This is a genomic window from Tistrella mobilis KA081020-065, assembly GCF_000264455.2.
Taxonomy (GTDB): Bacteria; Pseudomonadota; Alphaproteobacteria; order Tistrellales; family Tistrellaceae; genus Tistrella; species Tistrella mobilis.
The window spans coordinates 3,278,164-3,392,088 of record NC_017956.1 but is presented as its reverse complement, the minus strand read 5'-3'; the positions used below and the strand labels follow the sequence as shown (position 1 = coordinate 3,392,088).

The following is a 113,925-nucleotide window of genomic DNA, read 5'->3' as shown; positions in this document are numbered from 1 at the left end:
ATGCTGTCGGTCATCGTCCTGTACCGGATGCGGGGGCGGCGGGCGCCCGTCGGTGTCTGGTTGCGGGAGAAGTGGCCGGAGATCAGAGCCAGCGCTTGCGGCGCTTGAACGACTTGATCGACTTGAACGACTTGCGCTCGCCGCCACCCGTGCCGAGGTAAAATTCTTTCACGTCCTCGTTGCCCATCAGGTCGTCACGGCTGCCGTCGAGCACGATCTTGCCGTTTTCCATGATGTAGCCGTAAGAGGCGTGCTTGAGGGCCTGACGGGCATTCTGCTCGACCAGCAGAATGGTCATGCCCTGTTCTTCGTTGATCTGCTTGATGATCGAGAAGACCTCTTTCACCAGCAGCGGTGACAGGCCCATCGACGGCTCGTCCATCAGGATCAGCTTGGGGCGCGCCATCATGGCGCGGCCGATCGCCAGCATCTGCTGTTCGCCGCCCGAGAGATAGCCGGAAAGCCCGGTCCGTTCCTTGAGGCGCGGGAAGTAGTGGTAGACCATCTCGATATCGGCCTTCACCCCGCTGTCCCGGCGGGTATAAGCACCCAGGCGCAGGTTCTCGGCGACGGTCATATCCTCGACCACGCGCCGGCCTTCCATCACCTGGAACAGGCCGCGCTTGACGATTTCCTGGGGTTCGAGCCCGCTGATCTTCTCGCCCATGAACGTGACGTCGCCGCGGGTGATCTCGCCATCCTCGCTCTTGAGCAGGCCCGAGATGGCCTTGAGGGTGGTCGACTTGCCGGCGCCGTTGGCCCCCAGCAGGGTCACGATCTGACCCTGGGGCACGTTCAGGCTCACGCCATGCAGCACCAGGATCACGTCGTTGTAGACGACCTCGATGTTGTTGACGGTCAGGATCGGCTCGGCTTCCGCCGCGGGGCGGGCGCCGGTGCCGGGCCGGGGGCCGGATGTGGCGGTCTGGGTCATCGACATGCGAGGTCTCGTGCAGGAAAGAGTGGTCGGGTCGGGAAGAGGGGAGGACCCGTCCGCCGCCGTGTCGCGGCAGACGGGTCCCGTCGGATCACCAGCCCAGCCACTCGGGGCGGCGGTCGATCCGGGTTTCGGCCAGGCGGTTCATGGCGAACTTCCCGTCCTTCACCTCACCCTGATAGACATACATGTCGATCGTCCCGCGATGGTCCTCGGGCGTCCAGGTGGAGGGGAAGCACACGCCTTCCAGGCCGGCCGGCACCCAGTCGGTCTTCTGGTACATGCCCTGCTTGATGTTCGGCCCGGTGACGCCGCCATTCTTGTCGGCCCACTCCATGGCTTCCTTCATGTAGAAGGCCGTGCAGACGCCGCGGACATAGTGGACCGGGCGATAGCCGTCGCCACCGGCGATCTCGTGCACCAGCTTCATGCCCGGGGCATCGTCCTGCCAGGTGGCGGAACCGACGACCCAGACCACGCCGTCGGCGGCGGAACCGGCGGCCTCGGCGGCGCTCTCGTCGAAGCCCCAGATGTTGGCCATGAACTGTGCTTCGACGCCGACGGTCTCGCAGCTCTTCAGCAGTGAAATGTTGGAACCGGCCGTGTTGCCCAGATAGGCGTAGTTGGCACCGGATTCCTTCAGCGTCAGGCACTGCGCCTTGAAGTCGGCGGGGGCGAGCGAGTACTGGATCGCCGGCAGGACGTCGAAGCCCAGCTCCTTGGCGTATTCCTCACCGGCCTTGCGGGCGGCATTCGGGTAGGGGTGGTTGTCGCCCATATGGACGTATTTGGGCTTGCCCTCCTTGCCCTGCTTCTTCCAGTCCTCGGCGGCCCACTGCAGCATGCCGCGCAGCGCATCCGAATAAGACACGTTGTAGAAGAAGTTGTAGGGAGCCGGCGCCTTGACCACGCCCGACTTGCCGGTCGGATCGGTCAGATGGGCGGAATAGGAGCCCGAGTAGTAAGGCATCTCGTCCTTGGCCAGGAAGCCGACCAGGGCTTCGGTGTCGGCAGTGCCCCAGCCCGCGATCGCCACAGCGCCGAATTCCGACACCCAGCGCTTATAGGCGGCGATGGCGCGCGGTGCCTGATAGGAATAGTCGACGGTATCGGCGGTGATCTGCTTGCCGTTGATGCCGCCATGGGCATTGATCCAGTTGAAGGCATCGATCTTGCCTTCCGAGAACGGCTTGCTGACCGTCGAGGTCGCACCGGTGTAGTCGACCAGGTTGCCGATCTTGATGTCGTCGGCCGCAATCGCCGCTGAGGCGGCGCCGGCGACCAGGATGGCGGCGAACGCGCCGGTCAGAGTCTTCCTGGACATGTGTCTCTCCCTGAAGAAGCGGAATGCTTCGTTCTTGTCTTCGATCGCGGCCGTTGTCGGCTGCGGATGGGGCGGGCAGGGTGCATACGCGCGGGGCGCGAGATCCGGGCCCGCCGGGGCCGGGTACCGTCGCGGTCGGCGCCGCGACGGCAACGGGTCAGTACGAGAACGGATAGAGTTTCCAGTAGGCCTTGATCTGCCGCCACCGATGGGCGAGCCCGTCGGGTTCGAAGATCAGGAACAGGACGATAACCAGGCCGATCGCAGCCTCCTTGAGGAAGGCGACATTGGTCATGAACGAGGCGCCGATCAGTCCGGCCCCGTTCATGGCCGAGACGACGCCTTCCAGAACCTCGGGCAGCAGCACCATGAAGGCGGTGCCCATCAGCGTGCCCATCACCGAGCCGAGGCCGCCGATGATGATCATGCCCAGGAACTGGATCGACAGCAGGATGGTGAAGCTTTCGACCGAGACGAAGCCCAGATAGTGGCCATAGAGCGCGCCTGCGATGCCGGCGTAGAACGAGCTGACACCGAAGGACATCAGCCGGTATTTGGTGAGGTTGACGCCCATCACCTCGGCCGAGAGATAGTGATCGCGCACCGCCACGAAGGCCCGGCCGTCGCGGGAGCGCAGCATGTTGGTGGCCAGCAGGAAGCAGATCACCATGAAGACGAGTGCCACGTAGTAGAAGTTGTGCTCGCCATAGGCTTCCCAGCCGAACAGCGAGAACGACTGGGCGAGTGCGCCCGCCGAACCGCCGGTGAAGAAGTCCGCCCGCGAGAAGAAGTCCTGCAGGATGAACTGCGACGCCAGCGTCGCGATCGCGAGATAGAGACCTTTGATCCGCGCTGCCGGGATGCCGACGATCAGGCCGACCGCCGTGGTCATGAGCCCGGCGAGCGGGATGGCGATTACCACCGGCACGCCGTAGGTGTTGTTGAGGAAGGCTGACGAGAAGGCACCGAAGCCGAAGAAGGCGGCATGGCCGAGCGAGATCTGGCCGGTGAAGCCGACCAGGATGTTGAGGCCGAGGGCGGCGATGCCGTAGATCGCGATCGTGATCGCCAGGTTCATGTGGTACTGGCTGGCGATCAGCGGGAAGAGCGCCGCCAGGACGAGGCCGAGGATGGCGAAATTCCGCGACCATTTCGTCGGGAAAATCGTCGTGTCCTTGGCGTAAGAGGTCCGGTAGTCGCCGCAGGGGCGGAGGGACATGCTGCTCATGGTTCCGGCCTCACACGCGCTCGATGTTCTTGGTGCCGAAGAGCCCGTAGGGCTTGATCATCAGGATGATGATCAGGACGTAGAAGGGGGCCACGGCATAGAGGTTGCCGATGTGCAGGAACTGGCCGTCGACATATTCCGCCATATTCTCGAGCACGCCGATGATCAGGCCGCCCACTACCGCGCCGATGATCGAGTCGAGCCCGCCCAGGATCACCGCCGGGAACACCTTGAAGCCGAAGAGCGACAGGCCGGCCGAAACGCCGTTGACGATGCCGACCACCACGCCGGCCAGCGCCGAGACCACCGCCGAGATCGCCCAGGAGATGGCGAACATCTGCTTCACCGAGACGCCCAGCGACTGGGCGACCTGCTGGTTGAAGGCGGTCGCCCGCATGGCGAGACCGATCTTGGAGAATTTGAAGAACCAGGCGAAGAGACCCATGGCGATCAGCGAGATCACCAGGCTCATCACATAGGCGGTCTGGACCTGGAGGCCCAGGATGGTGACCGAACTGGTCTCGAAGATCGGCGGGAAGGGCTGCACGAACACGCCGAACATCCACTTCATCATCGCCTGGAAGAAGATCGAGAGCCCGATCGTCACCATGATCACCGAGATGATCGGTTCACCGATCAGCGGTCGCAGCACCACCACCTGAAGCAGGATGCCGAACACCACCATGAAGGCGAGGGTGAAGAGGAAGGACCAGAAGAAGGGCAGCTGCAGATCGGTCATGATCCACCAGCACACCCAGGCGCCGATCAGCAGGAATTCACCCTGTGCGAAATTGACGATCTGGGAGGCCTTGTAGATCAGCACGAAACTCATCGCGACGACGCCGTAAAGCGTGCCGACGATCAGCCCATTGACCAGAAGTTGTACGAAAAGTGAAGACGTCATGGCGCGGAAAGCTCCTCGCTTGCGCAGGGCCGGCGCTGCGGCCCCTCCGGGCGGAAACCTGGGGCCGCAGCGGGCCCGAAACCTGGCGGGGCGTGGCGGTCAGCTCGCCTTGCGCAGCGGTACCACCGGCGCCCCCAGGTCGACGATGCGCAGGACCGTCTGAATCCGCGCCTGCTTGCCGTCCTGGAAGGTGATGGTGGTGTCGATGTCGATGTCGTCGCGGCCGTTGTAGATCGCGTCGATGATCCGGCCGTAGCGCTCGTTGATGACGTTGCGCCGCACCTTGCGGGTGCGGGTCAGCTCGCCGTCATCGGCGTCCAGCTCTTTATAGAGCAGCAGGAAGCGCCGGATGCGCTGGGCCTCGGGCAGGGTCTCGTTCACCCGCTCCACCTCCTGACGCAGCAGATCATAGACATCCGCCCTGGCCGAAAGGTCGGTATAGGTGGTGAACGCGATCCCCCGCTGCTCGGCCCATTTGGAGACCACCGAATAGCGGATGCAGAGGATGGCCGAGATGAACGGCTTCTGGTTGCCCAGCACCACGCATTCGCCGATGAAGCTCGAGAATTTGAGCTTGTTCTCGATGAACTGGGGCGAGAACCGCACCCGGTTCGCGGTCTCGGCGATGTCCTTGATACGATCGATGACGACCAGATGACCCTTCTTGTCGAAGTAACCGGCGTCGCCGGAATACATCCAGCCCTCGCGCAGATCCTCGACCGATGCCTTCTCGTTCCTGTAGTAGCCGGCCATCAGGCCGTCATGACGGGCGACGATCTCGCCCACGCCGTTTTCATCGGGGGCGACGATCCTGATCTCGACGCCCGGGAAGGGTTTGCCGACCGTGTTCATGTCGACATCGTCGGCCAGGTGCACGGTGTAGGCGCCAGCGGTTTCCGTCTGGCCGTAGATCTGACGCAGCGGCACACCCAGGGCCTGGAAGAACTTGAAGGTGTCGGGGCCGAGTGCCGCACCGCCGGTCGCGGCCGATTTCAGATTAGAGAAGCCCAGCCGGTCGCGCAGCGCCCGCAGCAGCACGAAATCAGCGAGTTTCGATCGCCGTCCCTGCTCCAGCGCCTTCAGCGCCCGCTTCATGCCGAAATCATAAAGCGCGTTCTTGAGAGGCGTGCTCTCCATCATCCGGGCGCGGACATCGGCCGCGATCTGTTCCCAGACCCGCGGGGCCAGCAGCACGAAGCTCGGTCCGATCTCGCGCAGATCGGCCATCATCGTCTCGGGCTCTTCGACGAAGTTAACCCGGATGCGGCAGATCAGCGGCTGTGCCACGGCGTAGATCTGCTCCATGATCCAGGGCATCGGCAGCACCGAGACGTAATCATCGGTCGGACCTTTGGGGTCGACCATCAGATAGCGTGCGCAATGCTCGAGAAAGCGCCCCCCCTGCAGCATGGCCATCTTGGGGTTCGAGGTCGTGCCCGATGTGGTGCAGAGGATGGCGACGTCGTCGCCTTTGCCGGCCGCGAGTTCACGTGCATAGCGGTCGGGCTCCCGGCCGTGGAGTGCCCGGCCGAGTTCATAGACCTCTGCCAGATCCTTGAGCCGCGGATCATCGTATTTGCGCATGCCGCGCGGATCGGCATAGACGATGGTCCGCACCGTCGGGATGTCGTCGCCGAGTTCCAGCAGCTTGTCGACCTGCTCTTCGTCTTCGCACAGCACCACATGGGCGCCGGCGTAGTTGAGCAGATAGGCGACCTCGCTCGACATGGCGTCCTGGTAGATGGCGAGGCTCATCCCGCCCAGGGCATGGATCGCAATCTCGCCATAGAGGGCTTCAGGCCGGTTCTTGGACAGGATCGCCACGACCTCGCCCCGGGCGACGCCGAGCGAAATCAGGCCGAGCGCCATCTCTCGCACCCGGTCGTTGTAGTCGGACCAGGTGAACTCGTTCCAGATGCCGAATTCCTTCTCCCGCAGGGCCACCTCGGACCCGTAGGTGGCCGCATTGTGCGCGAGCAGTTTCGGCAGAGTGTCGTGGATCGTGAAATCGGGGAATTGCTGGGACATCACGCCACCGCCTCTTCGTCGTCATCCTCGCCGAGATAGGCCTTCTTGACGTGCTCGTCGTTGAGCACGTCGTCGGCCGAGCCCTCGGCAAGCTTGCGCCCGAAATCGAGCACCATGATCCGATGCGAAATGTCGGCGACCACCCCCATGTCGTGTTCGATCATGATGATGGTCATGCCCCATTCCTCGGAGAGGTCGATGATGAACCGGGCCATGTCCTCTTTTTCTTCGAGGTTCATGCCGGCCATCGGCTCGTCGAGCAGCAGCAGCTTGGGCCTGAGGGCGATCGCCCGTGCCAGCTCCACCCGCTTGCGCAGGCCGTAGGAGAGCTGCCCCGCCGTCGCACGGCGGACATGGGCGATCTCGAGGAAGTCGATGATGTCTTCCACCGCACGGCGGTGTTCCAGCTCTTCGCGGCGGGCGCCGCCCAGCCAGTAGAGCGAGCCGGTCAAGACGTTGTTCTTCAGCAGGTGATGCCGGCCGACCATGATATTGTCGAGCACGGACATATGGCCGAAGAGTGCGAGATTCTGGAAGGTCCGGCCGATGCCGAGGGCGGCGCGATGGTTGGGCGACAGCCCGGTCACGTCGCGGCCTTCGAACAGGATGCGGCCCTCGGTGGGCGTGTAGCGGCCCGACACGCAGTTCAGCATTGAGGTCTTGCCGGCACCGTTCGGCCCGATGATCGAGAACAGCTCGCCGGGCCGGACGTGGAAGCTGACCTCGGTCAGGGCGCGCACGCCGCCGAATCGCAACGATACGTCCTTGACCTCCAGGAGCGGGGTCTGTTCGCCCATGGGCCTCGGGTCTCCCTGTATGGGGCGCAACGGGCAACGGCTCCCGGTGTCCATCCGTCGTTCCGGCCGGTCCTCCCCGGCATCCCCAGATACCAGACCGGTCACGGAAGCTGCGGCGGCTGCGCCTCGTTCTTTGTTTTGTCATGCCGTTTTGTCATGACATTACATCACCACGTCGCCCCGGGGGTCAAATCCCAAGTGGCGTGACGATTGTCTGTTTGCCAAAGTTACGAAGGCAAACCCAGCAATATTTCAATAACGCCGTTATCATACTGGGGGATGATGCTGGCGGGCCTTCGCGACACGGCGTGCAAGGGTGGATGATCACACACGCAAACTGTCGATGATCACGCGCGCGGCCACCGGCACGCATGGCCGGATCAGGTCCGACCGACAGGGGGCGCCGGATGAGCGGGGGGGCGGAAAGCCGGGGCGGGGGGCGCTCCACCGTCCCGGCACGCGCCGTGCACGGTGACGGCACTGCGGTGCGGCGCGGCCCGAACCTGCCCCGCGCCCGGCCCCTGACCCACCCCCCGACCATCGTGCAAGGCGGCGGTTTTCGTAGACTTTCCGGGCGATCCCTGATATCACGGCGCGCGAACGCGGCATCGACGCCGCGACGTCCGTTTGCGGTGCACCCACCCGGGATCTTCCGGGGTCGGGTATATCTGCAACAGGATGGCCGCGGCGGACTCCCGTCTGTCCGCCGTCCGACCCGACCCCTCTCCGGTGCCATTCTGGTCCTTGCGACCGATGCCTGCCCCGGTCCGAGGTGACGCGGCCGCCGGCGAGGCGGGCCCGTCACCCGTCGCCCGAACGCGATGCCCGTCAGTCGATAAGACAAGGCGACAAGGTCCATCGTGAGGAGAGGTCGTCGTGACAGCGAACCGCCTTGACAGCTTCAGCACCCGTTCGACCCTGACGGTCGACGGGAAGGCGTATGACTATTTCAGCCTGCCCAAGGCGGAGGCCGCCGGCCTCGAGGGTGTCTCGCAGCTCCCCTTCTCGCTCAAGGTGCTGCTTGAGAACCTGCTCCGCTACGAGGACGGCCGCAGCGTCACCGACGCCGACGTCAAGGCCCTCGTCGCCTGGGTGAAGGACCGCAAGAGCGATCACGAGATCGCCTACCGTCCGGCCCGCGTTCTGATGCAGGACTTCACCGGCGTGCCGGCGGTCGTGGACCTCGCCACCATGCGCGCGGCGATGAAGCAGCTCGGCGGCGACGTCAACCGCATCAACCCGCTCTCGCCGGTCGACCTCGTGATCGACCACTCGGTGCAGGTCGACCGGTTCGGCACCCCGACCGCGTTCGAAGAGAACGTCGATCTCGAGATGGAGCGCAATGCCGAACGGTATTCGTTCCTGCGCTGGGGCCAGGGCGCGTTCAACAACTTCCGCGTCGTGCCCCCGGGAACCGGCATCTGCCACCAGGTGAACCTGGAATATCTGGCGAAGACCGTGTGGACCGCCGAGGAAGACGGCCGGACCGTCGCTTATCCCGATACGCTGGTCGGCACCGACAGCCACACCACCATGGTCAACGGCCTGGCGGTTCTGGGCTGGGGCGTGGGCGGTATCGAGGCCGAGGCCGCGATGCTGGGCCAGCCCGTCAGCATGGTCATCCCCGAGGTGATCGGCTTCAAGCTGACCGGCAAGCTCAAGGAAGGCACCACCGCCACCGACCTCGTGCTGACCGTCACCCAGATGCTCCGCAAGAAGGGCGTGGTCGGCAAGTTCGTCGAGTTCTACGGCGAAGGCCTCGACAACATGGTCCTCACCGACCGTGCGACCATCGCCAACATGGCGCCGGAATATGGTGCGACCTGCGGCTTCTTCCCGATCGACGGCGAGACGCTGAACTATCTGCGTCTGTCGGGCCGTGACGACGAGACCGTGGCGCTGGTCGAGGCCTATGCCAAGGCTCAGGGCATGTGGCGCGAGGCCGGCTCGCCGGATCCGGTGTTCACGGATACCCTCGAACTCGACATGTCGACGGTGGAGCCCTCGCTCGCCGGTCCGAAGCGTCCGCAGGACCGCGTGCCGCTCTCGACCGTGCCGGCCTCGTTCCGCGAGAGCCTGCCGACCCTGACCAAGAACAAGGGCACCGCCGCCGACGTCGTGGCCGAGGTTGCCGGTGCGGATTACAAGCTGGCGCATGGCCATGTCGCCATCGCGGCGATCACCAGCTGCACCAACACCTCGAACCCGGACGTCATGCTCGGTGCCGGTCTGGTCGCCAAGAAGGCGGTCGAGCGCGGCCTGACGGTGAAGCCCTGGGTCAAGACCTCGCTCGCTCCGGGGTCCAAGGTCGTGACCGAATATCTGCGCGCCGCCGGCGTGCAGGATGCGCTCGACGCGCTCGGCTTCAACCTGGTCGGTTATGGCTGCACCACCTGCATCGGCAATTCCGGCCCGCTGGCCGAGCCGATCTCGGCGGCGGTCAATGCCAGCGATCTGGTCGTGACTTCGGTGCTGTCGGGCAACCGCAACTTCGAAGGCCGTGTGAACCCCGACGTGCGCGCGAACTATCTGGCCAGCCCGATGCTGGTCGTGGTCTACGCGATCGCCGGCTCGGTTCTGGTCGACCTGGACAAGGAGCCGCTCGGCCACGACAAGGACGGCAGCCCGGTCTTCCTGCGCGACATCTGGCCGACCTCGGCCGAGATCCGCGAGACCGTCCGCTCGGTCATCACCTCGCAGATGTTCCGCGGCGAATATGCCGACGTGTTCTCGGGCGATGCCGCCTGGCAGGCCATTCAGGCGCCGGAAGGCGAGACCTACGAATGGGACGACGCCTCGACCTACGTCAAGATGCCGCCCTATTTCGATGGCATGTCGCCGGTGGCGTCCGACGAGATCGCGCCGATCAACGGCGCCCGCGCTCTCGCCATTCTGGGCGACAGCGTGACCACCGACCACATCTCGCCGGCCGGTAACATCGCGAAGAACAGCCCCGCCGCCCGCTATCTCACCGAGCATGGCGTGGCCCCCGCCGACTTCAACTCGTACGGTGCCCGTCGCGGCAACCACGAGGTGATGATGCGCGGCACCTTCGCGAATGTCCGCATCCGCAACGAGATGGTCCCGGGCGTCGAGGGCGGCGTACACCCGCCACATCCCGACCGGCGAGCAGCTCAGCATCTATGATGCGGCCATGCGCTACATCGATGCCGGCACCCCGCTGGTCGTGGTCGCCGGCAAGGAGTACGGCACCGGTTCGTCGCGCGACTGGGCGGCGAAGGGCACCATGCTGCTGGGCGTGAAGGGCGTCATCGCCGAGAGCTTCGAGCGTATCCATCGGTCGAACCTCGTCGGCATGGGCATCCTGCCGCTGGTCTTCGGCGAGGGCTGGGACCGGGCGAAGCTCGGCCTCAACGGGACCGAGACCTTCGACATCGTCGGCCTCGGCAACGACCTGAAGCCGCGCCAGGCGCTGACCCTCAAGGTCACCCGCGCCAATGGCGAGGTGGTCGAGGCGCCGCTGGTCTGCCGCATCGATACCCTCGACGAGCTGGAGTACTACAAGAACGGCGGCATTCTGCACTACGTGCTGCGCCGCATCGCGAGCGGCCAGGCCTGATCGGGCTTTCGCCGCCGAGATCCACACGCCCCGGCGCCTCTGGCGCCGGGGCGTGTGTCGTTTCGACGACAATTCCCGCAGCCGGCGGCCGGCGGGTGGCATGGCTGCGCGCCGCATGGTTTACTAGGCACGTGTCATCTCACCGGATGCCCGTGCCCCTGCCGCCGCGCCGGTGCCGCCCTTTTCCGTAAGACAGGACGGCCGCAGGTTTACGGCCGGATTTCGCCCGATGAGTACGGTTCTCGCCTCAGTCGCCGCGGTGCTGCTCAGCATCGCCATCGCCCAGCTGGGCAACGGCATGCTCTCCTCGCTGGTGGGTCTCAGGCTCGCCGTGGAAGGGGTCAGCACGATCGCCATCGGTCTGGTCGGTGCGGCCCATTTCGTGGGCTGGATCATCGGTGCCGCCACGGCCCAGCGGGTGATCGTGCGGGTCGGGCACATCCGGGCCTTCTCGGCCTTTGCGGCGATCGGCTCGGTCGCGATCCTGTCGCTCGGCTTCTTTCTGGATCTGGTCGGCTGGGCATTGCTGCGTGTCGTCACCGGCTATTGCATGGCGGCACTGTTCATGACCGCGGAAAGCTGGCTCAACTCGGCCAGCACCAACCAGACCCGCGGCAAGGTGCTCTCGGCCTATATCATCTCGCTCAACCTGGCACTTGCCGGCGGTCAGTTCCTGCTGACGCTGGAAGACGTGCGGATGCCGCTGCTCTATGCGCTGGCCGCCATGGCCCTGTCTCTGGCCCTGGTGCCACTGGCGCTGACCCGCAGCCTGACGCCCGAGATCCATGCCGCACCCCGGCTTGGCCTTTTGTCCCTCTGGCGGGTTTCGCCGCTGGGTCTCGCCGCCGTGATCTCCAGCGGGCTGATCATCGGCAGTATCCAGGGCGGTATGGGTGCGGTGTTCGCGCGCGGCATCGGCCTGGACACGGCCGGGGTGTCGGCTTTCGTCGCCACGGTCTTCCTGGGCGGGCTGTTCCTGCAATGGCCGGTGGGCTGGCTGTCGGACCGGATCGATCGCCGCCGCGTGCTGGCGGGGGCTGCGATCATGGTGACGATCGGCAGCCTGGTGGTGATGGCCGGGGCCGGCAGCATGCCCCAGGCCGAAACGCCGGCCGACGGCATGCTCGCGGGCTCGGGGCTTCTCGCCGGCATCATCCCGGCAGGCGCAGCCATCTGGCTGCTGTTCATCGGCGCGGTGATCGTCGGCGGTGCCGGTTATGCGCTCTACCCGGTCGCGACCGCCCATGTGAACGATCTGGTCGAACCGGGACGGATGATCGCCGCCGCCGGCGGGCTGGTGCTTGGCGGCGGCCTTGGCTCGGCGATCGGCCCGATCATGGCCTCGGGCATCATGAGCCTGGTCGGCCCCTCGGGTCTCTTCGCCTGGGCGGTGCTGGCCGGGGCGGTGCTGGCGGCCTTTGCCATCTATCGTGCCCGGATCCGGCCGCAGGTGCCGGCCAGCGCCAAGACCCCGGCCGTGGTCTCGCCCCGCACCACGCCGGTGGTGACGGTGATGGCGACCGACATCTCGGGCGCCGAGCCGCCGCTGGAAAGCGACGAGGCGATGATGGCCGCAGCCACGCAAGCACCTGCCGTCGACCCGGTGGTGGTTCCGGAAGCGGTGATCCTGCGGAACGGCGACGTTCCGGCGGAACCGGTCGAACCTGCCCGCAAGCCGGCCGGGGATCACGAAAACGGGGCCGCCGACGGATCGGCGACCCCGGATCAGGGCGGCGCGGATGCCCCCGCGCCGAAGGATGATCAGGCGCGATAGGCGCGGGTCATCAGCTGGGCCAGCCGGCGGGCAAAGGCGGCGGGATCCGCCGGCGCCTCGCCTTCGGCCAACCGTGCCTGATCGAGCAGCAGTTCGGCCGGCTCGGCCAGCGCGGCGGCACGGGCCGCCGCATCCTCACCCGCCTCGGCAGCCAGGCCCTTCAGGGCTTTCAGCAGGGCATGGTCGGGGTTGATCTCAAGGATCGGTGCCCGCACCGGACCGCCGCGGCCCGACCGCGCCAGCAGCCGCTCCAGCGCCGGGTCCGGCCCGTCGCTGCCGGCGGCGAGGCAGGCCGGGCTGTCGACCAGCCGGGCCGAGGGCCTGACCGCCCGCACCCGGTCGCCGAGCGCCCGTCCGATCAGATCGGCGAGGGCGGCACCGTCGATGCCGGCCTCACCTTCGGCGGCCTCGTCCTTCGTCTCGGGCGCCGCCTTGCCGTCTGCATCCACTTTGGGGAAGGCCGCGAGTTCGTCATCGGCGACGCGGCCCACGGCGCGGATCGGCTTGCCGTCGAAATCGGGCGCGATCATGGTCCAGAAGCCGTCGATCGGGTCGCCGAGCAGCAGCACCTCCAGCCCGCGGGCCTTGAAGCCTTCAAGCTGCGGGCTGACACGCGCCGCCTCGACGCTGTCGCCGACCATCACATAGATCGCTTTCTGCTCGGGCTTCATGCGGGCGACATAGTCGGCGAGGCTGGTCCAGCCGTCGACGGCGGTCGACCGGAAGCGGGCGAGGCCCAGAAGGCGGTCGCGGTTCTCGAAATCCTCGTACAGGCCTTCCTTGACCACCGCTCCGAAGGCATCCCAGAAGCGCGCATAGCCCTCGGCGTCGGACTTTGCCCGCCCTTCGAGTTCGCCCAGCACGCGCTTCACCAGACCCTGGCGGATCCTGGTCAGCAGCGGCGTGTTCTGCAGCATCTCGCGGCTGACGTTCAGTGGCAGATCGGCGCTGTCGACCACGCCGCGCAGGAAGCGCAGCCAGCCCGGCAGCAGGGCTTCGCAGTCATCGGTGATGAACATCCGCCGGACATGCAGTCGCAGGCGCGGCTTGCGCTCGGGCTCGTAGAGATCGGCGGGCCGTTCGGTCGGGATGAACAGCAGGTTGGTGTATTCGATCGTGCCTTCATTGCGGTTGTGGATCACCGCCCAGGGCTCGTCGAAGGCATGGGAAATGTCGCGATAGAATGCGGTATAGGTCTCGGGCTCGATCTCGGCCTTGGGCCGGGTCCAGAGCGCCTGAGCGGCGTTGATGGTCTCGACACCCTCATCCTCCTTGCCGCCCTCGGCCTTGCGCGGGTCCAGCCGGATCGGCAGGGCGAGGTGGTCGGACCAGCGCTTGACCACGGCCTTCAGCCGCCAGGGGTCGAGGAATTCGGCGGCATCCTCCTTGAGACGCAGGATCACGTCGGTGCCGACGGTGTCGCGGGCGATCGGCTCGATCCGGTAGCCGCCGCGGCCGTCCGAGGTCCAGCGCCAGCCCTGCGGCTCACCCAGCCTGCGGGTCTCCACCACCACCTCGTCGGCGACCATGAAGGCCGAATAGAAGCCGACGCCGAACTGGCCGATCAGGCTCCCGTCCTTTGCGGCATCGCCCGAGAGCTTCTTCGCGAATTCGGCCGTGCCTGAGCGGGCGATGGTGCCCAAATTGGCGATCAGCTCGTCGCGGTTCATGCCGACGCCGGTGTCGGAGACGGTGAGAGTGCGGGCGCCGGCATCCGGCACCAGGGTCACCGCCGGGTCGCCGGCGCCCTCCGCCAGGGCCTCGTCGGTCTGCGCCAGGAACCGGCGCTTGTCGCAGGCATCGGCGGCGTTGGCGATCAGCTCGCGCAGGAAGACTTCGCGCTCGCTGTAGAGGGCATGGGCGACGATGTCGAGGATGCGGCCGACATCGGCATCGAACACGCGGGTCTCTTCAGTATCGAGGGCTTCAGCCATGGGATCAGGTCCGTTCGGCAGGGCAATGATGGAAGGGCGAAGGTCGGCTGGCATCGGCAGCCGGCCACACGCGGTCAGGCATGCGCGGGTGGCGCGAAAGCCTGCCCGATATATGTGCGGTTCGTCACGGATCAAGGGCGTGGCCGCACCCTTGGGACCGCGGGATGGCCGCCGTCATCCGGCCGTCTTCATTCCGTCGCAGATCCGCACTTGAACCGGAGGCGCGGCCGTACGATTCTTCTCTCATGACGATTGCGCCCGAAGGGTCGGCACGGCTGCGTGCGGTGCTGGGCCCCACCAATACGGGGAAGACCCATCTTGCCGTGGAGCGGATGCTGGCGCATCGCACGGGCATGATGGGTTTCCCCCTGCGTCTTCTGGCCCGCGAGGTCTATGACCGGGTGGCCCGGGCCAAAGGGGCCGACAAGGTCGCGCTGATCACCGGCGAGGAAAAGATCGTGCCTCCCGAGGCGCGCTATTTCCTGTGCACGGTCGAAAGCATGCCGCTGGATCTGGGCGTCGAGTTCCTTTGCGTCGACGAGATCCAGCTCGCGGCCGACCCGGACCGCGGTCATATTTTCACCGACCGCCTGCTCCATGCCCGCGGCTTTGCCGAGACCATGTTCCTGGGCGCCGAGACCATCGCGCCGCTGATGCGCCGCCTGCTGCCGGGCATTGAGATCGACAGCCGGCCGCGCATGTCGAAGCTGGTCTATACCGGCGCCAAGAGCCTGACCCGCCTGCCGCCGCGCACCGCGATCGTCGCCTTCTCGGCCGCCGACGTCTATGCCATCGCCGAGATCATGCGCCGCCAGCGCGGCGGGGCCGCGGTGGTGATGGGCGCGCTCAGCCCCCGCACCCGCAATGCCCAGGTCGAGATGTACCAGGAGGGCGAGGTTGACTTCCTGGTGGCGACCGATGCGATCGGCATGGGGCTCAATCTGGATGTCGACCATGTCTGTTTCGCCGCCACCCGCAAATTCGACGGCCGCGATCTCCGGCCGCTGACGGCGCAGGAACTGGCCCAGATCGCCGGCCGGGCCGGCCGCCATCTGCGCAATGGCAGCTTCGGCACCACGGCCGAGATCGGCGGCCTGTCGCCTGATCTGGTCGAGGCGATCGAGGATCACGATTTCCAGCCGCTGCGCCGGCTGTTCTGGCGCTCGCGCGAGCTTGATTTCCGCAGCGTCGAGGCGCTGCTGCGCAGCCTGGACGTGCAGCCCCATCTGGATGCGCTGGCCCCCGCTCCGCCGGCGGAAGACCATCTGGCGCTCGCCCATATGGCGCGACAGCCCGAGCTGATGGCCCGCGCCCGCGGTTACGAGGCGGTCAAGCTGCTCTGGGAAGTCTGCCGGGTGCCCGATTTCCATGCGGCGGTGGGCGCGGCCCATGTCGGCCTGCTGCGCCGGCTGTTCCTGCACCTGACCCAGCCCGAGCGCGAGGGGCGGCTGCCGGGGGCCTGGGTCGGCGAGAATCTGGCCCGGCTCGACCGGGTCGATGGCGATCTGGACCGGCTGACCGAACGGCTGGCCCGGATCCGCACCTGGAGCTATGTCGCCAACCGCCCCGGCTGGCTGGCGGATCCGGGGGAGTTCCAGCTTCAGGCCCGGCGGATCGAGGACCGGTTGTCGGACGCCCTGCACGACCGGCTGACCCAGCGCTTCGTCGATCGCGACATGGCTCGTGCGAGCCGTCAGGCCGAGGCCTGGCGGGCCGTGGAGCCGGTGGTCGCCCATGACGGCGCCGTCGAGCTGGACGGCCGCGAGGTCGGCAGGCTGGACGGTTTCGACTTCCGGCCGAGCGGAGAGGCGGCGGGTCTGCTCGAGATCCGCCCGGTCCGCGACCGGGTGCGCAAATCGATCCGGCGCTTCCTGGAGGCGCGTTTCGCCCGGCTGGCGGCCCGCGACGATCTGGGCCCGGTGGTGGCGCTGGTCGAAGAGCCGGGGGATAGCCCGGCCGTCACCGTGGAAGGCGCTGTGCTCGGCCGGCTGGGCGCCGAGCCCGACGGCCGGCCGAAGGTGGTTCTGTCGCATCGCGACCATCTTCCGTCCGAGGCCACGACCGATCTGGTCCGTCGGGTCGAGGCCGTGCTGGCGGCCAGGGCCGCCGAGGCCGACGAGCCGCTGCTTCGGCTGGAGGCGGCGGCGCTCAAAGGCGCTGCGCGAGGTATCGCCTTCCGGCTGGTCGAAGGCGGCGGCGTGGCGCCGGCAGAGGCGGCAGCCGATCTGGTTGCCGGTCTCGATGCGGACCAGCGCCAGCGCCTCGCCCGGTTCGGCGTCCGGCTGGGCCGGCGCTGGCTGTATCTGAAGCCGCTGTTCGAGCCGGCGCGGATCCGGATGCGGCGTCCGTTCCTGGCGGCGCGCTACGGAGGCTCCCTGCCCGAGGCCGCCGACGGGGTGCGAACATCGCTCACCCTGCCCGATGCCGCCGGGACCATCCGTGCCCTGGCCGCTGCGGGATATCTTGCGGCCGGCCCGCGCGCGGTGCGCGTCGACATGATCGAGCGGCTGGATGCCGGGATCAGGGCAGGGCTGCGCGAGGCACGCGACGGTTTCGCGGTCGAGCCCGGCCTGCTGGCGCCGCTCGGTTGCCCGCAGGCCGAGGCACCGGCCCTGCTCGCCGCCCTGGGCCATCCGGTCAGGACCGCCGAGGATGGACGGATGACGGTGCTGCCGGCGCGGAGCGATCGTGCCCGCAAGCCGCATCGCAGCCGCAAGCCGGCCCGGCCCCCGGCCGCAGCGGCGCCGGCCGTCGATCCCGGCAACCCCTTCGCCAAGCTCGGCGCCCTGGTTCAGGGCGCCGGATCCCCGGCCGCCCCCGCGCGGGAGCGCGATGGGCGGCCATCGTCCCAAGGCTCCGCACGTATCCGCAGAGGTGCCAGCCGATGACCCAGAGGCCCGCCACGGACCAGATCGACCACCCCTATCGAAACCGTTCTTCCGACAAGGATGCCGTCGGCTTTGCCGCGATCCTGCCAACCGACGACCTCGCCCTGACTGCAGGCGTTGAAGCCGGCCGACAGCGTCTGGACAAATGGCTCTGGTGTGCGCGTTTCTACAAATCGCGCACCCAGGCGGCACGGTTGTGTGCCGACGGGCTCATCCGGCTCAACCGGATGCCGGTCACGAAGGCGGCCCAGATGGTGAAACCCGGAGACGTTCTGACCTTCTCGTGGGGGAACCGGATCCGGGTGGTACAGGTGGCGCGGCTGGCCGAACGGCGGGGGCCGACGGAAGAGGCGCGGGGGCTCTATACCGATCTGCGTCCGGCAACGCCGGCGGCGCCGATGCTTGCTGAATCGGTGGGGGCGCCGGCCTGAGAGGCGGTGCGGGCGGCACGCAATCCGACGGTGATCCGGCATGCGACCACATTCGCTGTTGCGGATCGGCCGGAAAAATGCTTCCACAAAGGACTTTTCCGGCGCTGCGGATTGAGTATGGTTGCGTCAGAAGACAGGACCGCACTGCGATAACGCACGTCGCGGTTGTAAAATGATGCGCCGTCCGACGACTGCCGCTCCGCATGCCGTCCTACGCCGCCGAACGTGTTCCGAGGAGAGCAGCAATCATGGCCTACGTGGTCGTCGACAACTGCATCAAGTGCAAGTATCAGGACTGCGTCGAGGTGTGCCCCGTGGATTGTTTCTACGAGGGCGAGAATATGCTGGTGATCCACCCCGACGAGTGCATCGACTGCGGTGTCTGCGAGCCGGAATGCCCCGCCGAGGCGATCAAACCCGACAGCGACGACGGTTTGGAACAGTGGGCCGAACTGAACCGCAAATATGCCGAGCTGTGGCCGAACATCAGCCGCAAGGGTGATGCGCCGGCTGATGCCGACGAATGGAACGGTGTTCCCGACAAGCTTGCGAACCACTTCAGCGACAAGCCCGGCCAGCAGGGCTGACGCCGGACGTTCTTCCCGGAGCGCGGACACTTTCATCCGGTCGGTTCCGGCCATGCGGATCAGGCCCCGCGCACATGCGCTCGACGCATGTGCGCGGGGCTTTATCTCGTAAGCCCGTCATGTTATCTTCATTTTTGCACCAGGATGACGAGTCCGAGACCCTGAGCGGGTCTCCAGAGCCCGGTTGAGGATGGTTCTCTTCAGTGGAGCCGGCAGCCGGACCCCGATCGTCATCGGCAAAATGAGTCCCGCGGCCCGGAGCGCGAGCCCCCGGCCGTCTCGTCCTCCCGAAGCGGCATCGCCGCGTTGCAGCATGCCCGGGTGCTTACAGCGATGTGAGCGCCAGGGGTGGTTTTTCCGCCGACCCTGCCGGGCCGCCTTCGGATGGCTGCGGCGGGAGAGGCTTGCACGGCGGTCCCTGCGGGAGCGGTTCGTCAGAACGGAAGCGGAGCCATGGCGAAGAAGAGGTTCGGTACCGGCGACATGGTCGTCTATCCGGCGCACGGCGTCGGCAAGATCGAAGCGGTTGAGGCACAGGAGATCGCGGGCATGCCGCTCGAACTCTATGTGATCCGCTTCGACGACGATCGGATGACGCTGAAGGTGCCGGTGATCAAGGCCGAGAAGGCCGGCATGCGGGCGCTCTCGACGATGGTCGAGATGACCACCGCCCTCGACACGCTGAAGGGCCGGGCACGCGTCCGTCGCGCGATGTGGAGCCGCCGCGCCCAGGAATACGAAGCCAAGATCAATTCGGGCGATCCGACCTCGATCGCGGAGGTGGTGCGCGACCTGCATCGCACCGGCGATCAGGCCGAGCAGTCCTACAGCGAGCGTCAGATGTATCAGCTGGCACTCGACCGGCTGGCGCGTGAATACGCCGCCGTCGAGCAGCTGGACCTGAAGACCGCCGCGATCAAGCTCGAGACCCTGCTCGACGCCGCTGCCTGACCGGCAGATCACCGGCGATCCGGTTTTGAACCGCCCGGGCCTTCGCGCCCGGGCGGTTCTTTTTTTGCGGCCCGTTGCGTGCCCGTTGCCCGACGGTCAAAAAAATCCGTCCGGACTGCATCCGAATCGGCCCGCCCCGTGTTTTTCCTGCAGGCCGGGTGATCCATTGCCCGCCTGACCGCGTAGACCGGAGGCAACAAGGCAAAGACTCGGCGCAAGGACGACGGGAGACGGCCATGGCGTACCTCGACACCCAGGACTCGCAGACCGCCGACCGGCGGTACATCCGCCAGTCGATGCGGGCCCCTCTGCTCGAACGCGAGGAGGAACTGGCCCTGGCCCGCGCCTGGCGAGAGACGGGTGATGAAGCCGCCCTGCACCGTCTGGTCAGCGCCTATGCCCGCCTTGTGGTCTCCCTGGCTGCCCGCTTCCGGAACTATGCACTGCCCATGGGCGATCTGGTTCAGGAAGGCAATGTCGGGCTGATGATGGCTGCAAGCCGGTTCGATCCCGATCGCAATGTCCGCTTTTCGACCTATGCCATGTGGTGGATCCGCGCCGCGATCCAGGACTTCATCCTGCGCAACCACTCGATCGTCCGCACCGGCACCACCGCAGGCGACAAGTCGCTGTTCTTCAATCTGCGCCGATTGCGGGCCCGGTTGGGCGAAGGCACCAACGGCCCGATCAGCCATGAGGGCCGGTTGAAGATCGCCCTGGAGCTGGGGGTCGACGTTGCCGCCGTCGAGGCCATGGAGGGTCGGCTTTCGGCTGCCGATCAGTCGCTCGATGCAGGTGTCGACAGCGAGGGGGGTGGCGACAGCTGGGTCGATTTTCTGGCCGATGATCGCCCTGGCCCCGAGGAAGTGGTGGTCGAACTGCGCGATGCCGGTACCCGCTCTCGCTGGCTGCGCCGGGCCTTGCGCGAATTGAACGACCGGGAACGGGTCATCATCCATGAACGCCGCCTGCGCGAGGACGCCGTCACGCTGCAGGAACTGGGCGAGGAACTCGGCATCAGCAAGGAGCGCGTCCGCCAGATCGAGCAGCGCGCCATCGAGAAACTCCGCTCGTCGATCACCCGCCAGATGCGCGAGGCCGGCGAGCGCCACCGGATTGAGGCGGTCGCCGGCTGACCGGCCCCGTCTCTCATCAGGTTCGCGAAGGCCAGCCCGTGCAGCCAGCCTGCCGGTCTTCGTGGACACTCTGTCGCATGGCGAACGTCACTATGCCCCGGCTTCGGCCGGGGCTTTTTTTGGGGGCGGCAGAAGAAACGATATGTGGTTGTACTCCACGGGACAGATACAGCCCAATGGCGTCTAAAACTCGATTGGGGGCGTTGATGAAGGCGTCGTCCGGGCGGCGATGATAGTCTTCGGGTCAGACGACGCGACTTCGACATCCGGGTTGATGGAGACGAACAATGCAGGTCGAACCTGTCGAAACCTCTTCCGTGCCCGAGGGCTTCATGCTTCACGACCGCCGCAGCCCGGTCACCGACCCCTGGCGGCCGATCTGGGCGAAGCGGAGCGAAACGGCCTTTCATCTGGGTCTGTATCTGGCCGAAGCGCACACCAATTCGCGCGGCCTCGCCCATGGCGGGCTGATCTCGGCGCTTGCCGACAATGCCATGGGGCTGACCTGCTGGCTCCACCGGCCGGAGTCCGGCGGGCTGGTGACTGTGAACCTCTCGGTCGACTTCATGGGGGCAGGGCGCATCGGCCAGTGGCTGGAGATCCGGCCCGAGATGATCCGGACCGGCCAGACGCTGGCTTTCGCCCGGGCGCTGATCCTGGCCGATGATGCGGTCATCGCCCAGGCTGCCGCTACCTTCCACGTCGCGCCGCCGCGCGGCTGATCCCGGAGATGTCGCCCATGTCCGATACCATCGCCCCTGGCACCACCGACGCAGGCACCACCGACGCAGGCGCACGCCTGCAGGCCTTCGTGCTGTCCATGCCTGCAGCCCGCCTGCTCGGCTTCGACTTTCTGGACGTCGCTCCCGGCCATGTCGTGCTGGATCTGCCCTTCCGGCCGGAACTGGGCGAGCATCAGGGGCTGTTTCAGGGCGGCATCCTGGGAGCGCTGGTCGATTTCGCCGGCGCCTCGGCCAATGCCACTTTGCTCGGGCCGTCTGAGGCGTTGATGACGCTCGACTACACGGTCAAGCTGCTGCGCCCCGCCAGGGCGGCCGGGCTCAGAGCCACCGGCCGGGTGATCGATGGCGGCGGCCGGATCGGTGTCGCCTCCGCCGAGCTGTTCCTGCGGGATGCCGATGGCCGGGTGGACGACACCGGCCCGATCGCGACCGGACTGGTCTCCACCCGGCGGGTGGATCTCCGGCCCCGATCCTGATCTCAGGCCTATATTACTGGACGACCAAGCGCACCTTGGTTCCGGGCTCAGGCGTCTCCCCGGGCTTCAGGCCGTTGAGCAGGCGGAACAGACCTTCCGGGTCCTCGTTCAGCGCCATGCGCTTCACCAGGCTGTCGACCGTGTCGCCGCGCTTGACCGTGACGACGTCGAGGCGCAGCGGCTTCACCGCCTTGGCCTCGGCTTCGGTCAATCTGTGGAAGCTGTAGGTGAAGCGCCGCAGATCCTCCTGCACCTTCGGCAGCACGTCGACCGGCGTGATCAGCTGAACGCGATAAACCGTGTCGGCATCGGCGCGCAGGATGATGGGCCGGACCTCCAGCGTCGTGCCGCTGCGATCCCGCACCCTGGCGACACCGGTGGCTCCGTCCATGCCGTTCACCGTGATGCGCTCGACATTCTGCAGGCGCGGCTGGCCCTCGGCGGCGCTGCGGGCCAGCACATCCGTCAATGCCATGTTGCGCGGCGCACGGGCCATGTCGAAGACGAAGCGGGCACCTTCCGGACCGTAGCCGGTGATGTTCTCGTCGCTGTTGATGATCGCGTAAGAGGGCGGGGCCTCGAAGGCGAACCGCAGTTCGGGATGCTTGAAGCTGCGGCCGTTGATCACGCCCTGCGCGCGCGACGAGCCATAGACCATGCCGTCGATGGCCTCCAGCTGGGGCTCCACCGGCCGCACGCCCGTGGCGCCACCCGCCAGCTGCACGGCGCGGGCCACCCGGTCGGGGGTTCGCGGATGCGAGGCCATCAGGTTGAACTGCTCGGCCGGGTTGTCCTGGCCGCGCAGTTTCGCCTCATAGCCCGAATAGTCGTTGAGCCGCTGCAGAAAGCTCGCCATCGCACCGGGGTCGTAGCCGGCGGCCTGAAGATAGCGCGTGCCCCGTTCGTCGGCCTCGAATTCCTGGTCGCGGCTGTAGGACTGCAGATAGACCTGCGCGCCCATATTGGCGATGTTGGCCACCGTGCTGCTGCCCAGAACCGCCCCCAGCAACCCGGCGCCGACCTGGGCGATCATGCCCGTGCTCATGCGCTGGGCCGAATGCCGGGCGGTCACGTGACCGATTTCATGCGCCATCACGCCGGCCAGCTCCGCCTCGTCATGAGCGAGGGCGATCAGGCCGCGGGTGACGTGGACATAACCGCCGGGCAGGGCAAAGGCGTTCACGATCGGGCTGTCGATGATGGTGAAGGTGAAGGGCTCATCCTTCATCTCGGTGACCGCCATCAGGCGAAAGCCGATATCCTCGACATAGCGCTGCAGCTTTTCGTCCTTGTATTCGCCGCCGAAGGCCTTCACCAGCTTGGGGTGTTCCTCGGCCCCCATCTTGGAGGCCTGCTCATCGCCGATCAGGTTGAAGCCCTGGCTGTTCGCCGGGCCGCCGGCGCAGCCGGCCGCCATCACGCCGATGACCGCCGCACCGATGAGCCGGCGCAGGCCATGCATCCGACGGGACCGGCGGGCGGGATACGGATCGCGGTCGGATGCGGGGGCGATCACGGGTGCTGCGGGCATGGGGCTCGGCCTCGTGAAGGATCGGAAGATGTTGAACGGCAGGGGCCGGAAGGGCGACGCGAGTGTAACGACGACGCGGCCGGCCGTGACAAAGATGGCGGCTGGGGCCGGATCAGGCAACCCGTGCAGGCGTGACAAGGCTGCGACATGACGCGGCGTAGCGCCTTGTCTCATGGCTGCGCTTGCGTGCCCCATAAGGGATCGGCCACACTTCGGGTGGCGATACAGTCGCCGAACCTGCGGAAGGCCGCCGATGCCAGTGGAGACCCGCCGATGATGGATGCCGCACCCCGCGATCTCCATCCGCCGATTGAACCCGATGCACGTGGCCGTCTGGATGTGGGCGATGGTCACGTTCTCGCCTGGGAAGCCTGCGGCCGGCCCGATGGCGTGCCCGTGGTCTTCCTCCACGGCGGGCCGGGCACCGGCACGGAACCCGCCCATCGCCGCTTCTTCGATCCGCGGATCTGGCGGGCGGTTCTGTTCGATCAGCGCGGCTGCGGCCGATCGACCCCCCATGGCGAGACCCGGGCCAACACCACCGATCATCTGGTCGATGACATCGAACGTCTGCGCCGCCATCTGGGGATCGATCGCTGGGCGGTCTTCGGCGGCTCCTGGGGCTCGACCCTGGCTCTTGCCTATGCCACCACCTATCCCGAGCGGGTGACCGGGCTGATCCTGCGCGGCATCTTTCTCGGCACCGATGACGAGGTCGCCTGGTTCCTCCACGAGATGGGGCGGTTCTTCCCCGAAGCCCGGGATGGCTTTCTGGGGCATCTGCCGGAAAGCGCGCGCGGTGATCCGCTGGCGGGCTATCTGCCGCTGCTGATGGACCCGGATCCGCGCATCCACCTGCCGGCGGCACGCGCCTGGTCGGGCTATGAAGGGGCCTGTGCGACCCTGAGGCCGGTGTCGCAGCTGGCGGCCGGCGCCGCTGCCGCCGCCGGCCGCGCCGACGAAGATCGCGCCATGCTGGCGGTGTCGCGGCTTGAAGCCCATTACTTCGCCCATCGCTGTTTCCTGGCCGACCGGCCGCTGCTCGGCCGGATCGATGCCGACCCGCGGCTCCGGCTACTGCCGGTGCACATCGTCCAGGGCCGCTATGACGTCATCTGCCCACCGGCCACCGCTGTCGCGCTCGCCCGCCATCTGGGTTCCTCGGCGATGCTGGAGATGATCGCCGATGCCGGCCATTCCGCGTTCGAACCCGGCACCCGCCGCGCCCTGGTCGCGGCCGGCGATCGCATGGGCCGGATGTTGCAGGCCGGCCTCCATCCCCGCAGCTTCTGACCCCCCGGACGATCACGCGCCACCGCCTGGTCCGACGGGGCTTTCGTGCCACCGGGATTTCGTGCTACCTAAAGGCAGCCGCCCGTCCCGGCCCGCCGGAGCCCCGCTCCCGCCCGCCCGGAGGCGCCCGGTGTCCCCGTAGCTCAGCAGGATAGAGCACAGGATTCCTAATCCTGGGGTCGCAGGTTCGAATCCTGCCGGGGACGCCATTCCTGCCCAACATCTGAACCAAATCGCTCGTCGCCGGTTGTTGTCTCCGGCATCGGATCACCGGTGCCCTGGTCATGGCTGACGGAGGGGTGCCGGTGCGCGGTGTGCAGGATGGAGAGGATGCGGATGGCGGGGCGTCGTCGGTTCCGCCCTGGCGACAGGATGCCGCCTATGTGATTGCCATCCCCGCGCGGGACGAGGCCGCGCGGATCATCGGATGCCTGGAGGCCTGCGCACAGGCGGCTTCCCGTGCCTGGCCGGCCCGCGGGCGGATCCTGGTGCTGGTCAATAATTCCGTCGACGACACGGCAGCGCGTGCGATGTCGTGGGCTGCCCGGTCCGATCTGCCCATGGCCTCCGACATACCGGTTGACGTGGTGTCGTGCCGCTTGCCGCGGGATCTGGCCCATGCCGGGGCTGCCCGGCGGCAGGCGCTTGATCTGGCGCGCGCCAGGGTCGGGGAAGATGGCGTGCTGCTCACCACCGATGCCGATACCCGACCGGATCCCGACTGGGTCCGGGCCAATCTTGCCGCTCTCGGCAAGGGCGCGGCCCTGGTCTGCGGACGCATCGCTTTCGATCCGGCCGAATTCAACCGCCTGCCGCCGACGATCACCGCGCGCTACCGCTTGCAGGCGCGCTGGCGCCGGCATGCGGCTGAACTGGTGGCGCGGCTGGACCCGGACCCGCACGACCCCTGGCCCTCTCATGGCGAGGTCGGCGGGGCCAGCCTGGCCGTCGCCGCCCGGGCCTGGGACCGCGTGGGCGGCCTGCCCGCCGTATCGCATGCCGAGGACCGCGCCTTTGCCCGCCGGATCCGCGCCCATGGCCTGCCGGTGCGTCACGATCCCGCCGTTCGGGTGGTGACCTCGTGCCGGCTGACCGGCCGGGCAGCCGGCGGGCTGGCCGATACCCTGGCCGCCGGCCTGGTGGCCGGGGATCATCCGGCCGACGAGGATTTCGAGCCGCTGGGCATGCTGTGGTTGCGGGCCGCCTTGCGGGCGCGGGTGCGCCGGCTTTTGGCTGCGGATATCGATCCGGCGCCGTTGCTGCGGTGGAGCGGTTTCGAGGGCCGTCTGCCAGATCGCGCGGCCGGCTTCGGGCCGGTCTGGGCGGCGGTCGAGGCACAGCACCCTCATCTTGCCCGCTGGCGCATGCGGCTGAGCGATGTGGCGGCCGGCCTGCCAAGGCTGGTGGCGGCCTGTCGGGCGCTGCGGCCGGAGGGCGACGAAGAACATGCCGACCGCCTGTTTCAGGAGATGCCATGACGGCAGACATGGCGACGGACCCGCTCTCCCACACCTTGCTCCCCCACATTCCGCTTTCCCGCGCCCTGGCTGCCATCGAGGCGGGGGCGGCTGCCGCGGATCGTGAAGGCTGGGATCTGGGGCCCGAGATCGGCCGGCTGCGGGAGGTGGGGGTCTTCACGGCCTGTCTGCCGCCTGCGGAGGGTGGTCTCGGCCTGGGCCTCGGCCGCGACCCGCAGGCCACCCGGATGGCGTTCGACCTGCTGCTTCGCCTGGGGCGTGCCAGCCTGCCGGTCGCGCGGCTGGTCGAGGGGCATATCGATGCGGTGAAGCTGGTGACGCTTCATGGCAGTCGGGCGCAGATCGCGGAGATGGCGGCCGGGGTGCGGGCCGGGGGCCCGCTCGGCGTCTGGGGGGCCGATGATCAGCCGCCGCTGACGGCCGAGTGGTCGGCGGCCGCGGATGCCCCACACCGGCTGAGTTTCACCGGGGCCAAACGCTTCGCGTCGGGGCTGGGCCTGGTCACGCAGGCAGTGGTGACCTTCCGGTTGGGGCAGGAGACGGCCACGCGTCTGGCGCTGCTGCCGGTCGCGGACCGTCGCCGGCACCGGCGCCAGGACTGGCGGGCGGCCGGCATGCGGGCCACCGCATCGGGCCGCCACGACTTCACCGGCCTTGAGGCCGGGCCAGGCGCGCTGCTCGGCGGGCCCGGCGACTATCAGCGCCCGCCCCATTTCGACGGCGGGATCTGGCGGTATTGCGCGGCCCATCTGGGCGGTGCCCAGGCGCTGATCGAGGCCTGGCGTCGCCGGCTGGACGCGCGGCGGCGACTTGACGATCCGTTTCAGCTTGCCCGCCTTGCGCGGGCGGTGGGGCTGGTTCAGGCAGCGGTCTCGCGGCTGGAGGTGGTGGCGCTGGCGGTTGAAGCGGCCGGGGCGGACACTTCCGCATCCGCTACCCGTATCGACGCGGCGGTCACCGATGCGCTGCTGGCTCGCCAGCTGGTCGAAGACGTCTGCGTCGAGGTGCTGCGACTGTCCGAGGCGGCCCTCGGCACCGATGCCCATATGACCGATCAGCCGGTGGAGCGCCTGCGCCGCGACCTGTCGCTGTTCATCCGGCAGGCGGCCCCCGATGCCCGCCTGGTCGCGGCCGGCCGGGCGCTGGCTGGCCGCGCCGCGCGCGAGGGCGGACTGTGGTGACGCCGCTTGCCCGTGGCCGGGTGCTGCGCGCGGCCCTGGCGGCGCCGATGGTCGATCTCCACAGGCTCACCGGCGGCCGGCCGGTGATGGTTCTGGCCCCCCATCCCGATGACGAGACCTTCGGCTGTGGCGCGGCTCTTGCGGCCGCGGCTGCGGCCGGACTGCCGGTGATCGTGGTGGCGGTGACCGACGGCACCCGGTCCCACCCCGCCTCGCGACGCTGGCCGCCGGCCGTGCTGGCGCAATTGCGGCAGGCCGAACTCCGGGCAGCGCTCCGCTGCCTGGCCGGCCGCAGCCGTCACCGGATCATCGACCTCGGCTTTCCCGACCAGGGAGTGCCGGCCGATGGTGCGGACCTGGCCAGGGCCTGCGGACAGGTGGTCGCCCTGGCCCGCCTGGCGCGCATCGGCGCGCTCTGGACCACCTGGGACGGGGATCCGCATGTCGATCATCGCCGCACCGCGGTACTCGGCGCCCGGGTGGCGGCTGCGCTCCCCGGGGTGCGGTTCTGGCGGTTCCCGGTCTGGGGTCGCTTCACCGAAACCGCAGTTGCACCGCCGGACCGGCTTTACCGGTTCGACGGCAGGGGCTTCCGCCAGGCCAAACAGGCCGCCATCCGCTGTCACAGATCGCAGGTCACCCGGCTGATCGCCGACGATCCGGACGGTTTCGTGATGGCGCCGGAGACGCGCCGGCATTTCCTGCAGACGCCGGAGCTGTTCATCGGATCCGTATACGGCGGCCCTCATGTCCGGGCGTGAGCGGCGCTTCGACCGGCTCTACGCCTGCGACCCCGATCCCTGGGGGTTCCGCGATCGCCCCTATGAACGCGGAAAATACCGCGCCAGCCTGGCCGCGCTGCCGGCGCGGCGCTGGCGGGTCGCGATCGAGGCGGGTTGTTCGATCGGTGAATTGACGCGGCTGCTTTCGGCCACCGCGGATCGGGTGATCGGGATCGATGTGTCTGGGGTGGCGCTGGAGATCGCGGCGCGCCGCTGTACCGACCGGCCGAATGTGGCCTTCCTGCGGGCGGAGCTGCCGGAAGGCTGGCCGGAGCTTGCCGCCGACCTGATCATTCTGTCCGAGGTGCTCTATTTCCTGAGTGCGGCCGAAATCGACCGGCTTGCGGCCCGGATCGCCGGGCTCTGGCCGGCGGATGGATATTGTCTGCTGGTGAACTGGCTGGGGCCGACGGGAGAGGCGCTGCAGGGGGAGGAAGCGGCCCGGCTGTTCCTGGCCCGGTTGGCGGCCCATGCCGGCCCCCTGGACCACACGATCGGGGGCGGTGCCGGCTATCGGATCGATCTGGCCTCTCGGGTTAAGCGGATCAGCCGCGAAAGATCTCCCTGCGGTGATAGCGCAGAAATTCCGGATGCGGCCGGAGATCCGGGATATCCGGCACCACCAGACGCCGGTCGGGATGGATGATCCGCAGGATCGTGTCCGGCACCCGGCCCTGGTCGAGCAGCAGGCTGTGATCCTCGTCCACCGAGACCAGACCGTGATCGAACATCCAGTGCAGCGTGCCGGTCAGGGCCAGGCCGTTGCGCACCGAATCCGGCCCGTCGTCGGCGACCGGCCGGATATGGGCGGCTTCTGCCTCGCCCCGGCCGTCGGCGTCGACGAGAGCGAGGCCGGTCATTGCGCAGCGCCGGCCATAGGCGCGGCGCACGACATCCGCGAAAGCGCGGTCGCGGAAGGGGCGGGTGACCAGACGCTCGATCATCGGGCGGGGCGAGGGCAGCACGTCGTCGAAAACGGCCGGTGCCTCGCCGAAACCGTCGAAGGGTGCGGCCGTCTGCGAGACGGTCACCGGTGGGGCGATCAGCCGGCCGAAGCCGGCGGCGACGATGCGATCGAATTCCGCATCCGACAGATTTCGCACCGCACGGCCGAAAGCGCCCTTGCTGGTGCCGCCATCGCCCCGCGTCAGACCGCGTTCATAGGTGTCGCCAGGGCCTGCCCGGAAGGGGACGGGGTGTTCGAGATCGAGATAGCCGTCGATCCGGGCGTAGAAGTGATCGGGCCGGACCGGGTCGGGCTCGATCCCGGCCACCCGGGCGATGGCGAAATAGGCCTGCCGGCCGCCGCGGCTGCCGGGGTCGGCTGAACGCCGGCGGGGTTCGTAATAGACGATCCAGTCGCCGAGGGCAGCCTCGACCTGGCGCAGATAGCTGCGCGGGAAATGGTAATAGCGCTCGGGCAGGTCGTCATAGCTCGGCGACACTCTGGTCGTGAACACCGCCTTGACCATGACTCACCGGGTTCTCCCTGCCGCATCAACCATTGGAAGTTGTGAATGCGGCAAGGATACAGCAGGGAGTAGCGGTTCGACCAGGCCCCCTCAGCCGCCGGCGAAGCGGGCGCGTTCGGTGCGGAAGGCCGCCCCACGTGCTGACCCGGTGAACTGGTCGACATCGACCAGCGAGGCCGGGGTCAGAGGGGCGATGGCGCTGGCATTCAGCATGCGCTTGTTCATCCTGAGCGGTGTCGCCGGCTTGGCGGCAAGCTCCGCCGCCATGGCCCGGGCGAGATCGAGGGCCTGGGTCGCGCCGTCGGCGATGCGGTCGACGAGGCCGAGCGGTGCCGCCTGCTCCGCCGTCAGCCGTTCGCCCAGGATCGCCATCCGGCGGGCCGGCTGCAGGCCGATGGTCGCCACAAGCCGCGGCAGGCAGCCCCAGCCGGGCGTGATGCCGCGGTCGATTTCGGGCAGGCCGAAGAGGGCACCGCTGCGCGCCACCCGGAAATCGCAGGACAGCGCCATCACCAGCCCGCCGCCCAGGGCATAGCCTTCGACCGCCGCGATCGTGACCGGCGGGGTCGATGTCCAGGCCTCGACCGCCTCGCCGCCTGCCCGGGCGACGAGTTCGGCCAGGGCTTCGTCCGAGGCTTCGGCAAGGGCTGCGACGCCATCATCCTTGAGGTCGAAGCCGCCGCAGAAGGCGGTATCGGATCCGGTCAGGATGGCGACGGAGATATCCGGTCGCCGGGCCAGATGGCGGGCGGCATCCGCCAGATCGTGGAGCAGGGCGGGCGAAAGCGGGTTCACCCGCCGGTCCGGCCGTTCAAAGCGCACCGTGGCGATCGCGCCCTCGGTGGTGATGGTGACGGCGCCGGTCGAAGACCGGTAGGTGGAGACAATGGACATGGGGCGTTCCGGTCGGGGGCGTTCCGCGGTCGGGGGGCGGTCGGGTATCACTCGGCTGCGCGTGCTGCGGGCTCCATCAGGCCGAAAGTCGCTTCCGCGATGGCGAGTGAGGATGTCAGCCCGGGAGATTCGATCCCGTAGAGTACGACCAGGCCTTCGTGTCCGTGGCGGTCGACGCCGTCGATTTCAAAATCGCCGTCGGGCTGGCCTGCCGGGACCAGCTTCGGACGGATGCCGGTGTAGTCGGGTACCAGGGCATCCAGCCGGATCGCGGGGTACCAGCGGCGGATCGACTGGAAGAATGCGTCCCGGCGGCTTTCGTCGAACTGGTAGTCAAGACCGTCGATCCAGCACACGTCCGGACCAAACCGTGCCTGCTTGCCGAGGTCGACGGTGACGTGGGTTCCAAGTCCCCCCTTGACCGGCACGGGATAAACCAATCGCTGGAAGGGCGAGCGCTCGGCCAGCCGGAAATAATGGCCCTTGGCGAAATACATCGGGCGGATCGCGCGAGGCGACAGCCCGGACACGGCTTCAAGGAAAGGATTGGTGCCGAGGCCCGCCGACACGATCAGTTCGCGACAGGAGACCGTGGTGTCGTGGATGCCGCCGATGTGCAGCGCATAGCCGCCGCCATCCAGCACGGCGCCACCGGTCACGGGGGCATGGAAGATGAACTCGGCACCGGCATTCGACGCATCGCCCTGAAGGGCGAGCATGAAAGCGTGACTGTCGACAACGCCGGTTTCGGGTGAGACCAGTGCCGCCACGGCCGTGACGTCGGGTTCCAGCCGCGCCACCGCTTCGCGACCGATCAGATGCAGACCCTCGACATCATTCGCCCGCCCCCGCTCCTGCAGGCTGTCGAGGACGCCGGTCTCGTCATCATTGGTCGCAATGATCAGTTTGCCGCATTTCGCGTGCGGAATGCCGCGTTCAGCGGCATAGGCGTAGAGCATCCGGCGCCCGCGGGTACAGAACCGGGCCTTCCGGCTGCCCTTGGGGTAATAGATGCCGGCGTGGATGACTTCGCTGTTGCGGGAACTGGTCTCCCGGCCGATGCCATCCTGGCGGTCGACGACCAGGACGCTGCGGCCGGTCGCGGCCATCAGCCGGGCAACGGCCAGGCCGACGACACCGGCGCCGACGATGATCGTGTCGAAATCATGCGACATGAAAACTCACCCGTTCGATGGCCCGCCGGTACGGCGGGCTCGTCCGTTCGATACATCGTCGGCGGCGCGGCGTATGTGCATCAGTTCGCTGCGAGGCCGAACTGTTCGCGATAGTAGGCAGCAAGCCCGTCCCAGGCCAGGCTTTCCGACCAGCCGAGGGCCGCTGGATCGATGTGGCAGGTGTTGACCCGCGCCAGCGGTTCGCTGAAGTCGGTCTGCTCGGCCAGAGAAAGGCCGCAGGCAAGGCCCAGCCGCTCGCGCATCCGGGCGGCGAACCGTTCAGCGAAGGCACCCTGGGTTTCGACATAGCCCATGGGACCGTAGATCCGGTCGACCTGCGAAGACGCCATGGTTTCGACGAAGTCGGTATACGCCAGGGCCATCAGATCGACATGGATGTTGTCGCGCAGGTAGCGCGGCGTATTCACACCGGCCACATCGCCCTTCACCCAGGTCTTGAGCAGGTAGTTGCAGAACCGCGGTTCTTCGTAGGGGCCGAAGGGGTTCGCGATCATGAACTTGCCCAGCCGGATACCGAGCCGACCGCACCAGAAGCGGATCATCTGGTAGGTGAGTGCCTTCGACAGCCCATAGGGGGAGAAGGCTTCCCGGGGCTCGTTGCCGGCACCGGCATCGTTTTCAAAAACGCTGCCGGTTGCGACCACGGCCTTCAGGCTGCGGCCACTCATAACCTCGAGGACCTGACGAAGACGGTGCGTGTTGTCGGCCACGGCACCGGTCACGTCGAAATCCAGGCTACGATAGTCGGTCACGCGTGCCGCGTGATGAACGAGCACATCGAAGTCCCGGCCCTTGACGAGACCGATGAAGCCGTCGTCACCGAACGAGATGCCGGGCACGATTTCCGCGACAGCGGCCACACGTGCCGCCCGAATGCCCCGAAGCCCGTCATAGGCGGCGGGCGCCGACCGCAGCGGCGCCACCACCTCATGCCCAGCTGCGGCAAGCTTCTCGGCGATCCACATGCCGCTGAAGGAACTCGCCCCGGTGAGGAGGATCTTCATTTGATCCCCCTGAAACGCTCGACCCCGTGATACTCGGGGTCATAATCCGGCCAGGCGGCGTCTTTTGCGGAGATCTCGGTCGGCTCCACGGGCCACTCGATGCCGAAGCGCGGATCATTCCAGCGGATGCCGCGTTCCTCCTGGGGCGCATAGAAATCGCTCACCAGATAGAAGGCCTCGGTATCCTCGGTCAGCGTGACGAAGCCATGAGCGAAGCCGCGCGGCACGTACATCATCAGCCGGTTCTCGGCCGTCAGTTCGGCGCCGAACCACTTGCCGAAGGTCGGGGAGTCCGGACGCAGGTCAAGAACCGCATCCCAAAGGGCGCCGCGCACACACCGGACCAGCTTGACCTCGGACGAGGGGGCCAACTGATAGTGCATCCCGCGCAGGGTGCCCTTCTTGGCCGAAAGCGAGTTGTTGACCTGAACGTAATGGTTCACAAGGCCTGCCTCTGCGAACTCACGCTCGCAATAGACACGGGCGAAGAAACCACGGTCATCGCCCCGGCGTTCCGGTTCGATCACACGCACGCCGTCGACGGGGGTCTCGTGGAAGATCATGGTGCGATCACTCGAAGTTGGTGGTGAGCCAGCGGAGGTCGTTCGACAGCGCGCCCGAGGAGATGTGGCTTTCGAGCATCTTGAGGCGCATATAGGGCGAGTTGCGGAAATCGGCATCCGCGAAGCCCATGCGCTCCAGACCGTCCCGCAGCAGCTCGATCGACTGGTCCAGGGTCACCTGCGGCTGGTGATCGGGTGCCAGGCTGCGGAACAGCGAGAAATCGACCTTGTAGGAACGCTTGTCCGGCTGCGCATCCTTGTTGATGCTGACCGAGGTGCCCGGAACATGGCGTGCGACGGCTTCGGCCAGATCGCGCACCTGATAGTTCCACTGGTCGGACCCTGCATTCACGATGAGGAAGGCGCCACCGTTGTCGGCCTGCCGCGTCGCGGCCCAGTCGATGGCACGTGCCATGTCCCGGACGTCGATCAGCGGGCGCCAGGGGCTGCCGTCAGACAGGACCGTGATCTCGCGCTTGGTGATCGCGCAGGCGACGAAATCGTTGAGCACGAGATCCAGCCGCAGGCGATCGGACATGCCGCAGGCGGTGGCAAAGCGCAGGCAGGTGACGGTCATGTCGCCACGATCCATCGCCGCCAGGGCCTTTTCGGTACCGACCTTGGAACGGGCATAGGCGGTCTGGGGCGCCAGCTCATCGGTTTCCTTGCGGGCGCCACCCGGCGCGAAACCATAGACGCTGCAGCTGGACGCGAAGACGTAATTCTTCACACCGGCATCGCGGGCCTTGGCCGCGATCGCGATGCTGGCTTCCTGATTGATGTCGGTGGTCACCGACTCGAACTTGTTGCCCATCGGGTCGTTCGAGACTGCGGCGAGATGCACGACCGCATCGGCCCCTTCGAAGACCTCCGCCGGCACGTCACGGACATCGCCGAAGATCTGCGCATTCAGCACGCGCTCGGGCGCGTGAACCGCACCCGAATAGGCATGAGCGAAGAGGGCGCTGTCGTAGCCGACCAGAACGGCATCGGGGTAGGCGCGGCGCAGGTGACGGCCCACGATCGGGCCGACATATCCCTGGTTCCCCGTGATCACGATCTTCATACGTCGAAGGGTCCTTTTTCCTGATCGGTACGTCAGTACGCCAGATGACCGACAGAACTATGGCACGGCCGTCGAGCCAGCCGCCGGAGCGTGGTGCCGGCTGAAGTGATATGCCGCCCAGGCGATTTGACGTCAGAAATCCCATGGGCAACGCAGTTCAAACCATCGTCGGTTCATACAAGAAAATCAGCCGTCGATCCAGGGACCTTCCGCACCGCAAACGGGGTGTTGACGGCTTACCCGTGTCCGGTGGAGGTCCTTGATGCGGTTGCGCTGCCTGCTGGCGGCGAGCACGGGAGTACGCAGATCAGCGGCCCGGGTCCTGGAGCATCTTTCTGTCATAGGCCTTTACAGACCGACCGATCGGTTAGTTAAATGGGGCTATGACACACAGCCCCGCCCTCGCCGACACCGTCGAGCCTTCTGTTCAGTCCCGTCGCGAACGCGGCGAGGACACCCGCGCCCGGCTGATCGACGCGGCGGAGGCAGCCTTCGCCGAGCATGGCTTTCACGGTATCGGCGTGGCGGCTCTTGCCCGTGCCTGCGGCCTGGGCAATGCCGGGTTGCTGCATCATTTCCCCAGCAAGGCGCGGCTGTACGCGGCGGTGCTGGAGCGGGTGGCGGCAGAGGCGGACGGGCTGCTGGTGGCGGCACTCGATGCCGCCGGTAGCGAACCGGGCGGTCGTCTGACGGCGATGATCGGGGTTCAGGCCCGGTGGACGGCCGACCGGCCGGCGGCGGCGCGGCTGGTGCTGCGGGAGCTGCTGGACAATGTCGACCGGGTCGGCCGCGCCCGCCATCTGCCGCTCAAGCCCTATGTCACGCGGATGTGCGACGAGATCTCGGCGGGGCAGGCGGCGGGGCTGGTGGCGCCCGGGCCGGCGGTGGTGCCGCTGACCCTGCTGCTCGGTGCCTTCGCCTATGGGCTGGCGGTCAGGCCCACTTTTGCCCAGATGCGGCCGGAAGATGCCGTACTGGCCGAGGATGCCGGCTTCGTTGCGGCGATCGCTGCCGCGGCCCGGACGGCATTGTTCTCCGGAGGATGCGCCCATGACCCTGACCCCCGCAGGAACCCTGCCGGCTGATCCGTTGCCCGGCCACGACATTGCCGACCGGCTGGACCTGCTGCGCCGCGCCTGTGCCGGCCTTGCGGCCGGCCGGCCCGAGATGCCGGCGGCGCAGTTCGCAAGCCCGGTCGCACGCTATGCCGATCCGGCACGGCTGGCGCGGGAGCAGCGGCTGATCCGGCGCTTCCCGCAGGTGGCCGCCGCGGCCGGTGAGATGACGAAGCCCGGCGACTGGATCGCCCGCGACATCTCGGGCGTGCCGGTGCTGCTGGTGCGCGACGAGACGGGCCGGGTGAATGCCTTCATCAATGCCTGCCGCCATCGGGGCGTGCGCCTGACGGCCGACGGCTGCGGTGCCGGCCGGCGCAGTTTCACCTGCCCCTATCACGCCTGGACCTACGGCACCGACGGCGCGCTCAAAGCGCTGCCCAAGGCCTATGGCTTTCCGGATCTGGACCGTGCCGGCCGCGGGCTGGTCCGGCTTGCGGTGGCCGAGCGGGCCGGGCTGATCTGGGTGGTGACCGATCCGGGCCTCGCCGATCGGCCGGTCGATCCGCTGCTCTCCGGGGTCGCCGACGATCTGGAGGCGCTGGGTTTCGCAAGCCATGTTCCCCATGCCCCGCGCGATCTGCCGCTTGCCTGCGACTGGAAGCTGGTGCTCGACGGCTCGTTCGAGGCCTATCACTTCAAGATCGCCCATCGGGACACGATCGCGCCCATGTTCGCCGACAATCTTCAGGTCATCGACGAGTTCGGCCTGAACCGGCGGCTCTATCTGGTCAAGGCGGGGCTGGATCCGGCAGATCCGCCGGCGGCCGAAAACTTCGTCACCCGTGACTGGGGCAACATCTTCTATTTCGTCTTCCCCAACACCCTGATCCTGGTCCAGCCCGATCACGCCCAGGTGACCCGGGTGGAGCCGGCGGGGCCGGGGCAATGCGTGCTGCGCGAGGTGGCGCTGATACCGGCGGCTCCCGACACTGAAAAGGCTGCCCGCCACTGGGCGCGCAATGTCGAGATCTATCGTGCGGCGCTGGGTGAGGACTACGCGCTGGCCGAATCGACCTGGTCGACGCTCGCCTCCGGCGCCAACGACACCCTGCTCTTCGGCGGCTATGAATTCGCCGCCGCCCGCTTTCACGAACAGCTGGAGGCCGAACTGGGGGCGCTCAGAGCGTCAGTCCTGCAGCCCTGAGCAGGGCCGGGATATCGGCCGGATAGACCGGCGCATCGGCATGGATCAACTCGGCCGGATGCCACCAGCGGTGTTCCGCCAGTACCCGGCGTTCCAGCTCGGTCCAGTTGTCCTGAACCAGGGTATGGCGGCCGGGCAGGCGGATCAGGAAGAAGCGCTCCTCGGCGAGCACGACCTCGCCATCGCTCATCCGCAGTTCGACCTCGTGCTCGAAGACGGCGGGGCCGGGATGGTCGATCACCAGCCCCACCTCTTCATAGAGCTCGCGCACCGCCGCCTGCTCGAAGCTCTCGCCCGGCTCCACCCCGCCGCCGGGCGTGGCCCAGCAGCCCTGACCGGCCGTGGGACCAGAGAGAAAGGTGAAGCGGAAGAGCAGGATCCGCCCGTCCCCGTCGACGACGAAGAGCCGGGCGGCCGGGCGGCGGCGCGTGGTCATCGGGCCGGTCAGGGCTTCACGGCTGCGGTCACGATCACCTCGACCCGGTATTCCGGGGCGGCCAGCTTCGCTTCGCCGGTGGCACGGGCGGGGGTATGGCCGGGCACGACCCACTTGTCCCAGACCGCGTTCATCTCGGCGAAATCAGCCATGTCGGCCAGCCAGATGATTGCCTGAAGGATGCGGCTGCGGTCGCTGCCGGCCTTCTCCAGCAGGGCGTCGACCTCGGCCAGCGCGTCGGCGGTCTGCTCGGCGACGCTCTTGCCGGGGGTGCCGACCTGGCCGGCCAGCCAGACCATGCCGTTATAGACGACCGCGTCGCTCATCCGCGGACCGGTGTCGATGCGGCGGATATCGGGGTTGGTGGCGTCGGTCATGAGATCGGCTCCTGGAAGTCTCCCGCCTGCGGGGAGAGGCAGTGGAATGACGGGGGCCGGATGGGGGTTCCGCCCGGCCCGGGATAGGTGTACCAGTGGGGCCGTCCCGCCGCCAAGCTTCCGGAGCCCGCGCCGCCCATGACTCCCACGGAAATCCGCGCCCGCGTGCTCCACCGCGACCGTCTGGTGGTGATCATCGACAAGCCCGCCGGGCTGCCGGTCCATGCCGGCCCGCGCGGCGGGCCCAATCTGGAGCTGTATCTCGACGCGCTGCGCTTCGGCTACAAGGAGCAGCCGTCGCTGGCCCACCGGCTGGATCGCGACACCAGCGGCTGCCTGGTGCTGGGGCGCAATCGGCGGGCGCTGGCCAGGCTCGGCCGGATGTTCCAGGGGGGGCGGGTCGAAAAGGTCTATTGGGCAGTAACCGACGGCGTGCCCGAGGCACCGGAAGGGCGGGTCGATGCGCCGCTCGCCAAGCGCACCCCCGGTCGGGGATGGAAGATGGTGGTGGATCCCGCCGGGCAGGCGGCGGTGACCGATTGGCGCGTCCTGGGTCAGGCCGGTGGCCGGGCCTGGATCGAATGCCGGCCGCGCACCGGCCGCACCCACCAGATCCGCGTGCACATGGCCCATATGGGTTGCCCGCTGGTCGGCGATCCGGTCTATGCCGAGGGCGTGGGCGACGCCTTCGCCGACGAGATGCGCACGAAGCTGGGGCCGATGCTGCTCCACGCCCGGGCGATCACTCTGCCGCTCTACCCCGATCAGCCGCCGGTCGAGGCGGTGGCACCTGTGCCCGGCCATATGCGCCGGGCGCTGGAAGAGGTTGGGATGGATGGGGCCGCCGAGGACGCTTTCGCCCGCAGCCAGCGTGCCGCGGCACTCGCCGCGGCCGAGACGGCGCCTGCCGACGAAGAGCCGGCCGAGAAGCTGAAGAGCCGCCGTGGTCGCGGCTTCGAGGCGCCGCGTGGCCCCGGTTCCGGCCGCGGCGGTTTCGGCGGCCGTTGACGATCCGGTTCTAGCCTGGCGTGTGACAGGTCATGCCGGTGCTGCGGCCGCGAAGGTCGCAGAGCCCGATGGACCGCCATCCGGCGGGGCGGCCGGCGAGGTCGATGACAGTGTCGCTCGCCACCACCGTCAGCCCGCGCTCCTTCGCGATGCTTTCGATCCGCGCCGCCACGTTCACCGGATCTCCGAGCACGGTATAGTCCAACCGCTCGTCGTCGCCGACCGGGCCGCAATAGACCGTTCCGGCATGTACGGCAATCGCGACGGCCGGGTCCGGCAGGGCTGGTCCGTCGGCCGACAGCGCCTCTTTCGTCCAGATGCCGACATCGGACGCCACCTCCTGCGCGGCGGCCAGGGCCGCGGCTGCGCCGGCATCCGGCGCCTCGGGCCCGGTCGCGCCGAACAGGACCAGGATACCGTCGCCGACGAAGCCTGCGACCAGGCCGCCATGGGCGGTGACCACCCGGCGCACCCGGGCGCGATAGTCGCCGATCCACCGGCCCACGGTCTGCGGGTCCAGTCTTTCGGCGAGCGTGGTGGAACCGCGCAGATCGACGAAGATCATCGCGAGCCGGCGCCGTCCGCCCAGCTCCGTCGGGTCGCCGCCGCTCTGTCCGACATCGGCGGCGATCTGGGCCGGCAGGAAACGGCCGAGCCGACCGGCGCGCGCCGCCTCGTCCACCGCCCGGGCGACGATCCGGCGGTTGCGCCGGGCGGCGAAGGCGAGCACGCCGCCGGCCAGCGCCAGCATGACCAGCCGTGCGAGGTTTGGGGGCATGGCATGCATGCCGTTGATCTCGTCGGCGAGTGCTGCGGGATCGGGAGCGACCGTGCCGTCGGCCAGCATCGGCAGGCCCAGCGCCGCCACGGTCATGGCGGTGGCGATCAGGATCGCGCCGGCCCTGAGGCGGAGTGCCGCGATCGCCAGGATGACCGGCGCCAGCCAGACGGCAGTCAGCATCAGGGCGTAGTCGCCGGGCAGGGCGGTCAGCACCAGCCCGGCCAGGACCGAGGCGCAGAGCAGGCCGGCATCGACGGCGGGGAAGACCCAGGCCATCCAGCGCCGGTAGCGGCCCCGCCGTGCCAGCAGCACCCCGGCCCCGCCGGCCAGGCCGAAAGCGATCAGCGTTGTGAGGGCGATGACCAGCCTGGTGCTGACCGCCCCCGAAAAGATCATCGCCGGTTGCAGGATCAGCAGCGGCCCGACCAGGGAACAGAGCAGCACGGCCGAAATGGCGATGCGCAGCCAGCCGCCCAGCCGCTCGGCTGCGCGTTCCGCGGCATCGATCCCGTCCGAGGGCGGCGGCGCCAAAGGCCTACCCCTGCCTGACGGCATCGGCGAGGCGTGCGGCGATGCCGGCAAGCTCGGCGGGTTCCGCCCGCGGCATGGGTCGGACGGTGATGTCGGGCTCGGCGATCTGACGCTTTGAGAGCACGTCGGTCACCTCGACCATGGGGAAGACATGGGCATGGGTGTGCGCGACGTCGATGCCGGTGAAGGCGAAGGCCACCCGCGGCACCTGCCAGATCCGCTTCATCTCGCGGGCGAGACGCTGGCCCAGATCGACGATGCGCGCCGCGGTGGCGGGCGGCAGATCCTCGAAATAGGCATGATGCGCCCGCGGGATGATCAGGGTATGGCCGGGCCGGATGGGCTGGATGTCCATGAAGGCCATGATCTCCTCGTCCTGATGGACGAGATGGGTGGGCAGGCGGCCATCGGCGATGGCGCAGAACAGGCAGGCGGTCGGAGTATCGGTCATCAGGGCGTCCGTTCGCGGCGGAGGGGAGCGGCGCAGGGGATGCGACGCGGCCCGCATTGATACGCGCCCGAGAGTATAGTCCGACGCGCGCCCCGGACCGAAGCCCGTGCGCGTCACCAGATCCGGCTGGTCACGGTCGCCTGCGCGATGAGCTGCCCGTCAGGGTCGTGGATCTCGACCGAGGTCACCGTGCCGCTGCGGCTGCGCGACAGCACCCGGGTGCTGGTTTCCAGATCGCAGCCATCGGCCGGGCGCAGATAGTTGACGACCAGGGTTTGCGTGGCACCTCCACGGACCGTCGCCGGGTCGACCCCTGAGGCAGATGCCGTGGCACCGGCGATATCGGCCAGGGTGGCGATGACCCCGCCATGGACGATCCTGTCGACGGTGACGTTCTCCATGGCGAAGGGCAGGCGCAACCGTACGTCGTCTGGGGCCAGATGGTTGATCGTGATCCCCAGATGGCGGGCGACAGGCGAGGCGATCAGCAGTTTGCGGACCAGGCTTTCGATGCGCGGGTCGATCGTGGCGGTCATGGTGCGGCCTTTCGGATGGGGTGTGGTCTTCTATCTCGCCACCCCTGCCATGCCGGACTCCATGACCCCGCAGGTAATGCGGCGCGATTCGCCTGCTGGAAAATAGATCACAGGTTGTTTTTCAAGGGGGTGGTGTCTACTCTCGGGATCGGGATCACTTGCCGCGACGGGGGACGGATGACGGCGATCGAGATGACGGCCGCAGCAGGGACGGCTGCGCCCAAACGACCGATGAGCGGTGCGGCCGCCGGACTGGATGCGGCACTGGGCTGGGCGGCGACCCGTGCCCTGGCCGAAGCGATCCGGGGCGGAACCTTCGAGCGGCTGGCCGCCGGTCGGGCGGATCCGACCGAACTGGCCGCCGCGGTCGGGCTGCCGGTCGATCGCCTGCTGGCCCAGCTTGCGGCGCTTGGCGCCCAGGGCCTGGTGCAGCTTGAAGAGGATGGCCGCGTTCAACTGGCGGACCATGCCGGCGAAGTGGCCCGGGCTGCCGCCGTGGTGCTGGGGGGCGGTGTGCCAGCAGCGCCGTCGCGGCTCGACTGGCCGATCCTGGATCCGGCCCTCGGCACCTGGGCGGCCGCGGCCCTGGCTCCGGCGGGGCGCTGGCTGGTGCTGGGCGGCGACGCCGGTTTCGTCCGAAGCTTCGGCGAAGGGCTCGATCTCAGCCATCAGGCCGAAGACGCGGCAGAGTTCGGTGCCGCCCTGGCCGGCGAGGACTGGCCGGTGGGGCTCGACGGCGTGCTGATCCTGCGCGGCCTGGGCCGCAGTGCCAAGACGGCGATTTCGGCGGTCATCGAGGCGGCCGAAGAGGCGCTGCATCCCGGCGGCTGTTTCGCCTGCCTCGATCTGGTGCTCGACGACGATTATGCCGGCCCCCGTCATGCCGGGCTCTGGGCCTTTGCCCAGGCCGATCTGGGCGGAGAGGCGCCGCCGCTGACCCTGAACTTCCTGGGCTTGCGGCTGGCCGAGCTGTGCTTCACGCCGCCGGTGGCGGCCGAGGCACCGGATGGCGTCCACCGCCTGATCTGGAGCCGGCGCGACTGATCGACGCCCCGTCTGCGGTGGCCTTGCCGTCGGCGCACGGGTCGGCGATGCTGCAGGTATGGCCCGTCACGACCACAGATCCGCGCCGCCCGTTCCCGCCCGCCCCGGCCTTCATGCGCGGCGGCGGCGGGCGCTTGCCCTGGGCCTGGCCCTGGCGGCAGGGCTGGGTGCTGCGGCTGTCGTGGCGCTGGAAGTCGATGGGCCGCTGCGGCGGCTGCTCGGCCTTGAATATCGCGCCGCCGGCCATGTGGTCCGCAGCTTCCCCGATGCCTCAGGCTCCGATGCGGAGGCACGGGCGGCGCTTTATGCGGCCCTTGCCGAAATGCCGTCGGAGCTCGATCCCGACGACCCCCGCAAGGTGCGCGAGGGGGCGGCGATCTATGCCGATACCTGTGCCGCCTGCCATGGTGCGGACCTCTCAGGGGCAGAGGACTGGCGAACCCGCCTGCCCTCGGGGCGCCTGCCCGCCCCGCCGCACGATGCCACAGGCCATACCTGGCATCATCCGGACCAGCATCTCTTTGCCCTGACGGCGCTCGGCCCCGGTCCGTTTGCGCCGCCGGGCTATGAAAGCGACATGCCGGCCTTCCGCGACCGGTTGCGCGACGACCAGATCTGGGCCGTGCTCTCTTTCATCAAGAGCCGCTGGCCGGCTGATGTTCGCGCTGCCCATGACCGCATCTCGGCAGGTATGGCCCGATGACGACGCCCCGCAGGACGTTGTCCTCCCTTGCCGACCCCCGCCTCATCGATCCGGCGGGCTGGCGGCGGCTGGTGCCCTGGCTCGATATCGGGGGGCAGGCTGCGGTCTCTCCCGCGCGGCTGGGTGAGGAAGATCTGGCCCGGGCCGCCGACGGGCTGCACGACCATGGCTGGTTTGCGCTGCCGCCGGTGCTGCCGGCCGGGCTTATCGACGATCTCCGCCGTGGCCTGCTGCGGCTGAAAACGGCCGGGTGGCCGCCGGTCTTCATTCATGTCTTCGATCAGGCCTGGGCCCTGCAGGCCGCCCTGGCGCCGCTTGCCGCCCATCTGCTGGGGGAGCGGTTCGCGGTGCTGCCGCATCTCTGGGCCTGGGTCGTGCCGCCGGTCGAGGGGGCCCGCGGCTGGCCGGGGCATCGGGATCTCATCGGACGAAGCGTGTTTCCGGGCGGCATCCACATGACCCTGAGCTTCTGGGTGCCGCTGGTCGATGCCGGGCTCGACAATGGCTGCATGCGGGTGGTGCCGCTCGAGGTGGAGCGCAGCCTGCCGGCGCCGCTCGAGACCCTGATCGCCGAGGGGCGGCTGCCGCAGGAGCCCGAGGAGATCGGCCTGGCGCTGCCCGCCGCTGCCGGGTCGGTCCTGGGCTGGCGGCAGGATCTCTATCACTGGTCGGGGCGTGTCCGGGTGGGCGCCGCCGGACCACGGATCAGCATCGCAATCGAGATGCAGAACACGGCCTTTGACCCGGTGGCTGAACCGCTGATCCGGCCGGATTCGCCGCCCGACATGCAGACGCGTGTGGATCTGATCCTCCGCGCCCTCGGAACCTATGCACGCATGGAGCGTGTTCCGGATCGTCTGCCGATTGAAACTCTCGCGCAAGAATTTCAATAAAAAATCGCTCGGGAAATCTGTGGCGAATTAAACGCAAAGGTTAATTTGAACGCGGATTGATTGCGCTTGAATCGCGTGAACAAATCCATGAAATTCCGAGCAACCCCGTTGCGCCGGCACCCTTGCCATTGTGCTTTTGGTGCCGAGGGCTATATTCAGGCCGACATTATACCCAGTCGACGCCTCCGCGCGGTGTCGCGCGGAGCGGCTCAAGGAGTCTTACCGCATGACCGAGAACACCGCCGTCCGTGCTGGTACCGTCACCATCACCGACGATATCAGCGGACAGAGCCACGAGCTGCCGATCTTTGGCGGCACCGCGGGCAACAAGGTGATCGATATCCGCACCCTCGGCGGCAAGACCGGCTATTTCACCTTCGACCCCGGCTTCATGGCCACGGCGTCCTGCGAGAGCAAGATCACCTTCATCGACGGCGACAAGGGCGAGTTGCTCCATCGGGGCTACCCGATCGACCAGCTCGCCACCCAGAGCAACTTTCTGGAAGTCGCCTATCTGCTGCTGAACGGTGAGCTGCCGAACAAGGACGAATACGCGACCTTCGAGCGCAATATCACCCGTCACACCATGCTGCACGAGCAGCTGACGAAGTTCTTCACGGGCTTCCGTCGCGACGCGCATCCGATGGCGGTGATGGTGGGCGTGGTCGGCGCAATGTCGGCCTTCTATCACGACAGCACCGACATCAACGATCCGGCGCATCGTATGATCGCCTCGCATCGTCTGATCGCCAAGGTTCCGACCATCGCGGCGATGGCCTACAAGTACTCCGTCGGTCAGCCCTTCGTGTATCCGCGCAACGACCTGGGCTATGCCGAGAACTTCCTGCACATGATGTTCTCGGTGCCGTGCGAGACCTATGAGGTGAACCCGGTTCTGGCCAAGGCCATGGATCGCATCCTGATCCTGCACGCCGATCACGAGCAGAACGCCTCGACCTCGACCGTCCGCCTCGCCGGTTCGTCGGGTGCCAATCCCTTCGCCTGCATCGCGGCCGGCATCGCCTGCCTTTGGGGCCCCGCTCATGGCGGCGCCAACGAGGCGGTGATCAAGATGCTGGAAGAGATCGGCTCGGCCGACCGGATCGGCGAGTTCGTGAAGCGCGCCAAGGACAAGGACGATCCGTTCCGCCTGATGGGCTTCGGTCACCGCGTCTACAAGAACTTCGATCCGCGTGCGACCATCATGCGCCAGACCTGCCACGAGGTTCTGGGCGAGCTGGGCATCAAGGACGAGCCGCTGCTCGACATCGCCATGAAGCTCGAGAAGATCGCGCTGGAGGACGAGTACTTCGTGGAGCGGAAGCTCTACCCGAACGTCGACTTCTATTCGGGCATCATCCTGCGGGCCATGGGCATCCCGACCAGCCTGTTCACCGTGCTGTTCGCGGTGGCCCGCACCGTCGGCTGGGTCGCCCAGTGGAAGGAGATGATCGAGGATCCCACCCAGAAGATCGGCCGTCCCCGTCAGCTCTATACCGGTGCCGCCGCCCGCGACTATGTGGCGATCAACGCGCGCTGATCCGACCAGCATCGAATCCGACCGACTGCACCGCCCCCGGACTGACTGTCCGGGGGCGGTCGTGTTTCGGGCGGACCGGTGCGTTCCGATTGTGAACGTCGCGTTATGCGCGTGTGTGATCGTGCGAAATGCGACCGTCGCGCGTCGACGTCTGCGATGCTAATCTGTGATCGGGGAGGGCCATGCACGGACCTCAACGATGCAGGAGGTCGTCCGGCGAATGGATCGACGGATCTGGGGGCTGACATTCGCGATGGCCGCAATAGGGCTGGCGCTGATCCAGCTCGTTCGGGTCGAGGGTGAGCGGCGGGATGCGGTGACGGAGGCCACGCGACAGCTGAGCCGCGACGCCGCATCGGCAGAGATTGCGATCACCGGGCTGTTGCGTGACGTCGGGGCCAGGCTCGATCGTCTGGCGCTGGAGCTTGCGCCCCTGCTCCGCACGGGCGACGAGGACGTCCTCGCCTCCCGGCTTCGTCCGCAGCTGACGCAGGGCCTTGAGGGGGGGACCCTGCGTATAACTGATGGTGCCGGCCGGATTCTGATTCAGCTGGGGGAGGTTCTGCCCCTGGCCCCCTCGGGGCTGCTGGCGGTCACCGCTCACGACCATGCGACTGCACCCCCACCCGAAGCGGCTTCAAGGTTGATGGCGAGCGGGCTGTTCATCGCGGCCGACCGGGACCGTGTGGTGCTCAGCCGTCCGATCATCGACGTGGCGGAAGCCGGCGCGAACAGGCGGCCCGAGGGCGTGGTGGTCATGCTGCTGGGCCGGTCCGCCTTCCGGCGGATTACCGATCAGCTGATACCGGACGGCGACACCATGATCAGCCTTGCCGATGCGGCGGGCGGCCGGATCGTGGTGACCGGCGGGCGTCCGGCCACTGCCGATGCAGATCTGGTGGAGCGGCAGGTTGACGGCTTCCCCCTGCGGCTGATCGCGGCCCGTACCATCGTTCCGGCGGAGGCCGGCTGGGGAGGTCTGGTGGGTAATCTGGGCGCCAGTCTGATGATCGGCGTGCTGGCCGGGGCAGCTGCGGCTCTGCTGCTGGCGCCCCCGCGCGGGAAGGAAGCGGCGGATGCGCGCCCCCGAGAGGGTGGTGCAACGGTCATGCGCGGGCTGGAACTTGCGCGGGCTGCCGTCTGGCAGCATGACGCGCGCACGCGCCATGTCAGCGTTCTGCCCGGCTTGCCGGCACTTGGCATCGGGGTGATCGGCACGGCGGATCTGTTCGAACGGATTGCGGCTCCGGAACGCCAGGCGCTGCTCGCGGCGCTGGCTGATCTGGGGGCGGGGCGCCGCAGCGCGCTCGACATGGTGCTGACGGTGCCATCGCCGGGTGGCGGGGCGCCGCGCTATCTGCGCGTGGTCGGTGGAGCCTTGCCTGATGGCGGCCGCTCGACCGGCCTGATCCACGACATCACCGAAACCGAGGTGGCGCTGCGTCGGGCCGATGACCGGCTGCGATCCCTGACCGAGATCCAGTCGCTGGCGGGCATTGCGTCCTGGAGCTGGCCGATCGGCGCGCCCCGGGTCTGGTGTGCAAACGAGCTGTTCTCCGCCTTCGGGCTGGACAGCCCGCCCGACGGGGCGATCGATGCGCCGCAATTCCAGGCCATGGTGCTGGCCGAAGACCGCCCGCGGGTGCGGGAGGCATTGCGCCGGGCCCGGCGCGGCACGGTGTCGGCGCTCGATTTCCGCCTGCTGCGCATCGATGGCCGGATCGTGCGGATGCATGGTGCCGCGGCTCCGGGTTTCGACGATGACGGGCAGGTGGTGCGTATAAACGGCGCGCTTGCGGTCGATCCGGGTCCCCACCCGTCTGATGCGGCGAAACCGGAGACCGGCTTGCATCCATAGCCCGGACGGGTCAGGCTCGGAGCCGAGTTTCCGCCAGCCGCCGATGGAGAGGCCTGCATGACCGTCACCACCCCGCTCCGTGTCTGTGTCGCCGGTGTCACCGGCTGGACCGGCGGCGAGATCGCCCGCGCGGTCGCCGTTGCCGCCGATCTCGACCTCGTCGGCGGCATCGCCCGCTCCGCCGCCGGCCGCAGGCTGGACGAACTGGTGCCGGGGGCCCTGCCCGGGGTGGAGGTCGCGGCGGATGTCGAAACGGTCCTTGCCGCAGGCGGGATCGACGTTCTGGTCGACTACACCCATCCATCGGCCGTCGCCGGCCATGCCGAGGCGGCGCTGGCACGGGGTGTCCATGTGGTGATCGGCACCTCTGGCCTGGATGCGGCGGCCTATGAGCGGATCGCCGCCGCGGCGACGGCCGCCGGCCGCGGCGTGGTTGCCAGCGGCAATTTCGCCATCACCGCGGCGCTCGCCACCCGCTTCTCGCTGATCGCCGCCCGTTATATCCCGCATGTGGAGGTGGTGGAGATCGCAGGTCCCGCCAAGCCGGATGCCCCGTCGGGTACCGCGCGGGAACTGGCCGAGCGGCTGGGACGGGTTGCGCGGCCCGAGATGCCCCAGGGCACCGTGCCGGTGGCCCCCGGCAAGGTGCTGGGCGATCCGGCGCTGCGCGGCGGCACGATCGGCGGGGTTCAGGTGCATTCATTGCGCCTGCCCAGCTATGCCGCCTCGATCGATGCCCATTTCGCCGTCGCCGGCGCGCGGCTGGTGATCTCTCACGATGCCGGCAAGGATGCCAAGGCCTATGTCGACGGGACCCTGCTCGCGATCCGCAAGGTGGCTGGGGTGACCGGGCTGGTGCGTGGCCTCGATGTGCTGCTCTTCGGTCCAGATGACGCGGCGGCGGGGGCGCCGGCATGACCGCGAAGACCGAAATCGGCGGGGCCGAGCGCAGCATCCCCCTCGACCGGGCGATCCGGCACGGCACCTTCATCCTGATCACCCTCGCCACCCTGCTGTGTCTGATCCTGGGGGTTACGGTCGAGGCGGAGCTCCTGTGGGCGCTGGTGGTGCTGGTCCCGCTGGTGGTGCTCGGCATCGTCGATCTCGGCCAGGATCGGCATGCGATCCGCCGGAATTATCCGGTGGTCGGTCATCTGCGCTGGGCGTTCGAGGCGCTCCGGCCCTATCTGCGCCAGTACATCGTGGAAGACGATCTGGAAGGTCGTCCCTATGACCGGCTTGCCCGCAGCCTGGTCTACGAGCGCGCCAAGGGTGACGAGGACGCCCAGCCGCTCGGCACCCAGCTCGACGTCTACGCCCCCCGCTACGAGGCGATCGTGCACTCCATCGCCCCCCACCCGGTCGCGACGGAACCCTTCCGCGTGAAGGTGGGCGGGCCGCAATGCACGAAGCCCTATCACGCCCAGGTGCTTAATATCTCGGCCATGAGCTTCGGCTCGCTCAGCGCGCGTGCGATCGAGGCCCTGAACCTGGGCGCTGCCCGCGGCGGCTTCTATCACGACACCGGCGAGGGCGGGCTCAGCCCCTATCACCGCATGCATGGCGGCGATCTGGTCTGGGAGCTGGGGTCGGGTTATTTCGGCTGCCGTGACGAACATGGCCGCTTCGATCCCGACCTCTTTGCCGAGACCGCCCGGCTCGATCAGGTGAAGATGATCGAAATCAAGCTGAGCCAGGGCGCCAAGCCCGGCCATGGCGGCATGCTGCCCGGGCCGAAGGTGACGGCCGAAATCGCTGCCACCCGCAAGGTGCCGGAAGGCGTCGACTGCATCTCGCCAGCGCGGCATTCCGCCTTCGACGACCCCGAAGGCATGATGCATTTCGTGGCCCGGCTGCGGGAGCTGTCGGGCGGCAAGCCGGTGGGGATCAAGCTCTGTGTCGGCCAGCCGCACGAGGTCTTCGCCATCGTCAAGGCGATGCGCAGCACCGGCATTCTGCTCGATTTCATCGTGGTCGACGGCGCCGAAGGCGGGACCGGCGCGGCGCCGCGGGAATTCTCGGACCATCTGGGCCTGCCGCTGCGCGAAGGGCTGGTGCTGGTGCGCAATGCCCTGGTCGGTGCGGCCCTGCATCCGCATGTGCGCATCGGCGCCGCCGGCAAGATGGTCAGCGCCTTCGACATCGCCGCGGCGCTTGCGACCGGTGCCGACTGGTGCAACGCCGCCCGGGCCTTCATGTTCTCGATCGGCTGCGTGCAGTCGGTGAAGTGCCACACCGGGCGCTGCCCGACCGGCGTTGCGACCCAGGATCCGGATCGTCAGAAAGGGCTGGTGGTCGAGGACAAGGCCGAGCGGGTGCGCCGCTTCCAGTCGCGCACGGTGCATGCCCTGGCGGAACTGGTCGCCGCGGCCGGGCTGGACCATCCTTCCGACCTGGAACCGCGCCATCTGCTGCACCGGCGTTCCCCCAACGAGATCGTGCCGATGGACCGGCTTTATCCCTTCCTGACCCCCGGTGCGCTGATCGATGCGCCGGATGCCACACCCTATGCCTCGGACTGGGCGGCGGCGGATCCTGCGAGTTTTGCGCCGCGCCGCGCCGCCTGAAGCGGGACGGCATCAGCCGGCGGCGAGCCTGTCCAGGATCGCCGCCACCAGCACCGCCGGGGCGTCGGTCTGCACCAGATGGCCGGCACCCGCGATGCCGGTGAAGCCGCAGCCGATGGCCCGGGCCAGATCGCGCCCCTGCGCAGCCGGCAGCCAGCGATCCTCCAGCCCCCACAGCACTTGGGCCGGGCAGCGCAGACGGCTCAGATGCGGCACGGCCTCGTCGGTCGCGGCCGGATCCATCTGCGCGATCTGGGCATAGAAGGCCCGGCGGCCATCGGCATCTCCCCAGGCATCCAGGATGTCGGCCAGGATGTCGTCCGGGATCGGCCGGTGAGCGGCCTCCGCCACATAGGCCGCCACCAGCGCCCGGTGCAGATGATCGGGCAGGCCGGCGAAGGCCGCCTCATGGTCGCGGACATGGGTGACGAAGGGGGAGCCCCAGGGCCGGAGCATCACCGCATCGGCCAGGATCAGCCCCGCCATCTCCAGCCCGCGGAGCAGATGGGCGCGGAGCGCGGTCGCACCGCCGAAGTCATGGGCGACGACCAGCGGCGGTCCGTCGAGGGTCAGATGGGCCACCCAGTCGGCCAGGATCCGGTCCTGCACATGGAGCGAGACATCCGATCCGGCGGGCACCCGCGACTGGCCATAGCCGGCCAGATCGAGCAGATGCACCCGGGCCCGCGGTGCGAGTGCTGCGGCGACCGGTGCCCAGACCGCTGCGTTGAACGGGGTGCCGTGGATGAGGACGAGATCCGGCCCGGTCTCTCCGAAACGGTCCCAGGCGATGGTGCCGGCGGGATGGTCGAAGCGACGGCAGAGCGGCAGGTTGTGACGCATGATCGGCCTCCGGTCGAAGATGGGAATGCCCCAGCCAACCATGGTGACTGCCGGTGCGGCCAATTCAATGGCCTGATCCGATGATGACCGATGCTGATCTTCAGCCGCCGCAGAAGCCGAGCATCGTGGCCAGCCAGCATTCCACCCGGCGGCGGTTGGTGCCCATGTCCCAGCGGCCGATGCGGGATCGCGACAGGATCACCGGTGCTGCCGCGATGCGGCCGTCTGGCATCGGCACCGGCATGGCCCAGAGCGAGATGTCGTCGGTGAAGCGGCAGAACCGTGTGCGCTGGATGGCGTCGATCCGGTAAAGCGTGGTATCGGCGGCCAGGATGCGGCTGCGCGGCTGCGCCCGCACGCAGCGCGCCATGGCGGCGAGCAGACGGTCGGGCCCCGCCTGAAGCGGCCCGGTCGGGATGTGCGGTCGCACGCGGAGCGTGCCCTCGGGGGCGGCCAGGCACCAGCCGGGCTTGCGGTCGCCGCTGAAGGCCGGGAGGTCGAACAGCTCGGGCGCGAGCGAACTATCGTCCAGAGGCATCGGAGGTAGGCTCCTCGGGTGGCTTGCCCCGCGGTCTCAGGAGAAAGGCATCTCCTGGCGCCGCTGGCGCAGCCAGTCGACGTAATGATCGATGAAGGCACGGACCTTTGCCGACAGATGCCGGTTATGTGGATATACCGCGTAGATATCGACGGGGGGCGGTGCGAATTCCGTGAGCACTGCTTCAAGACGCCCCGCGGCGACATCCGTGCCGATGATGAAGGCGGGCAGGCGGGCGACGCCGGTACCGGCAAGGGCGGCGTCGCACAGGATCTGGCCGTTATTGGCGTTCAGGGTTCCTGAGATCCGGACGGCGAGGGTCTCGCCGCCGTCGGCAGCGCGGAAGCGCCATTCGTTGCGGGTGGAGAGATAGGCATATTCCAGGCAGTTGTGCCGGGAGAGATCGCGCGGATGGCGGGGCCGGCCATGGGCGTTCCAATAGGCCGGGGTGGCGACGATCATCGTCCGGCTTTCCGCCAGCTTGCGGGCGATCAGGCTGCTGTCGGCCAGATTGCCGATGCGGACCACCAGGTCATAGCCTTCCTCGACCACATCGACGAAACGGTCGTCGAGCGAGACCTCGACCCGGACATGGGGGTGGGCTTCCATGAAGCCGGGCAGGCAGGGGGCCAGATGCAGCAGGCCGAAGGACATCGGCGCATTGATGCGCAGTGTGCCGCGCGGCTCGTCCTGCAGGCGGCCGACCTCCAGATCCGCCTCCTCCGCCTCGCGCAGGATGCGGGCGCAATGGCGATAATAGACCTCGCCCATCTCGGTGAGGCTGAGCCGGCGGGTGGTGCGGTTCAGCAGCCGCGCACCCAGCCTGTCCTCCAGCCGGCCGATATGCTTGGAGACGGCGGATTTCGACAGGCCCAGCGTCCGGGCGGCGGACGAGAAGCTCTGCGCCTCCACCACCCGCGCAAAGACCGCCATGCTGGTCAGATGGTCCATGCCGCCCTCATCGCGCACCGTTTCCCTCAGGCTGACAATTCATTTCCATTGTTGCCGGTGGTGCGCAAAACCGCCAGTGCTACATTTGAGGGGACGACGGGGGCGGGGCCTCCTGCAGGCCACCCCCGACATCCTCATCAACCGGGAATGACGGCGATGACCAAGGTTCTGGTTCTCTACTACAGCACGTATGGCCACATCGAGACCATGGCCGGCGCCGTGGCCGCCGGCGCCGCCGAGGTGGACGGAGTCGAGGTGACCGTGAAGCGGGTGCCCGAGCTGATGCCGCGAGACGTGGCAGAAAAGGCCGGTGCCAAGCTCGATCAGGCGGCCGAAGTGGCCTCTCCCGCCGAGCTCGCGGATTACGACGCGATCATCTTCGGCGCGCCGACCCGTTTCGGCAATGTCGCCTCGCAGATGCGCAATTTCCTCGACCAGACCGGCGGCCTCTGGGCCCAGGGCAAGCTGCTCGGCAAGGTCGGCAGCGTGTTCGTGTCGACCGGTACCGGTGGCGGCAACGAATCGACCGCGCTGACGCTGTGGCCGACGCTTGCCCATCACGGCATGGTCATCGTCGGCCTGCCCTATGCGGTGGCGCCCGAGCTGGCCGATATCTCGGAAGTGAGGGGTGGCAGCCCCTATGGCGCCGGCACCATCGCCGGCCCCGACGGCAGCCGGACGCCGAGCGAAAAGGAACTCTCCACCGCCCGCGCCCAGGGCCGCCACGTCGCCGGCATCGCGAAGAAGCTGGCCGCCGGCTGATGCCTGCCTGACCGTTGCGCCGCCGCCTGTGCCGTTCCGCAGGCGGCGGTTCCTTCAACCTTCAGCCATCCCCGGGGAGACCGCTCATGGGCGTGATGATCGACGGCGTCTGGCACGACCGCTGGTACGACACCGCAAAGACCGGCGGCCGCTTCGAACGCGAAGCCAGCCGTTTCCGCGACCGGCTTGCGACCGAACCCGGTGGCGAGGGCCTGCCGGCCGAGCCCGGGCGCTACCATCTTTATGTCTCGCTCGCCTGTCCCTGGGCGCATCGCACGCTGATCTGGCGGCGGCTGAAGCGGCTGGAGGGGGCGATTTCGGTGAGCGTGGTCGACCCGCGCATGGGCGGTGCCGGCTGGACCTTCGGCGCGCCCGCCGAAGCGGGCGACGAGGCCGTCCCTTTTGCCGGTGCCACCGGCGATGCGCTGTTCGGCAACCGGGCCCTGCACGAGGTCTATGCCCGCGCCAATCCCGACTACAGCGGCCGGGTGACCGTGCCGGTGCTCTGGGACAAGCTGCGCGGGACCATCGTCAACAACGAAAGCGCCGAGATCGTGCGCATGTTCGACCGCGCCTTCGACCATCTGGCGCCCAAACATGGCAATCCCGGCCTGATCCTCTGCCCGGACGAGCTGCGCGACGAGATCGACGCGGTCAATGCCGATGTCTATGACCGGATCAACAACGGCGTCTACAAGGCGGGCTTCGCCACCACCCAGGCTGCCTATGAGGCGGCGGTGGTGCCTCTGTTCGAGGCGCTGGATCGCATGGAAGCCCGGCTGGCCGACGGGCAGGGCTGGCTGGTCGGCGGCCGGATGACCGAGGCGGATCTGCGCCTGTTCACCACGCTGGTGCGCTTCGACCCGGTCTATCACGGGCATTTCAAGTGCAACCTGCGCCGCATCGCCGATTATCCGATGCTGACCGCGCTCACCGCCCGGCTGCTGGCGGTGCCGGCGATCCGCGAGACGGTCGACGATGCCCATATCCGCTGGCACTATTACTGGAGCCATACGACCATCAACCCGACCCGGGTGGTGCCCCTCGGCCCGGCGGAGCCGCCGCGCCTCGATCCGTCATGGCCCGCGCCTGCGCTCGACTGAGCGCCATCTCCCCGGCATCCCGCTTTCGTTGCATCGCACAACCGGTGCGCCCATCCGGTATACCAACATGAAGCGCCGGCGTGTGTTGCAGCGGCGTTGACGCTCCCCGGAAAGCTGGCATAGGCTTTCGGAAATCCGCGGGCAGGAGGAGGGCCGAGGAGCCCGGCATCTTGGGGGAGATGCCGCCGACGCCCTGGTCCCGCGGGACGATTTCCGGAGGGAGACTTCATGAATAAGGCTCTGATGGGCGCGGTTGCCGCCGCGGCCCTGCTCGGCGCGGTCGGCGCTGCCGAAGCCAAGACGATGGTTTACTGCTCGGAGGGCAGCCCCGAGGGCTTCAACCCGCAGCTGTTCACGACCGGCACGACCTTCGATGCCAGCTCGCGCAATGTCTACAACCGGCTGGTCGAGTTCGAGCGCGGCACCACGACCGTGCAGCCCGGCCTGGCCGAGCGCTACGAGGTGTCGGATGACGGCCTGACCTACACCTTCCATCTGCGCAAGGGCGTGAAGTTCCAGACCACCAAGAGCTTCACACCCAGCCGCGACTTCAACGCCGACGACGTCGTGTTCAGCTTCATGCGCCAGCTGGACCCGAACCACCCGTACAACAAGGTGTCGGGCGGCACCTACGAATACTTCCAGGGCATGAGCATGCCCTCGCTGCTGAAGGCGGTGGAGAAGGTGGACGACCACACGGTCCGCTTCGTGCTCAACCGTCCGGAAGCGCCGTTCATCGCCAATATCGCGATGGATTTCGCCTCGATCCTGTCGGCCGAATACGCCGATCAGATGATGAAGGCCGGCACGCCCGAGAAGGTCGATCTGGAGCCGGTCGGCACCGGCCCGTATCAGCTGGTGAACTACCAGAAGGATGCGGTGATCCGCTACAAGGCGCATCCCGACTACTGGCGCGGCAAGAGCAGCCTCGACACGCTGGTCTTCTCGATCACGCCCGATGCCTCGGTCCGCTACGCCAAGATCCAGGCGGGCGAGTGCCATGTGATGCCCTATCCGAACCCGGCCGATCTTGCGAAGATGAAGGAAGACCCGAAGGTCAACCTGATGTCGCAGGAAGGCCTGAACATCGGCTATCTGGCCTTCAACGTCCGCAAGAAGCCCTTCGACGACGTGAAGGTGCGCCAGGCGCTGAACATGGCGGTCAACAAGGCCGCGATCATCGACGCGATCTATCAGGGCGCCGGCAAGGCCGCCAAGAACCCGATCCCGCCGACCATCTGGTCGTATAACGACAAGGTCGAGGACTACGCCTACGACCCCGAGAAGGCCAAGGCCCTGCTGAAGGAGGCCGGTTTCGAGAACGGGTTCGAGACCGACATCTGGGCGATGCCCGTGCAGCGACCCTACAACCCCAATGCCCGCCGTATGGCCGAGATGATCCAGGCCGACTGGGCGGCCGTGGGGGTGAAGGCTCAGATCGTGTCCTATGAATGGGGCGAGTATCTGAAGCGCGCCCAGGCCGGTGAGCATCAGACCCTGCTGCTCGGCTGGACGGGCGACAATGGCGACCCCGACAACTTCCTGGCGGTGCTGCTGGGCTGCGATGCGGCCAATGGCGGCTCCAACTATGCCGGCTGGTGCTACAAGCCCTTCGACGACCTGATCATGAAGGCCAAGACGGTCTCGGGCCAGGCGGAGCGCACGAAGCTCTATGAAGAGGCCCAGGTGATCTTCAAGGAGCAGGCCCCCTGGGTGACCATCGCCCATTCGGTGGTCTATCAGCCGATCCGTCCCGAGGTCACTGACTGGAAGATCGACCCGCTCGGCGGTCACTACTTCTACGGCCCGGGCCTCAAGGACTGAGGCGCGCGCTGGCGCCATCTGCGGCGGCCGGCCGGAGGTGCGGGGGCTCCCCACACCGTCGGCCGGCCTCGGTGCATCCCAACTCCCCCGTCCATGTGCCATCCCGTGTCCGCGGATGATGCCGGCCGCGCCGCAGCTGCGGTCGCCGTCAGATGTTCGCTTTCGTGTTCCGACGTCTGGGGCTGGTCGTGCCGACCTTCCTCGGCGTCACCCTCTTCGCCTTCGTCCTCATCCGGCTGATCCCGGGCGATCCGGTCGCCCTGCTGGCGGGCGAACGCGGCCTCACCCCCGAACGCCATGCCCAGATGCTGGCCCAGCTCGGCCTCGACCGGCCGATGGTGGAGCAGTATTTCAGCTATCTGTGGTCGCTCGCCCAGGGTGATTTCGGCCGCTCCCTCGTCACCCGCTCGCCGGTGCTGAACGACTTCCTCACCCTGTTTCCGGCCACGCTGGAACTCAGTTTCGCCGCGATGATCTTCGCGGTCGCGATCGGCCTGCCCGCCGGCATTCTGGCCGCGGTTCGGCGCGGTTCGGCGCTCGACCATACGGTCATGGCCGGGGCGCTCACCGGCTATTCGATGCCGATCTTCTGGTGGGGGCTGCTGCTGATCATGCTGTTCTCGGTGACGCTCGGCTGGACGCCGGTGTCGGGCCGGATCAGCGTGATGTACTACGTGGAGCCGGTGACCGGTTTCATGCTGATCGACACCCTGCTCTCGGACGAGCCGGAGGCCTTCTGGTCGGCGCTGCATCATCTGGTGCTGCCGGCCATCGTGCTCGGCACCATTCCGCTCGCCGTCATCGCGCGCATGACCCGCTCGTCGATGCTCGAGGTGCTGGGCGAGGACTATGTCCGCACCGCCCGTGCCAAGGGGCTGAACCCGACCCGGGTGGTGCTGGTCCATGCGCTCAGAAACGCGCTCATTCCGGTGATCACGGTGATCGGTCTGCAGGTCGGCCTGCTGCTTGCCGGCGCGATCCTGACCGAGACCATCTTCGCCTGGCCGGGCATCGGCAAATGGCTGATCGAATCGATCGGCCGGCGCGACTACCCGTCGGTTCAGGGCGGCATCCTGCTGGTCTCCTGCGTGGTGATCGCCGTCAACCTGATCGTCGACCTGCTTTACGGCATCATCAATCCGCGGATCCGACATGCACGCTGATCTCTGCTGCCGCATGTCCATTGCGACCAGACCCCCTGCGGTCATGGTCTTTGCCATAGCGGCCCGGGACCGCGGTTGCCGATGAGCACCGCCACCCCGTCAACCACGGCGCCGACGCCCCCTGGCGCGCTCGCCGCCTTCTGGTCCGATTTCAGGCGCAACCCCGGTGCCGTCGCCGGGCTGGTGGTGATCGTGATCATCACCCTGCTCGCGGTCTTCGCCGATGTCGTGGCGCCCCATGACCCGTCGGCGCAGTTCCGTGATGCCCTGCTGGTGCCGCCGGCCTTCGCCGATGGCGGCAGCTGGAGCTTCCCGCTCGGCACCGACGATGTCGGCCGCGACATGCTCTCGCGGCTGATCCACGGCGCCAGGCTCAGCCTGCTGATCGGCGTCATCGTCGTCACCCTGTCGCTGGCGGCGGGCATTCTGCTCGGCCTGCTCGCCGGCTATTTCGGCGGGGTGGTCGACACGGTGATCATGCGGCTGATGGACATCATGCTGGCCCTGCCCAGCCTGCTGCTCGCCATCGCGATCGTCGCCATTCTGGGCCCCGGCCTCGCCAATGCCATGTTCGCGATCGCGATCGTGGTGCTGCCCCATTATGTCCGCCTCACCCGTGCGGCGGCGATGGGTGAGGTGAACAAGGAATATGTCACCGCCTCGCGCCTGGCGGGCGCGGGGCCGCTGCGGCTGATGTTCAGCGCCATCCTGCCCAATTGCATGGCGCCGTTGATCGTGCAGGCGACGCTCGGCTTTTCGACCGCGATCCTGGATGCGGCGGCGCTCGGCTTCCTGGGTCTCGGTGCCCAGCCGCCGACCCCGGAATGGGGCACCATGCTGGCCGGCGTGCTGCAATACATCCAGCGCGCCTGGTGGGTGGTCACCCTGCCGGGCCTTGCGATCCTCATCACCGTGCTCGCCTTCAATCTGCTGGGCGATGGCCTGCGCGACGCCCTCGATCCCAGGATGAAACGCTGATGGCCCTGCTCGATATCGACGGCCTGACCGTTACCTTCGGCACGGGCGATCGTGCCTTCCGGGCGGTGGACGGCGTCTCGCTCTCGGTGGATGCGGGCGAGGTGCTGGGCATCGTCGGCGAAAGCGGGTCGGGCAAGAGCGTCAGCTCGCTCGCGGTCATGGGGCTGCTGCCGCCGACCGCCCGGGTGGAGGCGCAGCGGCTGACCTTTGCCGGCACCGACCTGCTGTCGCTGTCGGGACGTGCCCGCCGCCGGCTCACCGGCAAGGATGTGGCGATGGTCTTCCAGGACCCGCTGACCAGCCTCAACCCCTGCTACACGATCGGCTTCCAGATCATCGAGGCGTTAAAGGTGCACGAAGGCGGCAGCCGCCGGCAGCTGCGCGAACGCGCCGTCGACCTGCTGGACCAGGTGGGCATTCCCGACCCCAGAGCGCGGATCGATTCTTACCCCCACCAGCTTTCGGGCGGCATGAACCAGCGCGTGGTAATCGCCATGGCGATCGCCTGCAACCCAAGGTTGCTGATCGCCGACGAGCCGACCACGGCACTCGACGTCACCATTCAGGCGCAGATCCTGGATTTGCTGTTGGGGCTGCAGCGCGACCGGGGCATGGCCCTGATCCTGATCACCCATGACCTGGCCGTGGTGGCGGAAACCGCAAAACGGGTGGCGGTGATGTATGCGGGGCAGGTGGTGGAAACGGGGCAGGTGCCCGGGATCTTCCGCCATCCCCGCCATCCCTACACCGCCGCCCTGCTGGAGGCTCTGCCGGAGCGGGCGGCGGGCAAGCGCCGGCTGAATGCGATCCCGGGCGTCGTGCCGGGCCAGTATGACCGCCCGCCGGGCTGCCTGCTGGAGCCGCGCTGCCCCCATGCCGTGCCGCATTGCCGGGCGGTGCAGCCGTCGCTCAGGCCCTGGGGGCCGGATGCGGCGGTGCGCTGCCACACGCCGCTCGACGATGCCGGCCGGCCAAGTCCGGCGGAGGAGATGGCCCATGGCTGAGCCGATCGCACCGATCCTGGTGTCGGAGGATCTGACCCGCCATTACGAGGTGCCGCGGGGCTTCCTCAAGGGCCCGGCCGTGCTCAAGGCGCTGGACGGGGTCAGCTTCGAGGTGGCGCCCGGTCGGACACTGGCGGTGGTCGGCGAAAGCGGCTGCGGCAAGTCGACCCTTGCCCGTCAGCTGGTGATGATCGAAAAGCCGACCGCGGGCCGGCTGGTCATCGACGGTGCCGATGTGGCGGGTGCGGATGCCGCCACCCTGCGCCGGCTGCGCCGGCGGGTGCAGATGGTGTTCCAGAACCCCTATGCCTCGCTCAACCCGCGCAAGACCGTGGCTCAGACGCTGGAGGAACCGCTTGCCATCAACACCGATCTCGACCGCGCGGCGCGGCGGGAGAGGGTGGCGGCGATGATGGCCAGGGTCGGGCTCCGGCCGGAACAGGCGGGGCGCTACCCGCACATGTTCTCGGGCGGCCAGCGTCAGCGCGTCGCCATCGCCCGGGCGCTGATGCTCGATCCGGCGGTGGTGGTGGCGGACGAGCCGGTCTCGGCGCTCGACGTGTCGATCCAGGCCCAGGTGCTGAACCTGCTGATCGATCTGCAGCAGGAATTCGGCGTCGCCTATGTTTTCATCAGCCATGATCTGTCGGTGGTGCGCCACATTGCCGACGAGGTGATGGTGATGTATCTGGGCCGCGCCGTGGAGCAGGCGGACAAGGACGTCCTGTTCGACGCGCCGGCGCACCCCTATACCCGCGCCCTGCTTGCCGCCACGCCGCGCATCGACCCGGATGAGCGGGCGGTGCGCCAGCCGATCGGCGGCGAGCTGCCGTCGCCCCTGGCGCCGCCGCCGGGCTGCACCTTCCATCGCCGCTGCCCGTTCGCCATCGACCGCTGCAAGACCGAGCGGCCGGAGCTTCGGCCGGTAGGGCCGCGACGGGTCGCCTGTCATCGTGCCGAGGAGGTGCTGGCTCAGCCCTGACCCTCGCCGGATGACGCATGCCCCGGGCCGGTCGTGACATCATCCTGTCACGGCCGGCCCACCCTTTGCCGCAGCCTGCCCATCGACCGCCATTGACAGGACATCTCACGGCCACTGGCGGGACCGCCGGGAATTGTCTAAACTCCGATCATTCCAGGCGTTTCCGTCCCGCATAGTCTGTTCCGCCGATGCCTGGACCGTCCCTTATCCGCTGATCCACCCTCGGGAGCCTCTGGCCGCCCATGTCCGCGCTCGACGCCATCCGCCGTATCGAGACGGCCCGCCCGGTTCCGGGCTGGGGCGGTTCGACCGCGCGCAGCACGGCGGTGGGCGACGGCTGGCAGGATGAAATCCGCCGCGTCGATCCCTCGGGCACCGGCGGCGAGGATGGCGGCAGTGCCTTCGAACAGGCACTGGCGCGCGACCAGCAGAACCAGGAACAGCAGCGGGGATCCGGCTTCGGGCAGCGGTTTTCTGCCGGCACGCTTTCCACTCTGATCGCACTTCAGGCCGATCCCGGCTTCACGGCGCGCAGCTACAGCCCCGCCGACGTCACCGGCCCGTCCCGCGCAGCCGCGCGCTACGAGGCCACGGCCAATTCAACCGTCCTCGACGATACGGCCGGGGCCGGTGATGGCGGCATGGCCACGGCGCGGGGCGCGGGAAGTCTGTTCGGGCTGTTTCAGAATTTCGTCACCAATCGCCCCGAGGCATCTTCGGTGATTGCCGCTTATCGCGCGGTTCAGTCGGTACGCGCCGACGATCTGGGGCGGCAACTGGCCGTCACCCGATTCGGCTGATCAGGGCATGTCGTCGGCGTCCGGAAAATCATAGACGAGATCCGGGCGCAGCTCCCGCATGCGGCGGGCAAGCTCCTGCGCCGGCGTCGTTCCGGCCCATGCCAGCCGGTTGGCCACTGCCACATGGTCGGCGTCGGTCTTGTGCTGGTTGAGCTTGGACTGCCCCTCGATCCGATCGACGATCACCTCGACGACCCGGATACCGTCGAGCATGGCCTGGCGCTTCTGCGGCTCCATCGTCTCCAGGCTCCAGGCCGGTTTGGGCAGTCGTGCTTCGGCTACGGCGAGAAGGGCATCGCCATGGCCGCGATTGTCGTCCACCGGCTGCAGCCGCGCCCGGCCCGACAGATGCACCGCCTCGTAGAGCCAGGTCGAGACCTGGTCTTCCGAGACATACCAGTCGTTGGAGACATAGGCGTCCGGCCCGGCAACCGCGATCAGGAAACGGGCGCCGGCCGCCGCCTGCGCCACCAGCGGATTGCCGGCGGTCAGGTGGAACTGCACCACGGTCTGATCGGGGTCGCGCCGGATGATGAAGGGGATGTGCGACCCCAGCGGATCGCCGCCATCGGCCGCGACCGCCAGACCGAAGCCGCGCCGGGCGGCGAAGTCCAGGGCGGCATCATCCTCCATGCGGAAGGGCGGACGCAGGATGTGCATGATCTCCACTCCCTCGTGCCCCGTCTGCTTCTGCGGCCGGTTTCGGGCCGGGCGGGGGCTGTCCTTCCTGGGTAGCACGAGCCCGCGCGATCCGCACGAAAAAGGCCGGCCTCACCAATGGGAGGCCGGCCTTCCGGCAGAGTGTCCGGTGCGGCCAGTCAGACCAGCAGCCGGTCAGACCAGCAGTTCGGCGATCTGCACCGTGTTGAGGGCGGCGCCCTTCAGCAGCTGGTCGCCGCAGACGAAGAAGTCGAGACCGGTTTCGCCGAAGACCAGGCTCTCGCGGATCCGGCCGACTTCCACGTCATACTTCGACGAGGCGGTCAGCGGCATCGGGTAGAGCTTGTTCGCCGGATCATCGGCCAGCGTGACGCCCTGGGCCTTGGCCAGAACCTCGCGCGCCGCCGCCGGGGTGACCGGGTGCCGCGTCTCGATGGTCACCGCTTCGGCATGGGCGCGCATGGTCGGCACGCGCACGGCCGTGCAGCTCAGCAGCACCTCGGGCGCTTCCATGATCTTCCGCGTCTCCCAGAGGACCTTCATCTCCTCGCGGGTGTAGCCATTGTCCTGGAAGCTGTCGATATGCGGGATCAGGTTGAAGGCCAGCGGATGGGCGAACTTCGACGCCGTCACCGGCTCACCCGCCAGATACTGGCGCGCGCCCTGTTCCAGCTCGGTCATGCCCTCGGCGCCGGCGCCGCTCGCCGCCTGATAGGTCGAGACGATGGCGCGCTTCACGCCGAAAGCCTCGTGCAGGGGGGCGAGCGCCATCAGCAGGATCGCCGTGGTGCAGTTCGGATTGGCGATCAGCTTCTGCCCCAGCGCGCGGCGGCCGTTGATCTCGGGCACCACCAGCGGCACCGCATCGTCGTAGCGGAAGGCCGAGGAGTTGTCGATCACCACCGCACCGCCTTCGGCGGCGATCTGCGGCGCATATTCCTTGGCGAAATCACCCGAAACCGCCAGGAACACGATGTCCATGCCCCGCGCCGCATCCACCGAGAACGGCTCGATGGTGATGGTGCCGAACGCGGTTTCGGTGGTTTTGCCGGCGCTCCGCTCGGAGGCGAAGAGATGAAGCTCGGTCACGGGGAAACCACGGTCCTTCAGGACCTGGATCGTCTCCTGACCGACCGCGCCGGTGGCGCCGACGATACCGATCCGCATGGGGCTGTTCCTTGGAGGCAGAGAGGTTGATGAGCGCAGGACGGAGATATGGCACAGAGTCCCCCGTCTGCAAGCGCGGCGCACGCTAACAGCTTGGATGGCCACACGCAATGCCCGCCGGCATACCGGCGGGCTCGGTTGAAAACTTCTCGGGCGCCTGCCCCTCGGCCGCAGGTTCAGTAGCCGAGCGCGCAACCGTCCTTGCGGGAGTCCGAGCCGGCGATCAGCACGCCCCGGTCCCAATCGATCAGGATCGCCTGGGCGCCGCCCAAAGGCTGTTCTGCCGCCCTTACCCGGTGACCCAGACCGATCAACCGCGGCATCAGCGCGGAATCGGCGCCGGTTTCCACCTCCAGTACCCCATTCATTGCCATGGAGCGGGGCAGATCGATCGCGGCCTGCGGATCCAGGCCATGATCGATGATCCGGGAGAGCAGGGTGGCATGGCCGATGGCCTGGTAGTGCCCGCCCATCACCCCGAAACTCATGACCGGCCGGCGGCCATCGCCGGTCATGCCGGCGACCAGGGTGTGCGGCGGCCGCAGACCCGGACGGTAGTGCCCGGGCATCCCCGGCGCCAGGCGGAATCCGGTGCCCCGACTGTTGAACAGCACGCCCGATCGGGGGCAGGTGATACCGCTGCCGAAGGCATGGAAGATCGAGTTGACCATCGACACCGCCGTCTGGTCGCGATCGACGACGCTGACATAGACCGTATCACCGCTTCCTCCCGGCCGGCCGGGTGTTGCCTCTGCCCTGCCTCCTGCGGCAATGCTGGCGGAAGCGAGGCGTGCGCCATCCATGATCTGCGCGAGCCCGCCATCAGGGGCGCCGTGATCATCGGCCGGGTCGGCAAGGAAGCGGTCGCGCAGGGCGATGCCGGCCTCCGATGCCCGCGCGATCAGGTCGTGGAAGGCGGCACTGTCCGGACCGAGGGCGGCGACATCGGCCGGCTCCATCATCGCCAGCATGGCAAGTGCAATGATCCCCTGGCTGTTGGGAGGGTTTTCGAAGACCGTCGTGCCCCGATAGGTGGCGGTGGAGGGGGAGACATAGCTGCCGGCATGCCCGGCCAAGTCCTGAAGATCATGCGGTCCACCCAGGCCCTTGAGTGTGGCGACCATGTCTTCAGCCACCCAGCCCTCGTAGAAACCGCGGGCACCGTCCTTGGCGATCGCAGAGAGGGTTCTGCACATCTGGGTCTGGGGCATGCGGGTGCCGGCTGCGGGTGCGCGTGCGCCGGCAAGGAAGCTTTGTGCCGTGACATCGTTCGCCTGCAGAAGATCGACATGGCGTGCCCAGTCGGCGGCCACCCGCGGAGCGACCGGGGCTCCCGCCCGGGCAAGGTCGATGGCGGGGGCCAGAATTCGGTCCAGACCCAGCCGGCCGTGATCGGTGGACAGACGGTCCCAGGCTTCCACGGCACCCGGAACTGTCACCGCCAGGGGGTGCGATTGCGGCACGGTCGCCGCCCCGCTATCGAGGAGCCGCTGTACGGCAGGTCCGGCGCCGGCAGCGGCACGACCGGTGCCATTGTAGCAGAGCGGGGCCACATCGCCGGCGCGCTGGATCAGCATCCAGCAATCGCCGCCGATACCGGTCATGTGCGGTTCCAGCAGCCCGAGCACCGCCACCGCGGCAATGGCTGCATCGACGGCATTGCCGCCGGCGCGGAGAGTTTCGACCGCAGTGAGAGTGGCGAGTGGGTGCGACGTGGCCGCCATTGCCTCGTTGGCATAGACGGCGGAGCGACCGGGGCGCTGGAAGTCACGCATCTGGCGGGCACGCATCTGGCGGGGGTCCTTCCGAAAAGATCGTGAAGCGCTGTCGATTGTGACACGAATGCGCGCCCTGCGCGAGGGGCGGTGCCGACCGGCACCGGCTGCATGGCCGCCAACCGTCCTCTGCGGGTTGTGCAATGCGGCAGAATGCCCCATCTTCAGGGCCGACACCGCCCCATCGCCCCGGCTGGCCGCCCTCTCGCCGGCCGTCCTCCAACCGTCGACGAATGTCCGCACCCGTGCCCGACGCCGCCCAAGATCCTGCACGCGCCTATGCCGCCCTGGTGGCTGAGGGGCGCATTGCCGCCGATCCCGCCCAGGCCGCGGCGGCCGACCGGTTGAGCGCGTTGATCCGGCGCATGCGCGAGGACAGGGGGGCGCCACCCCCGGCACCGGCCCCGAAACGCGGCCTGTTTGGCCGGCTGTTCGGTGGCAGCGCGTCCGAAGAGGGCCCGCCGCCGATGCCGCCCGGGCCGCGCGGGCTCTATCTCTGGGGCGGGGTCGGTCGCGGCAAGTCGATGCTGATGGACATGGCTTTCAGGGCGGCTCCGGTGGCGCCGAAGCGCCGGGTCCATTTTCATGCCTTCATGCTCGACATCCATGCCCGTCTGCATGCCTGGCGGACGACGGGCGACCAGGACCGCGAGCCCGACCCCCTGCCGCGCATCGCCGATGCGGTGGCGGCCGAGGCGAAGCTGCTCTGCTTCGACGAGTTCCAGGTCCGCGACGTCGCCGATGCGATGATCCTGGGCCGGCTGTTCACCCATGTGCTGGCCCGCGGCGTCTATGTGATCGCGACCTCCAACCGCCCGCCCGAGGATCTCTACCTCGACGGGCTGCAGCGCGACCGCTTCATCCCCTTCATCCGCCTGGTCCGCGACACGCTCGAGGTGATGGAGCTCGACTCCGCCCGCGACTATCGTCTGGATCGACTGACGCTGATGCCGGTCTATCATGTGCCGGCCGATGCCGCGGCACGCGCGGCGCTCGATGCAGCCTTCCGGGATCTGTCGGGCGGCGCGCCGGCCTCGGCCGAGGTGCTGGACGTGTCCGGGCGGCGGATCGATGTGCCGAAGGCGGCCGGGGGCGTTGCGCGTTTCGGTTTCGACGACCTGTGCAGCCGGCCGCTCGGGGCTGCGGACTATATCGAGATCGCCCGCCACCATCACACGGTCATCATCGACGGCATTCCGGCGATGGGGCCGGACAGCCGGGATCGTGCCGCGCGGTTCGTGACCCTGATCGACGAGCTGTACGAACACCGGGTGAAGCTGGTCTGTTCGGCGGCGGCCCTGCCCGATGATCTGTACCCGGCCGGTGACGGATCCTTCGAATTTGCCCGCACCGCATCGCGGCTTGCCGAGATGCAGAGCAAAGAGTATCTGGCCCTGCCGCATCTGGTCTGATGCGGCGGCCGAAGCGGGGTGCGCCCCCTTGCTTCGGCGCGCGAAAGAGAGTAGTTACGGCGCGAGATTTTCCGAACGGAAACGCCGGGTTCACCGGCTTCTGCTTCGGTAAGATTACAGCTTCGTGTCGCAGGGTTGCCGGCGTCTCAATACCGGCGGATCTGCGGTGTGAGTGCCGGCCGACAGACGGCCGCGTCGATCCCGGACATGCGGGATCCGTGGCCCTTGCGGGCGGTACACGGAGGGACGGATTTCACATCCGCACAGACGGGCGCATGAAGGCCCTTCTGTGCGTCGGCGGCGCGACCGGCGCGCGTGACCGTACCCCCCGCTCCTCGCGGACGGGCGGCCCGGCCCGCTCCCGGCCGACGCCAGACGCTGGAAAGTCGCGAGGAAACCCGATGGCACGCAACAAGATCGCACTGGTGGGCGCCGGCAATATCGGCGGCACCCTGGCCCATCTGGCCGGGCTCAAGGAGCTCGGCGACGTCGTTCTCTTCGACGTCGTCGAGGGCATGCCGCAGGGCAAGGCGCTGGACATCGCCGAGTCGTCCCCCGTCGACAGCTTCGACAGCCGTCTGACCGGTGCGAACGACTATTCGGCCCTGGCCGGTGCCGACGTCGTCATCGTCACCGCCGGCATCGCCCGCAAGCCGGGTATGAGCCGCGACGACCTGCTGGCGATCAACGCCAAGATCGTCGGCCAGGTGGCCGACGGCATCAAGACCCATTGCCCCGATGCCTTCGTGATCGTGATCACGAACCCGCTCGACGTGATGGTCGGCCTGATGCAGAAGTTCTCGGGCCTGAAGCCCGAGAAGGTCGTCGGCATGGCCGGCGTGCTCGACAGCGCCCGCTTCCGCTACTTCATCGCCGAGGCGCTGAACGTGTCGGTCGAGGATGTGACCGCCTTCGTGCTGGGCGGCCATGGCGACACCATGGTGCCGCTGGCCCGCTACTCCACCGTTGCCGGCATCCCGCTGACCGATCTGGTCGAGATGGGCTGGCTGACCCAGGAGAAGCTCGACCAGATCATCCAGCGCACCCGTGACGGCGGCGCCGAGATCGTCTCGCTGCTCAAGACCGGCTCGGCCTTCTATGCGCCGGCCGCCTCGGCCATCCAGATGGCCGAAGCCTATCTCAAGGACAAGAAGCGGGTCCTGCCCTGCGCCGCGAAGCTGTCGGGCCAGTATGGCGTGGACGGCCTCTATGTCGGCGTGCCGGTCGTGATCGGCGAGGGCGGTGTCGAGCGGATCGTCGAGATCGAGCTGAACGAGGAAGAGAAGGCTGCCTTCCTGCACTCGGTCGATGCGGTGAAGAAGCTGAACGAGGCGCTGTCGGTCTGATCGGCACCGCGCGCGAAACCCTGTTGCAGCCTTGCCGAGACGGTCTCGGAAAAGGTCCGCAAACGGGCTTCAAGCGCTTGATTTCGCGGGGGACGGCGGTTGCGCACCGGGAGACGGGTGCTATAACTGCAGGCGCCGGCACCTCCGCGGCTGATCGAGCGGTCTAGGGAAGAGGCTCAATGAACATCCACGAATACCAAGCGAAGGCGCTCCTCGCGAAGTACGGCGTCGCGGTGCCCCGCGGCGGCGTCGCCTACACGCCGGAAGAGGCGGTCGAGGTCGCCAAGAGCCTGGGTGGCCCGGTCTGGGTCGTGAAGGCCCAGATCCACGCCGGCGGCCGCGGCAAGGCCGGCGGCGTCAAGGTCGTGAAGTCGCTCGACGACGTCGCTGCGACCGCGAAGAACATGCTCGGCATGACCCTGGTCACGCACCAGACCGGTCCCGAGGGCAAGGAAGTCAAGCGGGTCTACATCGAGGAAGGCTGCGACATCCGTCGTGAGCTGTATCTCGGCGTCGTCATCGACCGCGAGACCTCGTCGGTGACCTTCATGGCCTCGACCGAAGGCGGCATGGAGATCGAAGAGGTCGCGAAAGAGACCCCTGAGAAGATCATCAAGGTGCCGGTCGACGTCATCACCGGCATGCAGCCCTTCCACGCCCGCAAGATCGCCTACGGTCTCGGCCTGGAAGGCAAGCAGGTGTCGGTTGCGACCAAGTTCATGCTCGCCATGTACCAGGCCGTGATCGGGACCGATGCGAGCATCGTCGAGATCAACCCGCTGGTCGTGACCGGCGCGGGCGACGTCATCGCGCTCGACGCGAAGATGAATTTCGACGACAACGCCCTGTTCCGTCACAAGGACATCGAGGACCTGCGCGACGAGAGCGAGGAGGATCCCTCCGAGCTGGAAGCCTCGCGTCACGCCCTCAACTACATCAAGCTCGACGGCAACATCGGCTGCATGGTCAACGGCGCGGGTCTCGCGATGGCGACCATGGACATCATCAAGCTGTATGGCGGCGAGCCGGCGAACTTCCTGGACGTCGGTGGCGGTGCGACCCGCGAGCGCGTGACCACGGCCTTCAAGCTGATTCTCTCGGACCCCAATGTCGAGGGGATTCTCGTTAACATCTTTGGCGGTATCATGCGTTGCGACGTGATCGCCGAGGGTGTCGTGGCTGCGGCCCGCGAGATCAGCCTCCAGGTTCCGCTGGTGGTGCGTCTCGAGGGCACGAACGTCGAGAAGGGCAAGGCGATCCTGGCCAATTCCGGCCTGCCGATCATGTCCGCCGACGATCTGGCCGACGCTGCCGAGAAGATCGTGAAAGCCGTGAAGGAGGCCGCCTGACCATGGCCGTGCTCGTCAACGCCCAGACCAAGGTGATCTGCCAGGGCTTCACCGGCCAGCAGGGCACCTTCCATTCCGAGCAGGCCATCGCCTACGGCACCCGCATGGTCGGTGGCGTGACGCCCGGTAAGGGCGGCACCACCCATCTCGACCTGCCCGTGTTCGACACCGTGGCCGACGCGGTGGAGAAGACCGGCGCCGATGCCTCCGTGATCTACGTTCCGCCGCCGTATGCGGCCGACGCGATCCTGGAAGCCGTCGATGCCGAAGTGCAGCTGGTGGTCTGCATCACCGAGGGCATCCCGGTGCTGGACATGGTGCGTGTCAAGCGGGCGCTGGAGCGCTCCAAGACCCGCCTGATCGGCCCCAATTGCCCCGGCGTCATTACCCCCGGTGAGTGCAAGATCGGCATCATGCCCGGTCACATCCACCAGCGGGGCAAGATCGGCATCGTTTCCCGTTCGGGCACGCTGACCTATGAAGCCGTCGCGCAGACCACTGCCGCCGGCCTCGGCCAGTCGACCTGCATCGGCATCGGCGGCGATCCGATCAACGGCACCAACTTCATCGACGCGCTGGACCTGTTCCTGAAGGACCCCGAGACCGAGGCGATCATCATGATCGGCGAGATCGGCGGTTCGGCGGAAGAGGACGCCGCCGAGTTCCTGAAGCAGTCCAAGGTGAAGAAGCCGACCGTCGGCTTCATCGCCGGGCGTACCGCGCCTCCGGGCCGTCGCATGGGCCATGCCGGCGCCATCATCAGTGGTGGCAAGGGCGGCGCCGACGACAAGCTCGAGGCGATGCGGTCCGCCGGTATCGTCATCGCCGAATCGCCCGCGGCTCTCGGTAGCACCATGGTCCAGGTGCTCCGAGGCTGACGGATCCACGAACCAGACCCAAACCTGGAGAGGGCGCCGCGTAAGCGGCGCTCCCATTGCTCAAGATGGCTGCGCAAAGCGAGCAACTTTCGTTCCTGTTCGGGAGCAACGGCGCCTTTATCGCCGATCTCTACGCGCGTTTCGTCCAGAACCCCATGTCGGTCGATGAGAGCTGGCAGGGGTTCTTCGCCGATCTGGGCGACGAAGCCGCGTCGGTGCTGGCCGAAGTCCGCGGTGCCCCCTGGGCGCCCGGCATCGTGCCCGGCACTGCGACCAACGGTCATGCCGACACCCTGGCCTTCAAGGCCGACGGCGCGACCGGGCTGCGGGTCGGCCCGGTCAACGGCAAGACCGGCGAGCTTCCGACGGAACGTTCCGCAACGGTGGACAGCATCCGCCTGCTGATGCTGATCCGCGCCTATCGCGTGCGCGGCCATCTGGTGGCCAATCTGGATCCGCTCGGGCTTGAAACCCCGTCGGGCCATCCCGAGCTGGATCCGGCTTCCTACGGTTTCACCGAGGACGACCTCGACCGCACCTTCTATGTCGACGGCGTGCTCGGCCTTGAGAACGCGACCCTCCGCGAGATCCTGCACAAGCTGCAGTCGACCTATTGCGGCAAGGTCGGCGTCGAATTCATGCACATCCAGTCGCCCGAGCAGAAGGCCTGGCTGCAGTCGCGCATCGAAGCCGACCGCCCCGAGCAGGCCTTTGATGCCGAGACCCGCAAGCGGATCTTCGGCCAGGTGGTGATTGCGGAAGGCTTCGAGCGCTTCCTGAACATCAAGTACACCGGCACGAAGCGTTTCTCGCTGGAAGGCGGCGAGGCCCTGGTTCCGGCGCTCGAGGCGATCCTCGAGAGTTCGTCGGATCTGGGCTGCGAAGAAGTCGTGCTGGGCATGCCGCATCGCGGCCGCCTGAACGTGCTGACCGCGGTGATGGGCAAGTCCTTCACGGCGGTGTTCAACGAGTTCAACGGCGGATCGGCGACCCCTGAGGACGTCCAGGGCTCGGGCGACGTGAAGTACCATCTGGGGACGTCGACCGATCGCACGCTCGCCAACGGCAAGACGGTGCATCTGTCGTTGACCGCCAACCCCTCGCATCTCGAGGCGGTGAACCCGGTGGTCGTCGGCAAGACCCGGGCGAAGCAGGGTCAGCGCGGCGACACCGACCGGGTGAAGGTGCTGAGCATTCTGCTGCACGGCGATGCGGCCTTTGCCGGCCAGGGTGTCGTGGCCGAATGCTTCGCGCTGTCGGAGCTGAAGGGCTACCGCACCGGCGGCACGGTCCACGTGATCGTGAACAACCAGATCGGTTTCACCACCAGCCCGAAATACTCGCGCTCCTCGCCCTATCCGTCGGATGTGGCGAAGATGGTCGATGCGCCGGTCTTCCATGTGAATGGCGACGATCCGGAGGCGGTGGTCTGGGTGGCGCGTCTGGCGGCCGAGTTCCGTCAGATCTTCCACAAGGACGTCGTCCTCGACATCTTCTGCTATCGCCGCCACGGCCATAACGAGGCCGACGAGCCCTCGTTCACCCAGCCGCTGATGTACCGCAAGATCGCGCAGCACCCCACCCTGCTGCAGATCTATGGCGACCGGATGGTGAATGACGGCGTCATGACCCGCGACGAGGTCGATGGCGCACTCAAGAGTTTCCATCAGCGCCTCGAGCAGGATCTGGAGCAGTCCAAGACCTACAAGCCGAACAAGGCCGACTGGTTCGAGGGCGTGTGGAAGGGCTATGAGCGGGCGCCGAACGACGACCGCCGCGGCTCTACCGCCGTGTCGCTGGAGCGTCTGCGCGAGATCGGCTTCAAGCTGACCGACGTGCCCGAGGGCGTGAACGTCCACCGCAAGATCCAGCGTCAGCTGGGCCAGAAGCGCGAAGCGATCGCGAACGGCGAGGGCCTGGATTGGGCGCTCGGCGAGGCGCTGGCCTTCGGCACCCTGCTGACCGAGGGCTACCCCGTCCGCCTGTCGGGCCAGGATGTCGGCCGCGGCACCTTCTCGCACCGCCATTCGGTCCTGGTCGACCAGAAGACCGAAGAGCGCTATGTGCCGCTGAACAACCTCGGTGCCTCGGTGGGCTACGAGGTGGTGGACAGCCTGCTGTCGGAATATGCGGTGCTGGGCTTCGAATACGGCTATTCGCTGGCAGAGCCCAATGCGCTGGTGGTCTGGGAAGCCCAGTTCGGCGATTTCGTGAACGGCGCACAGGTGATGATCGACCAGTTCATCAGCTCGGCCGAATCGAAGTGGCTGCGCATGTCGGGCCTGGTGATGCTGCTGCCCCATGGCTATGAAGGCCAGGGTCCTGAGCATTCCTCGGCGCGGCCCGAGCGGTTCCTGCAGCTCTATGGCGAGGACAACATCCAGGTCGCCAACTGCACGACGCCGTCGAACTACTTCCACATCCTGCGCCGGCAGATCCACCGCAAGTTCCGCAAGCCGCTGATCATGATGACGCCGAAGTCGCTTCTGCGTCACAAGCTGGCGGTGTCGAAACTGTCGGATATGGGCCCGGGCTCCAGCTTCCATCGGGTGCTGGGCGAAGTGGATCAGCTGCGCCATGCCGACAAGATCCGCCGGGTGCTGCTCTGCACCGGCAAGGTCTACTATGACCTGCTGGAAGAGCGCCGTGCCCGCGGCATCGAGGATGTCGCCATCATCCGCGTCGAGCAGCTGGCGCCGTTCCCGGCGACCTCGATCGCGGAAGAGCTGCGGCGCTATCCGAATGCTGAGGTGCTCTGGGTGCAGGAAGAGCCGAAGAACCAGGGCTACTGGTTCTTCATGAGCCCGCGCCTGGACGACCTGATCGACAGCATGGGGGCTTCCGGCAAGCGCGTGCGCTATGCCGGCCGGCCCGAGGCGGCGGCACCTGCCACCGGCTCGCACCACAAGCATGTCGCAGAACAAAAGGCGCTGATCGACGACGCACTGGCGGGCTGATCGCCGGGAACATGGGCCGCATGCGTCGCATGCGGCCCTTCTCGTGCGTTAATGCCTTGTCATCCGTGCGTGGATACGCCACCTAAGCCACGTGTTGTAGCTTCCCGGCCGTCGATGCCGGGACATGAACGAAATCGGGATCGTGATGAGCGTCGAGATCAAAGTTCCGAGCCTGGGCGAATCGGTTACCGAGGCCACCATCGGCCAGTGGTTCAAGAAGGTCGGTGACCGTGTCGAGGCCGATGAGCCACTGGTGGAGCTGGAGACCGACAAGGTCACCCTCGAAGTCAATGCCCCCGCCTCGGGCGTGCTGACCGATATCCTGGCCGAGGAAGGTGCCGACGTCGAAGTCGGTGCGCTGCTGGGGGTGATCGGCGAGGGCCAGGGTGCCGCTGCCGCGAAGCCCGCCGAGGCGCCGAAGAAGGCCGAGGCCCCCAAGCCTGCACCGAAGGCCGAGCCTGCACCGGCTGCGGCCCCCGCCGCCGAGAAGATCCTGTCGCCCGCGGCCCGCAAGGCGGCCGGCGATGCCGGTATCGATGCGGGTTCGGTCGAGGGCACCGGCCGTGACGGCCGGGTCATGAAGGACGACGTGCAGCGCGCCGCTGCGGCCCAGTCTGCTGCCGCCCCGGCCCAGCCCGCCGCCGCCCCGGCGCCCAAGGTCGCCCAGCCGGCCGGCGAGCGCGAGACCCGCGTGCGCATGACCAAGCTGCGCCGCCGCATCGCCGAGCGCCTGAAGGATGCCCAGAACACCGCCGCGATCCTGACCACCTATAACGAGGTGGACATGTCGCAGGTGATGGCGCTGCGCAACCGCTACAAGGACGGCTTCGAGAAGAAGCACGGTGTGAAGCTGGGCTTCATGTCGTTCTTCGTGAAGGCCGCGATCGCGGGCCTGAAGGAGTATCCGGCGGTCAACGCCCAGATCGACGGCGACGAGCTGATCTACAAGAACCACTACGACATCGGCGTCGCCGTCGGCACCGAGCAGGGCCTGGTGGTTCCGGTGGTGCGCGACGCCGACCAGCTGTCCTTCGCCGGCGTCGAGGCGACCATCAACGCGCTCGGCGTGAAGGCCCGCGACGGCAAGCTCACCATGGAAGAGCTGACCGGCGGCACCTTCACCATCTCGAACGGTGGGGTGTACGGCTCGCTGATGTCGTCGCCGATCCTGAACCCGCCGCAGTCGGGCATCCTGGGCATGCACAAGATCCAGGAGCGTCCGATGGCCGAGAAGGGCCAGGTCGTGATCCGTCCGATGATGTATCTGGCGCTGTCCTACGACCACCGCATCATCGACGGCAAGGAAGCGGTGAGCTTCCTGGTGCGCGTCAAGGAATGCATCGAGAACCCGGAGCGGCTGCTGTTCGATCTCTGATCGGCACGCAGATCCCTCCCGCGCCCGCCGCCATCATCCGGCGGCGGGCGTTCCGACTTTTCGAGGATGCATGAGATGAGCGATACCCAATCCTTCGACGTCGTCATCATCGGCGGCGGCCCCGGCGGTTACATTGCGGCGATCCGCGCGGCCCAGCTGGGGCTCAAGACCGCCTGCGTCGAGAAGCGCGGCGCGCTGGGCGGCACCTGCCTGAATGTCGGCTGCATTCCGTCGAAGGCGCTGCTGCAGTCGTCGGAGCTTTATGCCGAGACGAAGCATGGGCTGGAAGAGCATGGCGTGAAGCTGTCGGGTGTCGAACTCGACCTCGCCGCGATGATGACCCGCAAGGGCAAGGTCGTCTCCCAGCTGACCGGCGGTATCGAAGGCCTGTTCAAGAAGAACAAGGTCACCTACTTCAAGGGCGCCGGCCGTTTCGTCGACGCGACCACCATCGAGGTGGCGCTGAACGACGGCGGCACCGAGACGATCAAGGCCCGCGAGACGATCATCGCCACCGGGTCGACCCATGTCGACCTGCCGGGTGTTGAGATCGACGAGAAGCGGATCGTCAGTTCGACCGGCGCGCTCGAGTTTGAGAAGGTGCCGGGCCGTCTGGTCGTGATCGGCGGCGGCGTCATCGGTCTGGAACTCGGCTCGGTCTGGAGCCGCCTCGGCTCGGCCGTGACCGTCGTCGAGTTCATGGACCGGATCACGCCCGAGATGGATGGCGAGGTTTCCAAGCAGTTCCAGCGCATCCTGGGCCGCCAGGGCCTGAAGTTCCGCCTGTCGACCAAGGTCACCGGCGCCGATACCTCGGGTGAGGCGATCAGGCTGACGGTCGAGCCGGCCAAGGGCGGCGATGCCGAGACCATCGAGGCGGATGCCGTGCTGGTCGCCATCGGCCGCAAGCCCTATACCGAGGGCCTGGGGCTTGAGGCGGTGGGCATCGAGACCGGCCCGCGCGGCCGGATCGAGGTCGACGATCATTTCCGCACCAATGTGCCGAACATCCGCGCCATCGGCGACGTGATCAAGGGCCCCATGCTCGCCCACAAGGCCGAGGAAGAGGGCGTGATCGTGGCCGAGATGATCGCCGGTCAGTCGGGTCATATCGACTACAACCTGATCCCGGGTGTGATCTACACCTGGCCGGAAGTCGCCAGCGTCGGCCGGACCGAGGAACAGCTCAAGGCCGACGGCATCGCCTACAAGCCCGGCAAGTTCCCCTTCTCGGCCAACAGCCGCGCCCGCGCGGTGGGCGAGACCGATGGCTTCGTGAAGATCCTGGCCGATGCCGAGACCGACCGGATTCTGGGCGCCCACATCATCGGCCCCGATGCCGGCACCCTGATCTCCGAGCTGGTGCTCGCCATGGAGTTCAAGGCCAGCGCCGAGGATATCGCCCGCACCAGCCATGCCCATCCGACCCTCGAAGAGGCGGTGAAGGAAGCGGCGCTGGCGGTGGACGGCCGCACGCTCAACATGTAAAGAAAAGATCTCGTGACTATATAGTCGCGGGAATATTTTCGCACAAACGCCCGGCAGCGGTCTGCGCTGCCGGGCGTTTTGCGTAGGGGGCCGGCTTCGGCGCGCTGTCAGCGCGCCTCGCGGATTTCCGCGACGATCTGCTGCCTGGCCTCGAGGGAGGCATCGGCCAGCGTCTCGACGAAGATGTCGATCATGAGATCGGCGGAGCGGCTGCGGATGGATCGCGCCTCGTTGAAAGCCGCATGCAGGGCGGCACGGTCCACCTCGGGTTTGTCGATCTCGGCCATGACGGTGATCATCGCCCGGCGGAACGCCATGTCCTCCGCCGCCATCGCGGGCTGCCGCGCTGCATAGAGGGCCGTCAATCTGGCGCCGTCCGCCGGCGGCAGGCGGTTTGAAATCATCTCCACCAGGCGCGCGGCGCGCGGCGCCATATCCCGGCCGAAGGGCCGGGCAGGCTCGGCGAGGAGCAGATACGCCGCAACCGCGAGGTTGGCCGCGACCGACAGGATGAGGGCCAGCCGCTCTGCACGCGGGCGCCGCAGGCGGTGGATGAGCGGACGGATCACCGGACGGCTCCATCAAGCAGAATAAGATCGCTGTCGAACAGCAGGGTCATCATGGCCGCACCATCCGCCGTGCCGGGCAGGCCGTGCAGGCCGATGGCGAGCAGGATGGCCGCGGCGCCGGCCAGGGCGGCCAGCGGCCAGCCCAATGCCACGGCCTGATGTGGGGCCCGACCGACACCGCCGTGGTCGGCAGGCCGCCGGGTGTTTGCAGGGGGGGCTTCAAGGCGCCGGTTAACCGCATCGATGGCTGCCGCGACCGCGTCCGGCGACACGGCGGGCGCGATGCGGCGGATCGATGCATCAAGGGCGGCTGCCCGGCCCATCGGCACGAGCAGATCGGGATGGTGGGCCAGGCATGTCCTGGCCGCCTGGCGGTCGGGCGCGGGCCAGCGGTCGATGTCGGCGCCATAGGCATCCAGGAGACGGCGGAATCTGTCGGGGGTCATGGTGTACACCTCTCCTTCCGGCTGGTTTGCCGGTCGATCGCCCGGCGCAGGCTGCGGCGTGCCCGCGACAGCAGGCTTTCGAATGCATCGTCGCTCAGATCCAGGATCTGCGCGCAGTCATGCCCGCTGATCCCCTCGACATGAAACAGGACGATCGCGGCGCGCTGCCGGTCACCCAGCTGATCGAGCCCGGCGTGCAGGCTGGCATCGCGTTCGGCCCCGATCAGCCGGTCCAACGCATCCGGCCGGTCGTCGGCGACCGCGATCCGGTCATCCAGCAGCTCGGTCACCGGCCGGCGCCGTCGATCGAGCGTCAGGTTGAGCACGATGCGGCCGAACCAGGCGGTGAAGCCGCCACGCGTGCGATCGAAGCGACCGGCATGGGTCCAGAGCCGGAGGAAGGCATCCTGGGCGATCTCGTCGGCATCGGCGGTGTTGCGGGCAACACCACGGGCGATGCTGATGGCGCGCCGCATATGGCGCGTCATCAGCAGGGCGAATGCGGCGTGATCGCCGGCCGCCACCCGAACGACCAGACTGTCGTCGCTGGGCTCGGTCATGGCGCAGCCGGGCTGTCACGGCCGGTGATGAGCGGGATCATATCAACGGCCCCCGGTCGGAGCAGATTGTAAAGGCGGACGGAGGAGACGGGCTGGAGCCGGTGGCCATGGCTCAGTTGCGCCGGCGCGCATCCCATTCCGCCTGGGACAAGCTGCCGTCGCTATCGCTGTCTATGCTGCGGAATCGTCGGTCGAGCGCCTCGGTCCGCCGATCCTCGGGCATCTCGGCCAGACGCTTCGCCGCCCGGCCTTCGGCGACGGCCATCTGTTCCTCGACCATCTTGCCCCATTCCGTGCGGCTGAGCGTGCCATTGCCATCGGTATCGATCGATTGGAAAGTTGGCGGCTCGGCGGCGATGGCGGCGCCGGCGGTTCCAATCAGCAGGCAGCCGCCGGACAGCAGCGCGGCAAGCCGCAGATGGATGGATGTGGTCATCACGGGGTCTCCGGATCTGGATATCAGGTATGACGGCCGGCCGGCGGCGCCGGCTGCGACGGTCAAGAGGGCTTACGGATGGTCCTCGACCTTTCCGTCGCGAAAAGTGAAGGAAAGCTGTCGACGCCGCTAAAACAGGGCCGTCATCGGAAATCTCAGCCGTGAGCCGACGGAGCGCGGCCTGCGGGCGCGTAAGGGCTGATGCCTGTGTTCATCGCGAAAGCCCGCCTGATGCCGATCATCGATCCCGAACCCACCCATCCCCGTGCTGCTGATCCCCATCCTCCCCATCCCCATCCTCTCGATCGCAGGCCCGGCCGCCTGCTCCGGCGGATGGTGCCGTGGCTTCTTGCCGCCGGCATGGTGTTGATGGCGGCGACCCTGATCCATCGCCGCTATGTCGTGCCGATCGATCGGACGGGCTTCACCGCGGCGATCCGGGTCATGCCGCTGGTGGTATCGGGGCCGGGCACGCTGGACGCGACGATCCGCGCCACTCTGGCCAGCCGGGTATCCGGTCGGGTTCTGGCCCTGGGCGCCGAGCGGGGGGAGTGGGTCGAGGCCGGCCATCTGCTGATCAGGCTCGATGCCTATGACCTGACGGGCAGCCTTGCCGCCGCCGAAGCAGACCATGCCGGCGCGCGTCAGGCTGCCGATCAGGCGCGGGCGGCGCGCCGGGAGGCGGTGGCATCTGCAACCGAGGCCGACCGCCGCTATCGGCGCAGCCGGACCTTGAGCGCCCGTGGTGCCGTGTCACCCGCAACCCTCGATGCCGACCGCACCGCGGCCGAGAGTGGGGTGGCGGCCATCGCCCAGGCGGATGCGATGATCCGTGAGCGCGATGCCGCGGTCATCGCCGCGGCCGCCGCGGTTGATGCTGTCCGCGCCCGGCTGGCCGATACGGCGATTCCGGCGCCGTTCGATGGCGTCGTCACCGACCGTGCCGCCGATCTGGGATCACTGGTCGGTGCCGGTGCGCCGCTGATGGATCTGGTTGATCCCCGCAGCCTGATCGTGACCGCACGCATTGATGAGAGCCGGATGAGCGGTCTGGCACCCGGTCAGCCGGCGACGCTGATCTTCCGCTCGGACCCTGATCAAGTGTGGCGGGCGGCTGTGGCCCGCGTCGGCCGCGCGGTCGATGCCGAAACGCGTGAGGTGATGGTCGATCTGGTCCCTGAGAACCTGCCGGGGCATTGGGCACTGGGCCAGCGGGTCGATGTCCAGATCCTGACCGGTGAGCGCATGGGGGTCACCTGGGTGCCGGGGGCGATGCTGGCCCCGCGACCGGGGCAGCCGGCAGGCGACAGCGGCGTGTGGCTGCTGGGCCAGGACGGTCGGGCCCGCTGGCGGCGGATAACCCTGGGGCTGGTGAGTGCCGGACGGGTGGAGGTGACCGACGGCCTGATACCCGGCGAAGTGGTTCTGGCGCCGGATGACCTGTATCCGCTGCGCCGGGTGCGGCTGGTGGAGGACGCCCGATGATGCTGGCTCTGGCCGATATCCGCCACGACCTGCTGCGCTTCGTTCTGACCGCGATCGGCATCGGCCTGCTGGCGATGGGCGCTTTCGGCATGACCGGGATCTATCGAGGCATCGTCGCCGACGCCCTGATGGTCATCGACCGGATCGGCGCCGATCTCTGGGTGGTGCAGGGCGATACCCGTGGCCCCTTTGCCGAGACATCGGCGGTGCCGCTCGCGACCGAACGGCGGGTCGAGGGTGTGGACGGGGTGATCAGGGTGCGCCCCTTCCTGTCGCTGACCCGCAGCCTGCGCATCGACGGGCAGGTGCGGCAGGTGAGCCTGCTTGGGCTCGACTGGCCGGACGACGACGGCGGCTGGCTGCCCCTGGCGGAAGGACTGCCGCTCGGCCAGCGGCATGACGTGGCCATCGCCGATCGCAGCCTGGGTCTCGCGATCGGCGACGTGCTGGTGGTGGGGCATCAGCATCTCCGGGTCACCGGGCTGACGCGCGACATGGTCGACATCAATGGTGATCCGGTTCTGGCTCTGACCATTCCCGACCTGATCGAGCTGAGGGCGGCGCGCCCCTCGGAAGCCATTTTGCTGCGCCGGGCCGCGGGGAGCGCCGGCGATCACGGCGACGTCCAGGCTCTGGCGGTCGATGTGCGGCCCGGTGCCGCCATATCGGTGGCGGCCGAGATCGCCGGATGGGGCGATGTCGCGGTGCTCACCACCCGGGACCAGCGCGATCTGTTGCTCAATGCCCGGCTTGAACGGCTTCGCATGCAGATCCTGCTGTTCAGCCTGCTGCTGATGACCATCACCGCGGTGGTGGTGTCGCTGATCCTCTATACCGGCACGATCGAGAAGCTGCACACCATCGCCATGCTGAAGCTGATCGGGGCCGCCGACCGGCTGATCGTCGCCATGATCGCGACCCAGGCCCTGGCCCTTGGTGTGACCGGGCTTGGGGTCGGTCTTGCGGCCGGGCGGCTGCTGTTTCCGATGTTCCCGCGACGGGTGCTGCTGCTGGATGCCGATATCGCCCTGATCGGAGCGATGGTACTGGCGACCTGCCTGGCCGGCAGTGCCGCGGGCATTGTGAAGGCGATGCGGGTTCGTGCGCAGGAGGTGCTGGCCTGATGGCGGCGCCGGTGCTTGAGATGCGGGGAGTCGGTCGCGATTTCCGCAGTGGCGACGAGGTGGTGCGGGCGTTGGATGACATCGACCTGGCGCTTGCACCCGGCGAGATGGCGGCGCTGCTTGGGCCCAGCGGCTCGGGTAAATCGACCCTGCTGCTCACCGCCGGTCTGCTGGAGCCGCCGGACCGGGGTCGGGTGCGGATTGCCGGCCGCGATGCCGCCGGCTCCGACTGCGGGATGACCGCCGCCGAGCGCCGCAGGTTTCGCCGCGACCATATCGGCTTCGTGTTCCAGAAAGCCAATCTGATTCCCTTCCTGACGGCTGAAGAGAATGTGCGCATTGCGCTGGAGGTGGCCGGGATGACAGGGCGTCCGGCCCGGATGCGGGCAGCCGAACTGCTCGACTGGCTGGATCTGCGTCGCCGGGCCGCAGCCCTGCCGGTGCATCTCTCGGGCGGAGAGCAGCAGCGGGTGGCGATCGCCAGGGCGATCGCCAATCAGCCGGTTCTCCTGCTGGCCGACGAACCGACGGCGGCGCTTGATGCGGATCGCGCGGCCCGGGTGATGGGATTGTTCCGCCGCATTGCCGAAGATCGTGGTGCAGCGGTGCTGGTTGTGACCCATGATCACCGGGCATTGGACATGTTCCATCGCCGGCTTGTGATGCAGGACGGTCGGTTGGGGGAGGCCGGACGAGGCGATGACGTCGGTTCCGTGGCGAAAGCCTTCTGATTCGGCGCGAAGCCGGGTATCGTCCTTCGGCCATGCCGCTCCGGCGACATGGCCGCGCGTGTGGAGACATGGGATCGACGGCATGAGAACCGCCTCCCGGGATCAGACAACCGATGGCCGCCGGCTGCGGGCAGCCTCTCTGCTGCTGCTTGCCCTGATGCTGGCGCCTGCCGCCCTTGCGGAAGAGGCTGCGGCCCCCCAGGCTGCAACGCCCCAGGCCCCGGCTCACCCGGCAGAAGAGATGCAAGCCGTCCCGGATGCCGACACCGATGATCAGGCCGAACCGCCGGCTCCGTCCGGGCGGTGGATGCGGATTCCCGTGGCCGATGGCCGCCTGATCTTCCGGGCGGCGCGCTATGGCGTGAACAATGCGCCCGACATCGCGCGTCATCATCAGCGTGCGGATGGCGAGGTCGATGCCGAAGGCGCGTTCTGGGCACCGGCCGACGAGGCAGAACCCATGGCCGGGCTTTATGTCGGGGCGCTCGCCGCCTCGGGCGCGCAGACCCGCTCCCCGCGCTTCGACGATCTCTTCGCCTTCAAGGATGATGAGGGGCCGATCCGCCTGTCGGTCGAGCCTCTGGCCGTGATCCCGAGCCGGTTCGGGCCGCTGCCGGTCGAGCGCTTCCGGGTGACGGAGCGGGACTGTATCGGCTTTCTGGCACCGATGGCGCCGGGCGCCTATGGCTACGCAGCCCCACCGGTCGTCGCGGACGACCCGCCCCCGGCGGCGGCGCCTGAGCCCGCCCTGCCGCCTGTGCCGACCGCCGAAGCCGCCCCGGTGCCTATGCCGCCCACCGCGGTGGTTGCGGGCTTCCACTGCCTGGAACCGGGCCGGCGCTATGATGCCGATCTCGCCGCCCTGGCCGTGGGGTCGATCGGCGTCGTGGGTGAGGCGGTACCGCCGCGCAGCCCCCTCGGCCGCCCGGTGGTGGTCGATCTGGCCGTCAGGGCCCTGCCCGATACCGGATCAGCCGATGCGGCGGCGGATGACGGCCCGCCGCTCGGTCTCTGGCGTGGTGTGGCTTATGTCGACGGCATCGGGCTCGGCATGCGCGCCGGGGCGAAGGGGCAGATGCTGATGCTGTTCGCCGGCCCGGACGCCGAGCGGGATGGCGCACGCCCCACCATCTGCCGCGGGCAGTGGGAGCTGGACTCGATCGCCTACGAGCCGCCGAATATCGGGTCGGAATGGATCGACGATCCGGTGGACCCGATCCCCCTCTCCGGCTACTGGTCGATGCTCTGCGACGGGCTGTTCGGCGATCTGCTCGGCCCGGTCGAGGGGCGGCTGCAGGGGCGCATTCCCGAGAAGCTCCTGGTCGAGGGCACGGCTCCGGAGGGACGCCGGGCGGTGGAGCTGATGCTGCCGGAATTCGCGCCCGGGCCCTGAGGTCCCAGGCATCGCGAGACGCGATGTGACGGATGTCTCAATAACTTGCCGCGACGCGACGATTACTTTCGCATCGCCGCAGAGACGAGGTGGACAGGCCTTCCGGCCACGGTTAACGTCTCGGAGTAACGGCAGAGTGGCCGGGCGGTGCAGACCGCCGTCCGCCCCCGCACGGCTGTCCCCGAGGCGTCGCCCGGGGCATTTCCACGCCGGCTCCGGGGTCCGTTCGCCGCCGCATCGCATACCGCCAGGAGCCCTGTTGCCGATGACGACTCTCGCCATAGAGCTGGCCCGTGTCGATCTGCTCGCCGATCTGCCGCGCAACAGCCTGGCCGCCGTGGCGGCGCAGGTGCGCACCATGCGTCACGGCGCCGGTGCGGTGGTGCTGGATGCCGATGACGGCAGCAGCAATCGCGACGTCTTTCTGGTGCTGGAAGGCGTGGTGGACGTCATCAACTACGCCCTGACCGGCCGCGAAGTCTCGTTTGCCCGCATTGAGGCCGGGGGCTATTTCGGCGAGCTGTCGGCGATCGACGGCCTGCCGCGCTCGGCGCGGGTGGTCGCGGCCACCGATTGCCGGCTGGCCGCACTCTCTCCCCAGCTCTTCGACCGGCTGGTGACCGAGGAGCCGACGGTGGCGCGCAAGGTGATGTTGCGTCTGGCCCGGATCATCCGCGCCTGCGACGAACGGATCATGGATCTGAGCACGCTGCGTGCGGTCGAGCGGGTGGCGGTGGAGATCCTGCGTCTGGCCAAGCCCTCTGACGGCAATGCCGGGGCCCCGGGCCGCTGGGTGGTGGACCGTCTTCCGGCCCAGCGCGACATTGCGGCGCGGGTCGGCACGGCGCGCGAGACGGTGGCCCGCGTGCTTTCTCAGCTCCAAGAGGACGGGGTGGTGGAACGCCGGGGCCGCATGCTGGTGGTGCCGGATCGCATGCGCCTGCTGCGGGTGGCGGCCGGCGACCGCCCCGAAGCGCTGCTCGCCCGCTGATACACCCCGCAGGCACACGCCCATGCGCCGCATCGCCCTCATCATCCTTGCCGTTTTTGCCCTGGTCCTGACCGCCTGGTCGGGTGGGGACATGGCGGCATCGCATGCGGCAGAGGCGATGCCGGCGATGGTGGTCATGGCCGCCAGCCCCTGCCCCGACCATCATGGCGGGGCGCCCGATCGTCAGCATCGCGCCTGCATGGCCGCCTGCGCGATGCTGTGTGCGCCGGCAGCCCTGCCGGCCCTGCTGATCCCGGTCGGCTTCGGCCATGCGGGCCGGCCATCGCTGCCGGCCATCTTCCTGCCCGACGGCCGCAACCCGGCAGGCCCGTTCCGTCCGCCGATCGTCTGACGGCGCCCCGCCACGGGGCCTCTCTTCAGATATCGGATATCCGGACGGAAAGGGATTTTCCATGTCCATGAACATCACCCGCCGCCGCCTGCTTGGTGCGGCGGGCGCCGCTGCGGCCCTGGCCGCGGCCGGGCGCGGCCTGCTGCCATCGGCCTATGCCGATGCGCCGCGTCACCATCTTTCGGCCGCAAGCCGGGTCATCGACATCCGCGGCCGTGCCGCCACGGTCTGGGGCCTCCGCCGTCCCGACGGCGGCAACGGGCTGGAACTGATGCCCGGCGAGCGGTTTCACCTGGCCCTCCACAATCGGATGGACGAGTCGACCATCATCCACTGGCACGGCCTGACCCCGCCGCCGGATCAGGACGGCGTGACCGATACCGGCTATGCCGGGCTGATTCCACCCGATGGGCAAGCGGTCTATGATTTCGCGGCCCGGCCCGGAACCCATTGGATGCATTCCCATGCCGGCCTTCAGGAACAGCTTCTGCTGGCGGCGCCCCTGATCGTGCGCAGTGCCGCCGACCTCGCCGCCGACCGGCAGGAGGTGGTGGTCATGCTCCATGACTTCAGCTTCCGGACGCCGGACGAGATCCTGGCCGGCCTGACGGGCATGGCGGCGGCGGGTCATGGAGGCATGAACCACGGCACGATGACCCACGGTGCCATGAACCACGGGAATATGGGCCAGGCTGCGGCGGGCCCCGATCTCAACGATGTCGATTACGACGCCTTCCTGGCCGAGGACCGCACGCTCGACGATCCGCTGGTGGTGCGGACCGAGCGGCGCGGGCGGGTCCGGCTCAGGGTGATCAATGCGGCGACGGCCACCGCCTTCCGGCTCGATCTGGGCGGCCATCCCCTCCGCGTGGCGGCGGTGGACGGCAACGAGGTGCCGGTGCAGGAGGTCGCGGACGTCCCGCTTGCCCAGGGGCAGCGGGTCGATCTGCTGGTCGACATGCCGGCCGAAGGCGGGGTGGTGCCGCTGCTGGCGACGCGTGAGGGCGATACCATCCGCACCGGCATTCTGCTCGCCACGCCGGGGGCGGCGGTCGCCAGACTATCCGAGCGGGCGGCACGACCGGCCGCACCGGTCGATGCGATGCTGGACCGGATCCTGATGCCCGCCGATGCCGCGGTGGTCCGGCCTGCACGGCGGGTGGAGATGGTGCTGGATGGCGGGATGATGCCCTATCGCTGGACCATCGACGGCCGGAGCTGGGCCGATCGCCGCCCGGTGCAGGTCCGCGCCGGCGAGGTGCTGGCGGTGACCATGGTCAACCGCTCCGCCATGGCGCATCCCATGCACCTTCACGGCCATCATTTCCGGGTGACGGCGATCGATGGCCGGCCGGTGGGTGGCATCCTGCGCGACACGGTGCAGGTGGTGCCGGGCAGTGCGGTCACCATTGCGGTCACCGCCGACAATCCCGGCCGCTGGCTGTTCCACTGTCACAGCCTCTACCATATGGCCACCGGCATGATGACCGAACTGGTCTATGTCTGAGGGGGGCGGTCCGTGCCGTCCGTCTCGTCCTCGCCGCTGCGCAGCCGTGCCCGGGGGTGCGCCGCGGCATAGGCGGCGATCATCCGTTCGGTCGCAACTGCCGTGTAGCGCTGGGTGGTCGCCAGGCTCTCATGGCCCAGCAGATCCTGGATGATCCGAAGATCGGCGCCGCCATCCAGAAGATGGGTGGCGAAGGCGTGGCGCAGCGCATGGGGGGTGGCGGTCGCATCCAGCCCCAGCGCGCGCCGCGCCGCCGCCATGTGCCGTTCCGCCACCGCCCGGTCCAGCCGGCCGCCGCGCACGCCGGTGAAGACCGGCCGGTCGGAGGTCTGCGGATGCGGGCAGGCGGCACGGTAGGCCTCGACCGCGCCGACCACCGCCGGGATCAGTGGCACCCGGCGCTGCTTGCCGCCCTTGCCGCGCACCACCAGGGCCGGCTGGCGGCTGCCCGGCGCCGGCCAGTCGCGCCCGTCCAGCGACAGCGCCTCACCGATGCGCAGCCCCGCTCCCCAGAGCAGGGCGAAGAGGGCGCGTTCGCGCAGCGCCACCCAGTCGCGGCCGGTTTCGGCGCCGATATCGGCGGCTGCGGCGATCAGCCGGCGGGCATCGGCCGCCGCCACGGGGCGAGGTGCCGGGCGGACGTGTTTCGGTGCCGAAAGACCGGCGAGCCCCGGCGCCGGCAGGCCGTGCACCCGATCGAGCCGTCGATAGAACCCGCGCACCACTGCCAGCGCCCGGGCGGTGGAGGCGGGTTTCAGGCCGTCGGCGCGCCGCCGGGCCATCCAGGCGCGAAACCCCTGGATGTCGATGGCGGCCAGTGCGGAAAGATCACCGATCCCACCGGCCCAGTCGGTGATGAAGCGCAGAAACTGCGTCAGATCGCGGTCATAGGCGGCGACCGTATTGGCCGAGGCGCGCCGCTCGGCCACCAGCCAGCGCCGCCAGTCTTCGACGGCCGCCGCGATATCCGCCGGCAGGGGGGCGGCCGGATCCTGCGTCAGGCGCCGGGCCACGACCGGGCCAGGCAGCGGGCGGCCACGGCCGCCAGGAAATCGAGCAGATCGCTCGCCTGACCGTCATGCCAGGTGGCTTCGCGGCCATTGCCCAGCACCATCACCATCGGCGGCATGTCGGCGCGGGTCTCCAGGCGGACGACGGCGTCGGACCGGACGGTATCGTTCCCGGTCCAGAGCGGTGCCCGGGCATCGGCCTCGATCCGGCCGCGCAGCCGAAGCGGCCGACCGGCGCCCAGCAGGCGATCGATCGTGCCGGGGGGAAGGGCGGTGACACCCGCCGGCATCCGGCCGGCATCGCCTTCGGCCGCAACCAGCGCGCATTCGATGCCCAGCGCCTGGGGGACAGCCTGGACCAGCCGGTCGACCACGGCATCGACGGTCTGCGCCTCGACCAGGGCCAGGACCGACTGGCGGACCCGCTGGTCGATCTCGGCATTGGCCTGAACCGTGCCGATCAGGCGCTTCTGGTTGCTGCGCATGTCGTCCACCGTCCGTGCCAGCCGGTCGATCTGGAAGCGCTGCATGTCGACGACGCCGTCGCCGTGGCGACGGCCCGGCAGAACCAGGGCTTCCAGGGCTTCGGGGTGGCGCTGGAAGAAATCCGGGTGGCGGGCGAGATGCGCCAGCACGTCGGCGTCCTGGATCGGGCGGCCGGCGGCGGGGGCGGCGGTGTCGGAGCTGCTGGTCATCTTGGCGGGTCGGTCTGCCTCGGGGTGGCGGGAAGGGGGTTGCCCTTCAATATGGAACGGCGCGGCTGCGGGGTCGACCCTCAGGGTCATCGCTGCAGACCGCGCCGCTCGGCATCGGATGATGCGCCGGGTTCAGATGGCCGTGGTTCAAAGAACCGTCTGGCCGGTCTTCTCCCAGTCGGCCATGAACGCGGCCAGGCCCTTGTCGGTCAGCGGATGCTGGTACATCTGGCGCAGGACCGAGGGCGGCACGGTCACGACATCCGCTCCGATGCGGCCGGCTTCGACCACATGCAGCGGATTGCGCACCGAGGCGACCAGCACTTCGGTCTGGAAGGTCGGGTAGTTGGCGTAGATCTCGACGATCTGCTCGATCAGCTCCATGCCGCGCGCGCCGATATCGTCATAGCGGCCGACGAAGGGGGAGATGAAGCGGGCACCGGCCTTGGCGGCCAGGATCGCCTGGGCGGGCGAGAAGCACAGCGTGACGTTGACCGGGGTGCCCTCGTCCGAGAGCGCCTTGCAGGTCTTCAGCCCGTCGATGGTCAGCGGCACCTTGATGGTGACGTTGGGGGCGATGCGGGCCAGATACCGGCCCTCGGCCAGCATCTTCTCGTGATCGAGGGCGGTGACTTCGGCCGAGACGGGGCCGGCGACCACGGCGCAGATCTCTTCGATCACTTCGACGAACTTGCGGCCGCTCTTGGCGATCAGCGTCGGGTTGGTGGTGACGCCGTCGACCAGGCCGGTGGCGGCGAGATCGCGGATTTCGGCAACGTCGGCGGTATCGACGAAGAACTTCATGATGCGGGCCTCTGGAAACCAGGGTATCGGCGGTCGGGTGACGGTCCGATGGAAGTGACGGACCGTCCTGACCGGGCGAAGACAGGGGAAGCCGGCGTTCGGGCGGACACTTCCGTGGCGGTCGGTGATGCCTGAAAACCCGGTCCGGGTCTTCCGGCAAGGGATGGTGGGGCCGCCGGTTTGGCGCGGAGTTTAACGAAAGCCTTGCGCCGCCGCCAGTTGCATGATGCCATCCGCCCGACCCGTCCGCACCCGACTGCTGCTTATGCGATGACCGCCCCGGATACAAGTCCGAACCCGTCCGCCGGGTTGTTTCCCGACCGTGCCCCTGCCGATGCGTCTCGCGTGGCCGTTCTGCCGCTGCAGACGATGGGCGGCCCGGCGGGGCGCCGGCTGGACCGGCTGGACTATCTTGTCCCGCCCGGCACGACGCTCGCCCCCGGCGATGTGGTGCAGGTACCGCTCGGGCCGCGCACGATCACCGGGGTGGTCTGGGGCCCCGGTGAGGGCGACCTTGCGGCCGGGCGGCTGAAACCGGTGACGGCGCGGCGCGACTGCCCGCCGGTGCCCGAGGCGCTGCGCCGGCTGGTGGATGCAGTTGCGGCCTATACCGTCTCGCCGCCCGCGGCCGTGCTGCGCATGGTGCTGCCGGTCGACGACGCGCTGGATCCGCCGCGGCCAGAGACCGGGCTGGTGGCGACCGGTGCCGCGCCCGCGGGCCGGCTGACGCCCCAGCGGCGGGCGGTGCTGGAGACGCTGGAGCATGTGACGGCGGAAGAGGGCGGCAGCCCGCCGACGGTGGCGGCGCTCGCCGCTGCGGCAGGCGTGTCCGATGGCGTGGTTCGCGGGCTGATCGATGGCGGGGCGCTGGTGCCGGTCGACCGGCCGGTGCCGCGGGCCTTCGATCTGCCGGACCCCGACCTGCCTGGCCCCGCATTCGGCCCCGACCAGGCTGCGGCCGCCGCGGCCCTGGTTGCGGCGGTGGGGGCGGGGTTCGCGGTCGAAGTGCTGGACGGGGTCACCGGCTCCGGCAAGACCGAGGTCTATTTCGAGGCGATCGCCGCCGCCCTCCGTCAGGGGCGCCAGGCCCTGGTTCTGGTGCCCGAAATCGCGCTGACCAGCCAGTGGCTGGAACGCTTTCGCGGCCGCTTCGGCGCGCCGCCGGTGGTGTGGCATTCCAATCTGGGGCAGGCCCATCGCCGCCGCGCCTGGCGGGCGGTGGCGGAGGGGACCGCTCCGGTGGTGGTGGGGGCGCGTTCGGCGCTGTTCCTGCCCTTTCCGGCGCTGGGCGTGATCGTGGTCGACGAGGAACACGATGCCGCTTTCAAGCAGGAGGACGGCGTCGTCTATCACGCCCGCGACATGGCGGTGATGCGCGGCGCGCTGGAAGGCGTGCCGGTGGTTCTGGCCTCGGCGACGCCGGCCCTGGAAACGCTCGCCAATGTCGAGCGCGGCCGCTATCGCCGCCGTCGCCTGGCGGCCCGCCACGGCGCCGCCGTGCTGCCGGCGGTGGAGGCGATCGATATGCGTGCCGAGCGCCTGCCCGCCACCCGCTTCGTTTCGGAACCGCTGAAAGACGCCATGCTTGCCGCAAAGGAACGCGGCGAGCAGTCGATGCTGTTCATCAATCGCCGGGGCTATGCGCCGCTCACTTTGTGCCGTGCCTGCGGGCACCGGATGCGCTGCCCGTCCTGCGAGGCCTGGCTGGTCGAGCATCGCTTCCGTGCCGGCGGCCCGCGCCTGGTTTGTCATCATTGCGGCCACGAGGAGCCCGAACCCGACACCTGCCCCGCCTGCGGGGCCGAACACAAATTCGCCCCCTGCGGGCCGGGCGTGGAACGTCTGGCCGAGGAGGTCGGCAGCCTGATGCCCGAATTGCGGGTGGCGGTGATGACCAGCGACACCATCGCCAGCCCGGTCGAGGCCGCCGATCTGATCGCGCGTATGGAGGCGGGCGAGATCGATGTGCTGATCGGCACCCAGATGATGGCCAAGGGCTATCACTTTCCCCGGCTGACGGTGGTGGGGGTGGTGGATGCCGATCTGGGGCTTGCCGGCGGCGATCTGCGGGCGGCCGAGCGGACCTATCAGCTGCTCGCCCAGGTCGCCGGCCGGGCGGGGCGGGCCGAACATCCGGGGCGGGTGCTGCTGCAGACCTATGATCCCGGCCATCCGGTGATCCGCGCGCTCATCGCCGGTGATCGGGACGGTTTCCTCGACGCGGAAGCCTCGGAGCGACGGGCCGCGGGCGCGCCCCCTTACGGCCGATGGGCGGCGGTGGTGGTCTCGGCACCCGATCCGGGCGATGCCCGCTCCACGGCCGATGTCTTCGCACGCGCGCTCCGCCGGACACTGCCGCCCGGTGCCCGGCTGCTGGGCCCGGCACCGGCGCCGATCAGCCTGTTGCGGGGCCGCCATCGGGTGCGGCTGCTGGTGATGGCCGATCGTGCCGCGGACCTGCCCGCCGCCATGGCCCGCGCCCGCGATCTCGTGCCGGTGCGCGGTGCGGTTCGTGTGCAGATCGACGTCGATCCGCAGAGTTTTCTCTGACGGTCTCCGAGGATCCGGTTGCGACCTATTGCCGCGCGGGCGGTTGATCCGCCGGTTGATCCTCCGGGGTGGTAACCGGTACCGGGCGGCCGCGAGCCCCGGATGCGCGTCACAGGCACAACGGCGATTTTCGCTGTCGCAACGCGGGTTGCACCTCCCGGGTCCTTGTGTTAGGTATCGCCTGCCCTCGGCATGACGGCGTCCACGGACGGCGTGTGTCGTGGCCTTGGTCCTGCTCACGCGTTCCATTACGTGACCGCAGGGCCTCGTCGCTTTTCTTTTCACGACAGGCTTCAGGGACGGTCCCAGTGGCAGGTGCGCAAGCGGATGCGACCGGACTGGCGGGGCGTTATGCGACCGCCTTGTTCGATTTGGCGCAGGAGCGTGAAGCGCTCGATGCGGTGACCGGCGATCTCGCCCGATTCAGGCAGCTGCTGGACGAGAGCGCAGAGTTCGCTCGGCTGGTGCGCAGCCCGATCGTGTCGCGAGACGACCAGGTCAAGGCGGTGACGGCGGTTGCCGACAAGCTCGGCATGAACGAGCTCACCCGGAACTTCGTCGGCTATGTGGCGAGCCAGCGGCGGCTCTTCTCTCTCGCGGCCATGATCCGCTCCTTCGAGGCGCTCGTCGCCCGGGCGCGCGGTGAAGTGATCGCGGAGGTGACCTCCGCCCATGCCCTCACCGATGAGCAGAAGAGCGCGCTCGAAGCCGCGCTCAAGCAGGCGGTCGGCGGTGCGGTCGCGATCCGGACCGACGTCGATCCCTCCCTCATCGGAGGTCTCGTCGTGCGTGTCGGTTCGCGCATGATCGACGGCTCGATCCGCACCAAGCTGCACAGTCTGAAACTCGCCATGAAAGGGGTTGGATGATGGACATCCGCGCCGCTGAGATATCGGCGATCATCAAGGAGCAGATCGCCAGCTTCGGCACCGAGGCCGAGGTTGCCGAGGTCGGGCGGGTGCTGTCGGTCGGTGACGGCATTGCCCGCGTCTACGGCCTCGACCAGGTCCAGGCGGGCGAGATGGTCGAGTTCGCCGACGGTACCAAGGGCATGGCGCTGAACCTCGAGGCCGACAATGTCGGTATCGTGATCTTCGGCGAAGACCGCAACATCACCGAGGGCTCGCTGGTCAAGCGGACCAAGGCGATCGTGGATGTGCCCGTCGGCCGTGGCCTGCTCGGCCGCGTCATCGACCCGCTGGGCAACCCGCTCGACGGCAAGGGCCCGATCCAGGCGACCGAGCGCTCGCTGGTCGAGAGCAAGGCCCCGGGCATCATCCCGCGCCAGTCGGTGCACGAGCCGATGCAGACCGGTCTCAAGGCGATCGACGCCCTGGTGCCGATCGGACGTGGCCAGCGCGAGCTGGTCATCGGCGACCGCCAGACCGGCAAGACCGCCGTGGCGATCGACGCGATCCTGAACCAGAAGGCCGCCCACGCCGGTTCGGACGAGACGAAGAAGCTGTATTGCATCTACGTCGCGGTCGGCCAGAAGCGTTCGACGGTCGCCCAGATCGTGAAGACGCTGGAAGACAACGGCGCGCTGGAATACACCGTCGTGGTGGCCGCCACCGCCTCGGAGCCGGCGCCGCTGCAGTTCCTGGCCCCCTATTCGGGCTGCGCGATCGGCGAGTTCTTCCGCGACAACGGCATGCACGCCCTGATCATCTATGATGATCTGTCGAAGCAGGCCGTCGCCTACCGCCAGATGTCGCTGCTGCTCCGTCGTCCTCCGGGACGCGAGGCCTATCCCGGCGACGTGTTCTATCTCCACAGCCGCCTGCTGGAGCGCGCTGCGAAGATGAGCAAGGAGCGGGGCTCGGGCTCGCTCACCGCGCTGCCGGTCATCGAGACCCAGGCCGGTGACGTGTCGGCCTATATCCCGACCAACGTGATCTCGATCACCGACGGCCAGATCTTCCTCGAGACCGAGCTGTTCTATCGCGGTATCCGCCCGGCCATTAACGTCGGTCTGTCGGTGTCCCGCGTGGGTTCGGCCGCGCAGACCAAGGCGATGAAGCAGGTCGCGGGCCGCATCAAGCTCGACCTCGCGCAGTTCCGCGAGATGGAGGCCTTCGCCCAGTTCGGTTCGGACCTCGATGCCGCGACCCAGAAGCTTCTGGCCCGTGGTGCGCGCCTGACCGAGCTGCTGAAGCAGCCCCAGTTCTCGCCGCTCAAGATGGAAGAGCAGGTCTGCGTGATCTTCGCGGGCGTGCGCGGCTATCTCGACGCGATCCCGGTCAATTCGATCGGCAAGTTCGAGCAGGCGCTGCTCGCCGACCTGCGCGGCGAGAACAAGGCGATCCTCGACGCCATCGCGACCGAGGGCAAGCTCTCGGACGAGGTGGAAGCGAAGCTGGTGGCGGTCGTCGACCGCACCGCCAAGACCTTCGCCGCCTGATCCGGCGGATGCCTGAAGGGCGCCGCCCGTATCGCCGGGACATCCCGGCTGATGCGGGCGGCGTCGTCCGGACCCGGTCCGGGCGGACCGGCCGCGGCCGGGCATATCAGGTCCGGGGTTCCGGGCCGCGACGGACAGGATCCACCTCCGGGGTCGATCAAGGGTCAGCCGAATGCCTAACCTGAAGAACCTCAAAGTCCGCATCAACAGCGTCAAGGCGACGCAGAAGATCACCAAGGCCATGCAGATGGTCGCGGCGTCGAAGCTGCGCCGTGCCACCGAGCAGGTCGAGGCTTCGCGTCCCTATGCCGAGCGTATGGAGCGTGTGCTCCGCTCGCTCGCTTCGCGTGTGATCGTGACCGACACCACGCCGAAGCTGCTCGCCGGTTCGGGCAGCGATCAGGTGCATCTGCTGATCCTGGCGACGGCGGATCGCGGCCTGTGCGGCGGCTTCAACACCAGCCTCGTGCGTGCCGCGAAGCGTCAGATCCAGATCCTGACCGCCCAGGGCAAGACGGTGAAGGTGCTGTGCGTGGGCCGCAAGGGCCGCGACCAGCTGCGCCGCGAATACGGCAGCCTGATCATCGATACCGTCGAGGGCATCGGCCGCAAGCGTCTGGCCTTCTCCGAGGCTCAGGCCATCGGCGACAAGGTGATCGCGCTCTACGAAGCCGGTGAGTTCGACGTCGCCACCCTGATTTTCAGCCACTTCAAGTCGGCGATCAATCAGGTGGTGACCCTGCAGCAGCTGGTGCCGTTCGCGACCCCCGAGGCCGCGAACGATACGCAGGCGACTGCGGCGGGCAGCGGCGCTGTCTACGAGTACGAGCCCGAGGAGGAGGCGATCCTCGCCGACCTTCTGCCGCGCAACATCTCGGTCCAGATCTTCAAGGGTCTGCTCGAGAATGCGGCCAGCGAGCAGGGCGCGCGGATGACGGCGATGGACAACGCCACCCGCAATGCCGGCGAGATGATCGGCAAGCTGACGCTGGAATACAACCGCACGCGTCAGGCGGTCATCACGCGCGAGCTGATCGAAATCATTTCCGGCGCCGAGGCGCTGTAAAGAACGGTCCCGGGAGCGGCGGCCGGTATCGGTCTCCGCCCGCAGGTTTTAGAGAGTTCCGACGGGAGCGACAGCATGAAGAACAAGGTCGGCAAGATTACGCAGGTCATCGGCGCCGTTGTCGACGTGCAGTTCGACGGCGACCTGCCGGCGATCCAGAACGCGCTTACCACCGACAACAACGGCAACAAGCTGGTCCTGGAAGTGGCGCAGCACCTGGGTGAAAACCAGGTCCGCACCATCGCCATGGACGGCACCGAAGGCCTGATCCGTGGCCAGGACGTGGTCGACTCCGGCGCGCCGATCAGCGTGCCGGTCGGTCCCGCCACGCTGGGCCGCATCCTGAACGTCGTCGGCGAGCCGATCGACGAGAAGGGCCCGGTGGACAACAGCCGCGTTGCCCCCATCCACGCCGAGGCGCCCGCCTTTGCGGAGCAGTCGACCGAGGCCGAGATCCTCGTCACCGGCATCAAGGTCATCGATCTGCTGGCGCCCTATGCCAAGGGCGGCAAGATCGGCCTGTTCGGTGGTGCGGGCGTGGGCAAGACGGTGCTGATCATGGAGCTGATCAACAACGTCGCGAAGGCCCATGGTGGCGTGTCGGTGTTCGCCGGTGTCGGCGAGCGTACCCGCGAGGGTAACGACCTCTATCACGAGATGATCGACTCGGGCGTCATCAAGCCGGACGATCTGGGCGCCTCGAAGGTGGCCCTGGTCTACGGTCAGATGAACGAGCCCCCGGGAGCCCGTGCCCGCGTCGCGCTGACCGGCCTGACGCTGGCCGAGTACTTCCGTGACGAGGAAGGCCAGGACGTGCTGTTCTTCGTCGACAACATCTTCCGTTTCACCCAGGCGGGTTCGGAAGTGTCGGCGCTGCTCGGCCGTATTCCTTCGGCGGTGGGTTATCAGCCGACGCTGGCGACCGAAATGGGTCGTCTGCAGGAGCGGATCACCTCGACCCGCAAGGGCTCGATCACTTCGGTGCAGGCGATTTACGTGCCGGCCGACGACCTGACCGACCCCGCGCCGGCCACCTCCTTCGCCCATCTGGATGCCACCACCGTGCTGTCGCGTCAGATCGCCGAGCTCGGCATCTACCCGGCGGTGGACCCGCTCGACTCGACCTCGCGCATGCTCGATCCGCGTATCGTCGGCGACGAGCACTACCGCACGGCCCGCGAAGTGCAGCGCGTGCTGCAGAGCTACAAGTCGCTGCAGGACATCATCGCCATTCTGGGCATGGACGAACTGTCGGAAGAGGACAAGCTGGTCGTCGCGCGTGCGCGTAAGATCCAGCGCTTCCTCTCGCAGCCCTTCCACGTCGCCGAAGTCTTCACCGGCTTCCCGGGCAAGCTCGTCTCGCTCGAGGACACCATCCGGGGCTTCAAGGAGATCGTGGACGGCAAGCACGACGACCTGCCCGAGGCGGCGTTCTACATGGTGGGTTCGATCGAAGAAGCGATCGAGAAGGCCCGCGAGATGGCGAAGGCCGCGGCCTGAGCCGCAGCCTTTCGTCACGCTTAACGGCCCGCCCACCTACGAGAAAGGCGCTGACCGATGTCGGACAAGGTCAGGTTCGAGCTGGTGTCGCCGGAGCGTCTGCTCCTGGCCCGGGATGTCGACATGGTCGTCGTCCCCGGGTCGGAGGGACATTTCGGTGTCCTGCCCGGCCACGCACCCCTGATCGCGACCATGCGTCCGGGGGTGATCGAGGTCTATGAGGGCCAGACGGTCGTCGATCGTCTGTTCGTCGCCGGCGGCATGGTCGAGGTCACCGAAGCGAGCTGCATCGTGCTCGCCGAGGACGCCCTCAACCTCAAGGACGTCAACCGCGGCGACGCCGAGGCCCGTGCCAAGGCGGCTCGTGAGGATCTCTCGCTGGCGCGCGACGAGGCCGAGCGCCTCTCCGCCGAGCGGAAGATCGCCGAGGCCGAGGCCCTGCTCCAGGCGGTCGCCTGACCGTCCGGCGCATGACGACATAGGGGCTGCCGGCATCACGCGATGCCGTGCGGGTTCCGTGAAAAAAGAGCGACCGTCCCGTGGGGGCGGTCGCTCTTTTTTTGTCACCCGCAACCGGTGCCTTTTCGGTCAGGATGGCAATAGATGATGTGGCCTTGACCTTGGTGAAGCGTTCACCACTTGTTAAGAGATGCGCCGCCAACGCTCCGCATACGAGCGGTGGGGAGGGAAATATGGCCCCCTGTCCCTGCCTTGCGTGAACCGGATTGACGCGGGTAAGCCCTATGAAACATTGGACGATCGACGACATCGCCTGGGAGCACTTCGACCCCTCGAAGGTCGACCCCGAGATCCTGAAGGCCGTGAAGGCGGCCGCGCTGGTTGAGCATAACGGCTACGACTACGCGGCCTATCTGTGCAGCGTGTTCGCCGATGATCCCGACTTCTGCCAGGCCGCGAAGGACTGGGCGGAAGAGGAGGTGCAGCACGGCCGCGCCCTCCGCCGCTGGGCCGAATACGCCGATCCGACCTTCGACTTCGATGACGCCTTCGCCCGCTTCACGCGTGACATCACCCTGCCGCTCGACGCCAAGCAGTCGATTCGCGGGTCACGTTCGGGGGAGCTGGTCGCCCGCTGCATCGTCGAGGTCGGCACCTCGTCCTTCTATGGCGCCATGGCGGCCGCGACCGAAGAACCGGTCCTGAAATCCATCGCCATGCGCATCCGGGCGGACGAGCTGCGCCATTACAAGCTGTTCTACAACCACCTGAACCGCTATCTGGAGCGGGAGCAGCTGGGCCCGACCCGCCGGCTGATGATCGCGCTCAGCCGCATCCGCGAGACCGAGGATGACGAACTGGCCTATGCCTATCACTGCGCCAACGGGCTTGCCGGACCCTATGACCGCTCCGCCTGCATCGCCGCCTACAGCCGGCGTGCCTATGGCATGTACAAGCGCCCGCATGTCGAGCGCGCGGTCATGATGACCTGCAAGGCGGCCGGGCTGGATCCGCAGAGCCGGGTGGCCCGGCTGCTGGGCGATGCATCCTGGTGGCTGATGCGTAAGAAGGTCGGCTGGCTGGAGCGGCGCGCCGCCTGATGGCCGAGGCGGCGCCTGCCAACCTGCCCTCTGGCACCCTGTCCCTGCGCATCGATCTGCCGGGCGGCCGCCGGTTCGGACCTGGCAAGGCCGCCCTGCTTGCCCATGTCGAGGCTCTGGGATCGATCGCGGCGGCCGGCCGCGAGATGGGCATGTCCTATGCGCGCGCCTGGCGGCTGATCGAGGCCATGAATGCCGAGTTCGCCGCGCCGCTGGTCCAGCGTCAGGCCGGCGGCGCCGGCGGCGGCGGTGCCCTGCTGACAGAGACCGGACATGCCGTGCTGGCGGCCTATCGGGCCGCGCTGGAGGCAGCCTCGGCGGCCGCCGAGGCGCCTCTTGCCCGCTTCGCGGATCTGGCGGGGCCGGTCAGCCCGGTATCCTCAGACCCTATCTCCCCGGACCCTGTATCCCCGGACCCTGTACCCCCAGGCCCTACGTCCCCAGAGCCAGGGTCTTGATCAGGGCCAGCACGGGTCGCCCGGGCTCCAGCCTCAGATCCCGCGCCGCGGCAGGTGTGATCCGCGCGAGCAGACGGCCGCTCTCCCCTCCATCAGTGTCTGTGCCCTCGATCTCCAGGGCCACCGCCACCAGCCCGTCCGCTTCCTGCGTCACCGCGGTCACCCGGCAGGGCAGGCGGTTGCGGATGCTGAGCCCGGCGGCATCGAGTGCCGCACCATCCAATGCGAGGGCGACGTCGCGTGCCGCCACCCTGAGGCGCATCATGTTGCCTGGCGGCGGTGGCGTCGGACCGGCGGCGAGCCGCAACCGGCCCTGGCCGACGGCCAGTTCCAGCAGTCCGTCGCCATCCGGCAGGCCGGTGACCAGCAGATCGAGCACGCCGCCCCGCGCAGCCTCGCCTGCGATCCGCGCCAGGGCCGGATCGGCGGTCACCCGGGTTGTGCCGCCGCTCGCGATCACGCGCCCGTCTTCCATCAGCACCAGATGGTCGGCCAGCCGCATGACCTCGTCGAGGGCGTGGCTGACATAGAGCATGGGAACCTCTCCCTCGCGCGCCAGACGGTCGAGGAAGGGCAGGATCTCGTCCTTGCGGGCGCCGTCCAGCGCCGCAAGCGGCTCGTCGAGCAGCAGAAGCCGGGGCTCCGCCAGCAGCGCCCGGCCCAGCGCCACACGCTGCGCCTCCCCGCCCGAGAGCGTGCGCGGCTTGCGTTCCAGCAGCGCCTCCAGTCCCAGAAGATCGACCACCGCATCGAACCGCCCGATGGCCGGCCGCGCCGGGCCATGGCGGCGGGCATAATCCAGATTGCGCCGGACGGAGAGATGCGGGAACAGGCGGGCATCCTGAAACACCACCGCCACCCGCCGCCTGTGCGGGGCAAGGTTGGTACCGCTGGCGCGATCGAACAGGGTTGTGCCGTCGATGCTGATGCGGCCGTCTTCGGGAGACAGGAAGCCCGCGACGGCCGAAAGCAGCGTCGATTTGCCGGCACCGGAGCGGCCGAAGATCGCGGTGACGCCATGGGCCGGCAAAGCGAGGTCGATATCGAGCGCGAAGCCGGCGGTCAGCCGATGGGCGATGCGGATGGCGATCGTCATGCCGGGCCTCGCGACCGTCGCGACCGCGGCAGGTCGAGGCCGAGCCGGCGGCGCATGATCCGGGTCACGATCTCGGCCAGGATCAGGGCGGCGACGGCGATCACGATCCCGACCAGCGCCAGGCGCAGCGCCGGCCCGTCGCCGCCCGGGGCGGACAGCAGGGTCTGGATCGCCAGCGACAATGTGCGGGTCTCACCGGGGATGTTCGACACGAAAGTGACGGTCGCCCCGAATTCGCCGAGGCATTTTGCGAAGCCCAGGATCATGCCGGCCAGAATCCCCGGCAGGGCGAGAGGCAGGGTGATGGTGAGAAACGACCGCCAGGGCGGGACGCCCAGGCTGGAGGCCGCCTCGGTCAGCCGCGGATCCGCCGCTTCGAAAGCCAGCCGGATCGGGCGGACCACCAGGGGCAGGGCCATCACCGCCGCGGCAAGGGCGGCGCCGGTCCAGCGAAAGGCGAAGACCAGACCGAAGACCTGGTCCAGTACGGCGCCGATCGGCCCCTTGCGCCCGAAGGCCAGCAGCAGCAGGAAGCCGGTCACCACCGGCGGCATGACCAGCGGCAGGTGGACGATGACGTCCAGCACCACCCGTGCCTCGGATTTCCAGCGGGCCAGGATCCAGCCCAGCATCACCGCCACGGGCAGCAGACAGGCGAGCGCCACCGAGGCCACCTGCAGGCTGAGCAGGATGGCATCGCGTTCGGCGGGACCCATCCAGTCCAGGCCCATCCAGTCCAGGCCGGGCCAGCCGGTCATGCCGTCGTCCTGCCGATGTTCCGGGGCGTGCAGGTCACTTCGCGATCGGCTCCAATCCGTGCCTGCGCAGGATATCCGCCCCTTCGGGACCTGTCAGGTAGTCAAGGAAGGCGACCGCCGACGGTGCTGCCTCTTCATCGGCGCCGCCCAGCAGGGCCGCCGGATAGCGCACCGGCTGGTGCAGCCGTTCCGGCAGCACCGCCAGAACCTTCACATCGGGTTCGGCTGCGGCATCCGAGGCATAGACGATCCCGGCCGGCGCCTCGCCACGGGCCACCAGCGACAGCGCGACCCGGACATTCTCGACCGGCGCGGTACGCGGCTCGATCTTCGACCAGATGCCGAGCGAGGTGAGGGCGTCGCGGGCATATTGCCCGGCCGGCACACTTGCCGGATCGCCGATCGCCAGCCGGCCGTCGGCGCCGATCACCGCATCGATGGCGGCGGACAAGGCGGCATCGCCGTCATCGGCGGGCGGGGTGGCCGCACTGTCCTTCGCCACCACCAGCACGACCCGGTTGGCGGCATAGGGGCGGATCTCGCGGGTCAGCCCGGCCTTTTCGACCTCGTCGACCCATTTGGGATGGGCGGAGATGAACAGCGTCGCCGGCGCCCCGGCGATGATCTGCCGGGCCAGCGTGCCCGATCCGGCAAGGGAGACCTGCGGCGCCTCTCCGCCTTTGGCCACGAAACCCTTGCCGGCTTCATCCATCACCTCGGCAAGGCTGGCGGCGGCAAAAACCAGCAATGGCCGGTCCGCGGCCTCTGCCCGGCTCTGGCTGGTGGTGACGGCAAGGGCGGCAAGCAGCAGGCCGGTCAGAAAGGCTTTCATGGGGGGCTCCGCTATATCTGGGCAGATATAACGGTGAACGAGCCGGCCCCCCGCGTCAATGGGCACGTCACCTGAAGGTGGTGAACATGCCCGCCGCCTGCCGCCGCTCAGCGCAGCAGATGGTCGAATTCGGCCAGCACCTGTTCATAAAGGGCGCGCTTGAACGGCACGATCATCCGCGGAAGATCCTGCGCCGGCAGCCAGCGCCAGCGGTCGAATTCGGGGTGTTCGGTGGCAAGATCGATATCGGCATCGGTGCCGAGGAAGTCCATGGCGAACCATTTCTGGCGCTGGCCACGATACCTGCCGCCCCAGACCTTGCCGATCAGCTCCGCCGGCAGGTCATAGGTCAGCCAGTCGGCGGTTTCGGCGAGGATCCGGGCCTTGTCGGTGCCGATCTCTTCCTTCAGCTCGCGCAGAGCGGTGACCTCGGGGCTTTCCCCGGGATCGATGCCGCCTTGGGGCATCTGCCAGGCCTCGGCCGTGGTGTCGATGCGCTGGCCCACGAAAACCTCGCGGGTGGGGTTGAGCAGCATGATGCCGACGCAGGGACGATAGGGAAGATCGGCGGGATCCGCGGCCATGATGTTCTCCGGGACGACTGTATCTTGGGGGGTGATCTTGGGGAGGGCGCGCCACATGCCTGTGCGCGGCGCAGTCACTTGCTCAATGCCCGCCACCATGGGCCGCGCCGCCAGGGGCATGGGCGTCGCTGGCCGGGGCCGGGGTGCTTTCGGCCGGCGCCGTGGTGGCCGGTGTCGAGGCAGGGCCCGACACGGCCGGCGGGGCCGCACCGCCATCGGGGGCAAGGCCCGGCGCCTCGGCAAGGGCCGTTGCCGGCGCGAAGGCCACGCCGCGGCTTTCGATGGTGCGGATCCAGTTGGCCACCCGTTCCAGGGTGACCGGCCAGGCATCGGCCACGGCCAGCGCCTTGCCCTCGCGCCGGGCCAGGCTTTCCAGCGCATTCAGCCGCTGATCGATCGCTTGAGGCGTCGCCACGGCGTCGACCGTCAGCCGCGCGGTCGCCCGCGGCACGCCGATCTCGCGGGCGAGTGCCGCGCCGACATCGGTGTCGCTTTCTTCCTGCACCACCATCATCACGCCCCGCTCCTGCAGCTCGTCGAGCACGGGCCGGAGATGCTGGGGGGAGCGCATGAACCGGTCGCCCATCAGCGGCTTCACCCCGACATAGCCGGTCACCCGGCTCAGCGTCCATTGCAGTCGCTCGCGGTTGCGGGCGGGCTCCAGCGTCGTCAGCAGGGCAGCAGGGCCGGCGTCGTTGCGCGGATAGCCGTCGGGCTCCATCGGCAGTTCGATCATCACCTCGTGGCCGGCCTGACGGGCAAGGCCGATCCAGCGGCCGAGTTCCGGCGCATAGGGGGAGAAGGCCAGCGTCACCGCACCCGGCAGATCGATGGCCGCCTTGGTCGCCGTCTCGGAAAAGCCCAGCCCGCCGATCACCAGCCCGACCCGGGGGCGGGCATCGCTGCGATCGAAGGGGCGGGCATAAACCTGCCAGGGCGCCTCTCCGTCGGAGCCGCGCACCGGCAGCGGGCCCTGGGTGCTTTCCTGGGTCAGGCCGGGGGCGGGGGCCGGCGTCATGGTCACCGCCGCATCCGGTGCGGTGGGCGGCGGCGGTGGCGGCGGGGTTGCGGGCGGCTGGTTCGCCGCCTCGCGCACCGTCGCCAGCGTATCGCGGGCCAGCGGTTCCTCGCGGCTGGCCTGGATCGGGTTGCCGCGCGGGGCCGGGTCGGTGAAGGCCGGCATCGGCAGCACGATCTGCGGCAGATTCCGCTCTGCCTGCTTCTGCGCCTCGGTTTCCGGATCGGGCCGGGCGGCGGCAAGCGCGATCAGCCCGGCCGCCGCAACACCGGCAAGCGCAAGCAGGCCGGTGATGGTCCAGATCGTGCGCGCACCATCACCCCGGCCGCTTGCGGCGGTCGGCTGGTCGCGCCTGCGTTTGGATCCTGCGGCCATGATCCGTCCCCGTCCGTCGCGCCCGGCCGTCCGATGATCAGCCGTTCAGGGCGAGCGCGTTGTCCCGCTGGCGGTTGAACAGGGCAACGCCCCTCAGCAGTTCCAGCGCCCGCTGCAGCTGATAATCCTCGTCACTGCCCGGCACCGGCGGGTTGCCGACCGGTGCCGCCGGCTGGGCGCCGGGGGCCGTGGCGCCCGGCTTTGCATCCCCCGGCTTTGCAGCGCCCGGCTGCACCTGTTCCGGCTTCGCATCGTCGGGCAGCGCCGTGGCCGGGGTCGTCGGCTCCTGGTCGTTTTCCAGATGACCGCGCAGATCGGCCTCGCTGCGCGGATGGATCACCACGCCCAGCGGTGAGACGATCGGCTGATCGACCACCACATCCGGCTCGATCCCCTTGGCCTGGATCGACCGGCCCGAGGGGGTGTAGTAGCGCGAGGTGGTCAGCCGCATGGCGCCGTGACCCGGCAGCGGGATCAGCGTCTGGACCGAGCCCTTGCCGAAGGATTTGGTGCCGAGCACCACGGCACGACCATGATCCTGCAGCGCGCCGGCCACGATCTCGGAGGCCGAGGCCGAGCCGCCATTGATCAGCACCACCATCGGCAGGCCGTGGATCACGTCGCCGGCGCGCGCATTGAAGCGCTGCACCGCCTGCGGATCGCGGCCGCGGGTGGAGACGATCTCGCCCTGTTCCAGGAAGGCGTCGGACACCGCCACCGCCTGGTCGAGCAGGCCGCCCGGGTTGTTGCGCAGATCGAGGATCAGCCCGGTCATATGGCCGGTCTCGCGCTCGAGCTTCGCGATGCCGTCTTCCAGCTGCTCGTCGGTCCGCTCGTTGAAGCTGCGCACCCGCATATAGCCGATCGAGCCCTTGGCTTCGACCCGCACCGCATCGACGGGGATCACCGCGCGGGTGATGTTCACGTCGAAATCCTGGGCGAGGCCCTCGCGGCGCAGCGTGACCACGATATTGCTGCCCGCGGGCCCGCGCATGCGCTCCACCGCATCGGCCAGGGTCAGGCCCTGCACCTGCTCGCCGTCGATCGCCACGATCAGGTCGTTCGGCTTCACGCCGGCCTTGTCGGCGGGGCTGCCGTCGATCGGCGAGATCACGCGCACCAGGCCCAGCTGGGTGTCCATGGTGACCTCGATGCCGAGGCCCCCGAACTCGCCGCGGGTCTGGACCTGCATGTCCCGATAGCCCTTGGCATCCAGATAGCTGGAATGCGGGTCCAGAGACTGCAGCATGCCGTTGATGGCCGCCTCGATCAGCTTCTCGTCGTCCACCGGCTCGACATAGTCGCGGCGGATGCGCTCGAACACCTCACCGAACAGATTGAGCTGGTTGTAGCTGTCCCGGTTGGCGGCGCTGCCCACCAGGGGCAGGGAGAGGACCACGAGGCTCACCAGCCCCGTGACGAATCCGCGTCGCATCGTCGTCCCGACCTTTCCTGTCGACCGTCTGCCGCCTGCCGGTGTTCCGGCCTCATTCCTGGTTCGACCTGTCGTCCCTGCCGTCATGCGGCTTCAGCCTCCGTTGGCGCGGGCGAGAAGCGGCGCCGGATCGACCGGATCGCCGCCACGGCGAACCTCGAGATAAAGATAGGCGGTTCCGCCCCCGTCGGCCATGGCGCCGATCGGATCGCCGGCGGTGACGCGATCGCCGACACGGGCGTCGAGCCGGCCGAGGCCGGCGAGAAGGGTATGATATCCGTCGCCGTGTTCCACGATCAAGAGCAGCCCATAATGGCGGAACGGCCCGGCGAAGGCCACCCGCCCGGCAAAGGGCGTGAGGACGGTGGCACCGGGGGGCGTTGCATAGGTGATGCCCGGCCGCTCCTGGCCTTCATGCACATCGCCGAAGCGCGAGACGATCCGCCCCGACACCGGCAGCCGCCGGGCGATGCCGGCACCGGGGGCGGGGATGGCGGCCACCTGGCGTTCGGGCGGGGTGCCGGCGACGCGCGGCATCACCGGATCGCGCGGCGGTGCCCCAGGGTTGGTGGCCGGGGCCGCTGTCGGTGGGGGAGGCGGTGGCGGGGGCGTGGCGACCGCAACCTGCCGCGGGGGAGGCGGCGGTGGGGGAGGCGGCGGCGGTGGGGGCGGTTTCGGCTTCGCCCGCGGGATCACCCCGGCCCGGGCCTCGGGGCTTGCCGGCTTGACCACCGGGCCGTTCTGCATGCGCTCGGCTTCCAGGGCGACCAGCAGGTCGCGGATGCCGTCGGCCCGTTCGGCCAGCTGGCGGGCACGGCTTGCCTCCTGGGTCGCCTCGCTGTCCAGCGCGCTGGCGCGGCCCTGGCGGTCTTCGATCAGTTTTGCAAGCCGGACCCGTTCCCCCTCCAGCATGGTGCGGGTGGCGGCGATACGCTCGCGCTGGCGCTCGGCCTCGGCCTTGGCACTGGCGAGGTCGGCAAGCTTGCTCCGCAGCGCCTGTGCCTCCGCCTCGATCTCGGGCAGGGTGGCACCCATCAGGATGCCGGCATGGATGGGGGCGGTCGCCGGGCCGTCGCGGGCGATCATCGCTTCGGGCGGCTGGCGGCGCAGCCGGATCAGGGCTTCGGTCAGCCGGCCCAGATGGGCGCGTTCAACCTGAAGTTCGGTCTCGCGGGCCGAGATTTCGGCCTCCAGCCGGGCAAGGGCATCGCGCTGTTCGGCAAGGGCCGCTTCCTGGCGCTGAACAGCGGCGGCCGCTTCCCGTGCCTGCAGCCCCAGGGCTTCGGCTTCGGCGCGGGCATCCGCGGCGCGGCGCTCCAGCTCGGCCCGCCGGGCGCGGGCTTCGTCGCGGGCGCGCTCGGTGGCCTGAAGGTCTCGGCCGCTCGGCGGATCCTCGGCACGCGCCGTCCGCACCCAGCCCGGCCAGACCGGGCCGGGCAGGATCAGGGACAGGGAAAGCGCGACCGCGGCCGCGCGGCGGCGACGGTCGCGTCGGGACATGGGATCAGGCGCCGGCCGCGCGGCGGGCCGGGGCGGCGTCGTGGATCAGCACCCGCCCGGTCATCTCCGCGGGCTGGGCCAGCCCCATCAGCTTCAGCACGGTGGGGGCAAGATCGGCCAGCCGGCCGTCATCCAGGCTCACCCCCTTGGGCGCACCGGCCCCGGCCAGCACCAGCGGCACCACATTGGTGGTGTGGGCGGTGTGGGGGCCGTTGGTCTCGGGGTCGAACATCTGCTCGGCATTGCCGTGATCGGCGGTGATCAGGATGCAGCCGCCGACCTCGTCCAGGGCCGCGACCACCTCGCCCAGCGCTGCGTCGACCGCCTCGGCGGCCTTGATCGCCGCGGCCAGAACGCCGCTATGGCCGACCATGTCGCCATTGGCGAAGTTGACCACGATCAGGTCGAAACGCTTCGAGCGGATCGCCTCGGCCAGCTTCGCGGTCACTTCCGGCGCCGACATCTCCGGCTGGAGATCATAGGTCGCAACCTTCGGGCTCGGGACCAGGATACGCTCCTCGCCCTCGTAAAGCTGCTCTTCGCCGCCGTTCAGGAAGAAGGTGACATGGGCGTATTTCTCGGTCTCGGCGATGCGCAGCTGCTTGCGCCCGGCCTTGGCCACCACCTCGCCCAGAATGTTCTTCAGCTGGGTGGGCGGAAACAGGGCCGGGATCATCTTCGCCAGCGCCGAGGAATACTCCACCATGCCCAGCACGGCGGTGAAATCGGGGCGGATGGTCCGTTCGAAGCCGTCGAAGGCGGGGTCGATCAGGGCATGCAGGATCTCGCGGGCGCGGTCGGCGCGGAAATTCGCCATCAGCAGCCCGTCGCCCGGCTTCACGCCGGCATAGTCGCCGATCGCCGCCGGATCGACGAATTCGTCGGTGGTGCCGGCGGCATGGGCCGCGGCGACCGCTTCCTCCGCCGTGGCGAAACGGTCGCCCTCGGCCTTCACGATCACGTCATAGGCGCGGACCACCCGTTCCCAGCGCTTGTCGCGATCCATGCCCCAATAGCGGCCGCCGACGGTGGCGATGGCGATGTCACCCGCGCCTGCAACCGCGGCTTCCAGCCGGCGGATGAACTCAGGCGCGCTCTTCGGCGGGGTATCGCGGCCGTCGAGCAGGGCATGGATGCGGACCGGAACACCCGCACCCGCGATGATCTTCGCCATGCCGGCGATATGGTCCTGATGGCTGTGCACGCCGCCATCGGACACCAGCCCCAGAATATGGGCGGTGCCGCCCGATGCCTTGAGCGCCGCGATGAACCCGGTCATCCGCGGATTGGTTGCCAGGCTGCCGTCAGCAAGCGCGGTATCGATCTTGGGCAGTTCCTGCATCACCACCCGGCCGGCACCGATGTTCAGGTGACCGACTTCGGAATTGCCCATCTGGCCGGCGGGCAGCCCGACCTCTTCGGCCGAGGTGTTCAGGAAGGCCATCGGCTGTTCCGAGGTCAGCCGGTCCCAATTTGGGGTGTTGGCGAGCGCGATGGCATTGTCGTCGGCGGGCGCGCGATAACCCCAACCATCCAGAATGCACAGAACGACGGGGCGCGGCGGCTGCGTATGGGCGGTGGTCATGGGGCTCGGATCCTCGGGCAACATCGGCGCAGGCGGTCGTGAACGGTCCTGCTTCTATCAGGTTTTCCGCTCTACATATAGGGGGTTGGGGGCCCGGATCACAGGCCGGGGGGACATGCCCCCGGCTTGTCACGACGGTCTGATCCGGGAATGTGCCCTTTCAATCGTCCCGTACAGCCGCGCCGTCGGGCGTCGCCCGGGCCACCGCCTCGGGATGCTCCGGCGCCCAGCTCGACCATTGCGGACGGTCGATCGAGAACAGGTCGGTGGTGCGGGCGTACCAGCCGCCGCCATGCATACGGCCGATCAGACCAAGGGCGGGGGTGTCGACATGGTGGCGGGCGGCATCCAGGATCGCATCATCGCGAACATGGGCGACCAGCACCTCGCCCAGGATGATGGCCTGGCGGGGGCCGGTGGTGACGGCGGTGTGCAGGCGGCACTCGAAGGCGACCGGGGCGGTCGCGATCCGCGGCGGGCGCACGGCCGTGGAGGGCAGGGTGTCGAGCCCGGCCAGCGCCAGCTCGTCCACGCCGGGCGGGGCATCGATGCAGGTGACGTTCATCTGCGGCGCCACAGCTTCCGAGACCAGATGCACAACGAACTCGCCCGTCGCCAGAATGTTGGCGGGCGTGTCCTTGAACCGGTCTTCGGGGTGGCGGAGCATGCCGATCGCCAGGATCGGCGGCTCGTGGCCCATGCAGTTGAAGAAGCTGTAGGGGGCGGCGTTCACCCGGCCTTCGGTCGACAGCGAGGTGATCCAGGCGATCGGGCGGGGAGTGATGGTCGATCCCAGAATCTTGTAGCGGTCGGGTGCCGCCATGCGGCGCATGTCGAATTCCATGGATCCCCCGGGTCTCTGGCGCTGGCTCGGCGGCCTAGTCCCGATGATAGGGATGGCCGTCGAGGATGGTCTGCGCACGATAGATCTGTTCGGCGATCAGTGCACGTACCAGCATGTGGGGGAAGGTGAGGCGGCCGAGCGCGAGGACGAGATCCGCCTGGTCGCGGAGCGAGGCGTCCAGCCCGTCGGCACCGCCGATGACCAGGGCGACCTCGCGCCGGCCGCTTTCGGCAAAACCGCCGAGCGCTGCCGCGAAGCCGCGGCTGTCGAGCAGACGGCCGCGTTCATCCAGCGCCACCAGGGCGGCGCCCTGGGGCAGTTTTGCGCGGATCGCCGCCGCCTCTTCGGCCTTCAGCGCCTCACCCTGCAGGGTGGCCTTGCGGGCCTGGACTTCCACCAGGGTGAAGGGCCAGCGCAGGCGCCGGACGTAATCCTCGACCAGGGCCGCTTCCGGGCCGCCGCGGGCGCGGCCGACCGCGACCAGCGTCACCTTCAGCATCAGGCTCATGGCGCAGGCCTGGCCGTGCGGGCCGGGTTCTGTTCCGGCCTGCGGGGGAGAAGGTCAAGGGGCGCAAGGTGCAGCCCCGCGCGGCCCGGCCCGGACCGCGCGGTGACACCGCGCCGGATGGCGCCCGTCACTCGGCGACGCGCTGGGCGCCGTCGCCCGGCAGGCTGGCGCCCCACATCTTCTCCAGATTGTAGAAGGCGCGCACTTCCGGCCGGAAAAGATGCACCACCACCGGGCCGGCATCGACCAGAACCCAGTCGGCCAGGGGCAGGCCCTCGGTCACCGGCAGCTGATCGCCGGAGGCCTTGATGCGCATCTCGAGCTTTTCGGCGATCGAGGCGACGTGACGGCTCGATCGGCCGCTCGCGACCACCATGTAGTCGGCGAAATCGGTCTTGCCGGCCAGGTCGATGATCACGACGTCCTCGGCCTTGTCGTCGTCGAGCGACGCGCGGACCAGATCGAGCACCTGGTCTGCGCTGAGCGGTGCCGGCGGCGTCGCGGGCACCGTGATGGGACTGTCGGTCTGCAACAGAGCGAACCTCATCAAGCGTTGGCGGGGGCGGGGTCAGGAGCGGCGGGTCGCCGGAGCGGCCGACCGCGAACCCCGCAGGCGCCATGGTGTAACCATAACAGGCATCGCGGCTTTTCGCGATGGTCTAGCGAGGTGGGGGCCGGCGAGGTGGGGCAGCCGCTGGCCGCGGCCGCCTGCCCTCGCGGATTTCGGTGGCCGAACGTGGGTCCAGCCTGCCATGCAGCAGAACCCAGGCCGGCGGTGCCGTCCGGGGCAGGGCGCGGGCCCTGGCCTCGGGCAGGCGGTGGCGGGCGAAGCGCCGGGCGGCGGGGGCGGCCGCTGCCCGGGCGCCATAGCCGGGACGATCGATCACCAGCAGCGGCAGCTCTGCCATCAGCTCCCGCCAGCCGCGCCAGCGGTGCAGCTCCGCCAGGCCATCGGCCCCCATGATCCAGACGAATCTGATATGGGGGCGGCGGGCCTTGAGGGCACGCACCGTGTCGAGAGTGAAACGGGTGCCGAGCCGGCTTTCGATCGTGGTTACCCTGAGCCGCGGATGCCGGGCGAGGGACCGGGCACCGGCAACCCGGTCGGCGAGCGGCGCGCTCACCCGCCCCGCCTTCAGCTTCAGCGGGTTGCCCGGGCTCACCAGCCACCAGACCTCGTCGAGGCCGAGCCGCCTCAGGGCCCGCAGCGCGACATGGACATGGCCCTCATGCGCCGGATCGAAGGATCCGCCATAGAGGCCCACCGTCATGCCCCGGCGGCGGCCCGCGGCCCGCCACAGCGGGTCGCCCAGGGCCGCATCGGGGACCGCCCGCTCAGGCGCGAAGCGTGCCCTGGCCGCGAACGACATATTTGAACGTGGTCAGCTGTTCGACGCCCACCGGGCCGCGGGCATGCATGCGGCCGGTGGAAATGCCGATTTCGGCCCCCATGCCGAATTCGCCGCCATCGGCGAACTGGGTGGAGGCGTTGTGCATCACGATGGCGCTGTCGACCTCGGCCAGGAACCGGTCGGCGGTCGCCTGGTCGTCGGTCACGATGCTGTCGGTGTGGTGAGAGCCATAGGCCTCGATATGATCGATCGCCCCGCTGACCCCGTCGACGACCCGGGCCGAGATGATGGCGTCCAGATACTCCGTCCGCCAGTCCTCTTCGGTGGCCGGCACCACACGGGGGTCGACCGCCTGGACTGCCTCGTCACCGCGGACCTCGCAGCCGGCGTCGAGCAGCGCCGTCACGATCGGCGCCAGCATCCGGGGGGCGGCGTCCCGATCGATCAGCAGCGTCTCGGCCGAGCCGCAGATGCCGGTCCGGCGCAGCTTGGCGTTCATCACGATCGCCCTGGCCATCTCGGGATCCGCGGCGCCGTCCACATAGACGTGGCAGAGACCTTCGAGATGGGCGAAGACCGGCATCCGGGCCTCGGTCTGGACCCGCTCGATCAGCGAACGGCCGCCGCGCGGCACGATGACGTCGATCAGCCCCGAGGCGGCGAGCATGGCGCCCACCGCCGCCCGGTCGGTGACCGGCACCAGCTGCACCGCATCGGCGGGCAGGCCGGCCGACGTCAGGCCCTCGACCATGGCGGCATGGATGGCGCGGGACGAGCGGAAGCTCTCAGAGCCGCCGCGCAGGATCACGGCGTTGCCGGCCTTCAGGCAGAGCGCGCCGGCATCGGCGGTGACATTGGGTCGGCTTTCATAGATCACGCCGACCACGCCGAGCGGCACCCGGACGCGGGCGATATGCAGCCCCGTCGGCCGATCCCATTCCTCCATGACATGGCCGACCGGATCGGCCAGGCGGGCGACATCCTCGACACCCTTGGCGATGCCCGCGATGCGGCCCTCGTCCAGCGCCAGCCGATCGAGCAGCGCACCGGTCAGGCCGCGGGCACGACCGGCGGCCATGTCCTCGGCGTTGGCGGCAAGGATGGCGGGCACGGCGTTGCGGATCGCCGCGGCCGCAGCCATCAACCCGGCGGTCTTGGCCTCGGGCGTCGCCTGGGCGAGCGCACGCTGCGCCGCACGGGCGCGGCGGCCCATATCGGCGATCAGGGCGGCGGCGTCCACCGGAGCATGGGTGCCTGCCGGTTCGGCCGGGGTGGCGACCGGAGCGGCCGAAACGGTCCGGGCGGCGGTGCTCAGGGTGTCGGTCATGACGCTTGGGCCTCCTCCGTGTCGTCTCCGGTCGTGGCGGGCATGTCGCCGCCATGGAAGACGAGGTCGTCGCGATGGATCATTTCGTCCCGGCCGCGGAAGCCGAGGATCTGCTCGATCTCCGCCGAGCGGTGGCCGGCGATGGCACGGGCATCGGCATCGCCATAGGCCGCCAGGCCGCGGGCGATCTCGCGGCCGGCGGGGTCGACCACGGCCACGGCGTCGCCGCGCTGAAAGCGGCCGGTCACCAGCCGGATGCCGGCGGGCAGCAGACTGCCGCCGCGGGCGAGCGCTTTCACCGCCCCCTCGTCGACGGTCAGCGTGCCGCGGGGGCTCAGCCTGCCGCCGATCCAGCGCTTGCGGGCGGTATGGGGGGTGGTCTCAGGGTCGAACCAGGTGGCGCGGCCGCCTGCTTCCACCGCGCTGATCGGCCCGACATGGCGGCCGAGCGCGATGACCATGGCGCAGCCCGCCGCACCGGCGACCCGGGCAGCGGCGAGCTTTGTCGCCATGCCGCCGGTGCCGACGGCCGAACGCGAGCCGCCGCCCATGGCCAGGATCCGCGGCGTCAGCCGCGGCACGCGCGGGATGTGGCGCGCGGTGGGGTCGACGCCGGGATCGGCGGTATAAAGCCCGTCGATATCCGACAGCAGCAGCAGCAGATCGGCCGATGCCATTTCTGCCACCCGGGCCGACAGCCGGTCATTGTCGCCGAAGCGGATCTCGGCGGTGGCGACGGTGTCGTTCTCGTTGATCACCGGCACGGCCCCCAGCTTGAGCAGGGTGCCGAGAGTGGCGCGCGCATTCAGATAGCGCCGGCGGGCTTCGCTGTCTTCCAGCGTCAGCAGCACCTGGGCGACCTGTATGCCGTGGGGGCCGAGGACGGTTTCATAGGCATGGGCCAGACGGATCTGGCCGGTGGCGGCGGCGGCCTGCTTCTCTTCCAGCCGCAGCACGCCCTGGCCGAGCCCCAGCAGTCGGCGGCCAAGCGCGATCGCGCCCGAGGAGACCACGATCACCTCCTGGCCGCGGGCGCGCATTCGCGCGATGTCGTCGGCCAGGCTCTGCAGCCAGGTGTCACGCAGCCGGCCGGTGGCCTCGTCGACCAGAAGGGCGGATCCGACCTTGATCACCACGCGCTTCGCGGCACGCAGGCCCGCCGCGGCGGGTGTGTCGGCCAGGTCGGTTCCGGCGATCGTCACCGTTTCCTCCCGCGGGCGGGGGCGTCCCCATCCTCGCCGTCATCTGCCGGCCCGTCTTCGTTCTCGTCTTCGTCTTCGCCGTCGTCTTCGAAATCTTCGTCGTCGAGATCGTCTTCGTCGTCGAGATCGTCTTCGTCGTCGAGATCCTCATCCGCGTCGAGGTCGTCATCCTCGTCGGTGTCGATCTCGTCTTCGGCCTCGTCGCTCTCGTCCCCGTCGCTCTCGTCCCCGTCGCTCTCGTCCTCGTCATCCCAATCGTCCCAGTCCTCGTCGTCCGAGGCGGTGACGACCAGGCGATCGGCTTCCAGGCCGTCGACCAGGTCTTCGTATTCGTCGAAGAGATCCGAGCTGCCGGCGCGGGCGCGGCCTTCGGCCGGGGCGTCTTCCGGCGGCGGCAGGCGCAGCAGGGGCGCGCGCTTCTGGGCCGAGGCGTCGACGGGATCCTCGATCACGCCGAACTCGCGGCGCTGGCGTTCCCGCGCCTCGCGTTCGGCCTCGCGCACCGCATGGACATGGGGGAGAAGGGCGTGCAGCGCCTCGGTCACGCCCCGGCGCGACACGCCGGAAAGCGCCAGCACCGGCCGGCCCAGCTCTTCTTCGACATGGTCCTTCACCAGCGCGAGCGTGTCGTCGTCGACCGCGTCGATCTTGCTCAGCGCCACGATTTCGGGCTTGTCGATGATGCCGTGGCCGAAGGCTTCCAGCTCGCCGCGCACGATCCGGTAATCCTTCACCGGATCCTCGGCCGTGACATCCAGCAGGTGGAGCAGCGCGCCGCAGCGCTCGACATGGCGCAGGAAGCGGTCGCCGAGCCCATGGCCTTCATGGGCGCCTTCGATCAGCCCGGGGATGTCGGCCAGCACGAATTCTTCGTCGCCGGTCCTGACCACGCCCAGATTGGGGTGCAGCGTGGTGAAGGGATAGTCGGCGATCTTGGGGCGTGCGGCGGTGACGCCGGCCAGAAAAGTCGATTTGCCGGCATTGGGCAGGCCGACCAGCCCGGCATCGGCGATGACCTTCAGCCGCAGCCACAGCCAGCGCTCGGTGCCCTCGGTGCCGGGATTGGCCCGGCGGGGCGCCTGGGTGATCGAGGATTTGAACCGGGCATTGCCGAAGCCGCCGCTGCCGCCGTCGCAGATCAGCACCCGCATGCCCGGCTCGGTCAGGTCGATCAGCATCCGCTCGCCATGCTCGTCCCAGATCTGGGTGCCGACCGGCAGGTGGATCTCGACATCGGTACCGCGGGCGCCGTGGCGGTTGCGGCCCATGCCGTGGACGCCGCGACCGGCCTTGAAATGCTGCTGATAGCGGAAGTCGATCAATGTGTTCAGGTTCTCGACCGCAACCGCGATCACGCGGCCGCCATCGCCGCCGTCGCCCCCGTCCGGGCCGCCGAACTCGATGTACTTCTCTCGCCGGAAACTGACGCAGCCATTGCCGCCGTCGCCGCCGCGCACATAGATCTTGGCCTGGTCGAGGAACTTCACCGGGGGCGACTTTCGAAGGGCGGACGGTCCCGATCGTCGGATGGCCCGATCATGGGCGGGAGCGCCGTTCGCCTGCAAGATGAGGATGGGCGGGAACGCAAACAAGGGGGATGGCCGAGCCATCCCCCTCGTGTCGCATTTCCGGAACCGACGACCAGCCGTGACCTCAAGGCCCGGGCGCGCGTCGGTTCCGGCATGTCTCGCGTCGGGCGGCCGGCCTGGATCAGGCCTGCGCCGGCTCGACGTGAATGATGGTCCGGTCGTCGCGGCCGCGGCTGAAGGTCACGGTGCCGTCGGTCAGGGCGAACAGGGTGTGGTCGCGGCCCATGCCGACATTCCGGCCGGGGTACCACTTGGTGCCGCGCTGACGGATGAGGATGTTGCCGGCGATCACGGCTTCGCCGCCGAACTTCTTGACGCCGAGGCGCCGGCCGGCACTGTCGCGACCGTTGCGGGAGCTGCCGCCTGCCTTTTTATGAGCCATCTCGGAGACCTCCGTGATGCCCGTCCGGGGCCGGATTGCCGCGAACGGGGAAAGTTGCTGGGAGAGCTGTCAGGTCTGGAACCCGTCGCGGACGTCAACGCCGCGGTGACGGGATCAGGCCGAAATCGAGGTGACGCGGATCTTCGCCAGGCTCTGACGATGACCGTTCAGGCGACGATAGCCCTTGCGCCGGGTCTTCTTGAAGATCAGCACCCGACGGGTGCGGACCAGGTCGACGACCTCGGCCGTGACCTTCGCGCCGGCAACGACCGGGGCGCCGATCTTCACGCCATCGGCGGTGCCGACCATCAGCGGCTCGAACTCGACCGTCGCGCCCGGCTCGACGCCCAGCGTCTCCACGGCGATGACGTCGTTCTCCGCGACCTTGTACTGCTTGCCGCCCGTCTTGATGACCGCGAACATGATCGATCTTCCCGATAGTCGTCATCACGCCGCCCATCCGGTGGTCCGCCGTCAGGCGGTCCGCCCGGCCGGCTCGCGGCGCGGAACAGTTGGAGTGGTTACACCCGCGGGTCACCCGCCGATCGGTTTCCCCGGCACCGCTCGGGCAGTGACCTGCCGTCTGCGATCATCGGGTGTCCCGCCTCGGGTTGCGGACGAAAGCGACCGGGTCGGCGCCGACTGTGAGATCGCCGCCGCTGCCCGGGACCCCGCGACTATATGTGTCGCGCGTCCTTTGTCAACAGCGACGGGCAGATAACCGACCCGCCGGAACCGCCCTGCAACCTCCGTTGGCACGTCGAGACGACGGATCCTCGGGATCTGTTGCATTGCCGCAGCACTTGGCTATGCTCATGCGGCACGAGCTGCACCGGCGCGCGAGAGTGGCGGAATCGGTAGACGCAGTCGACTCAAAATCGACCACCGAAAGGTATGGGGGTTCGAGTCCCCCCTCTCGCACCACGAATTTGCCGCCGCCCGCGGGTCGGGCGGCCCCGGTCAGGCGGGGCCGGCGCCCACCCCGAACCTCTCCCGATACGCCGCCGGCGTCAGTCCGGTGATCCGCTGGAACAGTTTGCGGAAGGATGCCGGGTCTTCGTAACCGGCCTCCCAGGCGATGCGGTCGACGGTGTCGGCGCTTCGTTCCAGCCGTTCGCGGGCGCGGGTGATGCGCAGATGCTGGCAGTACTCGACGGGCCTGAGGCCCGTGGCCTTGCGGAAGCGGCGCAGGAAGGTGCGTTCCTCCAGCCCTGCCCGTGCCGCCAGATCGGGCAGCCGCACCTCGCGCGCCCCCGTTGCCTGCAGCCAGTGCTGGACCTTCAGGATCGCCGCATCGCCATGGTCCAGCCTGGGTACGAACAGGCTGTAGGCGCGCTGTTCGCGGCCGGGCGGGTCGATCAGCAGGAAGCGGGCGGTGCGC

The 113,925-nt window shown here is 68.5% G+C and carries 103 protein-coding genes, 2 tRNA genes and 2 pseudogenes (2 of these 107 cut by a window edge); 56 read left to right on the top strand and 51 right to left on the bottom strand.

Features of this window, described 5'->3' with window-relative positions; all coding sequences use genetic code 11:
- The 7 genes from TMO_RS15465 to TMO_RS15435 all read right to left on the bottom strand — a co-directional run.
- A protein-coding gene (locus tag TMO_RS15465) for a phenylacetate--CoA ligase family protein (protein WP_014746583.1) crosses the window boundary here: on the bottom strand, nt 1-14 show its 5' end (the start). It extends 1,228 nt beyond the left edge of the window; the window shows 14 of its 1,242 coding nt (coding positions 1-14); it begins with the start codon at nt 12-14; the stop codon falls past the left edge of the window.
- 68 nt (nt 15-82) lie between these two features.
- On the bottom strand, nt 83-934 hold the full coding sequence (locus TMO_RS15460) for an ABC transporter ATP-binding protein (RefSeq protein WP_041606622.1): 852 nt from the start codon (nt 932-934) through the stop codon (nt 83-85).
- 94 nt (nt 935-1,028) lie between these two features.
- A complete protein-coding gene (locus TMO_RS15455; RefSeq protein ID WP_014746581.1) occupies nt 1,029-2,261 on the bottom strand; it encodes an ABC transporter substrate-binding protein in 1,233 nt (410 codons plus the stop codon).
- A 157-nt stretch (nt 2,262-2,418) separates the two neighbouring features.
- Entirely contained in the window at nt 2,419-3,489 is a 1,071-nt protein-coding gene (locus TMO_RS15450; protein WP_041605019.1) for a branched-chain amino acid ABC transporter permease, read from the bottom strand.
- Nucleotides 3,490-3,499: 10 nt separating this feature from the next.
- Nucleotides 3,500-4,393, bottom strand: coding sequence for a branched-chain amino acid ABC transporter permease (locus TMO_RS15445; RefSeq protein ID WP_014746579.1), 894 nt, complete (start codon nt 4,391-4,393; stop codon nt 3,500-3,502).
- Nucleotides 4,394-4,492: 99 nt separating this feature from the next.
- Nucleotides 4,493-6,421, bottom strand: coding sequence for a long-chain fatty acid--CoA ligase (locus tag TMO_RS15440; RefSeq protein ID WP_041605017.1), 1,929 nt, complete (start codon nt 6,419-6,421; stop codon nt 4,493-4,495).
- Nucleotides 6,421-7,218, bottom strand: a complete 798-nt coding sequence (locus tag TMO_RS15435) for an ABC transporter ATP-binding protein (protein WP_014746577.1) — start codon at nt 7,216-7,218, stop codon at nt 6,421-6,423. The genes TMO_RS15440 and TMO_RS15435 overlap by 1 nt, the downstream gene beginning before the upstream one ends.
- 876 nt (nt 7,219-8,094) lie before the next feature.
- Here TMO_RS15435 and acnA point away from each other — a divergent pair.
- Nucleotides 8,095-10,798 (top strand): annotated as a pseudogene (gene acnA, locus TMO_RS15430) (aconitate hydratase AcnA).
- Between the two features lie 229 nt (nt 10,799-11,027).
- Nucleotides 11,028-12,572, top strand: a complete 1,545-nt coding sequence (locus TMO_RS15425; RefSeq protein WP_014746574.1) for an MFS transporter — start codon at nt 11,028-11,030, stop codon at nt 12,570-12,572.
- On the opposite strand, the gene htpG is transcribed toward TMO_RS15425, so the two are convergent.
- Nucleotides 12,560-14,506: a molecular chaperone HtpG gene (gene htpG / locus TMO_RS15420; RefSeq protein WP_014746573.1), complete on the bottom strand. Its 1,947-nt coding sequence runs from the start codon at nt 14,504-14,506 to the stop codon at nt 12,560-12,562. The two genes, TMO_RS15425 and htpG, sit on opposite strands and share 13 nt — an antisense overlap.
- Before the next feature lie 245 nt (nt 14,507-14,751).
- Between htpG and TMO_RS15415 the strand changes: the two genes are divergently transcribed.
- The 7 genes from TMO_RS15415 to TMO_RS15385 all read left to right on the top strand — a co-directional run bounded on the left by TMO_RS15415 (nt 14,752) and on the right by TMO_RS15385 (nt 21,718).
- Nucleotides 14,752-17,394 carry a helicase-related protein gene (locus tag TMO_RS15415; RefSeq protein WP_014746572.1) on the top strand — a complete coding sequence of 881 codons (2,643 nt, stop codon included), beginning with the start codon at nt 14,752-14,754 and terminating at the stop codon, nt 17,392-17,394.
- A complete protein-coding gene (locus tag TMO_RS32590) occupies nt 17,391-17,825 on the top strand; it encodes an RNA-binding S4 domain-containing protein (RefSeq protein ID WP_014746571.1) in 435 nt (144 codons plus the stop codon). The genes TMO_RS15415 and TMO_RS32590 overlap by 4 nt, the downstream gene beginning before the upstream one ends.
- A gap of 248 nt (nt 17,826-18,073) precedes the next feature.
- Entirely contained in the window at nt 18,074-18,412 is a 339-nt protein-coding gene (fdxA, locus tag TMO_RS15405; RefSeq protein ID WP_014746570.1) for a ferredoxin FdxA, read from the top strand.
- A gap of 453 nt (nt 18,413-18,865) precedes the next feature.
- Nucleotides 18,866-19,363 (top strand): CarD family transcriptional regulator, encoded by a 498-nt coding sequence (locus TMO_RS15400; RefSeq protein ID WP_014746569.1) that lies wholly within the window; start codon nt 18,866-18,868, stop codon nt 19,361-19,363.
- Nucleotides 19,364-19,599: 236 nt separating this feature from the next.
- A complete protein-coding gene (locus tag TMO_RS15395) occupies nt 19,600-20,499 on the top strand; it encodes an RNA polymerase factor sigma-32 (RefSeq protein WP_014746568.1) in 900 nt (299 codons plus the stop codon).
- 287 nt (nt 20,500-20,786) lie between these two features.
- Nucleotides 20,787-21,221, top strand: a complete 435-nt coding sequence (locus TMO_RS15390) for a PaaI family thioesterase (RefSeq protein ID WP_014746567.1) — start codon at nt 20,787-20,789, stop codon at nt 21,219-21,221.
- Nucleotides 21,222-21,238: 17 nt separating this feature from the next.
- Nucleotides 21,239-21,718 (top strand): PaaI family thioesterase, encoded by a 480-nt coding sequence (locus TMO_RS15385; RefSeq protein ID WP_014746566.1) that lies wholly within the window; start codon nt 21,239-21,241, stop codon nt 21,716-21,718.
- A 13-nt stretch (nt 21,719-21,731) separates the two neighbouring features.
- On the opposite strand, the gene TMO_RS30500 is transcribed toward TMO_RS15385, so the two are convergent.
- Nucleotides 21,732-23,249 (bottom strand): M48 family metalloprotease, encoded by a 1,518-nt coding sequence (locus tag TMO_RS30500; RefSeq protein WP_051045395.1) that lies wholly within the window; start codon nt 23,247-23,249, stop codon nt 21,732-21,734.
- Between the two features lie 273 nt (nt 23,250-23,522).
- On the opposite strand from TMO_RS30500, the gene pip reads away from it, so the two are divergent.
- The 6 genes from pip (at nt 23,523) to TMO_RS15350 (ending at nt 28,629) form a co-directional block, all read left to right on the top strand.
- Nucleotides 23,523-24,542: a prolyl aminopeptidase gene (pip, locus tag TMO_RS15375; protein WP_014746564.1), complete on the top strand. Its 1,020-nt coding sequence runs from the start codon at nt 23,523-23,525 to the stop codon at nt 24,540-24,542.
- A 132-nt stretch (nt 24,543-24,674) separates the two neighbouring features.
- Nucleotides 24,675-24,751: transfer RNA gene (locus TMO_RS15370), tRNA-Arg, on the top strand.
- A gap of 75 nt (nt 24,752-24,826) precedes the next feature.
- On the top strand, nt 24,827-26,020 hold the full coding sequence (locus TMO_RS15365) for a glycosyltransferase (protein ID WP_081598941.1): 1,194 nt from the start codon (nt 24,827-24,829) through the stop codon (nt 26,018-26,020).
- Nucleotides 26,017-27,201 (top strand): acyl-CoA dehydrogenase, encoded by a 1,185-nt coding sequence (locus tag TMO_RS15360; protein WP_014746562.1) that lies wholly within the window; start codon nt 26,017-26,019, stop codon nt 27,199-27,201. Before TMO_RS15365 ends, TMO_RS15360 begins: the two co-directional genes overlap by 4 nt.
- Nucleotides 27,198-27,962 (top strand): PIG-L deacetylase family protein, encoded by a 765-nt coding sequence (locus TMO_RS15355; protein WP_145978149.1) that lies wholly within the window; start codon nt 27,198-27,200, stop codon nt 27,960-27,962. Before TMO_RS15360 ends, TMO_RS15355 begins: the two co-directional genes overlap by 4 nt.
- Nucleotides 27,949-28,629 carry a class I SAM-dependent methyltransferase gene (locus tag TMO_RS15350; protein ID WP_051045394.1) on the top strand — a complete coding sequence of 227 codons (681 nt, stop codon included), beginning with the start codon at nt 27,949-27,951 and terminating at the stop codon, nt 28,627-28,629. The genes TMO_RS15355 and TMO_RS15350 overlap by 14 nt, the downstream gene beginning before the upstream one ends.
- Here TMO_RS15350 and TMO_RS15345 read toward each other — a convergent pair.
- The 6 genes from TMO_RS15345 to TMO_RS15320 form a co-directional block, all read right to left on the bottom strand.
- Nucleotides 28,529-29,455, bottom strand: a complete 927-nt coding sequence (locus TMO_RS15345) for an HNH endonuclease (RefSeq protein ID WP_014746560.1) — start codon at nt 29,453-29,455, stop codon at nt 28,529-28,531. The genes TMO_RS15350 and TMO_RS15345 overlap by 101 nt on opposite strands.
- A gap of 90 nt (nt 29,456-29,545) precedes the next feature.
- A complete protein-coding gene (locus TMO_RS15340) occupies nt 29,546-30,349 on the bottom strand; it encodes an enoyl-CoA hydratase/isomerase family protein (RefSeq protein ID WP_014746559.1) in 804 nt (267 codons plus the stop codon).
- Nucleotides 30,350-30,396: 47 nt separating this feature from the next.
- The gene (locus TMO_RS15335; RefSeq protein ID WP_014746558.1) at nt 30,397-31,524 is read right to left on the bottom strand and encodes an NAD(P)/FAD-dependent oxidoreductase; all 1,128 of its coding nucleotides are present in this window, start codon (nt 31,522-31,524) and stop codon (nt 30,397-30,399) included.
- An 80-nt stretch (nt 31,525-31,604) separates the two neighbouring features.
- A complete protein-coding gene (locus tag TMO_RS15330; protein WP_014746557.1) occupies nt 31,605-32,549 on the bottom strand; it encodes an NAD-dependent epimerase/dehydratase family protein in 945 nt (314 codons plus the stop codon).
- The gene (rfbC, locus tag TMO_RS15325; RefSeq protein WP_014746556.1) at nt 32,546-33,112 is read right to left on the bottom strand and encodes a dTDP-4-dehydrorhamnose 3,5-epimerase; all 567 of its coding nucleotides are present in this window, start codon (nt 33,110-33,112) and stop codon (nt 32,546-32,548) included. Before rfbC ends, TMO_RS15330 begins: the two co-directional genes overlap by 4 nt.
- A 7-nt stretch (nt 33,113-33,119) precedes the next feature.
- Complete coding sequence (locus tag TMO_RS15320) at nt 33,120-34,178, bottom strand: NAD-dependent epimerase/dehydratase family protein (RefSeq protein ID WP_014746555.1); 1,059 nt, start codon at nt 34,176-34,178, stop codon at nt 33,120-33,122.
- 383 nt (nt 34,179-34,561) lie between these two features.
- On the opposite strand from TMO_RS15320, the gene TMO_RS29540 reads away from it, so the two are divergent.
- Entirely contained in the window at nt 34,562-35,263 is a 702-nt protein-coding gene (locus tag TMO_RS29540; RefSeq protein WP_014746554.1) for a TetR/AcrR family transcriptional regulator, read from the top strand.
- Nucleotides 35,229-36,440 carry an aromatic ring-hydroxylating oxygenase subunit alpha gene (locus TMO_RS15310; protein WP_014746553.1) on the top strand — a complete coding sequence of 404 codons (1,212 nt, stop codon included), beginning with the start codon at nt 35,229-35,231 and terminating at the stop codon, nt 36,438-36,440. Before TMO_RS29540 ends, TMO_RS15310 begins: the two co-directional genes overlap by 35 nt.
- On the opposite strand, the gene TMO_RS15305 is transcribed toward TMO_RS15310, so the two are convergent.
- On the bottom strand, nt 36,415-36,876 hold the full coding sequence (locus TMO_RS15305; protein WP_014746552.1) for an NUDIX hydrolase: 462 nt from the start codon (nt 36,874-36,876) through the stop codon (nt 36,415-36,417). The two genes, TMO_RS15310 and TMO_RS15305, sit on opposite strands and share 26 nt — an antisense overlap.
- A gap of 8 nt (nt 36,877-36,884) precedes the next feature.
- Nucleotides 36,885-37,253, bottom strand: coding sequence for a RidA family protein (locus TMO_RS15300; protein WP_014746551.1), 369 nt, complete (start codon nt 37,251-37,253; stop codon nt 36,885-36,887).
- Nucleotides 37,254-37,391: 138 nt separating this feature from the next.
- Between TMO_RS15300 and TMO_RS15295 the strand changes: the two genes are divergently transcribed.
- On the top strand, nt 37,392-38,261 hold the full coding sequence (locus TMO_RS15295; protein ID WP_014746550.1) for an RluA family pseudouridine synthase: 870 nt from the start codon (nt 37,392-37,394) through the stop codon (nt 38,259-38,261).
- A gap of 10 nt (nt 38,262-38,271) precedes the next feature.
- Here TMO_RS15295 and TMO_RS15290 read toward each other — a convergent pair whose 3' ends face one another.
- From TMO_RS15290 to TMO_RS15280, 3 genes are all read right to left on the bottom strand, one after another.
- Complete coding sequence (locus TMO_RS15290) at nt 38,272-39,573, bottom strand: adenylate/guanylate cyclase domain-containing protein (protein WP_014746549.1); 1,302 nt, start codon at nt 39,571-39,573, stop codon at nt 38,272-38,274.
- A gap of 4 nt (nt 39,574-39,577) precedes the next feature.
- Complete coding sequence (locus TMO_RS15285) at nt 39,578-40,024, bottom strand: HIT family protein (RefSeq protein ID WP_014746548.1); 447 nt, start codon at nt 40,022-40,024, stop codon at nt 39,578-39,580.
- A 113-nt stretch (nt 40,025-40,137) separates the two neighbouring features.
- A complete protein-coding gene (locus tag TMO_RS15280) occupies nt 40,138-40,560 on the bottom strand; it encodes a PaaI family thioesterase (RefSeq protein ID WP_014746547.1) in 423 nt (140 codons plus the stop codon).
- A 177-nt stretch (nt 40,561-40,737) separates the two neighbouring features.
- Here TMO_RS15280 and TMO_RS15275 point away from each other — a divergent pair, with 177 nt between their 5' ends.
- The 7 genes from TMO_RS15275 to TMO_RS15245 all read left to right on the top strand — a co-directional run bounded on the left by TMO_RS15275 (nt 40,738) and on the right by TMO_RS15245 (nt 49,165).
- Nucleotides 40,738-41,604 carry a hypothetical protein gene (locus tag TMO_RS15275; RefSeq protein WP_014746546.1) on the top strand — a complete coding sequence of 289 codons (867 nt, stop codon included), beginning with the start codon at nt 40,738-40,740 and terminating at the stop codon, nt 41,602-41,604.
- A 58-nt stretch (nt 41,605-41,662) separates the two neighbouring features.
- Nucleotides 41,663-42,307 (top strand): c-type cytochrome, encoded by a 645-nt coding sequence (locus tag TMO_RS32260; protein ID WP_014746545.1) that lies wholly within the window; start codon nt 41,663-41,665, stop codon nt 42,305-42,307.
- Nucleotides 42,304-43,200 (top strand): phytanoyl-CoA dioxygenase family protein, encoded by an 897-nt coding sequence (locus TMO_RS15265; RefSeq protein WP_014746544.1) that lies wholly within the window; start codon nt 42,304-42,306, stop codon nt 43,198-43,200. Before TMO_RS32260 ends, TMO_RS15265 begins: the two co-directional genes overlap by 4 nt.
- A 226-nt stretch (nt 43,201-43,426) precedes the next feature.
- A complete protein-coding gene (gltA, locus tag TMO_RS15260) occupies nt 43,427-44,740 on the top strand; it encodes a citrate synthase (protein ID WP_014746543.1) in 1,314 nt (437 codons plus the stop codon).
- Nucleotides 44,741-44,960: 220 nt separating this feature from the next.
- Nucleotides 44,961-46,598 (top strand): PAS domain-containing protein, encoded by a 1,638-nt coding sequence (locus TMO_RS15255; RefSeq protein WP_014746542.1) that lies wholly within the window; start codon nt 44,961-44,963, stop codon nt 46,596-46,598.
- A 57-nt stretch (nt 46,599-46,655) separates the two neighbouring features.
- Nucleotides 46,656-47,516, top strand: coding sequence for a 4-hydroxy-tetrahydrodipicolinate reductase (gene dapB, locus TMO_RS15250; RefSeq protein ID WP_014746541.1), 861 nt, complete (start codon nt 46,656-46,658; stop codon nt 47,514-47,516).
- Nucleotides 47,513-49,165, top strand: a complete 1,653-nt coding sequence (locus TMO_RS15245) for an FMN-binding glutamate synthase family protein (RefSeq protein ID WP_014746540.1) — start codon at nt 47,513-47,515, stop codon at nt 49,163-49,165. The genes dapB and TMO_RS15245 overlap by 4 nt, the downstream gene beginning before the upstream one ends.
- 12 nt (nt 49,166-49,177) lie before the next feature.
- Here the strand turns inward: TMO_RS15245 and TMO_RS15240 are convergent, their stop codons facing one another.
- From TMO_RS15240 to TMO_RS15230, 3 genes are all read right to left on the bottom strand, one after another.
- Entirely contained in the window at nt 49,178-50,008 is an 831-nt protein-coding gene (locus TMO_RS15240; protein ID WP_014746539.1) for an alpha/beta fold hydrolase, read from the bottom strand.
- Between the two features lie 100 nt (nt 50,009-50,108).
- Nucleotides 50,109-50,546, bottom strand: a complete 438-nt coding sequence (locus TMO_RS15235) for a DUF1499 domain-containing protein (RefSeq protein WP_014746538.1) — start codon at nt 50,544-50,546, stop codon at nt 50,109-50,111.
- A 36-nt stretch (nt 50,547-50,582) separates the two neighbouring features.
- Nucleotides 50,583-51,497 (bottom strand): LysR family transcriptional regulator, encoded by a 915-nt coding sequence (locus TMO_RS15230; RefSeq protein ID WP_014746537.1) that lies wholly within the window; start codon nt 51,495-51,497, stop codon nt 50,583-50,585.
- 156 nt (nt 51,498-51,653) lie between these two features.
- On the opposite strand from TMO_RS15230, the gene wrbA reads away from it, so the two are divergent.
- From wrbA to TMO_RS15190, 8 genes are all read left to right on the top strand, one after another.
- Nucleotides 51,654-52,259 carry an NAD(P)H:quinone oxidoreductase gene (gene wrbA / locus TMO_RS15225; protein ID WP_041606591.1) on the top strand — a complete coding sequence of 202 codons (606 nt, stop codon included), beginning with the start codon at nt 51,654-51,656 and terminating at the stop codon, nt 52,257-52,259.
- 86 nt (nt 52,260-52,345) lie between these two features.
- Nucleotides 52,346-53,362, top strand: coding sequence for a glutathione S-transferase family protein (locus TMO_RS15220; RefSeq protein WP_014746535.1), 1,017 nt, complete (start codon nt 52,346-52,348; stop codon nt 53,360-53,362).
- A 228-nt stretch (nt 53,363-53,590) separates the two neighbouring features.
- Nucleotides 53,591-55,186: an ABC transporter substrate-binding protein gene (locus TMO_RS15215; RefSeq protein ID WP_014746534.1), complete on the top strand. Its 1,596-nt coding sequence runs from the start codon at nt 53,591-53,593 to the stop codon at nt 55,184-55,186.
- A 152-nt stretch (nt 55,187-55,338) separates the two neighbouring features.
- Nucleotides 55,339-56,349 carry an ABC transporter permease subunit gene (locus TMO_RS15210; protein WP_014746533.1) on the top strand — a complete coding sequence of 337 codons (1,011 nt, stop codon included), beginning with the start codon at nt 55,339-55,341 and terminating at the stop codon, nt 56,347-56,349.
- Between the two features lie 81 nt (nt 56,350-56,430).
- Nucleotides 56,431-57,327 carry an ABC transporter permease subunit gene (locus TMO_RS15205; RefSeq protein WP_014746532.1) on the top strand — a complete coding sequence of 299 codons (897 nt, stop codon included), beginning with the start codon at nt 56,431-56,433 and terminating at the stop codon, nt 57,325-57,327.
- Nucleotides 57,327-58,331, top strand: a complete 1,005-nt coding sequence (locus TMO_RS15200; RefSeq protein ID WP_014746531.1) for an oligopeptide/dipeptide ABC transporter ATP-binding protein — start codon at nt 57,327-57,329, stop codon at nt 58,329-58,331. Before TMO_RS15205 ends, TMO_RS15200 begins: the two co-directional genes overlap by 1 nt.
- Nucleotides 58,324-59,313 (top strand): dipeptide ABC transporter ATP-binding protein, encoded by a 990-nt coding sequence (locus TMO_RS15195; protein WP_014746530.1) that lies wholly within the window; start codon nt 58,324-58,326, stop codon nt 59,311-59,313. The genes TMO_RS15200 and TMO_RS15195 overlap by 8 nt, the downstream gene beginning before the upstream one ends.
- Nucleotides 59,314-59,555: 242 nt before the next feature.
- Nucleotides 59,556-60,113 carry a hypothetical protein gene (locus TMO_RS15190; protein ID WP_014746529.1) on the top strand — a complete coding sequence of 186 codons (558 nt, stop codon included), beginning with the start codon at nt 59,556-59,558 and terminating at the stop codon, nt 60,111-60,113.
- On the opposite strand, the gene TMO_RS15185 is transcribed toward TMO_RS15190, so the two are convergent.
- From TMO_RS15185 to TMO_RS15175, 3 genes are all read right to left on the bottom strand, one after another.
- Nucleotides 60,114-60,773, bottom strand: coding sequence for an FMN-binding negative transcriptional regulator (locus tag TMO_RS15185; RefSeq protein ID WP_041606589.1), 660 nt, complete (start codon nt 60,771-60,773; stop codon nt 60,114-60,116).
- Between the two features lie 174 nt (nt 60,774-60,947).
- Complete coding sequence (locus tag TMO_RS15180; RefSeq protein ID WP_014746527.1) at nt 60,948-61,940, bottom strand: aspartate-semialdehyde dehydrogenase; 993 nt, start codon at nt 61,938-61,940, stop codon at nt 60,948-60,950.
- 176 nt (nt 61,941-62,116) lie between these two features.
- Nucleotides 62,117-63,730: a gamma-glutamyltransferase family protein gene (locus TMO_RS15175; RefSeq protein ID WP_228382236.1), complete on the bottom strand. Its 1,614-nt coding sequence runs from the start codon at nt 63,728-63,730 to the stop codon at nt 62,117-62,119.
- A 218-nt stretch (nt 63,731-63,948) separates the two neighbouring features.
- Here TMO_RS15175 and zapE point away from each other — a divergent pair, with 218 nt between their 5' ends.
- The 7 genes from zapE (at nt 63,949) to lpdA (ending at nt 74,520) form a co-directional block, all read left to right on the top strand.
- Entirely contained in the window at nt 63,949-65,127 is a 1,179-nt protein-coding gene (zapE, locus tag TMO_RS15170; RefSeq protein ID WP_014746525.1) for a cell division protein ZapE, read from the top strand.
- Between the two features lie 401 nt (nt 65,128-65,528).
- Entirely contained in the window at nt 65,529-66,473 is a 945-nt protein-coding gene (mdh, locus tag TMO_RS15165; protein WP_014746524.1) for a malate dehydrogenase, read from the top strand.
- 179 nt (nt 66,474-66,652) lie between these two features.
- On the top strand, nt 66,653-67,822 hold the full coding sequence (sucC, locus tag TMO_RS15160; RefSeq protein WP_014746523.1) for an ADP-forming succinate--CoA ligase subunit beta: 1,170 nt from the start codon (nt 66,653-66,655) through the stop codon (nt 67,820-67,822).
- Nucleotides 67,823-67,824: 2 nt separating this feature from the next.
- Nucleotides 67,825-68,700 carry a succinate--CoA ligase subunit alpha gene (gene sucD, locus TMO_RS15155; RefSeq protein ID WP_014746522.1) on the top strand — a complete coding sequence of 292 codons (876 nt, stop codon included), beginning with the start codon at nt 67,825-67,827 and terminating at the stop codon, nt 68,698-68,700.
- Between the two features lie 65 nt (nt 68,701-68,765).
- A complete protein-coding gene (locus TMO_RS15150; protein WP_014746521.1) occupies nt 68,766-71,657 on the top strand; it encodes a 2-oxoglutarate dehydrogenase E1 component in 2,892 nt (963 codons plus the stop codon).
- A 145-nt stretch (nt 71,658-71,802) separates the two neighbouring features.
- A complete protein-coding gene (gene odhB, locus TMO_RS15145) occupies nt 71,803-73,032 on the top strand; it encodes a 2-oxoglutarate dehydrogenase complex dihydrolipoyllysine-residue succinyltransferase (protein ID WP_041606586.1) in 1,230 nt (409 codons plus the stop codon).
- A 75-nt stretch (nt 73,033-73,107) separates the two neighbouring features.
- Nucleotides 73,108-74,520, top strand: coding sequence for a dihydrolipoyl dehydrogenase (lpdA, locus tag TMO_RS15140; RefSeq protein ID WP_014746519.1), 1,413 nt, complete (start codon nt 73,108-73,110; stop codon nt 74,518-74,520).
- Nucleotides 74,521-74,627: 107 nt separating this feature from the next.
- On the opposite strand, the gene TMO_RS15135 is transcribed toward lpdA, so the two are convergent.
- The 4 genes from TMO_RS15135 to TMO_RS15120 all read right to left on the bottom strand — a co-directional run bounded on the left by TMO_RS15135 (nt 74,628) and on the right by TMO_RS15120 (nt 76,531).
- Nucleotides 74,628-75,089, bottom strand: a complete 462-nt coding sequence (locus tag TMO_RS15135; protein WP_014746518.1) for a periplasmic heavy metal sensor — start codon at nt 75,087-75,089, stop codon at nt 74,628-74,630.
- Entirely contained in the window at nt 75,086-75,535 is a 450-nt protein-coding gene (locus tag TMO_RS29535; RefSeq protein ID WP_014746517.1) for a hypothetical protein, read from the bottom strand. The genes TMO_RS15135 and TMO_RS29535 overlap by 4 nt, the downstream gene beginning before the upstream one ends.
- Nucleotides 75,532-76,095 (bottom strand): sigma-70 family RNA polymerase sigma factor, encoded by a 564-nt coding sequence (locus TMO_RS15125; RefSeq protein ID WP_014746516.1) that lies wholly within the window; start codon nt 76,093-76,095, stop codon nt 75,532-75,534. Before TMO_RS15125 ends, TMO_RS29535 begins: the two co-directional genes overlap by 4 nt.
- Nucleotides 76,096-76,207: 112 nt before the next feature.
- Nucleotides 76,208-76,531 carry an EF-hand domain-containing protein gene (locus TMO_RS15120; protein WP_014746515.1) on the bottom strand — a complete coding sequence of 108 codons (324 nt, stop codon included), beginning with the start codon at nt 76,529-76,531 and terminating at the stop codon, nt 76,208-76,210.
- A gap of 231 nt (nt 76,532-76,762) precedes the next feature.
- Here TMO_RS15120 and TMO_RS15115 point away from each other — a divergent pair, with 231 nt between their 5' ends.
- The 7 genes from TMO_RS15115 (at nt 76,763) to TMO_RS15085 (ending at nt 84,114) form a co-directional block, all read left to right on the top strand.
- Nucleotides 76,763-78,016 carry an efflux RND transporter periplasmic adaptor subunit gene (locus TMO_RS15115; protein ID WP_187297788.1) on the top strand — a complete coding sequence of 418 codons (1,254 nt, stop codon included), beginning with the start codon at nt 76,763-76,765 and terminating at the stop codon, nt 78,014-78,016.
- Nucleotides 78,013-79,140: an ABC transporter permease gene (locus TMO_RS15110; protein ID WP_014746513.1), complete on the top strand. Its 1,128-nt coding sequence runs from the start codon at nt 78,013-78,015 to the stop codon at nt 79,138-79,140. The genes TMO_RS15115 and TMO_RS15110 overlap by 4 nt, the downstream gene beginning before the upstream one ends.
- Nucleotides 79,140-79,871 (top strand): ABC transporter ATP-binding protein, encoded by a 732-nt coding sequence (locus TMO_RS15105; RefSeq protein ID WP_014746512.1) that lies wholly within the window; start codon nt 79,140-79,142, stop codon nt 79,869-79,871. The genes TMO_RS15110 and TMO_RS15105 overlap by 1 nt, the downstream gene beginning before the upstream one ends.
- An 82-nt stretch (nt 79,872-79,953) precedes the next feature.
- A complete protein-coding gene (locus tag TMO_RS15100) occupies nt 79,954-81,264 on the top strand; it encodes a hypothetical protein (protein WP_014746511.1) in 1,311 nt (436 codons plus the stop codon).
- 265 nt (nt 81,265-81,529) lie between these two features.
- The gene (locus TMO_RS15095) at nt 81,530-82,255 is read left to right on the top strand and encodes a Crp/Fnr family transcriptional regulator (protein ID WP_014746510.1); all 726 of its coding nucleotides are present in this window, start codon (nt 81,530-81,532) and stop codon (nt 82,253-82,255) included.
- 22 nt (nt 82,256-82,277) lie between these two features.
- Nucleotides 82,278-82,607, top strand: coding sequence for a hypothetical protein (locus tag TMO_RS15090; RefSeq protein ID WP_014746509.1), 330 nt, complete (start codon nt 82,278-82,280; stop codon nt 82,605-82,607).
- A gap of 61 nt (nt 82,608-82,668) precedes the next feature.
- The gene (locus TMO_RS15085) at nt 82,669-84,114 is read left to right on the top strand and encodes a multicopper oxidase family protein (protein WP_014746508.1); all 1,446 of its coding nucleotides are present in this window, start codon (nt 82,669-82,671) and stop codon (nt 84,112-84,114) included.
- Here the strand turns inward: TMO_RS15085 and TMO_RS15080 are convergent.
- From TMO_RS15080 to fsa, 3 genes are all read right to left on the bottom strand, one after another.
- Nucleotides 84,105-85,127 carry a tyrosine recombinase XerC gene (locus TMO_RS15080; RefSeq protein WP_014746507.1) on the bottom strand — a complete coding sequence of 341 codons (1,023 nt, stop codon included), beginning with the start codon at nt 85,125-85,127 and terminating at the stop codon, nt 84,105-84,107. The two genes, TMO_RS15085 and TMO_RS15080, sit on opposite strands and share 10 nt — an antisense overlap.
- A complete protein-coding gene (locus tag TMO_RS15075; protein WP_041605012.1) occupies nt 85,112-85,819 on the bottom strand; it encodes a DUF484 family protein in 708 nt (235 codons plus the stop codon). The genes TMO_RS15080 and TMO_RS15075 overlap by 16 nt, the downstream gene beginning before the upstream one ends.
- Nucleotides 85,820-85,966: 147 nt before the next feature.
- Complete coding sequence (fsa, locus tag TMO_RS15070; protein ID WP_014746505.1) at nt 85,967-86,623, bottom strand: fructose-6-phosphate aldolase; 657 nt, start codon at nt 86,621-86,623, stop codon at nt 85,967-85,969.
- Nucleotides 86,624-86,968: 345 nt separating this feature from the next.
- Between fsa and TMO_RS15065 the strand changes: the two genes are divergently transcribed.
- The 8 genes from TMO_RS15065 (at nt 86,969) to TMO_RS15030 (ending at nt 96,157) form a co-directional block, all read left to right on the top strand.
- The gene (locus TMO_RS15065; RefSeq protein WP_014746504.1) at nt 86,969-89,173 is read left to right on the top strand and encodes a primosomal protein N'; all 2,205 of its coding nucleotides are present in this window, start codon (nt 86,969-86,971) and stop codon (nt 89,171-89,173) included.
- Nucleotides 89,174-89,481: 308 nt separating this feature from the next.
- A complete protein-coding gene (locus tag TMO_RS15060; protein WP_014746503.1) occupies nt 89,482-90,042 on the top strand; it encodes a F0F1 ATP synthase subunit delta in 561 nt (186 codons plus the stop codon).
- A complete protein-coding gene (gene atpA / locus TMO_RS15055) occupies nt 90,042-91,574 on the top strand; it encodes a F0F1 ATP synthase subunit alpha (RefSeq protein WP_041606581.1) in 1,533 nt (510 codons plus the stop codon). Before TMO_RS15060 ends, atpA begins: the two co-directional genes overlap by 1 nt.
- Before the next feature lie 172 nt (nt 91,575-91,746).
- Nucleotides 91,747-92,640 carry a F0F1 ATP synthase subunit gamma gene (locus TMO_RS15050; RefSeq protein ID WP_014746501.1) on the top strand — a complete coding sequence of 298 codons (894 nt, stop codon included), beginning with the start codon at nt 91,747-91,749 and terminating at the stop codon, nt 92,638-92,640.
- A gap of 75 nt (nt 92,641-92,715) precedes the next feature.
- Nucleotides 92,716-94,140 (top strand): F0F1 ATP synthase subunit beta, encoded by a 1,425-nt coding sequence (gene atpD, locus TMO_RS15045; protein ID WP_014746500.1) that lies wholly within the window; start codon nt 92,716-92,718, stop codon nt 94,138-94,140.
- Nucleotides 94,141-94,197: 57 nt separating this feature from the next.
- Entirely contained in the window at nt 94,198-94,599 is a 402-nt protein-coding gene (locus TMO_RS15040) for a F0F1 ATP synthase subunit epsilon (RefSeq protein ID WP_014746499.1), read from the top strand.
- A 284-nt stretch (nt 94,600-94,883) separates the two neighbouring features.
- Nucleotides 94,884-95,699, top strand: coding sequence for a ferritin-like domain-containing protein (locus TMO_RS15035; protein WP_014746498.1), 816 nt, complete (start codon nt 94,884-94,886; stop codon nt 95,697-95,699).
- On the top strand, nt 95,699-96,157 hold the full coding sequence (locus TMO_RS15030; RefSeq protein WP_014746497.1) for a winged helix-turn-helix domain-containing protein: 459 nt from the start codon (nt 95,699-95,701) through the stop codon (nt 96,155-96,157). The genes TMO_RS15035 and TMO_RS15030 overlap by 1 nt, the downstream gene beginning before the upstream one ends.
- Here the strand turns inward: TMO_RS15030 and modC are convergent.
- The 17 genes and pseudogenes from modC to rplU all read right to left on the bottom strand — a co-directional run bounded on the left by modC (nt 96,132) and on the right by rplU (nt 112,967).
- Entirely contained in the window at nt 96,132-97,253 is a 1,122-nt protein-coding gene (modC, locus tag TMO_RS15025) for a molybdenum ABC transporter ATP-binding protein (protein ID WP_014746496.1), read from the bottom strand. The genes TMO_RS15030 and modC overlap by 26 nt on opposite strands.
- Nucleotides 97,250-98,011, bottom strand: coding sequence for a molybdate ABC transporter permease subunit (modB, locus tag TMO_RS15020; RefSeq protein WP_014746495.1), 762 nt, complete (start codon nt 98,009-98,011; stop codon nt 97,250-97,252). Before modB ends, modC begins: the two co-directional genes overlap by 4 nt.
- A gap of 34 nt (nt 98,012-98,045) precedes the next feature.
- Entirely contained in the window at nt 98,046-98,843 is a 798-nt protein-coding gene (gene modA, locus TMO_RS15015; RefSeq protein ID WP_014746494.1) for a molybdate ABC transporter substrate-binding protein, read from the bottom strand.
- A 107-nt stretch (nt 98,844-98,950) separates the two neighbouring features.
- Complete coding sequence (locus TMO_RS15010; protein WP_014746493.1) at nt 98,951-99,427, bottom strand: RNA pyrophosphohydrolase; 477 nt, start codon at nt 99,425-99,427, stop codon at nt 98,951-98,953.
- Between the two features lie 82 nt (nt 99,428-99,509).
- Nucleotides 99,510-100,820, bottom strand: coding sequence for a divergent polysaccharide deacetylase family protein (locus TMO_RS29530; protein ID WP_014746492.1), 1,311 nt, complete (start codon nt 100,818-100,820; stop codon nt 99,510-99,512).
- A 37-nt stretch (nt 100,821-100,857) separates the two neighbouring features.
- Complete coding sequence (locus TMO_RS15000; protein ID WP_014746491.1) at nt 100,858-102,255, bottom strand: S41 family peptidase; 1,398 nt, start codon at nt 102,253-102,255, stop codon at nt 100,858-100,860.
- Between the two features lie 93 nt (nt 102,256-102,348).
- Complete coding sequence (locus TMO_RS14995) at nt 102,349-103,755, bottom strand: murein hydrolase activator EnvC family protein (protein WP_014746490.1); 1,407 nt, start codon at nt 103,753-103,755, stop codon at nt 102,349-102,351.
- Between the two features lie 4 nt (nt 103,756-103,759).
- Nucleotides 103,760-105,340 carry a 2,3-bisphosphoglycerate-independent phosphoglycerate mutase gene (gene gpmI, locus TMO_RS14990; RefSeq protein ID WP_041605010.1) on the bottom strand — a complete coding sequence of 527 codons (1,581 nt, stop codon included), beginning with the start codon at nt 105,338-105,340 and terminating at the stop codon, nt 103,760-103,762.
- A 160-nt stretch (nt 105,341-105,500) separates the two neighbouring features.
- Entirely contained in the window at nt 105,501-106,184 is a 684-nt protein-coding gene (locus tag TMO_RS14985) for a flavin reductase family protein (RefSeq protein ID WP_014746488.1), read from the bottom strand.
- A 34-nt stretch (nt 106,185-106,218) separates the two neighbouring features.
- Complete coding sequence (gene rlmH / locus TMO_RS14980; RefSeq protein WP_014746487.1) at nt 106,219-106,692, bottom strand: 23S rRNA (pseudouridine(1915)-N(3))-methyltransferase RlmH; 474 nt, start codon at nt 106,690-106,692, stop codon at nt 106,219-106,221.
- Nucleotides 106,693-106,819: 127 nt separating this feature from the next.
- Nucleotides 106,820-107,224 carry a ribosome silencing factor gene (gene rsfS / locus TMO_RS14975; protein ID WP_014746486.1) on the bottom strand — a complete coding sequence of 135 codons (405 nt, stop codon included), beginning with the start codon at nt 107,222-107,224 and terminating at the stop codon, nt 106,820-106,822.
- A 127-nt stretch (nt 107,225-107,351) separates the two neighbouring features.
- On the bottom strand, nt 107,352-108,062 hold the full coding sequence (locus TMO_RS14970) for a nicotinate-nucleotide adenylyltransferase (RefSeq protein WP_081598940.1): 711 nt from the start codon (nt 108,060-108,062) through the stop codon (nt 107,352-107,354).
- Complete coding sequence (locus tag TMO_RS14965; protein ID WP_014746484.1) at nt 108,028-109,371, bottom strand: glutamate-5-semialdehyde dehydrogenase; 1,344 nt, start codon at nt 109,369-109,371, stop codon at nt 108,028-108,030. The genes TMO_RS14970 and TMO_RS14965 overlap by 35 nt, the downstream gene beginning before the upstream one ends.
- On the bottom strand, nt 109,368-110,573 hold the full coding sequence (gene proB / locus TMO_RS14960; protein ID WP_014746483.1) for a glutamate 5-kinase: 1,206 nt from the start codon (nt 110,571-110,573) through the stop codon (nt 109,368-109,370). Before proB ends, TMO_RS14965 begins: the two co-directional genes overlap by 4 nt.
- A gap of 473 nt (nt 110,574-111,046) precedes the next feature.
- Nucleotides 111,047-112,060 (bottom strand): annotated as a pseudogene (gene obgE, locus TMO_RS14955) (GTPase ObgE); the annotation flags it as partial.
- A gap of 223 nt (nt 112,061-112,283) precedes the next feature.
- Nucleotides 112,284-112,544 carry a 50S ribosomal protein L27 gene (gene rpmA / locus TMO_RS14950; protein WP_014746481.1) on the bottom strand — a complete coding sequence of 87 codons (261 nt, stop codon included), beginning with the start codon at nt 112,542-112,544 and terminating at the stop codon, nt 112,284-112,286.
- 114 nt (nt 112,545-112,658) lie between these two features.
- Nucleotides 112,659-112,967 carry a 50S ribosomal protein L21 gene (rplU, locus tag TMO_RS14945; RefSeq protein ID WP_014746480.1) on the bottom strand — a complete coding sequence of 103 codons (309 nt, stop codon included), beginning with the start codon at nt 112,965-112,967 and terminating at the stop codon, nt 112,659-112,661.
- A 416-nt stretch (nt 112,968-113,383) separates the two neighbouring features.
- On the opposite strand from rplU, the gene TMO_RS14940 reads away from it, so the two are divergent.
- Nucleotides 113,384-113,468, top strand: a tRNA-Leu gene (locus tag TMO_RS14940).
- A 36-nt stretch (nt 113,469-113,504) separates the two neighbouring features.
- On the opposite strand, the gene TMO_RS14935 is transcribed toward TMO_RS14940, so the two are convergent.
- Nucleotides 113,505-113,925: the 3' end of a GlxA family transcriptional regulator gene (locus TMO_RS14935; protein WP_014746479.1), read on the bottom strand. It continues 566 nt past the right edge of the window; only the last 421 of its 987 coding nucleotides appear in the window; its start codon lies beyond the right edge, outside the window — the gene reads right to left on this strand; the stop codon is at nt 113,505-113,507.

Coding starts and splice junctions, on each gene's coding strand:
- TMO_RS15205 (WP_014746532.1), top strand. CDS start 56,431: ATGAGCACCGCCACCCCGTCAACCACGGCGCCGACGCCCCCTGGCGCG.
- TMO_RS15340 (WP_014746559.1), bottom strand. CDS start 30,349: ATGTCCATTGTCTCCACCTACCGGTCTTCGACCGGCGCCGTCACCATC.
- TMO_RS15385 (WP_014746566.1), top strand. CDS start 21,239: ATGTCCGATACCATCGCCCCTGGCACCACCGACGCAGGCACCACCGAC.
- TMO_RS15030 (WP_014746497.1), top strand. CDS start 95,699: ATGGCCGAGGCGGCGCCTGCCAACCTGCCCTCTGGCACCCTGTCCCTG.
- TMO_RS15245 (WP_014746540.1), top strand. CDS start 47,513: ATGACCGCGAAGACCGAAATCGGCGGGGCCGAGCGCAGCATCCCCCTC.
- TMO_RS15345 (WP_014746560.1), bottom strand. CDS start 29,455: ATGGTCAAGGCGGTGTTCACGACCAGAGTGTCGCCGAGCTATGACGAC.
- TMO_RS15455 (WP_014746581.1), bottom strand. CDS start 2,261: ATGTCCAGGAAGACTCTGACCGGCGCGTTCGCCGCCATCCTGGTCGCC.
- modA (WP_014746494.1), bottom strand. CDS start 98,843: ATGAAAGCCTTTCTGACCGGCCTGCTGCTTGCCGCCCTTGCCGTCACC.
- TMO_RS15330 (WP_014746557.1), bottom strand. CDS start 32,549: ATGAAGATCCTCCTCACCGGGGCGAGTTCCTTCAGCGGCATGTGGATC.
- TMO_RS15000 (WP_014746491.1), bottom strand. CDS start 102,255: ATGCGACGCGGATTCGTCACGGGGCTGGTGAGCCTCGTGGTCCTCTCC.
- TMO_RS15185 (WP_041606589.1), bottom strand. CDS start 60,773: ATGCACATCCTGCGTCCGCCCTTCCGCATGGAGGATGATGCCGCCCTG.
- gltA (WP_014746543.1), top strand. CDS start 43,427: ATGACCGAGAACACCGCCGTCCGTGCTGGTACCGTCACCATCACCGAC.
- TMO_RS29535 (WP_014746517.1), bottom strand. CDS start 75,535: ATGACCCCCGACAGATTCCGCCGTCTCCTGGATGCCTATGGCGCCGAC.
- TMO_RS15285 (WP_014746548.1), bottom strand. CDS start 40,024: ATGACCGATACTCCGACCGCCTGCCTGTTCTGCGCCATCGCCGATGGC.
- TMO_RS14995 (WP_014746490.1), bottom strand. CDS start 103,755: ATGTCCCGACGCGACCGTCGCCGCCGCGCGGCCGCGGTCGCGCTTTCC.
- TMO_RS15360 (WP_014746562.1), top strand. CDS start 26,017: ATGACGGCAGACATGGCGACGGACCCGCTCTCCCACACCTTGCTCCCC.
- mdh (WP_014746524.1), top strand. CDS start 65,529: ATGGCACGCAACAAGATCGCACTGGTGGGCGCCGGCAATATCGGCGGC.
- wrbA (WP_041606591.1), top strand. CDS start 51,654: ATGACCAAGGTTCTGGTTCTCTACTACAGCACGTATGGCCACATCGAG.
- gpmI (WP_041605010.1), bottom strand. CDS start 105,340: ATGACCACCGCCCATACGCAGCCGCCGCGCCCCGTCGTTCTGTGCATT.
- TMO_RS15365 (WP_081598941.1), top strand. CDS start 24,827: ATGGCTGACGGAGGGGTGCCGGTGCGCGGTGTGCAGGATGGAGAGGAT.
- TMO_RS32260 (WP_014746545.1), top strand. CDS start 41,663: ATGGCCCGTCACGACCACAGATCCGCGCCGCCCGTTCCCGCCCGCCCC.
- TMO_RS14965 (WP_014746484.1), bottom strand. CDS start 109,371: ATGACCGACACCCTGAGCACCGCCGCCCGGACCGTTTCGGCCGCTCCG.
- TMO_RS15150 (WP_014746521.1), top strand. CDS start 68,766: ATGGCTGCGCAAAGCGAGCAACTTTCGTTCCTGTTCGGGAGCAACGGC.
- TMO_RS15450 (WP_041605019.1), bottom strand. CDS start 3,489: ATGAGCAGCATGTCCCTCCGCCCCTGCGGCGACTACCGGACCTCTTAC.
- TMO_RS15255 (WP_014746542.1), top strand. CDS start 44,961: ATGGATCGACGGATCTGGGGGCTGACATTCGCGATGGCCGCAATAGGG.
- TMO_RS15320 (WP_014746555.1), bottom strand. CDS start 34,178: ATGAAGATCGTGATCACGGGGAACCAGGGATATGTCGGCCCGATCGTG.
- TMO_RS15230 (WP_014746537.1), bottom strand. CDS start 51,497: ATGGACCATCTGACCAGCATGGCGGTCTTTGCGCGGGTGGTGGAGGCG.
- dapB (WP_014746541.1), top strand. CDS start 46,656: ATGACCGTCACCACCCCGCTCCGTGTCTGTGTCGCCGGTGTCACCGGC.
- pip (WP_014746564.1), top strand. CDS start 23,523: ATGATGGATGCCGCACCCCGCGATCTCCATCCGCCGATTGAACCCGAT.
- TMO_RS15180 (WP_014746527.1), bottom strand. CDS start 61,940: ATGCGGATCGGTATCGTCGGCGCCACCGGCGCGGTCGGTCAGGAGACG.
- TMO_RS15115 (WP_187297788.1), top strand. CDS start 76,763: ATGCCGATCATCGATCCCGAACCCACCCATCCCCGTGCTGCTGATCCC.
- TMO_RS15280 (WP_014746547.1), bottom strand. CDS start 40,560: ATGACCGCCACGATCGACCCGCGCATCGAAAGCCTGGTCCGCAAACTG.
- rplU (WP_014746480.1), bottom strand. CDS start 112,967: ATGTTCGCGGTCATCAAGACGGGCGGCAAGCAGTACAAGGTCGCGGAG.
- sucC (WP_014746523.1), top strand. CDS start 66,653: ATGAACATCCACGAATACCAAGCGAAGGCGCTCCTCGCGAAGTACGGC.
- rfbC (WP_014746556.1), bottom strand. CDS start 33,112: ATGATCTTCCACGAGACCCCCGTCGACGGCGTGCGTGTGATCGAACCG.
- TMO_RS15090 (WP_014746509.1), top strand. CDS start 82,278: ATGCGCCGCATCGCCCTCATCATCCTTGCCGTTTTTGCCCTGGTCCTG.
- TMO_RS15085 (WP_014746508.1), top strand. CDS start 82,669: ATGTCCATGAACATCACCCGCCGCCGCCTGCTTGGTGCGGCGGGCGCC.
- TMO_RS15200 (WP_014746531.1), top strand. CDS start 57,327: ATGGCCCTGCTCGATATCGACGGCCTGACCGTTACCTTCGGCACGGGC.
- TMO_RS14985 (WP_014746488.1), bottom strand. CDS start 106,184: ATGGAATTCGACATGCGCCGCATGGCGGCACCCGACCGCTACAAGATT.
- TMO_RS15425 (WP_014746574.1), top strand. CDS start 11,028: ATGAGTACGGTTCTCGCCTCAGTCGCCGCGGTGCTGCTCAGCATCGCC.
- TMO_RS15295 (WP_014746550.1), top strand. CDS start 37,392: ATGACTCCCACGGAAATCCGCGCCCGCGTGCTCCACCGCGACCGTCTG.
- TMO_RS15460 (WP_041606622.1), bottom strand. CDS start 934: ATGACCCAGACCGCCACATCCGGCCCCCGGCCCGGCACCGGCGCCCGC.
- TMO_RS15175 (WP_228382236.1), bottom strand. CDS start 63,730: ATGCGTGCCCGCCAGATGCGTGACTTCCAGCGCCCCGGTCGCTCCGCC.
- fdxA (WP_014746570.1), top strand. CDS start 18,074: ATGGCCTACGTGGTCGTCGACAACTGCATCAAGTGCAAGTATCAGGAC.
- TMO_RS15035 (WP_014746498.1), top strand. CDS start 94,884: ATGAAACATTGGACGATCGACGACATCGCCTGGGAGCACTTCGACCCC.
- sucD (WP_014746522.1), top strand. CDS start 67,825: ATGGCCGTGCTCGTCAACGCCCAGACCAAGGTGATCTGCCAGGGCTTC.
- TMO_RS15390 (WP_014746567.1), top strand. CDS start 20,787: ATGCAGGTCGAACCTGTCGAAACCTCTTCCGTGCCCGAGGGCTTCATG.
- TMO_RS29540 (WP_014746554.1), top strand. CDS start 34,562: ATGACACACAGCCCCGCCCTCGCCGACACCGTCGAGCCTTCTGTTCAG.
- atpA (WP_041606581.1), top strand. CDS start 90,042: ATGGACATCCGCGCCGCTGAGATATCGGCGATCATCAAGGAGCAGATC.
- TMO_RS15335 (WP_014746558.1), bottom strand. CDS start 31,524: ATGTCGCATGATTTCGACACGATCATCGTCGGCGCCGGTGTCGTCGGC.
- TMO_RS15075 (WP_041605012.1), bottom strand. CDS start 85,819: ATGACCAGCAGCTCCGACACCGCCGCCCCCGCCGCCGGCCGCCCGATC.
- TMO_RS15305 (WP_014746552.1), bottom strand. CDS start 36,876: ATGACCACGCGCCGCCGCCCGGCCGCCCGGCTCTTCGTCGTCGACGGG.
- TMO_RS15040 (WP_014746499.1), top strand. CDS start 94,198: ATGTCGGACAAGGTCAGGTTCGAGCTGGTGTCGCCGGAGCGTCTGCTC.
- TMO_RS15350 (WP_051045394.1), top strand. CDS start 27,949: ATGTCCGGGCGTGAGCGGCGCTTCGACCGGCTCTACGCCTGCGACCCC.
- TMO_RS15435 (WP_014746577.1), bottom strand. CDS start 7,218: ATGGGCGAACAGACCCCGCTCCTGGAGGTCAAGGACGTATCGTTGCGA.
- rpmA (WP_014746481.1), bottom strand. CDS start 112,544: ATGGCTCATAAAAAGGCAGGCGGCAGCTCCCGCAACGGTCGCGACAGT.
- TMO_RS30500 (WP_051045395.1), bottom strand. CDS start 23,249: ATGCCCGCAGCACCCGTGATCGCCCCCGCATCCGACCGCGATCCGTAT.
- rlmH (WP_014746487.1), bottom strand. CDS start 106,692: ATGAGCCTGATGCTGAAGGTGACGCTGGTCGCGGTCGGCCGCGCCCGC.
- TMO_RS15195 (WP_014746530.1), top strand. CDS start 58,324: ATGGCTGAGCCGATCGCACCGATCCTGGTGTCGGAGGATCTGACCCGC.
- TMO_RS15445 (WP_014746579.1), bottom strand. CDS start 4,393: ATGACGTCTTCACTTTTCGTACAACTTCTGGTCAATGGGCTGATCGTC.
- TMO_RS15310 (WP_014746553.1), top strand. CDS start 35,229: ATGACCCTGACCCCCGCAGGAACCCTGCCGGCTGATCCGTTGCCCGGC.
- TMO_RS32590 (WP_014746571.1), top strand. CDS start 17,391: ATGACCCAGAGGCCCGCCACGGACCAGATCGACCACCCCTATCGAAAC.
- TMO_RS29530 (WP_014746492.1), bottom strand. CDS start 100,820: ATGGCCGCAGGATCCAAACGCAGGCGCGACCAGCCGACCGCCGCAAGC.
- TMO_RS15265 (WP_014746544.1), top strand. CDS start 42,304: ATGACGACGCCCCGCAGGACGTTGTCCTCCCTTGCCGACCCCCGCCTC.
- TMO_RS15395 (WP_014746568.1), top strand. CDS start 19,600: ATGGCGTACCTCGACACCCAGGACTCGCAGACCGCCGACCGGCGGTAC.
- odhB (WP_041606586.1), top strand. CDS start 71,803: ATGAGCGTCGAGATCAAAGTTCCGAGCCTGGGCGAATCGGTTACCGAG.
- modB (WP_014746495.1), bottom strand. CDS start 98,011: ATGACCGGCTGGCCCGGCCTGGACTGGATGGGCCTGGACTGGATGGGT.
- TMO_RS15215 (WP_014746534.1), top strand. CDS start 53,591: ATGAATAAGGCTCTGATGGGCGCGGTTGCCGCCGCGGCCCTGCTCGGC.
- TMO_RS14970 (WP_081598940.1), bottom strand. CDS start 108,062: ATGTCGTTCGCGGCCAGGGCACGCTTCGCGCCTGAGCGGGCGGTCCCC.
- fsa (WP_014746505.1), bottom strand. CDS start 86,623: ATGAAGTTCTTCGTCGATACCGCCGACGTTGCCGAAATCCGCGATCTC.
- TMO_RS15235 (WP_014746538.1), bottom strand. CDS start 50,546: ATGCCTCTGGACGATAGTTCGCTCGCGCCCGAGCTGTTCGACCTCCCG.
- TMO_RS15110 (WP_014746513.1), top strand. CDS start 78,013: ATGATGCTGGCTCTGGCCGATATCCGCCACGACCTGCTGCGCTTCGTT.
- TMO_RS15050 (WP_014746501.1), top strand. CDS start 91,747: ATGCCTAACCTGAAGAACCTCAAAGTCCGCATCAACAGCGTCAAGGCG.
- TMO_RS15120 (WP_014746515.1), bottom strand. CDS start 76,531: ATGACCACATCCATCCATCTGCGGCTTGCCGCGCTGCTGTCCGGCGGC.
- TMO_RS15105 (WP_014746512.1), top strand. CDS start 79,140: ATGGCGGCGCCGGTGCTTGAGATGCGGGGAGTCGGTCGCGATTTCCGC.
- TMO_RS15010 (WP_014746493.1), bottom strand. CDS start 99,427: ATGGCCGCGGATCCCGCCGATCTTCCCTATCGTCCCTGCGTCGGCATC.
- TMO_RS15275 (WP_014746546.1), top strand. CDS start 40,738: ATGACGGCGATCGAGATGACGGCCGCAGCAGGGACGGCTGCGCCCAAA.
- atpD (WP_014746500.1), top strand. CDS start 92,716: ATGAAGAACAAGGTCGGCAAGATTACGCAGGTCATCGGCGCCGTTGTC.
- TMO_RS15440 (WP_041605017.1), bottom strand. CDS start 6,421: ATGTCCCAGCAATTCCCCGATTTCACGATCCACGACACTCTGCCGAAA.
- TMO_RS15415 (WP_014746572.1), top strand. CDS start 14,752: ATGACGATTGCGCCCGAAGGGTCGGCACGGCTGCGTGCGGTGCTGGGC.
- TMO_RS15300 (WP_014746551.1), bottom strand. CDS start 37,253: ATGACCGACGCCACCAACCCCGATATCCGCCGCATCGACACCGGTCCG.
- modC (WP_014746496.1), bottom strand. CDS start 97,253: ATGACGATCGCCATCCGCATCGCCCATCGGCTGACCGCCGGCTTCGCG.
- TMO_RS15190 (WP_014746529.1), top strand. CDS start 59,556: ATGTCCGCGCTCGACGCCATCCGCCGTATCGAGACGGCCCGCCCGGTT.
- TMO_RS15210 (WP_014746533.1), top strand. CDS start 55,339: ATGTTCGCTTTCGTGTTCCGACGTCTGGGGCTGGTCGTGCCGACCTTC.
- TMO_RS15125 (WP_014746516.1), bottom strand. CDS start 76,095: ATGACCGAGCCCAGCGACGACAGTCTGGTCGTTCGGGTGGCGGCCGGC.
- TMO_RS15220 (WP_014746535.1), top strand. CDS start 52,346: ATGGGCGTGATGATCGACGGCGTCTGGCACGACCGCTGGTACGACACC.
- lpdA (WP_014746519.1), top strand. CDS start 73,108: ATGAGCGATACCCAATCCTTCGACGTCGTCATCATCGGCGGCGGCCCC.
- htpG (WP_014746573.1), bottom strand. CDS start 14,506: ATGGCTGAAGCCCTCGATACTGAAGAGACCCGCGTGTTCGATGCCGAT.
- zapE (WP_014746525.1), top strand. CDS start 63,949: ATGTCCGCACCCGTGCCCGACGCCGCCCAAGATCCTGCACGCGCCTAT.
- TMO_RS15100 (WP_014746511.1), top strand. CDS start 79,954: ATGAGAACCGCCTCCCGGGATCAGACAACCGATGGCCGCCGGCTGCGG.
- TMO_RS15240 (WP_014746539.1), bottom strand. CDS start 50,008: ATGCGTCACAACCTGCCGCTCTGCCGTCGCTTCGACCATCCCGCCGGC.
- TMO_RS15400 (WP_014746569.1), top strand. CDS start 18,866: ATGGCGAAGAAGAGGTTCGGTACCGGCGACATGGTCGTCTATCCGGCG.
- TMO_RS15095 (WP_014746510.1), top strand. CDS start 81,530: ATGACGACTCTCGCCATAGAGCTGGCCCGTGTCGATCTGCTCGCCGAT.